Annotated in this window: 98 protein-coding genes, 1 tRNA gene, 1 other RNA gene and 4 pseudogenes (2 of these 104 cut by a window edge); 52 read left to right on the forward strand and 52 right to left on the reverse strand. The window is 68.0% G+C overall.

Going from position 1 to position 114,048, the window contains the following annotated elements:
* The 8 genes from ACXYX3_RS07600 to ACXYX3_RS07635 form a co-directional block, all read right to left on the reverse strand.
* Positions 1 to 43: the 5' portion of a TetR/AcrR family transcriptional regulator gene (locus tag ACXYX3_RS07600; protein WP_458611119.1), read on the reverse strand. It extends 581 nt beyond the left edge of the window; only the first 43 of its 624 coding nucleotides appear in the window; the start codon lies at positions 41 to 43; its stop codon lies beyond the left edge, outside the window.
* A 4-nt stretch (positions 44 to 47) separates the two neighbouring features.
* A complete protein-coding gene (locus ACXYX3_RS07605; RefSeq protein WP_458611121.1) occupies positions 48 to 950 on the reverse strand; it encodes a hydroxymethylglutaryl-CoA lyase in 903 nt (300 codons plus the stop codon).
* Positions 947 to 2,149, reverse strand: a complete 1,203-nt coding sequence (locus ACXYX3_RS07610; protein WP_458611123.1) for a CaiB/BaiF CoA transferase family protein — start codon at positions 2,147 to 2,149, stop codon at positions 947 to 949. The genes ACXYX3_RS07605 and ACXYX3_RS07610 overlap by 4 nt, the downstream gene beginning before the upstream one ends.
* A gap of 71 nt (positions 2,150 to 2,220) precedes the next feature.
* On the reverse strand, positions 2,221 to 3,393 hold the full coding sequence (locus ACXYX3_RS07615; RefSeq protein WP_458611125.1) for an alpha/beta fold hydrolase: 1,173 nt from the start codon (positions 3,391 to 3,393) through the stop codon (positions 2,221 to 2,223).
* Complete coding sequence (locus ACXYX3_RS07620) at positions 3,393 to 4,496, reverse strand: homogentisate 1,2-dioxygenase (RefSeq protein ID WP_241202764.1); 1,104 nt, start codon at positions 4,494 to 4,496, stop codon at positions 3,393 to 3,395. Before ACXYX3_RS07620 ends, ACXYX3_RS07615 begins: the two co-directional genes overlap by 1 nt.
* Positions 4,497 to 4,578: 82 nt before the next feature.
* Complete coding sequence (locus tag ACXYX3_RS07625; RefSeq protein ID WP_458611127.1) at positions 4,579 to 4,962, reverse strand: nitroreductase/quinone reductase family protein; 384 nt, start codon at positions 4,960 to 4,962, stop codon at positions 4,579 to 4,581.
* 18 nt (positions 4,963 to 4,980) lie between these two features.
* Complete coding sequence (locus ACXYX3_RS07630) at positions 4,981 to 6,159, reverse strand: acyl-CoA dehydrogenase family protein (RefSeq protein WP_458611129.1); 1,179 nt, start codon at positions 6,157 to 6,159, stop codon at positions 4,981 to 4,983.
* A gap of 33 nt (positions 6,160 to 6,192) precedes the next feature.
* Positions 6,193 to 6,756, reverse strand: a complete 564-nt coding sequence (locus ACXYX3_RS07635) for a TetR/AcrR family transcriptional regulator (protein ID WP_458611131.1) — start codon at positions 6,754 to 6,756, stop codon at positions 6,193 to 6,195.
* 361 nt (positions 6,757 to 7,117) lie between these two features.
* Here ACXYX3_RS07635 and ACXYX3_RS07640 point away from each other — a divergent pair, with 361 nt between their 5' ends.
* Together ACXYX3_RS07640 and ACXYX3_RS07645 are read left to right on the forward strand one after the other, a co-directional pair.
* Positions 7,118 to 8,095 carry an esterase family protein gene (locus ACXYX3_RS07640; RefSeq protein WP_241202760.1) on the forward strand — a complete coding sequence of 326 codons (978 nt, stop codon included), beginning with the start codon at positions 7,118 to 7,120 and terminating at the stop codon, positions 8,093 to 8,095.
* Positions 8,096 to 8,188: 93 nt separating this feature from the next.
* Positions 8,189 to 9,187 (forward strand): MDR family oxidoreductase, encoded by a 999-nt coding sequence (locus tag ACXYX3_RS07645; RefSeq protein ID WP_458611134.1) that lies wholly within the window; start codon positions 8,189 to 8,191, stop codon positions 9,185 to 9,187.
* Between the two features lie 18 nt (positions 9,188 to 9,205).
* Here the strand turns inward: ACXYX3_RS07645 and ACXYX3_RS07650 are convergent, their stop codons facing one another.
* From ACXYX3_RS07650 to hisN, 3 genes are all read right to left on the reverse strand, one after another.
* Positions 9,206 to 10,417 (reverse strand): acyl-CoA dehydrogenase family protein, encoded by a 1,212-nt coding sequence (locus ACXYX3_RS07650; protein ID WP_241202758.1) that lies wholly within the window; start codon positions 10,415 to 10,417, stop codon positions 9,206 to 9,208.
* A 31-nt stretch (positions 10,418 to 10,448) separates the two neighbouring features.
* Positions 10,449 to 11,831 (reverse strand): acyl-CoA dehydrogenase family protein, encoded by a 1,383-nt coding sequence (locus tag ACXYX3_RS07655; protein ID WP_241202757.1) that lies wholly within the window; start codon positions 11,829 to 11,831, stop codon positions 10,449 to 10,451.
* Positions 11,832 to 11,932: 101 nt separating this feature from the next.
* Positions 11,933 to 12,733: a histidinol-phosphatase gene (gene hisN / locus ACXYX3_RS07660; protein WP_458611137.1), complete on the reverse strand. Its 801-nt coding sequence runs from the start codon at positions 12,731 to 12,733 to the stop codon at positions 11,933 to 11,935.
* A gap of 41 nt (positions 12,734 to 12,774) precedes the next feature.
* On the opposite strand from hisN, the gene ACXYX3_RS07665 reads away from it, so the two are divergent.
* Positions 12,775 to 13,092, forward strand: a complete 318-nt coding sequence (locus ACXYX3_RS07665) for a hypothetical protein (RefSeq protein ID WP_255729784.1) — start codon at positions 12,775 to 12,777, stop codon at positions 13,090 to 13,092.
* Here the strand turns inward: ACXYX3_RS07665 and ACXYX3_RS07670 are convergent.
* Positions 13,069 to 14,448 (reverse strand): FAD-dependent oxidoreductase, encoded by a 1,380-nt coding sequence (locus ACXYX3_RS07670; protein WP_304654300.1) that lies wholly within the window; start codon positions 14,446 to 14,448, stop codon positions 13,069 to 13,071. The genes ACXYX3_RS07665 and ACXYX3_RS07670 overlap by 24 nt on opposite strands.
* 134 nt (positions 14,449 to 14,582) lie before the next feature.
* On the opposite strand from ACXYX3_RS07670, the gene prfB reads away from it, so the two are divergent.
* From prfB to ssrA, 9 genes are all read left to right on the forward strand, one after another.
* Positions 14,583 to 15,698, forward strand: a complete 1,116-nt coding sequence (gene prfB, locus ACXYX3_RS07675; RefSeq protein ID WP_458611139.1) for a peptide chain release factor 2 — start codon at positions 14,583 to 14,585, stop codon at positions 15,696 to 15,698.
* Complete coding sequence (locus ACXYX3_RS07680) at positions 15,688 to 16,659, forward strand: mechanosensitive ion channel family protein (RefSeq protein ID WP_458611141.1); 972 nt, start codon at positions 15,688 to 15,690, stop codon at positions 16,657 to 16,659. The genes prfB and ACXYX3_RS07680 overlap by 11 nt, the downstream gene beginning before the upstream one ends.
* Complete coding sequence (locus ACXYX3_RS07685; protein WP_458611143.1) at positions 16,656 to 17,183, forward strand: hypothetical protein; 528 nt, start codon at positions 16,656 to 16,658, stop codon at positions 17,181 to 17,183. Before ACXYX3_RS07680 ends, ACXYX3_RS07685 begins: the two co-directional genes overlap by 4 nt.
* Before the next feature lie 64 nt (positions 17,184 to 17,247).
* Entirely contained in the window at positions 17,248 to 17,937 is a 690-nt protein-coding gene (ftsE, locus tag ACXYX3_RS07690; RefSeq protein WP_143819003.1) for a cell division ATP-binding protein FtsE, read from the forward strand.
* Complete coding sequence (gene ftsX, locus ACXYX3_RS07695; RefSeq protein WP_241202750.1) at positions 17,937 to 18,833, forward strand: permease-like cell division protein FtsX; 897 nt, start codon at positions 17,937 to 17,939, stop codon at positions 18,831 to 18,833. The genes ftsE and ftsX overlap by 1 nt, the downstream gene beginning before the upstream one ends.
* A gap of 2 nt (positions 18,834 to 18,835) precedes the next feature.
* Positions 18,836 to 19,333 (forward strand): SsrA-binding protein SmpB, encoded by a 498-nt coding sequence (smpB, locus tag ACXYX3_RS07700; protein WP_143818969.1) that lies wholly within the window; start codon positions 18,836 to 18,838, stop codon positions 19,331 to 19,333.
* 20 nt (positions 19,334 to 19,353) lie between these two features.
* Positions 19,354 to 20,181 (forward strand): EamA family transporter, encoded by an 828-nt coding sequence (locus ACXYX3_RS07705; protein WP_458612007.1) that lies wholly within the window; start codon positions 19,354 to 19,356, stop codon positions 20,179 to 20,181.
* A gap of 139 nt (positions 20,182 to 20,320) precedes the next feature.
* Positions 20,321 to 22,522 (forward strand): putative bifunctional diguanylate cyclase/phosphodiesterase, encoded by a 2,202-nt coding sequence (locus ACXYX3_RS07710; RefSeq protein ID WP_458611146.1) that lies wholly within the window; start codon positions 20,321 to 20,323, stop codon positions 22,520 to 22,522.
* A 69-nt stretch (positions 22,523 to 22,591) separates the two neighbouring features.
* Positions 22,592 to 22,960: a transfer-messenger RNA gene (gene ssrA / locus ACXYX3_RS07715) on the forward strand.
* 40 nt (positions 22,961 to 23,000) lie between these two features.
* Here ssrA and ACXYX3_RS07720 read toward each other — a convergent pair.
* Complete coding sequence (locus ACXYX3_RS07720; protein WP_458611148.1) at positions 23,001 to 24,947, reverse strand: YhgE/Pip family protein; 1,947 nt, start codon at positions 24,945 to 24,947, stop codon at positions 23,001 to 23,003.
* Positions 24,944 to 25,645, reverse strand: a complete 702-nt coding sequence (locus ACXYX3_RS07725) for a hypothetical protein (RefSeq protein WP_458611150.1) — start codon at positions 25,643 to 25,645, stop codon at positions 24,944 to 24,946. The genes ACXYX3_RS07720 and ACXYX3_RS07725 overlap by 4 nt, the downstream gene beginning before the upstream one ends.
* Positions 25,646 to 25,736: 91 nt before the next feature.
* Here ACXYX3_RS07725 and ACXYX3_RS07730 point away from each other — a divergent pair, with 91 nt between their 5' ends.
* Positions 25,737 to 26,348 carry a TetR/AcrR family transcriptional regulator gene (locus ACXYX3_RS07730; RefSeq protein WP_458611151.1) on the forward strand — a complete coding sequence of 204 codons (612 nt, stop codon included), beginning with the start codon at positions 25,737 to 25,739 and terminating at the stop codon, positions 26,346 to 26,348.
* A gap of 13 nt (positions 26,349 to 26,361) precedes the next feature.
* Here the strand turns inward: ACXYX3_RS07730 and ACXYX3_RS07735 are convergent, their stop codons facing one another.
* Positions 26,362 to 28,173, reverse strand: a complete 1,812-nt coding sequence (locus ACXYX3_RS07735; protein ID WP_458611153.1) for a serine/threonine-protein kinase — start codon at positions 28,171 to 28,173, stop codon at positions 26,362 to 26,364.
* Positions 28,174 to 28,280: 107 nt separating this feature from the next.
* Here ACXYX3_RS07735 and ACXYX3_RS07740 point away from each other — a divergent pair, with 107 nt between their 5' ends.
* The gene (locus ACXYX3_RS07740) at positions 28,281 to 29,699 is read left to right on the forward strand and encodes a DUF2252 domain-containing protein (RefSeq protein ID WP_458611155.1); all 1,419 of its coding nucleotides are present in this window, start codon (positions 28,281 to 28,283) and stop codon (positions 29,697 to 29,699) included.
* A gap of 9 nt (positions 29,700 to 29,708) precedes the next feature.
* On the opposite strand, the gene ACXYX3_RS07745 is transcribed toward ACXYX3_RS07740, so the two are convergent.
* Positions 29,709 to 30,620, reverse strand: a complete 912-nt coding sequence (locus ACXYX3_RS07745) for a lytic transglycosylase domain-containing protein (protein ID WP_458611157.1) — start codon at positions 30,618 to 30,620, stop codon at positions 29,709 to 29,711.
* 182 nt (positions 30,621 to 30,802) lie between these two features.
* Between ACXYX3_RS07745 and treS the strand changes: the two genes are divergently transcribed.
* Positions 30,803 to 33,022, forward strand: coding sequence for a maltose alpha-D-glucosyltransferase (treS, locus tag ACXYX3_RS07750; protein WP_458611159.1), 2,220 nt, complete (start codon positions 30,803 to 30,805; stop codon positions 33,020 to 33,022).
* On the opposite strand, the gene ACXYX3_RS07755 is transcribed toward treS, so the two are convergent.
* Entirely contained in the window at positions 33,023 to 34,267 is a 1,245-nt protein-coding gene (locus ACXYX3_RS07755; protein WP_458611161.1) for a sulfotransferase family protein, read from the reverse strand.
* A 31-nt stretch (positions 34,268 to 34,298) separates the two neighbouring features.
* On the opposite strand from ACXYX3_RS07755, the gene ACXYX3_RS07760 reads away from it, so the two are divergent.
* Entirely contained in the window at positions 34,299 to 34,874 is a 576-nt protein-coding gene (locus tag ACXYX3_RS07760; RefSeq protein WP_458611163.1) for a TetR/AcrR family transcriptional regulator, read from the forward strand.
* Positions 34,871 to 35,986: a DUF1214 domain-containing protein gene (locus ACXYX3_RS07765; protein WP_458611165.1), complete on the forward strand. Its 1,116-nt coding sequence runs from the start codon at positions 34,871 to 34,873 to the stop codon at positions 35,984 to 35,986. The genes ACXYX3_RS07760 and ACXYX3_RS07765 overlap by 4 nt, the downstream gene beginning before the upstream one ends.
* A gap of 6 nt (positions 35,987 to 35,992) precedes the next feature.
* Here ACXYX3_RS07765 and ACXYX3_RS07770 read toward each other — a convergent pair whose 3' ends face one another.
* From ACXYX3_RS07770 to ACXYX3_RS07785, 4 genes are all read right to left on the reverse strand, one after another.
* On the reverse strand, positions 35,993 to 36,424 hold the full coding sequence (locus tag ACXYX3_RS07770; protein ID WP_458611167.1) for a VOC family protein: 432 nt from the start codon (positions 36,422 to 36,424) through the stop codon (positions 35,993 to 35,995).
* Between the two features lie 63 nt (positions 36,425 to 36,487).
* A complete protein-coding gene (locus ACXYX3_RS07775; protein WP_458611169.1) occupies positions 36,488 to 37,021 on the reverse strand; it encodes a nuclear transport factor 2 family protein in 534 nt (177 codons plus the stop codon).
* A gap of 19 nt (positions 37,022 to 37,040) precedes the next feature.
* A complete protein-coding gene (locus ACXYX3_RS07780) occupies positions 37,041 to 37,856 on the reverse strand; it encodes an aminoglycoside phosphotransferase family protein (protein ID WP_458611171.1) in 816 nt (271 codons plus the stop codon).
* Entirely contained in the window at positions 37,856 to 39,022 is a 1,167-nt protein-coding gene (locus tag ACXYX3_RS07785) for an LLM class flavin-dependent oxidoreductase (protein ID WP_458611173.1), read from the reverse strand. The genes ACXYX3_RS07780 and ACXYX3_RS07785 overlap by 1 nt, the downstream gene beginning before the upstream one ends.
* 114 nt (positions 39,023 to 39,136) lie before the next feature.
* On the opposite strand from ACXYX3_RS07785, the gene ACXYX3_RS07790 reads away from it, so the two are divergent.
* Positions 39,137 to 40,471: an APC family permease gene (locus tag ACXYX3_RS07790; protein WP_458611175.1), complete on the forward strand. Its 1,335-nt coding sequence runs from the start codon at positions 39,137 to 39,139 to the stop codon at positions 40,469 to 40,471.
* Here the strand turns inward: ACXYX3_RS07790 and ACXYX3_RS07795 are convergent.
* Complete coding sequence (locus ACXYX3_RS07795) at positions 40,468 to 43,089, reverse strand: AAA family ATPase (RefSeq protein WP_458611176.1); 2,622 nt, start codon at positions 43,087 to 43,089, stop codon at positions 40,468 to 40,470. The two genes, ACXYX3_RS07790 and ACXYX3_RS07795, sit on opposite strands and share 4 nt — an antisense overlap.
* Before the next feature lie 164 nt (positions 43,090 to 43,253).
* On the opposite strand from ACXYX3_RS07795, the gene ACXYX3_RS07800 reads away from it, so the two are divergent.
* From ACXYX3_RS07800 to ACXYX3_RS07820, 5 genes are read left to right on the forward strand one after another with little or no spacing between them, the layout of a single operon-like run.
* Positions 43,254 to 43,553, forward strand: coding sequence for a DUF4242 domain-containing protein (locus ACXYX3_RS07800; RefSeq protein WP_458611178.1), 300 nt, complete (start codon positions 43,254 to 43,256; stop codon positions 43,551 to 43,553).
* Between the two features lie 50 nt (positions 43,554 to 43,603).
* The gene (locus tag ACXYX3_RS07805; RefSeq protein WP_458611180.1) at positions 43,604 to 44,290 is read left to right on the forward strand and encodes a PAS and ANTAR domain-containing protein; all 687 of its coding nucleotides are present in this window, start codon (positions 43,604 to 43,606) and stop codon (positions 44,288 to 44,290) included.
* Between the two features lie 60 nt (positions 44,291 to 44,350).
* A complete protein-coding gene (locus ACXYX3_RS07810) occupies positions 44,351 to 44,713 on the forward strand; it encodes an STAS domain-containing protein (RefSeq protein ID WP_458611182.1) in 363 nt (120 codons plus the stop codon).
* Entirely contained in the window at positions 44,707 to 48,861 is a 4,155-nt protein-coding gene (locus tag ACXYX3_RS07815) for a SpoIIE family protein phosphatase (RefSeq protein ID WP_458612008.1), read from the forward strand. Before ACXYX3_RS07810 ends, ACXYX3_RS07815 begins: the two co-directional genes overlap by 7 nt.
* On the forward strand, positions 48,861 to 49,175 hold the full coding sequence (locus ACXYX3_RS07820; protein ID WP_458611184.1) for an STAS domain-containing protein: 315 nt from the start codon (positions 48,861 to 48,863) through the stop codon (positions 49,173 to 49,175). The genes ACXYX3_RS07815 and ACXYX3_RS07820 overlap by 1 nt, the downstream gene beginning before the upstream one ends.
* Position 49,176: 1 nt before the next feature.
* Here ACXYX3_RS07820 and ACXYX3_RS07825 read toward each other — a convergent pair whose 3' ends face one another.
* Positions 49,177 to 50,142 carry a DNA polymerase domain-containing protein gene (locus ACXYX3_RS07825; RefSeq protein WP_458611186.1) on the reverse strand — a complete coding sequence of 322 codons (966 nt, stop codon included), beginning with the start codon at positions 50,140 to 50,142 and terminating at the stop codon, positions 49,177 to 49,179.
* A gap of 261 nt (positions 50,143 to 50,403) precedes the next feature.
* On the opposite strand from ACXYX3_RS07825, the gene ACXYX3_RS07830 reads away from it, so the two are divergent.
* Positions 50,404 to 53,226, forward strand: a complete 2,823-nt coding sequence (locus tag ACXYX3_RS07830; protein ID WP_458611188.1) for an MMPL/RND family transporter — start codon at positions 50,404 to 50,406, stop codon at positions 53,224 to 53,226.
* On the opposite strand, the gene ACXYX3_RS07835 is transcribed toward ACXYX3_RS07830, so the two are convergent.
* The 3 genes from ACXYX3_RS07835 to ACXYX3_RS07845 form a co-directional block, all read right to left on the reverse strand.
* Entirely contained in the window at positions 53,216 to 53,893 is a 678-nt protein-coding gene (locus ACXYX3_RS07835) for an HAD family hydrolase (RefSeq protein ID WP_241202676.1), read from the reverse strand. The genes ACXYX3_RS07830 and ACXYX3_RS07835 overlap by 11 nt on opposite strands.
* An 8-nt stretch (positions 53,894 to 53,901) precedes the next feature.
* Complete coding sequence (locus ACXYX3_RS07840; protein WP_458611190.1) at positions 53,902 to 54,378, reverse strand: hypothetical protein; 477 nt, start codon at positions 54,376 to 54,378, stop codon at positions 53,902 to 53,904.
* A 72-nt stretch (positions 54,379 to 54,450) separates the two neighbouring features.
* Positions 54,451 to 55,197, reverse strand: a complete 747-nt coding sequence (locus tag ACXYX3_RS07845; RefSeq protein ID WP_458611192.1) for a hypothetical protein — start codon at positions 55,195 to 55,197, stop codon at positions 54,451 to 54,453.
* A gap of 178 nt (positions 55,198 to 55,375) precedes the next feature.
* Here ACXYX3_RS07845 and ACXYX3_RS07850 point away from each other — a divergent pair, with 178 nt between their 5' ends.
* Entirely contained in the window at positions 55,376 to 56,314 is a 939-nt protein-coding gene (locus ACXYX3_RS07850; protein WP_458611194.1) for a DUF808 domain-containing protein, read from the forward strand.
* Between the two features lie 3 nt (positions 56,315 to 56,317).
* Here the strand turns inward: ACXYX3_RS07850 and ACXYX3_RS07855 are convergent, their stop codons facing one another.
* A complete protein-coding gene (locus ACXYX3_RS07855) occupies positions 56,318 to 56,506 on the reverse strand; it encodes a hypothetical protein (RefSeq protein ID WP_458611196.1) in 189 nt (62 codons plus the stop codon).
* Positions 56,507 to 56,590: 84 nt separating this feature from the next.
* Between ACXYX3_RS07855 and ACXYX3_RS07860 the strand changes: the two genes are divergently transcribed.
* Positions 56,591 to 56,965, forward strand: a complete 375-nt coding sequence (locus ACXYX3_RS07860; protein WP_255729764.1) for a hypothetical protein — start codon at positions 56,591 to 56,593, stop codon at positions 56,963 to 56,965.
* On the opposite strand, the gene ACXYX3_RS07865 is transcribed toward ACXYX3_RS07860, so the two are convergent.
* The 3 genes from ACXYX3_RS07865 to crcB (ACXYX3_RS07875) are packed head-to-tail and all read right to left on the reverse strand — an operon-like array spanning position 56,966 to position 58,739.
* Positions 56,966 to 57,985, reverse strand: coding sequence for a DUF190 domain-containing protein (locus tag ACXYX3_RS07865; protein ID WP_458611198.1), 1,020 nt, complete (start codon positions 57,983 to 57,985; stop codon positions 56,966 to 56,968). It lies immediately after the preceding gene.
* Positions 57,982 to 58,347: a fluoride efflux transporter CrcB gene (crcB, locus tag ACXYX3_RS07870; RefSeq protein ID WP_458611199.1), complete on the reverse strand. Its 366-nt coding sequence runs from the start codon at positions 58,345 to 58,347 to the stop codon at positions 57,982 to 57,984. Before crcB (ACXYX3_RS07870) ends, ACXYX3_RS07865 begins: the two co-directional genes overlap by 4 nt.
* Positions 58,344 to 58,739, reverse strand: a complete 396-nt coding sequence (crcB, locus tag ACXYX3_RS07875; RefSeq protein ID WP_458611201.1) for a fluoride efflux transporter CrcB — start codon at positions 58,737 to 58,739, stop codon at positions 58,344 to 58,346. The genes crcB (ACXYX3_RS07870) and crcB (ACXYX3_RS07875) overlap by 4 nt, the downstream gene beginning before the upstream one ends.
* A 72-nt stretch (positions 58,740 to 58,811) precedes the next feature.
* Here crcB (ACXYX3_RS07875) and pgm point away from each other — a divergent pair, with 72 nt between their 5' ends.
* The 4 genes from pgm (at position 58,812) to ACXYX3_RS07895 (ending at position 62,194) form a co-directional block, all read left to right on the forward strand.
* On the forward strand, positions 58,812 to 60,446 hold the full coding sequence (gene pgm / locus ACXYX3_RS07880; protein WP_458611203.1) for a phosphoglucomutase (alpha-D-glucose-1,6-bisphosphate-dependent): 1,635 nt from the start codon (positions 58,812 to 58,814) through the stop codon (positions 60,444 to 60,446).
* On the forward strand, positions 60,443 to 61,705 hold the full coding sequence (locus ACXYX3_RS07885; RefSeq protein ID WP_241202666.1) for an MFS transporter: 1,263 nt from the start codon (positions 60,443 to 60,445) through the stop codon (positions 61,703 to 61,705). Before pgm ends, ACXYX3_RS07885 begins: the two co-directional genes overlap by 4 nt.
* Before the next feature lie 56 nt (positions 61,706 to 61,761).
* Positions 61,762 to 61,834: transfer RNA gene (locus tag ACXYX3_RS07890), tRNA-Ala, on the forward strand.
* Between the two features lie 102 nt (positions 61,835 to 61,936).
* The gene (locus tag ACXYX3_RS07895) at positions 61,937 to 62,194 is read left to right on the forward strand and encodes a DUF3297 family protein (protein WP_458611206.1); all 258 of its coding nucleotides are present in this window, start codon (positions 61,937 to 61,939) and stop codon (positions 62,192 to 62,194) included.
* A gap of 17 nt (positions 62,195 to 62,211) precedes the next feature.
* Here the strand turns inward: ACXYX3_RS07895 and ACXYX3_RS07900 are convergent, their stop codons facing one another.
* Positions 62,212 to 62,865 carry a hypothetical protein gene (locus tag ACXYX3_RS07900; protein ID WP_458611207.1) on the reverse strand — a complete coding sequence of 218 codons (654 nt, stop codon included), beginning with the start codon at positions 62,863 to 62,865 and terminating at the stop codon, positions 62,212 to 62,214.
* Between the two features lie 318 nt (positions 62,866 to 63,183).
* On the reverse strand, positions 63,184 to 64,677 hold the full coding sequence (locus ACXYX3_RS07905; RefSeq protein ID WP_458611209.1) for an HNH endonuclease signature motif containing protein: 1,494 nt from the start codon (positions 64,675 to 64,677) through the stop codon (positions 63,184 to 63,186).
* 452 nt (positions 64,678 to 65,129) lie between these two features.
* On the opposite strand from ACXYX3_RS07905, the gene ACXYX3_RS07910 reads away from it, so the two are divergent.
* From ACXYX3_RS07910 to ACXYX3_RS07920, 3 genes and pseudogenes are all read left to right on the forward strand, one after another.
* A complete protein-coding gene (locus tag ACXYX3_RS07910) occupies positions 65,130 to 67,007 on the forward strand; it encodes a hypothetical protein (protein ID WP_458611211.1) in 1,878 nt (625 codons plus the stop codon).
* A 150-nt stretch (positions 67,008 to 67,157) separates the two neighbouring features.
* Positions 67,158 to 68,255, forward strand: a complete 1,098-nt coding sequence (locus ACXYX3_RS07915; protein ID WP_241203908.1) for a ferredoxin reductase — start codon at positions 67,158 to 67,160, stop codon at positions 68,253 to 68,255.
* A 15-nt stretch (positions 68,256 to 68,270) separates the two neighbouring features.
* A pseudogene (locus tag ACXYX3_RS07920) lies at positions 68,271 to 69,665 on the forward strand (fatty acid desaturase family protein).
* Positions 69,666 to 69,674: 9 nt separating this feature from the next.
* Here the strand turns inward: ACXYX3_RS07920 and ACXYX3_RS07925 are convergent.
* Entirely contained in the window at positions 69,675 to 69,995 is a 321-nt protein-coding gene (locus tag ACXYX3_RS07925) for a hypothetical protein (protein ID WP_458611213.1), read from the reverse strand.
* Between the two features lie 90 nt (positions 69,996 to 70,085).
* Positions 70,086 to 70,595, reverse strand: coding sequence for a copper chaperone PCu(A)C domain-containing protein (locus ACXYX3_RS07930; RefSeq protein WP_458611215.1), 510 nt, complete (start codon positions 70,593 to 70,595; stop codon positions 70,086 to 70,088).
* Between the two features lie 185 nt (positions 70,596 to 70,780).
* On the opposite strand from ACXYX3_RS07930, the gene ACXYX3_RS07935 reads away from it, so the two are divergent.
* Positions 70,781 to 71,647 carry a sigma-70 family RNA polymerase sigma factor gene (locus ACXYX3_RS07935; RefSeq protein WP_458611217.1) on the forward strand — a complete coding sequence of 289 codons (867 nt, stop codon included), beginning with the start codon at positions 70,781 to 70,783 and terminating at the stop codon, positions 71,645 to 71,647.
* A gap of 34 nt (positions 71,648 to 71,681) precedes the next feature.
* Positions 71,682 to 72,095, forward strand: coding sequence for a hypothetical protein (locus ACXYX3_RS07940; protein ID WP_458611219.1), 414 nt, complete (start codon positions 71,682 to 71,684; stop codon positions 72,093 to 72,095).
* Between the two features lie 10 nt (positions 72,096 to 72,105).
* On the opposite strand, the gene ACXYX3_RS07945 is transcribed toward ACXYX3_RS07940, so the two are convergent.
* From ACXYX3_RS07945 to ccsA, 7 genes are all read right to left on the reverse strand, one after another.
* Positions 72,106 to 72,585 carry a YetF domain-containing protein gene (locus tag ACXYX3_RS07945; protein WP_241203914.1) on the reverse strand — a complete coding sequence of 160 codons (480 nt, stop codon included), beginning with the start codon at positions 72,583 to 72,585 and terminating at the stop codon, positions 72,106 to 72,108.
* A 16-nt stretch (positions 72,586 to 72,601) separates the two neighbouring features.
* The gene (locus ACXYX3_RS07950) at positions 72,602 to 73,822 is read right to left on the reverse strand and encodes a cation:proton antiporter (RefSeq protein ID WP_458611221.1); all 1,221 of its coding nucleotides are present in this window, start codon (positions 73,820 to 73,822) and stop codon (positions 72,602 to 72,604) included.
* 130 nt (positions 73,823 to 73,952) lie between these two features.
* Positions 73,953 to 74,795: a cytochrome c-type biogenesis protein gene (locus ACXYX3_RS07955; protein ID WP_458611223.1), complete on the reverse strand. Its 843-nt coding sequence runs from the start codon at positions 74,793 to 74,795 to the stop codon at positions 73,953 to 73,955.
* Positions 74,792 to 75,349: a TlpA family protein disulfide reductase gene (locus ACXYX3_RS07960; RefSeq protein WP_458611225.1), complete on the reverse strand. Its 558-nt coding sequence runs from the start codon at positions 75,347 to 75,349 to the stop codon at positions 74,792 to 74,794. Before ACXYX3_RS07960 ends, ACXYX3_RS07955 begins: the two co-directional genes overlap by 4 nt.
* Positions 75,346 to 77,268 carry a heme lyase CcmF/NrfE family subunit gene (locus ACXYX3_RS07965; RefSeq protein ID WP_458611227.1) on the reverse strand — a complete coding sequence of 641 codons (1,923 nt, stop codon included), beginning with the start codon at positions 77,266 to 77,268 and terminating at the stop codon, positions 75,346 to 75,348. Before ACXYX3_RS07965 ends, ACXYX3_RS07960 begins: the two co-directional genes overlap by 4 nt.
* Positions 77,265 to 77,672, reverse strand: a complete 408-nt coding sequence (locus ACXYX3_RS07970; protein WP_241203919.1) for a cytochrome c maturation protein CcmE — start codon at positions 77,670 to 77,672, stop codon at positions 77,265 to 77,267. The genes ACXYX3_RS07965 and ACXYX3_RS07970 overlap by 4 nt, the downstream gene beginning before the upstream one ends.
* A gap of 85 nt (positions 77,673 to 77,757) precedes the next feature.
* Positions 77,758 to 78,456 carry a cytochrome c biogenesis protein CcsA gene (ccsA, locus tag ACXYX3_RS07975; RefSeq protein WP_458611229.1) on the reverse strand — a complete coding sequence of 233 codons (699 nt, stop codon included), beginning with the start codon at positions 78,454 to 78,456 and terminating at the stop codon, positions 77,758 to 77,760.
* 180 nt (positions 78,457 to 78,636) lie between these two features.
* Between ccsA and coxB the strand changes: the two genes are divergently transcribed.
* The 8 genes from coxB to qcrB are packed head-to-tail and all read left to right on the forward strand — an operon-like array spanning position 78,637 to position 86,757.
* The gene (gene coxB, locus ACXYX3_RS07980) at positions 78,637 to 79,671 is read left to right on the forward strand and encodes a cytochrome c oxidase subunit II (protein WP_458611231.1); all 1,035 of its coding nucleotides are present in this window, start codon (positions 78,637 to 78,639) and stop codon (positions 79,669 to 79,671) included.
* On the forward strand, positions 79,668 to 81,605 hold the full coding sequence (gene ctaD / locus ACXYX3_RS07985) for a cytochrome c oxidase subunit I (protein ID WP_458611233.1): 1,938 nt from the start codon (positions 79,668 to 79,670) through the stop codon (positions 81,603 to 81,605). Before coxB ends, ctaD begins: the two co-directional genes overlap by 4 nt.
* Positions 81,602 to 82,216: a cytochrome c oxidase subunit 3 gene (locus ACXYX3_RS07990; RefSeq protein ID WP_458611235.1), complete on the forward strand. Its 615-nt coding sequence runs from the start codon at positions 81,602 to 81,604 to the stop codon at positions 82,214 to 82,216. The genes ctaD and ACXYX3_RS07990 overlap by 4 nt, the downstream gene beginning before the upstream one ends.
* On the forward strand, positions 82,217 to 82,615 hold the full coding sequence (locus ACXYX3_RS07995) for a hypothetical protein (protein WP_241203924.1): 399 nt from the start codon (positions 82,217 to 82,219) through the stop codon (positions 82,613 to 82,615).
* Positions 82,603 to 83,490, forward strand: a complete 888-nt coding sequence (locus ACXYX3_RS08000; protein WP_458611237.1) for a cytochrome c oxidase assembly protein — start codon at positions 82,603 to 82,605, stop codon at positions 83,488 to 83,490. The genes ACXYX3_RS07995 and ACXYX3_RS08000 overlap by 13 nt, the downstream gene beginning before the upstream one ends.
* Positions 83,487 to 84,242 (forward strand): c-type cytochrome, encoded by a 756-nt coding sequence (locus tag ACXYX3_RS08005; protein ID WP_458611238.1) that lies wholly within the window; start codon positions 83,487 to 83,489, stop codon positions 84,240 to 84,242. Before ACXYX3_RS08000 ends, ACXYX3_RS08005 begins: the two co-directional genes overlap by 4 nt.
* Positions 84,239 to 85,096, forward strand: coding sequence for a QcrA and Rieske domain-containing protein (locus tag ACXYX3_RS08010; RefSeq protein WP_458611240.1), 858 nt, complete (start codon positions 84,239 to 84,241; stop codon positions 85,094 to 85,096). Before ACXYX3_RS08005 ends, ACXYX3_RS08010 begins: the two co-directional genes overlap by 4 nt.
* Complete coding sequence (qcrB, locus tag ACXYX3_RS08015; RefSeq protein ID WP_458611242.1) at positions 85,093 to 86,757, forward strand: cytochrome bc1 complex cytochrome b subunit; 1,665 nt, start codon at positions 85,093 to 85,095, stop codon at positions 86,755 to 86,757. Before ACXYX3_RS08010 ends, qcrB begins: the two co-directional genes overlap by 4 nt.
* Positions 86,758 to 86,775: 18 nt before the next feature.
* Here the strand turns inward: qcrB and nrfD are convergent.
* From nrfD to ACXYX3_RS08040, 5 genes and pseudogenes are all read right to left on the reverse strand, one after another.
* A pseudogene (gene nrfD, locus ACXYX3_RS08020) lies at positions 86,776 to 87,683 on the reverse strand (NrfD/PsrC family molybdoenzyme membrane anchor subunit).
* A 122-nt stretch (positions 87,684 to 87,805) separates the two neighbouring features.
* A complete protein-coding gene (locus ACXYX3_RS08025; RefSeq protein WP_458611244.1) occupies positions 87,806 to 88,708 on the reverse strand; it encodes a 4Fe-4S dicluster domain-containing protein in 903 nt (300 codons plus the stop codon).
* 2 nt (positions 88,709 to 88,710) lie between these two features.
* Positions 88,711 to 91,962, reverse strand: coding sequence for a formate dehydrogenase (gene fdh, locus ACXYX3_RS08030; RefSeq protein ID WP_458611246.1), 3,252 nt, complete (start codon positions 91,960 to 91,962; stop codon positions 88,711 to 88,713).
* A 127-nt stretch (positions 91,963 to 92,089) separates the two neighbouring features.
* Positions 92,090 to 93,574, reverse strand: coding sequence for a phytoene desaturase family protein (locus ACXYX3_RS08035; RefSeq protein WP_458611248.1), 1,485 nt, complete (start codon positions 93,572 to 93,574; stop codon positions 92,090 to 92,092).
* 74 nt (positions 93,575 to 93,648) lie between these two features.
* The gene (locus ACXYX3_RS08040; protein ID WP_458611249.1) at positions 93,649 to 94,158 is read right to left on the reverse strand and encodes a MarR family winged helix-turn-helix transcriptional regulator; all 510 of its coding nucleotides are present in this window, start codon (positions 94,156 to 94,158) and stop codon (positions 93,649 to 93,651) included.
* A 173-nt stretch (positions 94,159 to 94,331) separates the two neighbouring features.
* Here ACXYX3_RS08040 and ACXYX3_RS08045 point away from each other — a divergent pair, with 173 nt between their 5' ends.
* From ACXYX3_RS08045 to ACXYX3_RS08055, 3 genes are read left to right on the forward strand one after another with little or no spacing between them, the layout of a single operon-like run.
* A complete protein-coding gene (locus tag ACXYX3_RS08045) occupies positions 94,332 to 96,125 on the forward strand; it encodes a thiamine pyrophosphate-requiring protein (RefSeq protein ID WP_458611251.1) in 1,794 nt (597 codons plus the stop codon).
* Between the two features lie 18 nt (positions 96,126 to 96,143).
* Entirely contained in the window at positions 96,144 to 97,253 is a 1,110-nt protein-coding gene (locus ACXYX3_RS08050; protein WP_458611253.1) for an enolase C-terminal domain-like protein, read from the forward strand.
* A 15-nt stretch (positions 97,254 to 97,268) separates the two neighbouring features.
* On the forward strand, positions 97,269 to 100,184 hold the full coding sequence (locus tag ACXYX3_RS08055; RefSeq protein ID WP_458611255.1) for an FAD-binding and (Fe-S)-binding domain-containing protein: 2,916 nt from the start codon (positions 97,269 to 97,271) through the stop codon (positions 100,182 to 100,184).
* Between the two features lie 11 nt (positions 100,185 to 100,195).
* Here ACXYX3_RS08055 and ACXYX3_RS08060 read toward each other — a convergent pair.
* Positions 100,196 to 100,992: pseudogene (locus ACXYX3_RS08060) on the reverse strand (SigB/SigF/SigG family RNA polymerase sigma factor).
* Between the two features lie 195 nt (positions 100,993 to 101,187).
* Here ACXYX3_RS08060 and ACXYX3_RS08065 point away from each other — a divergent pair.
* The 4 genes from ACXYX3_RS08065 to ACXYX3_RS08080 are packed head-to-tail and all read left to right on the forward strand — an operon-like array spanning position 101,188 to position 104,963.
* Positions 101,188 to 102,210, forward strand: coding sequence for an SDR family oxidoreductase (locus ACXYX3_RS08065; protein ID WP_458612009.1), 1,023 nt, complete (start codon positions 101,188 to 101,190; stop codon positions 102,208 to 102,210).
* 10 nt (positions 102,211 to 102,220) lie between these two features.
* Positions 102,221 to 102,703 carry a hypothetical protein gene (locus ACXYX3_RS08070; protein ID WP_458611257.1) on the forward strand — a complete coding sequence of 161 codons (483 nt, stop codon included), beginning with the start codon at positions 102,221 to 102,223 and terminating at the stop codon, positions 102,701 to 102,703.
* Positions 102,703 to 104,472, forward strand: a complete 1,770-nt coding sequence (locus ACXYX3_RS08075) for a glycoside hydrolase family 15 protein (RefSeq protein WP_458611259.1) — start codon at positions 102,703 to 102,705, stop codon at positions 104,470 to 104,472. Before ACXYX3_RS08070 ends, ACXYX3_RS08075 begins: the two co-directional genes overlap by 1 nt.
* Entirely contained in the window at positions 104,469 to 104,963 is a 495-nt protein-coding gene (locus tag ACXYX3_RS08080) for a hypothetical protein (RefSeq protein ID WP_241203938.1), read from the forward strand. The genes ACXYX3_RS08075 and ACXYX3_RS08080 overlap by 4 nt, the downstream gene beginning before the upstream one ends.
* Here ACXYX3_RS08080 and ACXYX3_RS08085 read toward each other — a convergent pair.
* From ACXYX3_RS08085 to ACXYX3_RS08095, 3 genes are all read right to left on the reverse strand, one after another.
* Positions 104,917 to 106,659: a chloride channel protein gene (locus tag ACXYX3_RS08085; RefSeq protein ID WP_458611262.1), complete on the reverse strand. Its 1,743-nt coding sequence runs from the start codon at positions 106,657 to 106,659 to the stop codon at positions 104,917 to 104,919. The genes ACXYX3_RS08080 and ACXYX3_RS08085 overlap by 47 nt on opposite strands.
* Positions 106,660 to 106,752: 93 nt before the next feature.
* Positions 106,753 to 108,135 carry an aspartate aminotransferase family protein gene (locus ACXYX3_RS08090; RefSeq protein ID WP_458611264.1) on the reverse strand — a complete coding sequence of 461 codons (1,383 nt, stop codon included), beginning with the start codon at positions 108,133 to 108,135 and terminating at the stop codon, positions 106,753 to 106,755.
* Between the two features lie 97 nt (positions 108,136 to 108,232).
* Positions 108,233 to 109,723, reverse strand: coding sequence for a CoA-acylating methylmalonate-semialdehyde dehydrogenase (locus ACXYX3_RS08095; protein ID WP_458611266.1), 1,491 nt, complete (start codon positions 109,721 to 109,723; stop codon positions 108,233 to 108,235).
* 80 nt (positions 109,724 to 109,803) lie between these two features.
* Between ACXYX3_RS08095 and ACXYX3_RS08100 the strand changes: the two genes are divergently transcribed.
* Positions 109,804 to 111,402: a PucR family transcriptional regulator gene (locus tag ACXYX3_RS08100; RefSeq protein ID WP_458611268.1), complete on the forward strand. Its 1,599-nt coding sequence runs from the start codon at positions 109,804 to 109,806 to the stop codon at positions 111,400 to 111,402.
* On the opposite strand, the pseudogene ACXYX3_RS08105 reads toward ACXYX3_RS08100, so the two are convergent.
* Both ACXYX3_RS08105 and ACXYX3_RS08110 read right to left on the reverse strand, forming a co-directional pair.
* Positions 111,391 to 112,728, reverse strand: a pseudogene (locus ACXYX3_RS08105) (APC family permease). The gene ACXYX3_RS08100 and the pseudogene ACXYX3_RS08105 sit on opposite strands and share 12 nt — an antisense overlap.
* Positions 112,729 to 112,793: 65 nt before the next feature.
* Positions 112,794 to 113,903 carry a DmpA family aminopeptidase gene (locus ACXYX3_RS08110; RefSeq protein ID WP_458611270.1) on the reverse strand — a complete coding sequence of 370 codons (1,110 nt, stop codon included), beginning with the start codon at positions 113,901 to 113,903 and terminating at the stop codon, positions 112,794 to 112,796.
* Positions 113,904 to 114,013: 110 nt separating this feature from the next.
* On the opposite strand from ACXYX3_RS08110, the gene ACXYX3_RS08115 reads away from it, so the two are divergent.
* On the forward strand, positions 114,014 to 114,048 hold the start of the coding sequence (locus ACXYX3_RS08115; protein WP_458611271.1) for a TetR/AcrR family transcriptional regulator. 583 nt of this gene lie beyond the right edge of the window; only the first 35 of its 618 coding nucleotides appear in the window; the start codon lies at positions 114,014 to 114,016; its stop codon lies off the right edge, out of view.

A 114,048-nucleotide genomic window follows, 5' to 3' on the forward strand; every position in this document is an offset into this window, starting at 1 on the left:
TCTGACGGCCTTTCGCGCTCAACTCCGACGGGCTGGGCGGCACGCCGTCAACCCAGGATCCGGTCGCCGGCACGTAACAGCGCACCGGGGAGTTCGTGGCCGACGGCGTCCTGGGCGACCCGGGCGGCGGCGATCGCCTTCTCGAGGTCGACATCGACCCCGATGCCGCAGTCGCGCAACAGGTACGCCAGGTCCTCGGTGGCGATGTTGCCGCTGGCGCCGGGCGCGAACGGGCAGCCGCCCAGCCCGCCGACCGAGGCGTCCAGCCGGGTCACCCCCGCCTGAATCGCGGCGTAGGCGCTGGCCAGGCCCGCGCCGCGGGTGTTGTGGAAGTGCGCACCCAGCGGCAGGTCGCCGATCAGCGGCCGCACCAGTGCGACCAGTTCGGTGACCCGACGCGGGGTCGCTGTGCCGATCGTGTCGGCGATGGCGAGCCGGTCGGCGCCGCCGTCCAGCGCCGCGGTGAGCACGTCGATCACTCGATCGGTCGGCGTCGGCCCGTCGAACGGACAGTCCCAGGCGGTGGCGACGATGACCTCCACACGGGCGCCCGCATCGTGGGCGATCGCCGCGATGTCCGGGATCGCCGCGGCCGCCTCGGCCGACGTACGGCCGACGTTGGCGCGGCTGTGTCCGTCGGCGGCCGACACCACGTACTCGATGGACTGCAGCTCCGCGGCGATCGCGCGCCGGGCACCGGTGGGGCTGGCCACCAGTGCCGAGAACTCGATGTCGGGGAAGTCGCCGAGGTGCTCGGCGAGCTCGGCGGCGTCGGCCAGGGCCGGCACCTTCGACGGCGAGACGAACGCGGTGGCCTCCATCTCGCGCACCCCGGTCGCGGCGATGGCGGCGAGCAGTTCCCGCTTGGCGGACAACGGGATCGGGGCTTCGATCTGGAGCCCGTCGCGCAGCGAGACATCGCGGATCGTGACGTGGGCAGGCAGCGTCACAGCACGCCCTTCGCGCGCAGGTCGGCCAGCTCGCCATCGGTGTGGCCGAGCAGGTCGCGATAGATCTCCTCGTTGTGCTGGCCGGGTCGCGCCGGCCCGGCACTGCGAATGGTTCCCGGCGTCTGGGACAGCACCGGCACCACGCCGGGTCCCTTGACGGCGCGGCCGACGCGCTCGTCGAAGTGGTCGGCGATCATGCCGCGCGCCTGCAGCTGCGGGTCCGTGACGACCTCGGCCACCGTGTTGATCGGGCCGCTGATCACGCCTGCCGCCGACAACGTGGAGATGATGTCGGCGGGTTCGCGGGCCGCGGCCCACGCCCCGATGATCGCGTCGAGCTCGTCCTGATTGCGCCCGCGGGCGACGTGGGTGGCGAAGCGTTCGTCGGTGGCCAGGTCGGGCTGGTCCATCGCCTGGCACAGCCGCCGGAACACGGTGTCCTGGTTGGCGGCGATCACCACCCAGCTGCCGTCGGCCGTCGGATAGATGTTGGACGGGGCGATGCCCTCCAGACGCGTCCCGGACGGGCCGCGCACCACCCCGCCCACGTCGTAGTCGGGAATCGTCGATTCCTGCACCGCCAGGCACGATTCGGTGAGCGCGGCGTCGACGACCTGGCCCTCACCGGTCACGGTGCGGCGGTAGAGCGCGGCCAGCGCGCCCTGGGCGGCGAACATCCCGGCGAGGCTGTCGCCGAGCGAGAGGGCCAGGCGCGGGGGAGGCCCACCGGGGAAACCGTTCATGTGCCGCAACCCGCTGGCCGCCTCGGCGACCGAGGCGTAACCCGCCTTGTGGGCATCCGGGCCCGTCTGGCCGTACCCAGACACCCGCACCAGGATGATCCCTCGATTGCGTTCGCGCAGAACGTCGTAGCCGAGATCCCACTTCTCCAGTGTGCCGGGACGGAAGTTCTCCACCACGATGTCGCTGCGTTCGATCAGCTCGAGGAACAGCTCGCGACCCGCCGGCTCCCGCAGATTGAGCGTGATCGCTTTCTTGTTGCGGGCGTGCACGGTCCAGAAGAAGTGGTGGCCGTCGAGTTCGGCCTGCCCCCAGGTGCGCAGCGGGTCGGGAGCATCCGGCGGTTCGATCTTGATCACGTCGGCGCCCATGTCGCCCAGCAGCCGGCCGGCGAACGGCCCGGAGATCAGGGTGCCCACCTCGATGACCCGGATGCCGTCGAGCGGTCCTGGGCACATTCCCGGGTCGCTTCGCTCCTGCCCTCCGGAACTCCTTCCCGGGTCGCTTCGCTCCTGCCCTCCGGAACCCGTCATGCCGAGAACCCGTGTCTCTGCAGCCAATCGGTGCAGATCCCGACTGCCTCGCGCAGTTTGTCGCGTTGGTCGGGGCCTGCGTAGTAGTGGTTCGCGCCGGGGATCTCGTGCATCTCCTTGTCCGGATGGCCGATCGCGTCGAAGATCCTGCGTGTGTGGCTCGGGGTGCACGCGTCGTCGGCGAGGTTGCCGATCACCAGTGCCGGGACGGCGATGTCGGGGCCGGCCGTCACCGCGTCGGCGCGGGCGTCGTCGTAGCTCCACTGGGACAGCCAGCTGCGCAGCGTGCAGAACCGTGCGAGGCCGACGGGGCTCATGTTCACCACAGCAGGATCCCCCAGATAGCAGGTGCCCGGGGTGCGTTCGTTGGGATCCACGGTCGGGTCCAGCCAGCGCGGGTCGGCCATGGTGCCGTGGACGACGAACGCGAACTCGTCATCAGGCCTGCCGGCGGCCTCGAGTTCCGTCAGCTTGCCCTTGACCCAGGCGGTGATGCGCCGGTTGCGCGCGATCTGCGCGGCACGGTAGCGCTCGAGGAAGTCAGCGCTGTAGGGCGGTTGATTCGGGTTGTTCGGGTCGTAGAGGTCGAGGTCGGGATCGCGCTGGGTCGGGTCGGCCTCGTCGAGGATCGAGGCGTCCAGCCACTCGGTGAGCGTGCCGTGACGGCTGATGTGTGCGGCGAGCAGCATGATGCCGTCGGCCGGGATCAGGCCCAGGGTGGTGAGGTCCGGCCCGTCCCCGGACGGACTCGCGGTGACCGTCGGGTGCTGGGCCTGCTGCTGGTAGAACACCGACAGCGAGCCCCCGCCGCTCCACCCCGCGAGAACCACCTTCTGGTAGCCCAAGCGGTTTTTCGCGTCTTTGATGCACTCGCCGAGATCCTCGACGACCTTCTCCATCAGTAGCGCCGAGTCGGTGCCGCGAAACCGGCTGTTGCAATAGATGACGTGATGACCGGCGCGGGCCAGCGCGTTGATCATCGGCAGGTACGCGCCGCCGCCGATGGGGTGCATGAACACCAGCACGGTATCTGATGGCGTCGACGGCTTCAGGAGGTAACTCTCCAGCACCACCAGCTCGGCGACCCCGCCGTAGACGTCGCGGACCGTCGAATTGTTCTGGTAGGCAACCAGATACGGAATGCGCTGGTAGTCGTGGCGCGTGCTCATCAGTGCTGTCCCAGGTCGTGGGCGAGCACCTCGGCCGACGGGGTCAGCCGCCTGCGGGTGTCGATCGCGATGACCTGCCAGTCCACCGAGTGGTATTCGTCGAACTTGCGACGCGCCCGTTCACGCGCTTTCTCCGGCGCCCCGTGGTGCACGCCCTGCGGGGCGTGAGAGATCAGTCCAGGCGGCATCGGGATGCCGTAGAGCGAGCCACCGTGAAAGAACGCGATCTCGTCGAAGTCGACGTTGCGGTGGTACCACGGGGTGCGCTCGGTACCCGGTACTCCCTCTGCCGGCTTGGGGAGGAAGTTCATCACGTAGACACCGGTGGCCTGCATGAACAGGTGCACGGTGGGTGGCAGGTGCACGCTGTCGGAGGTCACCACGTGGTAGTCGCTGATGTTGAACGTGAACGGGAAGTTGTCGCCCCGCCACCCTTCGACGTCGAGCGGATGGTGGTCGTAGTGCAGCGTCGTCGTGTCGCGTCCGTCGATGGGAGAGTGCACGAGGCGCACCTCGTAGTCTCCGCGTCCGTCGTCGTCGCAGGGCGCGGGATCGGGGATCACCACTTGGGAGGGGTCGAAGGGAAAGTGCCGCCCGAGCTGACCGGGTGGCGGTACGCGGAACTCGTCGGTGGCCTGGATCATCAACCACGCACCCGGCTCCTCCGGCAGCTGCCGCCAGGTGCAGGCCTTGGGTAGGTACACCCAGTCACCCGTGCGGTACCGCAACGGCCCGAATTCCGTCTCCAGCGAGCCCGAGCCCTCATGGACGAAACAGAGGAGGTCGCCCTCGATGTAGCGGACCCAGAACGGCATCGCCTCACCGCGCCGGGACAGGAAGATCTGGGCGTCGGAGTTGGAGAACAACAGCAGGGGTGCGCCGAGGGCGTCGCCGGCATCGGAGGGCTTCAGTTCACCGGCCAGGACGTCGAGCGGACGGAGCGGGCCGTCCGACCGGTATGCCGTCGGGTCGTGTCGCCGGTAGAGGTGTGCGGTGCGGCCGGTGAAGCCGCCGCGGCCGAGCTCGTCGTCTTTGAGCCCGTCCAGGTCGGCGTGGATCCGTTTCGGGACAGTGCCTTTGCTCAGGTGAACGAACGATTCCATCAGCGCTCCTGCGGTCGAAGTGAAAATGACGTTACTTTCATTTCTGCGGACGGGTCAAGGGGGTACCGGCGTTCGGGCCGGCTCAGTCGTCCAGGTCGATCCGGATGGTGAGCAGGTTGGTGCCGAAGGTGCGGACCCCGACGTTGTTGAAGCGGGGCAACTGCTGCATGCGGGCGTGCGGGTCGTCGTCGGGCAGAAGGTGGGCAGTGCCCCAGTGCCAGCGTCCGTTCAGCCGGACGCGGACGTGCGGATCGGCCGCGATGTTGCGCACGTACTGCGACTTCTGGCCGAACTCGGAGACCAGCCAGAACTGATCGCCGATCCGGCGGCCGCCGACCGGGGTGTGCCTGGGTTGCCCCGATCGGCGTCCCGTCGTCTCGAGCAGCGTCTGGAACGGCATGTGCCGCATCACGGGGTTCGCGATGTTCTTCTGGAAGAACACGGTGAGCGTGTCACGCAGGTTCATGACTCGTGATCCTGCCGCTCAGACCATCGCGGTGCGAGGGATCTTCGCGCCCAAGCTCAACGCCCCGGCGAGTTCGCGGCTGGTGTCGTGGTCGAACACCACGTGCCCCGCCATCACGTCGATGTCGCGCTTGATGCGCTGCAGAGGGTTGTCCAGGAAGTGCGCGCCGGCGCCGGAGGCCTCGAGCAGATCGGCGACGACGGACTTGGACTCGTGGACGACGCGTGCGGCGGCCAGGCGGGCCCGGCCTCGCACCGGACGGCCCACCGGCTCCCCGGCCGTGACCATCTGCTCGATCTCGTCGACGGTGTCGGCGAGCAATCCCCGCAGCGCCCGCAGACGTACCTGCGCATCGCCCAGTCGCAGCGCAGCCACGGGCTTGTCCTTCTGGAGCACGCCCTCGTAGGCGAGGAAGCGGTCAGCGAGGCGGGAGGCGTAGATCTCCGCGGCGCGTTCGGCGCTGCCCAGTGCCGGCATGGCCGCGAGCAGAGCCAGCGCGGGAACCATCGGCCACCGATAGGTGGGACTGTCGTGCAGCGCGGCACCCGGAGCGTTACCGGAATAGATGTCGGCCACCGCGATCAACCGATGGTGTGGGACGAAGACGTCGTCGATCACCACGTCATGGGAGCCGGTGGCGCGCATACCGTCGGTGTGCCAGACGTCCACCACACGAGCGTCGACCATCGGCAGCAGCGCCAGCACCGGCTGGATCGTCTTGTCGCCGCCGTCGACGGTCTCACGTAGGGCCCCGACCATGATCCAGTTGCCGTCCATCACCCCCGTCGCCCACGACCAGCGGCCGGTGAGCCGTATCCCGCCCACGCAGTCCACGCCGCGGCCCGTGGGTGCCAGCGGCGCCGGGGCCAGGAACGGGCGGGTCCCGAATGCTTCCTGCTGGGCTCGCTCGTCGAAGAGAGCCAGCATCCAGTTGTGCAGCGCGTAGAAGCCGAGCGTCCATGCGCTGGACGCGCAGCCGTGCGCCATCTGCCGGACCGGGTCGAGAATCGCCGGAAACGGCGCCTGCCGGCCGCCGTAGCGGGCAGGTACGAGCAGATCGAACAGTCCCGCGGCGGTGGCCTCGGCCAGAGTGTCCGCCGGCAGCCTTCGGGAGCGCTCCGCCTCGCCGGCCCGCTCGGCGAGGCGGGACACGAACTCGGGGGTGAGCGCGGTTTCCGTCGCGATCGTCGAGGACACGACGCGACCGTAACATACTTTTTTGTATGGAAGTCAGCGGCGGAGCATCAGGTCGAGGAAGTCCTCCTGCTGGCGGACCATCCGGGGGTCGGCAGGACCGTCCGAGAGGTGCAGGAACCCGATCCCCGCCGCGAAGGTGGCGTGCGCGCGCATGTCGGCGTCGGCGGCGGCGAAGCCGACATCGCGATACGCCTGCCTGACCGCCGAGAGAACCCTCTGGTCGGACGCGCGCACACTCTCGGCCACATGACTGTCGGTGCGGGCCCATTCCCGCATCGCCCGTTCCAGGCTGCGCTGACGCTCGCCGCGCAGGGACGCCATCATGAGGCGTAGCCGCTCCCGCGGTGGCGCCGTCGACAGCTCGGCGAACCCGCTGCGGTCACGGTCGCGCAACTCCGCCCACGCGCGGATCAACGCCGACCGGAACGCTGCCATGTCGGCGAAGTGCCAGTAGAAACTGCCCTTCGTGACACCGAGGTGGGCGCACAGCCGGTCCAGTTTGAGTGCCTCCACACCGGCGTCGGCAACCAGTGCGTAGCCGGCTTCGATCCAATCGTCGGCGGCCAGCCGGCGGGCTTCCGAAGCGCCTTTCGTCATCACCGGAGACTATGCGGGACGCCGATGTGAGCGCCGTCACTGCGCGGAGTGTCCGGCGTGGGGTAAAAGTGCGAGGTTGACTGCACGTGCTGCTGCCCGACTGGGCGGTGCGCCGGAATCCCAGGTAGCGTTCTGGGAGAAAACCGGCGTGTTCGCCGTGCCCGGACTTTGTCGGTTCGTGGTCACATGTTTTACTGCAACCGCTACAACTGAACTCTTCTCGGCCCATCCCGCGCCGTCAGGGCATCTTTGGGATGGCGCCACAACGCGGTGAAGACATCGCTGTGGTGTCGGCGACCGCACGGGAAACCGCAGGACGAACCGCCACGCGCGGTACACCGAAGATGGGTGGAATGACCGAATGAGACTTCTTGACAGGGTTCGTGGCCCGTGGGCGCGCCGTCTCGGCATCGCCGCATTCGCCGCGATTTTGCTGCCGGGCATCATCGGCTTCGCCGGGGGATCGGCGACCGCCGGGGCGTTCTCGCGGCCGGGCCTGCCGGTGGAGTACCTGATGGTGCCCTCGCCGTCGATGGGCCGTGACATCAAGGTGCAGTTCCAGAGCGGCGGCCCGAACTCGCCGGCGCTCTATCTCCTCGACGGCCTGCGCGCCCAGGACGACTTCAACGGCTGGGACATCAACACCCAGGCGTTCGAGTGGTACCTCGACTCCGGGATCTCGGTGGTCATGCCCGTCGGCGGCCAGTCCAGCTTCTACTCGAACTGGTACAAGCCCGCCTGCGGTAAGAACGGGTGCCTGACCTACAACTGGGAGACCTTCCTGACCCAGGAGCTGCCGAACTTCCTGTCCTCGCAGCGCCAGGTGAAGCCGACCGGCAGCGCCGCCGTGGGTCTGTCGATGGCCGGCAGCGCCTCGCTGGTGCTCGCGGCGCACCACCCGGCTCAGTTCACCTACGCCGGTTCGATGTCGGGCTTCCTGAACCCGTCCGAGGGCTGGTGGCCCGGCCTGATCAACATCTCGATGGGTGACGCCGGTGGCTACAAGGCCAACGACATGTGGGGCCCCGCCGAGACCGATCCGGCGTGGAAGTACAACGATCCGATGGTGCAGATCCCGAACCTGGTCGCGAACAACACCCGGATCTGGGTGTACTGCGGCAACGGCCAGCCCAACGAGCTCGGCGGCGGCGATCTGCCCGCCACGTTCCTCGAGGGCCTGACCATCCGCACCAACCGGACGTTCCAGGACAACTACGTCGCCGCCGGCGGCAACAACGGTGTGTTCAACTTCCCGAACAACGGCACGCACAACTGGGCGTACTGGGGTCGCGAGCTGCAGACCATGAAGCCCGACCTGATCTCGCACCTCGTCGGATAGTCACCGACCAGAGATCGACCAGAGATCGACGAAGCCCCCGGCCGACTGCGGCCGGGGGCTTCCTCGTTTTCCAGTGGTGGCTATCGTGGCGACATGACCGAGATCAACGCGATGGTGGCGCATGAGGACGGCGAGGGCGGCATCGTGCTGCGTCACGAGGTGGTGGACGAGTCGTTCCTGCCCGACGGCGATGTCGAGATCCACGTCGAGTACTCCAGCGTCAACTACAAGGACGCGCTCGCCGTCACGCCCAAAGGTGGCGTGGCGCGGGCCTATCCGCTGATCCCCGGCATCGACGTCGCCGGAACGGTCACCGCCAGCACGTCACAGGAGTTCGCCGTCGGCGACACCGTGTTCGCTCACGGCCAGGACATCGGCACCGGACGGCACGGCGGCTACGCCCAGGTCGCCCGGTACCCGGCCGACTATCTGGTCAAGCTCGGGACGATGAGCACGGCCGACGCCGCCGCCATCGGCACGGCCGGCTTCACCGCCGCGCTGAGCGTCGATGCGCTGCGTGGCCACGGGGTGCAACCCGGCGACGGACCGGTGCTGGTCACCGGCGCCACCGGGGGAGTGGGCAGTGTCAGCGTCGACTTGCTGGCCGGTCTGGGCTACGAGGTGGTGGCGTCGACGGGCAAGGCGCAGGCGCGCGACCTGCTGCGTGATCTCGGCGCCTCCGAGGTCATCGACCGAGTGCCCGGTCCGGATGAAAAGGTCCGGGCGCTGGGCAAGGCGCACTGGGCCGCGGTGGTGGACTGCGTCGGCGGGCCCACACTGGCCTACGCCCTCAGCACACTGAAATACGGTGGGGTGGCCGCGATCTCCGGCCTGGCGGGGTCACCCGACCTGCCCGCGACGGTGATGCCCTTCATCCTGCGCGGGGTGACGCTGGCGGGGATCGACTCGGTTCTGTTGCCGATCGCCCGGCGCCGCGAGGTCTGGGCGCAGATCGAATCCGGCCTCGCCCCACGTCATCTCGCGCGTGTCACCACCGACGTACCGGTTCGCCGCGTCGACGAGGTGCTGAAGACCATCGTCGGCGGCGGCGTCACCGGTCGAACCCGCGTGGTCGTGCACGACGGGTTCTGACCGGCGTCACCCGGCGACCTACTTCAATTCGGCCGAGGACAAGCCGAGCAGGCGGCGGGCCACGACGAGCTGCTGGATCTGCTGGGTGCCCTCGAAGATGTCGAGGATCTTCGAGTCGCGGGCCCACTTCTCCAGCAGAGTCTGTTCGGAATAGCCTGTGGTACCTGCCATTTCGACGGCCTTGAGGGTGATGTCGGTGCCCACCCGGGCGGCCTTGGCCTTGCCCATCGACGCTTCTTTGGAGTTCGGGATCTTGTTGTCGGCCTGCCACGCCGAGCGCACGGTCAGCAGGTAGCCGGCCTCCCAGTCGGCCTCCATCCGCAGGAATTCCGCCGCCGCGGCGCTCTGGGCGTGTGCGGGCTTGTCGTAGGAGATCTCGATGCCGGCGTCGGTGAGGATCGTGCGCAGCTCCTCCAGCGCCGCGCGGGCGACACCCACGGCCATCGCCGCCACGATCGGCCGGGTGTTGTCGAAGGTTTCCATCACTCCGGCGAAGCCCTTGTCCACCTGGATCTCCGGGCTGCCGAGCAGGTTGTCCTTCGGGATGCGGGCGTTCTCGAACCGGATCGCCGCCGTGTCGGAGGCCTTGATGCCGAGCTTGTTCTCCAGCCGCTCCACGGTCACCCCGGGATGGTCGCGCGGCACGATGAACGACTTGATCGCCGCACGTCCCTTGGACTTGTCCAGCGTCGCCCACACCACGATGTGGGTGGCACGCGATCCGGCGGTCACATAGATCTTCTCGCCGTTGATGACGTACTCGTCTCCGTCGAGGACGGCCGTCGTCGTCACCGCCGCGGAGTCCGAGCCGAACCCGGGCTCGGTGATGGCCATCGCGGCCCACACCTTGCCCAACCGCTCCAGCTGTTCGGGGGTGGCCACGCTGGAGATCGCCGCGTTGCCGAGGCCCTGATAGGGCACCGACAGCAGCAACGCGACATCGCCCCAGCTCACCTCGAGCGCGTTGAGGAGCGCAGACATGTTGGCGCCGTTGATGTTTCCCTTCGGCCCGTCGCCGTCCTTGCTGAACGCCTCGGCGCCGGCGAACGAGATCGTGTTCGCTTCCGAGATGCCCTCGAAGAGGGTCGCCAGTGTGTCGAGCTCGACGGGGTAGTCGTGCTCGCGCAGGTCGTACTTGCGCGAGATCGGTCGCAGCATCTCTGCCGCGCCCTGGTGGCCCTTCTCGATGACCGCCTGCAGCTTCTTCGGCATTTCCAGATTGATCGCCATGTTGGTTCGCCTTCCTAGTGAAATGCTGCTGCTAGAGGACCACGACACCCTCGGCGACGCCGAGAGCACGCAGGTCGCGGTACCACCGCTCGACCGGATGTTCCTTCGTGTAGCCGTGGCCGCCCAGCAACTGCACGCCGTCGAGGCCGATCTGCATGCCCTTGTCGGTGCCCAGCTTCTTGGCCAGCGCCGCTTCGCGCGCGAACGAGAGTCCCTGTTCGGCGCGCGCGGCGCCGCGCCAGGTGATCAACCGCAGACCGTCCAACTCGATCGCGATGTTGGCGCACATGAACGCCACCGACTGTCGGTGGGCAATCGGTTCGCCGAACGCTTCGCGCTCCTTGACGTAGGGGACGACGTAGTCGAGAACGGCGTGCGAGGTGCCGACCGCCAGCGCCGCCCACCCCAGCCGCGACAGCGCGATCGCCTCGGAGTAATTGCTGTCGTGCTCGGCCTCGCTGACGTCTTCGCCGAGGCGAGCGCTCAGCGGCACGGTGACCTTGTCGAGTTCGACTCGACCGAGCGCAGCCGCCCGGATGCCCATGCTGGGATCGGGGGTGACCGTCACCCCGCCGGCCGACGACTCGACCAGGAACAGCGTCGGCTTGCCGTTCAGCTGCGCGGCGATGACGAACAGTTCCGCGTCGGCGGCCGCCGGTACCAGCGATTTGACGCCGTCGAGCCGGTAGCCGCTGGGGGTGCGCACCGCGGTCGTCTTGAGCGAGGTCGGGTCGAACAGCGGGTGCGGTTCGGCGATCGCCACACACGCCTGCGGCACGTTCTCGCCTGCGAATTCCGGCAGGTAGGTCGCCTGCTGGTCGGCGCTTCCCCAGTGGGTCAGGGCCGACGCCACGCCGCCGGGCGCCAGGATGGGCAGCGCCAGACCCATGTCGCCGTAGGCGAGCGCCTCGGCCACCAACGCGTTGGTGACGGTGCTGCGGTGCTCGGCGATGCCGTCGAAGTCCTCGGGGATGTTGATCGCGGTGACGCCCAGTTCGGCGGCCTTGGTGATCAGGTCCGGGGGATAGGCGGCCGCAGCGTCGGCGTCGTGTGCGGCGGGACGCAGGATCTCCTCGGCGAATTCCTCGACGGTCGAGACGATCATCTTCTGGTCGTCGTCGGGGGTGAGGTCGAAGTAGTCGGCGCCGCTGGGCTTCAGCCGCGTCGCGGGCTTGCCGAGACTCTGTACGCGCTTGAACTGGCGCGTGGTGGCGCCCGCGGCGGAGAACGCGTGTTTAACGCCGTATTTCAGGCCACGGTTGAGCGGGTCACGCAGGTTGTACTTGTCGAGGAACTCCTGCCCGATCAGGGGCGTAAGCAGCGCGATGCCGATATCGGTCGCAGAACGCTTGTGCTTACGCAAGCCCACGGCGCTTTCCTGGCCGCTTCGCTTGGACGGCAGGGTGTTCGTCATCGGTCAGCTGCCTCCAGTGGGATCGGATGAGCGCAGATGCGCAACTGACTCCAGAGTAAGGTATCGGAACTGACTATTGAGTAAGGTCAGTCGATTGTTGCCTATTTCACAAGCGCGGCGAGTACTGCGTCGTGCAACAGCCCGTTGGTGGCCACGGCGCTGCCACCGTGCGGCCCCGGCCGGGCGGAGAGGTCGGTGAACCGGCCGCCGGCCTCCCGGACCAGGATGTCGAGCGGGGCGAGGTCCCACAGCTTGACCTCCGGTTCCACCGCGACGTCGACAGCGCCCTCGGCCACCAGGCAGTACGACCAGAAGTCGCCGTAGCCGCGGGTGCGCCAGACCGCGTCGGTGAGATCGACGAATGTCGAGCGCGCGGCCTCCCACCCGGTGGTCAGATCGGAGTAGGAGAGGCTGGCCGAGCCGAGGTCGGCCACGCCGGAGACCGAGATGGGGCGCGTCGTCCCCGCGGGTCCGGAGAAAGAGGTGAAGGCACCCTGGCCGCTCCCGGCCCACCAGCGCCGCGCCAGCGCGGGTGCGCTCACCACGCCGACCTGGGGCACGCCGTCGACGAGCAGCGCGATCAACGTCGCCCACACCGGCACGCCGCGGACGAAGTTCTTGGTTCCGTCGATCGGGTCGACGACCCACTGCCGGCCCGCGAACTCCGTCGTGCCGCCGAACTCCTCGCCGAACACCGAGTCGGCGGGGCGTTGCTCGGCCAACCGGTCCCGCAACAACCTCTCGGCGTCCAGATCGGCGTCGGTGGCCGGGGTCATGTCCGGCTTCGTCTCGACGCGCAGATCCACCGCACCGAAGCGCTGCATCGTCAGCGCATCGGCCTCCCCGGCCAACGTGAGGGCCAGGGCGAGGTCGTCGGCGACGTCAGGGGAATCGGTGCTCATATGTGGAGTCCTACCATGGCGGTGTGGTTGAACTCGCGATCATGCTGTTGATCATCGGCGCCATCGTGCTCGTCGCAGCGCCCCGGATCATGCGCAAGCGCGGCGTGGGCAACGACTGGGTGCCGGGCACACTCCTGGTCACCGGGGTGAGTCCGCGCCCCGACGACGTGACCGGGGAGCAGTACGTCACGATCACCGGCGTCATCAACGGCCCCACCGTCAACGAGTACACCGTCTACACCCGGATGGTCGTCGACGTGACCGCCTGGCCGACGATGGGCCAGCTCATGGACGTGGTGTACTCGCCCCGCAATCCGGAGAAGTGGGCGTTCGGCTCACCCGTGCCCAATCCGGAGTAACTCCTCCACGCTGGTCAGCTTGATCCGCGGGCGCCCCGACCCCTGGCCGGTGCTTCGCTCGTGCGCGTCGATCAGCCGCCAGTGATCGTTGGTGACCAGCTTGGGCTGACGGTCGAGTAGCCACTGCTCGACGTTCGCGGCGTGGTCCTCGCCGCGGTCGGTCGGCTCGGCGGCCTGCAGGTCGGCGAGCAGAGTGTGGACGGTGTCGGCCGAATCGCTCTTGTTGCTTCCGATCACGCCGGTGGGGCCGCGCTTGATCCACCCGACGACGTACTCGTTGCGGCTTCCCTCGATCCGCCCGTCGGTGTGCGGGATCGTGCCCGACCGATCGTCGAACGGCAGACCTGGCATCGGGACGCCGCGGTATCCGACCGCGCGCACGACCAGCTGGGCGGGCACTTCCTCGCGCTCACCGGTGTCGCGGGCAGACACCCGGCCGTCGTCGCCGCGCACCAACTCGTTGCGGCCCAGCACGATCGACTCGACCTTGCCGTCGCCCTTGATCTCGATCGGTGAGGTGCGGAACCGGAAGACGATCCGCCGCTTGGCGCCCGTGAGCTCCTTCTCGCCGTAGGCGCGCAGCACCTTGATGTTGTTGCGCACGGTCTTGCCTGCGTCGTCGAGGTCGGCGTCGGTGATGTCGGCGAACTCGGCCGGGTCGACGATCACGTCGACGTCACCGAGCGCCTCCAGCTCACCGAGTTCGCGCAATTCCAGCGTCGTGAACGGCGCCTGCAGCGGACCGCGGCGGCCGATCACGAGCACCTCCTCCACCCCGCGCTCGCGCAGGGAGTCCAGCGCGTGGTCGGCGATGTCGGTCTCGGCCAGTAGATCCGGATCGCTGACCAGGATGCGGGCCACGTCGATGGCCACGTTGCCGTTACCGACCACCACCGCGCGGCCGCACGAGATGTCGGGGGCCATCGATTGGTAATGCGGGTGTGCGTTGTACCAGCCGACGAAATCGACCGCGGCGACACTGCCCGGCAGGTCCTCACCCGGGATGCCCAGCGGACGGTCGGATTGGGCGCCGTTGGCGTAGATCACCGCGTCGTAGGTCTGCGCGAGTTCGGCGGGTTGGACGTGCTCGCCGACCACGACGTTGCCGAAGAACCGGAATCGCGGGTCGGCGGCGATCTTGTCGAACTGCGCGGAGATCGACTTGATCTTCGGATGGTCGGGCGCGACACCCGATCGGACCAGACCCCACGGGGTGGGCAGCATCTCGAGCATGTCGACGCAGACGTTGCGGCCGAGGTCCTCGCCGTCGGCGGCCTTCAACAGGGCGGCGGCGGCGAAGAACCCGGACGGTCCCGAGCCGACGATCGCCACATGGTACGGACGCATTGGGGGCATGTGGGCTGCCTTCTGTCGCGGCCCGGCCACGCGCAGGGGGCTGTCGCGTCGCGGCCGGACGAGGTTGCCTCCCGATGCTAGAACGCGGTCGGCGTCGGTCGAGGAGAACGCGCGGACCGGTACCCTGAACTCCCGTGGATCCTGACCGGCAAGCCGATATCGCAGCCCTCGACTCCACGCTCACCACTGTGGAGCGTGTTCTCGACGTCGAGGGCCTTCGCGGGCGCATCGCGCAGCTCGAGGAGGAGGCGTCCGACCCGAAGCTGTGGGATGACCAGGCGCGGGGCCAGAAGGTGACCAGCGACCTGTCGCACGCCCAGAACGAGCTGCGCCGGGTCGAGGAGCTGCGGCAGCGGGTCGAGGATCTGCCGGTGCTCTACGAACTCGCCGCCGAGGAGGAGGGCGAGGCGGTCGCCGCGGCCGTGTCGGAGGCCGACGCGGAGCTGCGGCAGTTGCGCGAGGACATCGAGGCGCTCGAGGTGCGCACCCTGCTCTCCGGCGAGTACGACGAGCGGGAGGCGCTGGTCAACATCCGTTCGGGCGCCGGGGGCGTGGACGCCGCCGACTGGGCGGAAATGCTGATGCGGATGTACATCCGATGGGCCGAGCAGCACAAGTACCCCGTCGAGGTCTACGACACGTCGTACGCCGAGGAGGCCGGCATCAAGAGCGCGACCTTCGCCGTGCACGCACCGTTCGCCTACGGCACGCTGTCGGTTGAGCAGGGCACGCATCGATTGGTTCGGATCAGCCCGTTCGACAACCAGGGGCGCCGCCAGACGTCGTTCGCCGAGGTGGAGGTTCTGCCGGTCACCGAGACCACCGACCACATCGACATCCCCGAGCAGGACGTGCGCGTCGACGTGTACCGCTCGAGCGGGCCCGGCGGGCAGTCGGTGAACACCACCGACTCGGCGGTCCGGCTGACTCACATCCCCACCGGCATCGTCGTCACCTGTCAGAACGAGAAATCGCAGCTGCAGAACAAGGTGTCGGCGATGCGCGTTCTTCAGGCCAAGCTGCTCGAACGCAAACGGCAGGAGGAACGCGCCGAACTCGATGCGCTCAAAAGTGACAGCGGCAGTTCCTGGGGTAACCAGATGAGGTCCTACGTTCTGCACCCCTATCAGATGGTGAAAGACCTCCGCACCGAATACGAGGTCGGCAACCCGGGCGCTGTCCTCGACGGCGACATCGACGGGTTCCTCGAGGCCGGGATCCGGTGGCGTAACAGGAAAGATGACGACTAATACGGTGCTCGCGCTCAGCCTGTCCGACGGGTGGCGAGGATTCTGGGCCGGCGAAACCGGTGTCTGGATCCTCGGCCGCGGCGTGCCGATCGCGCTGCTTTTGATCGGCGGCCTGCTGGCCGCCCGGTTCATCAACTGGACCGCTCAGCGGGTCACCCGTCGCATCGATGCGCAGTACCAGGAGAGCGACCAGCTGGTCCGCACCGAGAGTGCCAAGCATCGGCAGGCAGTGGCCTCGGTGATCTCCTGGGTGTCCGTCGCGCTGCTGTTCGTCATGGTCGGTGTCCAGATCACCGACATCCTGGCGATCCCGGTCAGTTCTCTGGTCGCACCGGCCGCAGTCATCGGCGCGGCGCTCGGTTTCGGTGCCCAGAAGCTCGTGCAGGATCTGCTGGCCGGTTTCTTCATCATCACCGAACGCCAGTACGGCTTCGGCGACCTGGTGCAGGTCAACATGCTCGGGGCGCCGGAGGCGGCCGAGGGAACCGTGGAGGAGGTCACGCTGCGGGTGACCAAGCTGCGCACCAGCGAAGGCGAGGTGTGGACGGTGCCCAACGGCAACATCGTGCGCTCGCTGAACATGTCGAAGGACTGGGCGCGCGCGGTCGTCGACATCCCGGTGCCCACCACCGCGGACCTCAACAGCGTCAACGAGGTCCTGCACCGGGTCGGCGAGCGGGCGATGGACGACCCGGGACTGCGCCCGCTGCTGCTGGACACCCCGCAGCTGATGGGTGTGGAGAGCATCGAGCTCGACACGGTGAACCTGCGGATGGTGGCCCGCACACTTCCCGGCAAGCAGTTCGAGGTCGGTCGCCGCCTGCGCATCCTGATCATCGCCGCGCTGGCGACCGCCGGTATCGCGACCCAGGAGCACACTCCGACGGTGAGCAACATCAGCGCCACCGGCGAGGGCCCCCACGAGGCCGCGGAGCCCGCGAGAGCGGAGCGCACGTCGTGAAAACGCCCGAGTTCGTCAACAAGTTGCGGCGGCGTGACCGCCATTCGCGGGTCTACCTCTTCGGCGGCAAGGTGCGGGCCTCCACCGTCGTGTTGCTCGTCGCCTTCATCGCGCTGTACTGGGTCAATCAGACCTATGCCCCCGAGCCTGCGGCGACTCCGCAGGATTCGACGGGGCAGGTGGTGCCGCCCGGTTTCGTGCCCGACCCCAACTACACGTGGGTGCCCCGCACCAACGTCGCACCGCGGGAGACCACGACCACCACCAGCCCGACGACGACCACCACGACAACTCCTTCGCCGACGCCGACGTCCACTCCGTCGCCGTCGGAGTCCGACGGCGCCACGACGTCACCCAGCACGACCGGCACGGCGCCCGGCGGGGCGTCGACGACCGTCATCGATCCCGACGGTTCCGGTCCGCTCGGTCCGATCACGTTGACGCAGGCGCCGCCGCTGCTGGCACCGACGTCGGTGCCGCCACCCGGCCCACCCGCGATCACGACCCCAGAGCCGCCTCAGTGAGCCCGCGTCGCCCCGTCCGGCGATGTGGTGACCGCATTCCTCCCCGCTACACTGGCGTGCCGTGATGATCACCCTCGACCATGTCTCCAAGCAGTACAAGTCGTCGGCGCGTCCCGCCCTCGACAACGTCTCGCTGAAGATCGACAAGGGTGAGTTCGTCTTCCTCATCGGTCCGTCCGGCTCTGGCAAATCCACGTTCATGCGTCTGCTGCTGGGCGAGGAGCACCCGTCCACCGGCGACATCCGAGTCTCCAAGTTCCATGTGAACAAGCTGTCCGGCCGGCACATCCCCGGCTTGCGGCAGGTCATCGGCTGTGTGTTCCAGGATTTCCGGCTGTTGCAGCAGAAGACGGTGTTCGAGAACGTGGCGTTCGCGCTCGAGGTGATCGGCAAGCGGTCCGACACCATAAACCGGGTGGTGCCCGACGTGCTCGAGATGGTCGGCTTGTCGGGAAAGGCCAACCGGCTTCCGGCCGAGTTGTCCGGCGGTGAGCAGCAGCGGGTGGCCATCGCCCGCGCGTTCGTCAATCGGCCGCTGGTGCTGTTGGCCGACGAGCCGACCGGCAACCTCGACCCGGACACCAGCAAGGACATCATGGATCTGCTCGAGCGGATCAACCGCACCGGCACGACGGTGCTGATGGCCACCCATGACCACCACATCGTCGACTCCATGCGTCAGCGGGTCGTCGAACTCGAACTCGGCCGGCTGGTTCGCGACGAACAGCGCGGCGTCTACGGAATGGATCGCTAGTGCGCTTCGGCTTCCTCGTCAACGAAGTCCTGACCGGCCTTCGTCGCAACGTCACCATGACGATCGCGATGGTGCTCACCACCGCGATCTCGATCGGGCTGTTCGGCGGCGGTCTTCTGGTCGTGCGGCTCGCCGACCAATCCCGTGCCATCTATCTCGACCGCGTGGAGAGCCAGGTCTTCCTCACCAACGACGTGTCGGCCAACGACCCGACCTGCGACGCGGACCCCTGCAAGGCGCTGCGCCAGACCATCGAGGATCGCGACGACGTGCGTTCGGTGCGCTTCCTCAACCGCGACGAGGCCTACGACGACGCGATCCGAAAGTTCCCGCAGTACAAGGACGTCGCGGGCAAGGATGCGTTCCCCGCGTCGTTCGTCGTCAAGCTCGACGATCCCGAGCAACACAAGGACTTCGACGACGCGATGATCGGCCAGCCCGGCGTGCTCAACGTGTTGAACCAGAAGGACCTGATCGACCGGCTGTTCGCGGTCCTCGACGGCATCAGCAACGTCGCGTTCGCGGTGGCGCTGGTGCAGGCGATCGGCGCGGTGCTGTTGATCGCCAACATGGTTCAGGTCGCGGCGTACACCCGCCGCACCGAGATCGGGATCATGCGCTTGGTCGGCGCCACCCGCTGGTACACCCAGCTACCGTTCCTCCTGGAGGCGATGCTGGCGGCCTTCGTCGGGGTGGTGATCGCGATCGCGGGGTTGATCGCGGTGCGGGCACTGTTCCTGGAGAGCGCGCTCAACCAGTTCTATCAAGCAAATCTGATCGCCAGGGTGGACTACGCGGACGTGCTCTACTACAGCGCGCCGTGGATGTTGCTGCTCGGCCTCGCGATGTCCGGCATCACCTCATACGTCACGTTGCGTCTCTACGTGCGGCGGTAGCGATGGCGAAGAAGACCAAAGGCGTCAAAGACACCAACAACCAGGTGGTGGCGACGAACCGCAAAGCCCGCCACAACTTCTCGATCCTCGAGACCTTCGAGGCCGGCGTCGCGCTGATGGGCACCGAGGTCAAGAGTCTGCGGGAGGGGCAGGCGTCGCTGGCCGATGCCTTCGCCACCGTCGACGACGGCGAGATCTGGCTGCGCAATCTGCACATTCCGGAGTATCACCACGGCACCTGGACCAACCACGCCCCGCGACGTAACCGCAAGCTGCTGCTGCACCGGCGAGAGATCGACACGCTGGTGGGGAAGACCCGCGACGGGAACCTGACCCTGGTGCCGCTGTCGCTCTACTTCACCGGCGGCAAGGTCAAGGTCGAGCTCGCGCTGGCCCGCGGTAAGCAAGCACACGACAAGCGTCAGGATCTGGCGCGCCGAGACGCCGAGCGTGAGGTCACCCGCGAGCTGGGACGCCGCGTCAAGGGCATGACCTCCTGACCGGGATTCTCAGTGCGCTGATCGCGGCGCTGGGCTACGGCGTCAGCGACTTCGTCGGCGGGTTCGCGTCGCGCCGCGTCGCCGCGTTGCGGGTGGTCGTCCTGTCCTATCCGCTGGCGCTGATCCTGCTGACCGTCCTCGCCGTGCCAGTGGGCGGTGAGCTGAGCCGGGCCGCGGTGCTGTGGGGACTGTTCGCGGGCGTGGGCCAGGCGTTCGGGGTGTGGTGGTTCTATGCCGCTCTGGGGTCCGGGCCCATCTCGGTGGTGTCGCCCCTGACATCGGTGCTGGTCGCGGCCGTGCCGGTGGGTTTCGGCGTGGCGTTGGGGGAGCGGCCCAGCGCACTCGCCCTTGTGGGCGTGGTCGTAGCGCTGGTCGCGGTCGTCATGGTCAGCCGGCAGGCGGAGAACCTCGACGGCGATCCGAGCCCGCACCGGTTCACCGTCAAGGTCGCCTGGTTGACGGTCGGGTCGGGCATCGCGTTCGGCATGAACTTCGTGATCCTCGATCAGGTACCGGTGGAAGCGGGACTCTGGCCGCTGGTGTTCGGGCGGTTGGCGGCGACGGCGATTGTCATGATCGCTGCGCTGCTGACCGCGAACTTCGTGCTGGTGCGTGGGGTTCCGCTGCGGCTGGCGCTGCTCGCCGGGGTCCTCGACACCGTGGCCAACGCGGCGACCCTGCTCGCGCTGCACTCGTCGCTGCTGTCCTTGACGGGTGTGTTGGTGGCGCTGTACCCGGCGGCAACCGTGGCGCTCGCGGTGGCGGTCCTGCGGGAGTCCGTCACTCGCTCGCAGGTGTTCGGAATGATTCTCGCGTTCGCCTCCGTCGCGCTGATCGCCGCTGGTTAGCTACTTCTAGCGCGGGTAGCCGACGCGCGTGTCGTCAGTCGAGGGAGGTGGCCGTACGGGGTTCGGGGCGCGTGTCTCGCTTGTCGTTGCCGTCACCGCGCTGTTGGCGGTCAATACGTTCGCGCCCTGGGGTGATGAGGTGTCCCACCGAATCGCCGCGGTGGTCATGTGCTGCACCTCTGTGGGCGCCATCGGCTACGGCCTACTCGTCGCGCGGCGGGTGCACGGCACCGCTCGGTGGTGGCGTCTGCTGGCCATCGGTGCCATCGCCAGTCTGCTGGCGGGTGAGGCGTGCTGGTGGCTGCTCGGTGCCGATTCGTTCCCGGTGTGGGTGGCTTTTTACTGGCTGTTCCCGCCGCTGAGCTTGGCGTCGGTGCTGGTGTTGGCGCTGCGCGGGGGCCGGCTCTCCCTGCCGCGCGACGGCTCACTGCGACACGCTGCGGCGCTGACGCTGCTGGACGGATTGGTGGCTGCCGCGTCCTTCGCGATCCTGGTCATCTTCGGCCTGGGTGATCCGTCGACGTCGTCGTTTCCACGAATCGACAGTGCGGCGGTGCAGGTTCCCTTCGCGCTGGCCGAGATCGTCGTCGTGGTCGTCGCCGCCGTGACCGGCATGGTGTATCACGCCGAACATCCGTACCGCGTCAACTACCTGCAGCTGGGCAGTGGACTCGTGCTGATCGCGGCCTCCGATCGCGTGATCGCCTACTTCGACACACTGGGCATGCCCGGCGCGGCGATGTGGGGCGAGATGGGGTTGGCCCTGGGGCCGCTGTTCGTCGCGTTGTCGATGCGACCACGCGCTTCCGAGCCGGCGCCGACGACGGGATCGAGACTCATCGACTGGGCGCAGCTGGTGCTGCCGTACTCCGGGTTTCTCGGCATCACCGTGCTGTTGGCCTTCCACGTCCTCACGGGTAACGAGTTGGGCACGGTGGTGGTCGCCACGACGGTGGTCATGGTGGTGCTCGTCGCATCGCGGCAGGTCGTGGCGATGGGGCAGCAGCGCCTGTTGACCCGCAGGCTCTACGAGGTACAGCGGCGCCTCGCCCATCAGGTCATGCACGATGCGCTGACCGGGCTGCCCAACCGGCTCTTGTTCGCTCAGCGACTCGAGGCCGCGATGCGCGACGGCGAATTCGGACTGATCTTCGTCGACCTCGACGACTTCAAAGACGTCAATGACCGGTACGGGCACGCGGCCGGTGACGAACTCCTGCGCGCCGTCGGGGAGCGGCTGCAGAAATGCCTGTCCGAGGCCGACATCCTCGCGCGCATCGGCGGTGACGAGTTCGCGATACTGATCAACGCTGAAGCGGAGAACCCCGACGTCGTCGCCGATCGGCTCCGGATCGCGCTGCGGGACCCGTTCCCGTTGCACGGCTGGTCGTTGAGAGTGCGGGCGAGCATGGGCCTGGTGCATTCGGGAGCCGGGCCCAGCGCCCTGAGCTCGGACGATCTGCTCCGGCAGGCAGACATTTCGATGTATGCCGGCAAGCGACTCGGCAAGAACACCGTGGTGGTGTACCAGCCCTCGGCCGGGCTGCATGCGGACTTCCCGTCCACGTTGCGCGCCGCCGCCGGTGGGGTGCCGGCCGGCTTCACCCTGCTCTACCAACCCATCGTCGCCCTACCCGACGAAAAGCTGGTCGCGGTGGAGGCGCTGGCCCGGTGGACGACCCCCACCGGTCTGCAGATCCCGCCCGAGACGTTCGTCGCGGCGGCCGAATCTGCGGGTCTGGGTGCCGTGCTCGACGAGATGGTTTTGCACTTGGCCTGCACCCAGGTGGCCGGTACCGGTCTCGACGTGGACGTTCACGTCAACATCGGGGCGTCCAGGCTGGGTCATCCCGGATTCGAGGACAACGTAAGGCGGACCCTGTCGAAATGTGACGTCCAACCGGGGCGCCTGGTGCTGGAGATCACCGAGACGCTGCCCATCGTGGACCTGGTCGGTGCGGCCGCCCAGATCGACCGGTTCAACGGGATGGGGGCACGTGTCGCCCTCGACGACTTCGGTGCCGGGTACAACTCCCTGGCGTATCTGCACGCGTTGCCGATCGACATCGTCAAGCTCGACCGCAGCCTGACGGTGGGCTCAGAGGCCGTGCGGGAATTGACGCTGTACCGATCGATGGTGGGATTGTGCGCCGACCTGGGTCTCGACGTGATCGCCGAGGGCATCGAAACGGCCGACCAGGCGACGACGGTGTTGGCGGCGGGCTGCCGGCTGGCACAGGGCCATCTGTTCGGCCGGCCGGCGCCGCTCGCCGATATCGTCGCCGAGTACGGAGCAGTGCGCGGCGACACCCGAGAAGATGTCGCACTGCCCGCGGACTAAAAACCCACTGGATCATGTTGAAAGGCCCGGTAGTATGAACCTTCCTGCTGAAAGTCAGCGGGGGTGCGAGGGGCTGAACGGTTTCGACTTCGCGCATCGAATCAAGGGAAGCGTGCCGGTGCAGGCAATTGACCACCGTAAGCGTCGTTGCAACCAATTAAGCGCCGATTCCAATCAGCGCGACTTCGCCCTCGCTGCCTAAGCGACGGTGAGTCTGTCAGACCGGGAGCGCCCTCGGCCCGGACCCTGGCATCAGCTAGAGGGACCCACCCATACATCCGGTCGCGGGATGTACGGGGACATCAAACAGCGACTGGGATCGTCATCCTGACTTGTTCGCGTGATCAGGAGATCCGAGTAGAGGCATAGCGAACTGCGCACGGAGAAGCCTTGAGGGAATGCCGTAGGACCCGGGTTCGATTCCCGGCAGCTCCACCGGATACAGGCCGGGCCACATGGCCCGGCCTGTTTCGTATCCCTACATCTTCACGCTCGGGACCAACCGGGTGAGGTTCCACAGCTGGTTGCGCCGTGCCGCCAGCGACGTCAGCAGCATCGATCCCAGCCACAGCGCCACCAGGACGATCAGCGCCTTCCACAGCCGACCGTCGATGCCGCCGAGGATCAGCTGTCGAAGTCCGTTGACGCCGTAGGTCATCGGGTCGAGTCGATGCAGCGCTTGGAACGGCGTGGTGGTGGTCTCGACGGGGTAGAGGCCGCCCGCGCTGACCAATTGCACCATGAGCAGCATCATCAGGAGCACCTTGCCCAGCACCGGGCCGAGCAGGGCGCTGATCGCCTGCGCCACCGCGATGAACGCGCACGATGCCAGCATCATGAAGCCCAGCATGGCCACCGGGTGTTCCGCGTGGACGTGCAGAGCGAAGCGGACCACGCAGTACAGGATGATCGCCTGGGGAATTCCGATGAGCACCGCGGGCAGATAGCTCGCCAGGGTCACGCGGATCGGATTGATCTCTGCGGCGATCGCACGGTTCTGCAGTGGACGAAACGCCATCCACAGCAGCATTGCCCCGAAGAACAACGCAAGCGTGAGGAAGAACGGCGCCATGCCGGTGCCGAAGTTGGGTGCCGAATTCTCGTGCGAACTCGTCAGCTGAACAGGCCCGCCGATCGCCCCGGCGATGGCGTCCTTCTGCTGCGGCGTCCAATCGGGAACCCGCTCGGCGCCGTCTGTCAGCTTGGTCGCCAGCTCTTTCGATCCGGAACTCAGTTGCGCTGTGCCAGCGCTCAATTGGCGGGCGCCGTCATCGAGTTTGGTGATGCCGGCGTCCAGTTTCGCGTTGCCGGCTGCCACCTGCTGAGCGCCCTCACGCAACTCGGTGAGCTTGTCGTTGAGTTCCTTGCTCGTGGCGGAGATGTCGGAGAGTGCGGAACCGACGGGTCCGCCCGAGTCGGCGACGGCGCGGGCCTTGACGAGCTTGGCCTGGATGTCCGCGGTGCGCTGATGTGCCAGCAGTTGATCCCGGGTCTCGCGCAACCTCGCGGTCGCGATCGCCGACACCGGGTCCTGGTTGGCCGACAGGCTGTCGATGACCGACGTCAGCGACTGGGCGGCGGTGTCCTGGGCTCCGATGATGGTGTCGAGTTCGTCGGACGCCTCCGTCACTGCCGAGGCGCTGTCCTGCACTCGACCGTTGACCTGATCGCTCTGGGTACCGACCCGCGCCACCAGATCGGTGATCTTCAGCAACGGATCCGTCGCGGTGTCGATACCGTCGGAGAGCGTGCGAGACCCCGCGGCCAGTTGTGCTGACCCGGTGCGCGCGGTGTCGAGACCTGCAGCCAATTGTCCTGCGCCGCTGTCCACTTGGGCTGCGCCGTCAGCGAGCCGACTCGCTCCGTCGGCCGCCTGCTTGATCCCCGTTCCCGACGTGGTGATCACCGACAGCACCTGGTTGACCGCCTGCCCAGAGATCCTGGTCGATACGGCGTTGAGAACTTGCTCCACGGCGGTACGGCCGATGCTCGACGAGATGTAGTTGTTGGCGTCGTTGTACTCGGCGATCAGTTGCGCCTTACGGGGATTGCCGGTGGTGGGTGAGGCGATGGCCTCGCTGAAGTCCGGCGGCAACTCCAGCATGAAGTAGTACTTACCGTGCGCGACTCCGTCGCGCGCCTCGGCGTCGTCGACCAGGTGCCAGTCCAGGCTCTTGTCGCTGGTGAGCCCGTCGGCCACCTCGGCTCCGGCGTTGATGTGCTGGCCGGACACCTCGGTACCCCGGTCCGAATTGACCAGTGCCACCGGCAATCTGTCGACGTGGCCGAACGGATCCCAATAGGCCCACAGATAAAGGGCACCATAGGTCAACGGCATCAACATCAGGATGACGACGGCGATCCGCGTCATTCGATTGCGGGCGAAGCGTTTGATCTCCGACCCGAAGGCGAGTTCGCGCATCATCTCGTCAGTCCTTCCCTGCGATGGTCGCCGATGTGCACCTCGTGCTCGGGTGCCTGATCGCCGAGTGCGTTCGTCACACCCACGACGACAAGGCGCTCGGCGGCGAGCGCGCCGAGCCGTCGCACCGCCTGCGCCCGCCGCTCGTTGTCGCGCACCTGCTCGAGATCCCCGACGACCAGGATCGGCCGGTCCGACAACTGCGCCAGCGCGATCTGCAGCAGAAACAGCTCCAGATCGCCCAGATCGCCGATGTAGTCGGTCGGTGCCGGACGGTCCAGCTCCCCGAACACCTCGCCCAGGACGTCTCGATCGTTGCGCGGTCGGCGAAACAGGGGAGCGAGCCAGCGACGCTGCTCGGCCAGGACCGTTCCGACGGTGACGGCCTCGTCCAGATCATCGATGTCTGCAAAGGCCGCGATCGCGCAGTGCCGGCGGATCGCCCGTGGCGAGGTCTCGCCGAACACGGTGACGGTCCCGGCGCTCGGCTCGAGCCGGCCGGCCAGCGTGAGCAGCAGTGCTTTCTGGCTGTGCCCGCCGGGCATCTGGATCGCATGCAGGCCGCGATCGAGGTCGAGGTCCACGTCGCGGAACAGTGGGCCGTGCTCGCCGTCGAACGTCAACCCGCGGGCCACGACGAGTGCGTCGCCGTCGGTACCGCGCAGCGTCTGCGGAGTGGGTGCCGCAGCATGCCGGCTCATCGTCGCCTCCTGGTTGCCATCGAGAACAGCGGGTGCTTCAATACGATATGCATTCAATACGGAATGTATCGAGTTTGAAGGGCCGGTTGTCGTGAACGTCACAGAGGCGCAGAGAACCCGCCGGCGCAGCAACACCCGTGCGCGGCTCATCGAGGCCACCGATGCGCTCATCGGCGACACGGGACGGACGTGGTTCAGCGTCGAGGAGGTGTGCCGCGCGGCCGGCTACACCCGAGGTGCCTTCTACTCCAGCTACGACGGCATGGAGAACCTGCTCTTCGAGGTGTACGGGCATCAGAACGACGCCCTCGTCGAGCGGCTGCGAAGCATGGCCGAACCCCTGCTGAACACAGCGGGCGTTCTGGAGACCGATCGCGTGGTGCGCCATCTGCTCAAGGCCGGCGTCGCCGATCAACCGCGCATCGCGCTGCACGCCGCCCTGGTGGCCCGCGCCGCGCACCAGCCCGACATCGCCCGCGCGCTGGACGCCCAGGTCGAGCGTCTCCGCGAAGGGCTGCAGCAGATCTTCGTCGAGCTGATCGCCAAGACCGGCCGGACGTTGACCGTCACCCCCGAGGTGTTCACCCGCGCGTTGATGGCCGCCCAGGCCGGCGCCTCCGGCCAGTTCCTCAGCGACCGCGCCGCCACCGAGGAAGTCCGCTACCTGACCGCGCTGGCCGTCGTCGAGGGCTTGTCCACCTGAGACCGCCGGTCGACTACCGGGCGGCGTGCAGTGTGATCTCGGAAATCGCCGTGCGGCTCTTGCCGTCGGTGGTGCCCAGCTTGCTGATCCACACCAGCACATCGGACGTCGCCGTCGCGTCCGTGACGTCGATGCGGTTGTGTCCCGGCTGCAGGCCGATCGTGGGGGTGAGCGGGGTGGTGACGGCCAGTGCGCCCGGATTCTGGGTGGGCGACGACCGGATCTGAACCTCGGTTCCGGTGCTGGACAGGTCGATCGTGACCGCGCTCAACGCCGTCGGTTCCGACAGATGCAGCATCAGGCCCTCACCCTCGATGAAGTTCGGGAAGGGCACGGGGTCGGTGTAGGTGACCGTGGACCAGGACGTCTCCGGATTGCCGTCGATCACCAGGTCCGCCTCGTCCGGGTTGTCGGCGGCGCCGGCCGGCGCGAACACGGTGACGCTCGCCGGCGTCACCAGCGGGCCCGGCCCCTGCTGCGTCGCCAGGCCGAACCCATCGGTGAACCATGCGATCGCACCCACTGCCACCAGGATCACGCCGGCCAGCGCGGCGAGGATCGCGGGTCGGCGGCCGCGGCGTGTCGGTAACGTTTCGGGTGGCCTTTCGGGCGCCGCCTCGAATGCCGCCGTCGGGCGGGACGACCGCGGTGGCGGGGTCATCGGTGCCGGGTAGACGGTGATCTCGTCGGCATCGAGTGTCCGGCCGTCCCAGACGCCGTCGACCTCGACCGTGGCGCCATCGGCGAGCGAACCGGTCGCGAGGTGCACGTTGATCGCGACGGGGACCGACGCGGGCAGATGATCAGGTGGATCAGACAGCGTTAGGTCAAACGACACCGCCTGCATCTCGCCTCCGGCGTCGACTGGGCGGTGCTCCACGCGGCGCGCGGTCCCACGCAGCGTCAGCTGCTCGAGGCGTTGCGTGACCGGGCGACCCTGCGGAGCAACGGCCTTTGCCGTCGAGTGGGGTTGCGTGTCCTGGACAGCTGGACGCGGACGCGCCAGGGCCTCGGCGAAGTCGAGGCAGGTGGGGTAGCGCTGAGCGGGGTCTTTGGATAGGGCTTTCGCGAGGACGCGGTCGAGGTGCGCGAGATCGGGCCGGCGGGCAGAGATCCGCGGGGGCGGTGTGCCCAGATGGTGACCGATGACGACCGCACGGTTGGCGTCATCGAACGGCGGCGCGCCGGTCAGCAGGTGAACCGTGGTCGCCGCCAACGAATACTGATCGGCGCGACCATCGAGTGGCTGGCCTCGCAGCTGCTCGGGCGCCATGTAGCTGACGGTCCCGATCGCCATGTTGTCATCGGTGAGGTTGCTGACGTCGTCGATGCGACGGGCGATGCCGAAATCGGTCAGCAGTACGCGGCGCCGTCGTCCGTCCGACGCGGTGACGAGGATGTTCTCGGGTTTGACGTCACGGTGGAGTAGGCGCCGTTCGTGGGCGAAGTCGAGCGCATCGGCCACCGCGGTGACGATGTCGACGACCTCGTTCTCGGGCATCCCATGCGGATAGGTCTGCGCGAGCAACCGCCCCGCGTCCGTGCCGTCCACGTAGTCCATGGAGATCCACAGCCGGCCGTCGAACTCACCCCGGTCGAGCACGCCGACGATGTGCGGGTGGCGCAGCGTCGCCGCCATCTCGGCCTCCCGGATGAACCGGGCGCGGAACTCCGTGTCCGCCGTCGACGTGGGCGCGAGGATCTTCAGCGCGTCGTGACGAGGCAGGCGAGGATGCTGCGCGAGGTAGACCTCACCCATCCCGCCGGTGCCGAGCGGCCGCTCGATCAAGTACCCGGCGAAATGTTCGCCCGTGTTCAGCGGCATGCAGCGAGCCTACAAACCGCTCCCGCGGCGTGCGGCACCCCGCGTTGGGCCGACGAGCCCCTGCCGAAAACCTCCGCGTCGTCGCCGACCCGCGCACCATGGGACCGGTGACCACTGCCGAGCCGACACGCCACACCGTCCTGGCGGAGACCGACAGCGCGGCGTACCACTCGCTGCGACGACAACCGGTGACGCGCGCCGAGCGGTACGCGCTCGGAAAGAGCCTGCGCAAGCGGGTGCCCCGGCGGTCACTCGCGCAGTGGACCCCGCCCGCCGACAGGCCGGACCCGGTGCGGCTCATCGACGAGAACCATCGCGGCCGGGTCGATCGGCTCATTCCCATTCGGGTGGGACGCATGGTCGCCTCGCCCTACGGATTCCTGCGCGGGAGCGCGGTCGTCATGGCCGAGGACGTCGCTCATCTACCGTCGACCGGCATCACGCCGGTGGTGTGCGGTGACTCCCACCTCGGCAATTTCGGGTTCTACGCGTCCCCCGAGCGCGATCTGGTCATCGACCTCAACGATTTCGACGAGGCCCACCCCGGCGGGTGGGAGTGGGACGTGCGCCGTCTGGTCGCCAGCATCTGGGTGGCCGGCCGCCACAACGGTGCCTCCGAGGACGACTGCGGCCACGCGGTCCGATCGTGCGTCGCGGCCTATCGCAGCGAGGTGCGACGGCTGGCCGACGAGCCCCTGTTCTCGCGGTCGTTCACGCGGATCGACGTCGACCGGCTGGCCGGTGAAGCGCACGGGCCGCTGGCCGACGAAGTGCGTCGCTCGGCCAAGCGTGCCCGGCACCGCACCAGCGATCGTGCGCTGCCCCGGTTCACCGAGGAAGTCGACGGGGACCGCCGGATCGTCGAGGAGCCTCCGCTGATCACACGGCTTTTCGCGCGGGAGGCCGACGCACTCGCCGAGGCGCTCGACGCGTACCTGCCGACGCTGTCCTCCCACTGGCGTCGCGTGCTCGGGGGATACACGCTGGTCGACGTCGCCCACAAGGTCGTCGGCGTGGGCAGCGTCGGTCTGCGCGCCTATGTGGCGCTCCTCGAGGGTTCCTCACCCTCCGACGTCGTCTTCCTCCAGCTGAAGCAGGCGCGCCGCTCCGTCCTGGCGCGATACGTGCACGGGGAGTCGGCGTGGCACGCGCACCAGGGGCAGCGGGTGGTCGAGTACCAGAAGGCCCTGCAGACGGTCAGCGATCCGCTGCTGGGGTGGACGACGGTCGACGGCCTGCAGTTCTACGTCCGCCAGTTCCGCAACATGAAGGGCACGATTCCGTTGGACGCGATGGACGCAGGGGCGCTCATCGACTACACCGCGGTGGTCGGGCAACTGCTCGCCAAAGGGCATGCTCGCACCAGCGGCGCCTCGATGATCGCCGGGTATCTGGGCGGCTCCACGAAGGTGGACAAGGCGTTGTGCGCGTTCGCCCGGCGATACGCCGACCAGACCGAAGCCGACCACGCCGCGCTGGTAGCGGCTGTCGACCGCGGTCGGATGCCCGTCGAACGCGGGGTGTGACGACCAGAATCAGCGTCCGGCAACGGGTTTCGATGCCGGCTTCGATGCCAGATAGTCCTCCACCGGAATCGGCTCGGTGGCTGCGTAGTCATCGGGCAGCAGTACGTCACCGGCGGTGGTGTTGACGTAGACGCCCCAGCAGTAGAACCCCCGCAGTCCCGCCGGGTCGGCGGCGATCACCGTCGCGTAGTCGGTGATCGCCCGCACGTACTGCCGCGAGTTGTTGTAGCGGTACAGCGCATGGTCGCGGTCGCGCGCGAAGCCGTTGGCGGAGAGGTAGCGGCCGGCGGCCATGATGGCGTCGCGCGGGTCATGGATGTCGCCTCCTGCGCCGTACGCCGCGAACGTCGCAGGCATGAACTGCATCGGGCCCTGCGCACCGGCCGTGCTGACGCCGGCCACCCGCCCGAACGCGGTCTCGACGAAGTTGACGGCAGCGAGCACGTGCCAGTCGACGCCGAACGCGGCCTCCGCCTCGCGGTAGTAGCTCATCAACTCCGCGACGGGCCGCGGCGCGACGATCCGCCACGCCGGCAGGGTCGCGCGGGGTCGTGCCATCGCCCCGAGCTGACGGCGCGCGTCGATGTTCAGGTCGTAGGAGTTCAGCAGCTCGGCCGGCACGCGGGCGCGGGCCGGCCCATCCCACTCGGGATGGCGGGCGAGGAGGCGGTAGGCCGCTTGCTGGCGCCGGGCGGCCGCCACGACGAGGGCGTCGGACGACGCAGGGTCGCGCAGGGCCCGTTCGTCGGCGACGACGCCGTCGGCGAGACCCACCGGCTCCGTCGCCAGCACGCGGGGCGGGGTCGCGGCGACCGATGGCGGCGGGGGTGCGGGGGCCGCGGGTGGCTCGTGGGCAGCGGAGCAGCCGGACAGCGCCAGTGTGCACGCCGCGACGAGGGCCGTTGCGGTGCGAACCGCCATGCTCCTGCTCAGGCTGCGCTCCTCTTCTCATGCGTCGAGTCGATCCCCGGCCGCCAGTATCGTCGTCACTGGCGATCGCGCCACAGTATGTGTCGGGCGGTTTCCCGTCACGGCGCGGTGGCAATACGGGCAGGGATATCGGGCACGCGCGTCATCGATGGGCGCCGACGAGGAGGAGATGCATGTCGGAGTTGGAGGTCACCGACGAGGGACACGAGTCGGTCGAGCCCACCTACGCCGAGCACCTGCATCCGGCGCGCCCCCGCACGCTGCGGTTCCGCCCGCGCGTGAAGTCCTCGTTCGTGCGCCGGTCGGTGGCCCAAGACGGCCCCGCCAACGGCACGAACCCCGCCTATGTGGAGTGGTTGCGGGCGCAGTCGATGCTCGCCGATGCCAACGAGATCAGCGCTCAGTTCTCCGGTCAGGGCTCGATGTGGCAGAACCCCTTCGCAACCCCCAACCCGCGCGGCGCCGTCGACACCGCGTCGGTGTGGTTCACCGCCTACCCGCTGTCACTGATCACCCGGCCCGATGAGTCGTTTCTCAAGGCGATGGCCAGTGAGGACATGTGGAAGGCGTTCGCCGAGATCGGCATCGAGGCCATCCACACCGGCCCGGTCAAACGTGCCGGCGGCATCTCGGGCTGGCAGTACACGCCGAGCGTCGACGGACACTTCGACCGGATCGGGACGCAGATCGATCCCGCGTTCGGGACCGAGGACGAATTCCGGCAGATGTGCGCGACGGCCGCGTGGTACGGCGGCACCATCATCGACGACATCGTGCCCGGCCACACCGGCAAGGGAGCCGACTTCCGGCTGGCCGAGATGAAGTACGCGGATTACCCGGGTATCTATCACATGGTCGAGATCGACCCCCGCGACTGGCACGAGCTGCCCGACGTCCCCGCAGGCGCCGATTCGATCAACATCGACGCGGCCACCGAGGAGTGGCTGGACAAGGCCGGTTACATCATCGGCAGGCTGCAGCGCGTCATCTTCTACGCCGAAGGCGTGAAGGAGACCAACTGGAGCGTCACCCGTCCGGTCACCGGCGTCGACGGCGTCGAGCGGCGCTGGGTCTACCTCCACTACTTCAAGGACGGTCAGCCGTCGATCAACTGGCTGGACCCGTCGTTCGCGGGCATGCGGCTGGTCATCGGGGACGCCCTGCACTCGCTGGCCGATCTCGGAACCGGTGCACTGCGCTTGGACGCCAACGGTTTTCTGGGCGTCGAGAAGGCCGCCGCGGAAGGGTCCTCGGCGTGGTCGGAGGGTCACCCGCTGTCCGAGGCGGCCAACCATCTCATCGCCAGCATGGTGCGCAAGGTCGGCGGGTTCACGTTCCAGGAGCTGAACCTGACGATCGATGACATCCGCCAGATCGGCGAGGCGGGCGCCGATCTGTCCTACGACTTCGTCAACCGCCCGGCCTACCATCACGCCCTGGCCACCGGCGACACCGAATTCCTGCGGCTGACGCTGCGGACCACGCTCGAACTCGGGGTCGATCCCGCATCGCTGGTGCACGCGCTGCAGAACCACGACGAGCTGACCTACGAACTGCTGCACTGGGAGAACGGCCACCGGGACGACGTCTACAGCTTCCGCGGCGAAGAGGTCACCGGTGAGCAGATCGCCGCGACGGTGCGCAGCGATCTGATCACGCAGCTCACCGGGCCGGACGCACCCTACAACCGGACGTTCACCACCAACGGAATCGCCTGCACGACAGCGACGGTGGTGTGCGCGGCACTGGGTGTGACGGATCTCGACGAGATCGGCGACATCGATCCGATCCGGCGTGCGCACCTGCTGCTCGCGATGTTCAACGCGTTGCAGCCGGGCGTGTTCGCTCTGTCGGGCTGGGATCTGGTCGGCATGTTGACCCTGCCGGTCTCCCAGGTCGCCGAGCTGGTCGCCGAGGGCGACACCCGGTGGATCAACCGCGGCGCGCACGACCTGATGGGGACCAACCCGAATGCACGACAGTCCTCCGCCGGAATGCCGATGGGCCACAACCTGTACGGGCCCATCCCGCAGCAGCTCGCCGACGAAACCAGCTTCATCCGGCAATTGCAGGCCATCCTGAAAGTGCGCTCGCACTACGGGATTGCGACCAGCCGTCAGCTCGACATCCCCGAGGTGTCGCACCGCGGCATGCTCGTGCTGGTCCACGAGCTCGACGGCGAGGGACGCTTGCAGCTCACCGTGCTCAATTTCGCTCAGGAGCACATCGCCGGCACCGTGCGGTCCGAGCATCTGCCGCCCGGCGCGGTGGTGTCGGACATGTTCAGCGGCAACGAGATCGCCACCGTGGACGATCTGCACAGCTTCGCGACCGAAATGCCGCCGTTGCACGGGATGTCGCTGCTCGTGGAGGCTCCGGCCGCGCCGGAGTGATCACCTCAGGAATCGTCGGACGTAGCCGCTGAACCGTGCGGCCAGTTCCTGCTCGTCGAGTCCCACCATCGCGCCGGTACACGCCACGCGGCCGAACCGGTTGCGTTGGTGCCCGGCCAGATAGCCGTCGATGGCGGTCCGCGCCTCCTCGGTCAGAGGTTCGCCGGCCAGGGCGTACACCCGCTCGGCGACGCCGCGTTCGTCGGCCATGAACTCGTCGAAGCGGACGTCGGCCGACTCATCGGGACCCACGATGTCGCGATCGCGCACCAGCGCCTCGAGCAGCTGCTCGAGCCGATCGGCCCAGGAAGACGCGATCGTGCGCACGGGCGGTGCGGCGCTGTACATCCGGGCGGTGTAGGCCACCATCGCGACCATGGAGAGCGCCACCGGGACGGGATCGCGGTGCGTGCACACCACCACGGCACCGGGGAAGACGCGCCTCAGCACGGTGAGCTGCTCGAGGTGCTGTGGTGATTTGAGCAGCCAGCGGCGGCCGCCGCGCAGGAACTGCATAGCTTTCAGCTGGGTGCGCAGATACTCGTAGTGCGGTGTCTGATCGTGGGCGCGGTAGTACTCGCGCCAGGTCGGTACGTGTGCCAGCGTCTCCATCAGCATCGTGGAGAAGTCGTTGGCCAGCAATTGAATTTCCTCGTGCACATGCTCGCTCGTCATCTCGTGCATCGCGCGGAAGTGGGGGAGTAGCAGATCCATCATCGACACCGCCAGCTCCATGCGAGCCACCCGCGGGTCGGGCTCCATCCCGGTCTCGGCCGGCAGGGGAAACGGCTCGGCGCTTTCCCAGTAGGGCATCGTGCGGAAGGTGGGGCCGGCGGCGAGCATGTTGTGCAGATGCGTGGTGCCGGTGCGGGGGAGCCCGGCGATGACGACCGGCGGGACGAGTTCGACGTCGTGGATCTCGGGATGGCGGCGCAGCAGATCGGTGAGCAGCAACCGATTGGTCAACCACTGGGACAGCTGGCGGAAGAAGTTCACCCGGCCGCACTCGTGCATGTCGTCGAGGTCGGCCAGGGCGCCGAGGTAGACGTCGAGGCGTTCCCGGTAGTCGTCGGCGCCGAAGTCGTCCAGACCGGTCGCGTGCCGTGCGGCCTCGTGCAGCGCGTCCGAGGTCAGTTCGCAGCCATCTGCGACCGACCCGATCATGTCCCGAACCTGTTGCGCCTCAATGGTGTAGCGCGGTCGCGCCAGGTCGGTGAGCTCGATGACAGCGGGTGTGGTGTGCATCACAGCAAGTTATGTTACTTTGAGTCACGTAATGACGACAGAGCTCGGCCGGCCTCGCGACCGGCGCATCGACGACGCCGTGTTGACGGCGGCTGCCGAGATGATCGCCGAGGTGCCGTACGCCGAACTGTCGGTCGATGCGATCGCCCGGCGGGCCGGGACCAGCAAGCCCGCGATCTACCGGCGCTGGCCGAGCAAAGCGCATCTGGTGCACGAGGCGGTCTTCCCGATCGGGGAGGCGACCCGGATTCCGTCGACGGGATCGCTGCCCGCCGACATCCGCGAGATGGTGCGTCGGGTCGCGGCTCTGCTCACCGCACCCCCGGCCCGGGCCGCCATCCCGGGCCTGATCGCCGAGATGGCTGCGGACCCCACACTGCACGCCGCACTTCTGGCACGGTTCGGCGACGTGATCACCCGTGGACTGGGCGACTTCCTGCGCGCGGCCGTGCAGCGCGGCGAGGCCCGCCCGGACGTGGACGCGGCAGAGCTCGCCCAAGCCGTCGCCGGCATCACGATGCTCTCGCTGCTGACCCGCCCCGACGTCCCCGATGACGGCTGGCTGGACCGGACCGCCATCCTGATCACGAGAGGAATCGCCGCGTGAGCGCCGAATCCACCACTGCCTGGCGGGAACTGGTCCAGACCCTGGGTGAACTCGACCGCGGGTTCACCGAGGGTGACCGGGCCGTCGCCGACGACCGCCACCTCGCCGACGGCTATCGGATGTTGGCCACCACGCTCGGCGTCGCCTTCGACACGTACCTGTTCGCCGAGCGCAGCAGACCCCAGTTCGTCGAGCTCAACACGCCGTTCCGCCGAGACCGCCGCTGGGGAGGAGACAACACCGACGCCTGGTACCACCTGTGCCCTGTCGACGACCGTCGTCGGTACCGGATCAGTGGCAATCGCGGTGACAGCGTGTACTTTTCGGTCACCGCTTACAACGAGCCATCGCCCGGCAGCTGGTCGGACCGGATCGTCGCCATCGTCAACGATTCCGACCTGGAGGCCGACGGCCGGATGGACGCCGACGGCGACTTCTCCTTCGAGATCGGACCGCTGCCTCAGGTGTCGGTGCTCGTCACGAGGGACTATCAGGCCGATCCGCTGACCGGCAGGCCGGTGCGCTGGCACATCGAGGCGCTCGACCCGCCCGACCCGATCCGACACTCGGATGCCGAAACCGCAGCCTCGCTGCGCGCCTGCGCAACGTGGCTGCGCACCATGTTCGCCATCGTTCCGTTGACGGTGGGCACCCGGGTCGACGATGCGCACGCGCTCGGCCACGAAACCGGCCAGGTGGCCAATGAATTCGGCGAGCCCTACCAGGTTCCCGACGCGAACTTCGGGTGGTCGGCCCGTGACGCCTGCTATGCGTATGCGAGCTTCGTTCTCGACGACGGCGAGGCGCTCGTCGTCACCCATCGCCCGCCGGCGTGCCGCTTCTGGAACCTCGTGGTGTGGAACCAGTTCATGGGCGGCCACATCGTGACCGACGCCCGGGTCTCGATCAACGGCGCGACGGCGGTGCCCAACAGCGACGGTTCGGTCACGGTGGTCATCTCGAAAAGCCAAGCAGCACACCCCAATGCGATCTCCACGGTCGACTATCCGCGTGGCAACCTGGCGTTCCGGTGGTTCCACGCCGACCGCGTGCCCGCGCGCCCCCACGTCGCGCTGGTGAAACTCTCGGAGGCGCCGACGCAGGTGGGGTGACGCCGTTCAGTCCAGCGGGGCGGTCAGCTCGATGTTGATGTCGTCGGGATCCTGGAAGGACAGGATCGCGATGCCGGCCTCTTCCACCACCGAGATGGCGCCGTGGGGGATTCCCGCGTCGGCCAACGCGCTCTGCGCCGCCGCCAGCTCTTCGCGCCCGGCGACGGCGAAGCTGACGTGGTCCAGGCCCGTGTGTTGCGGATCGAACTCGCCGTCGCCGCCGGGCCGCAGGCCGAACAGCGTGCCCTGTGGTGTCTGGTACACGGCCCCGCCGAAGAACCGTTCGGGTGACTGCGCGATACCCGGGTCGTCAGCCATCGATGACGTGTCCACCACCAGCGGCCAGCCGAACACCGTGTCGTAGAACTTCTTGGATCGGGCGATGTCCTTGACGGTGATGCGGACATGCGCGAACCCGGTGCTGTCGACGAGAGCCATACCGTCCGGCATACCCGTCACGAGAGGAGTCCGATACCGGGGCGGAGCATATTCACCGAATCGTCATCCGCCCCGCCCGAGGAGCGAGAAGAAACCGTGCGACGGATCGTCGTCACCGGGGCTGCCGATCGCGGTGTGGCGGGTGATCGGATGGCGCAGGTCGGTCTGCGAGGGGTCGCTGACCCGGGCCCAGTCGGTGACGATCATCCGATGCGTGAAACCCCATCGCCCGGAACGCTTTTCGTACGTGTCGAGATAGCGTCCGCCGACGATGACGTCGACGTCGTGGTCGCCGGCCGCGAGGGTGTGGGTGGCCAGCATGTACACCTCGCCTTCGGCAGCGTCTCCGTCGATCGCGAAATTGACCGTCGTGACGTGATGTTGCATCGCTCTCAGGTACGGCCGCGCGGCGGTGATCTGCGCGACGAGATCTGTGGCGGTCCCCGTCGAGAAGCCGCCGTGCCGATCGCTCGCACCTGCGTGATAGAGGCTGCGGAGCAGGTCGGCGTCGCCGCGGTCGACGGCGCGGCAGTATCGATGGACCAGTCGCTGCAGGGCGAACTCGTCGAGCATCAGCGTCAGATTCGGATCGGTCATCGAGAGACACCGTATGCGGTCAGTCCTGGACCGCTTTGGCGATCGCGAGGTAGCGCGTCACCTCATCCGGTCCGATATCAGGTCCGACATCCGCCCCGGTGGCCGCCCGCACCATGCGCACGATCACCCAGGCGCGCGTGCGGTCCTCGTCGAGTCCCGCGACGTCGACCAGTGTCCAGAAGCGTTGCCGGATACCGTCGCGCACTCGCCCGGCGATCTCGTCCCAGCGATGGGTCAGCATCGGCGCCACATCGTCGTTGCGGTCGCCGTTGACGGGCAGCGGGTCGACGGCCAGCCACGGTGTGCGGTCGGCGGCGCGCACCGTCGCGGTGTGCAGGTTGCCGTGCAGCACCACCTCGGCGCCGTTGCCGTCGGCGAGCAGGTCACGACCGAGGGCATGCGCCTGCTCGACCAGGCGGCGCGGCACGGTGGGGGAGACCGGTGGCGCGTCATCGAGCCAGCGGCCCAATTCCGCTGTCGCAGAGAGAAGTTGGGGCATCGCGGGCACGTGCAACCGCGCGTACAGACCGGCCACCACCTCGCAGGCGTCCGTGTCGCGCATCGTGTCCAGCGTGGCCGGCCCGGCGCGTTCGGTCAGCACGACGTGGCGGTGCGGATCTGCCCGGAGCAGTCGGACCGCGCCGTCGCCGCCCCACCGCCGTAGCACCAGATGCTCGTGGGCGAATGCCGGTGAGCCGATCTTGAGCAGTGCCGGTACGTCGTCGGCGGTGCGCACCGGCAGTGTCTTCGCATCGGGTCCGTCCTGAGATGGTCCGTCGGTGCGCAGCTGCCATTCGTCGATCAGGTGCCGAGCCAGGGAATCCCGGTCGAGCACTAGGGGGCGGCCGGGGAATGCTTGGCCTGTTGTTCGGCGGCGTGGTCCTCGATCGCTTTGCCGATGGCATGCGCTGCGCGGTCGACGAATTCGCGTCCACTCGCGGTGACCCACTCTTGCGACGAGCGCGGTGGCGTGAGGTGACCGGTGAAGTGCGGGATCACGTACTGCGCGAACAGCTCATAGCTTTTCAGCTTGGCCGTCGGCGGCGCCCAGTCGTGGTCGAACAGTAGGAATGCCCCGAATCCGCCGTCGCTGGCCTCGATCAACTCGTCGATCTTGGCGACCGCGTCAGCGGGGGTGCCGATCACTGCGAACCCGGACTCCCGGTTGTTGGCGATGATCTCGGCGACGGTGTCGCCCTGCACCGGTCCGGCGGGCAGGATGTGGCTGAAGTAGCGCGAGAACTCGGCGATGCCGTACGCGACGTCGCGCTCGGCCTGCTCGCGCGTTTCCGCCAGATGCATGGGTCCGACCAGGCGCCACTTCGACCGGTCCGCGATGTGCCCGTGCTCGAGCGCCACCTCCTCCCACGTCTTCCAATGCTGGGCCAGCAGATCCATCCCCTGTCGCGCGGTCGCCGCGATCGACAGCATTCCGATGCCGTGCCTGCCCGCGCCGCGCGGGCCGGTGGGGGAGAAGGAAGCGGCGACCGCGACGTCGAAACACGGATCGCTGTAGGGCGCGAGCTGCAGCCGGGCGTCCTGCAACGTGAAGCCGTCGGTGTGCATCGTGACGGTCTCGCCGCGCAGCAGCCGCATGATCGCCTCGAGGCACTGCTCCATTCGGGGCCGCTGTTCGTCGGCCGGGATGCCGAGCATGTGCGCGTCGGAGGTCAGCTGACCCGGCCCGCAGCCGAGCATCACCCGTCCGCGGGTGAGGTGGTCGAGCAGCACCATGCGGTCGGCCAGCATCAGCGGATGGTGGTAGGGCAGGGAGCTGACGCCGGTGCCGAGCTTGATGTGCTTGGTGCGCTCGGCGGCCACGGCGTTCATGACCTCCGGCGAGGCGATGATCTCGAATCCCGCCGAATGGTGCTCGCCGATCCATGCCTCGTGAAAGCCCAGCCGGTCCATCGCCACGATCAGATCGAGATCGCGTTCGATCGCGAGCGTCGGATTCTGTCCGGTGGGGTGAAACGGTGCCATGAAGTTTCCGAAACGCATCGGTTCATTCTGCGGTGTCGTCGGGGTTCCTCGGGCCTAGATGGCGACGCAGTGGGTACTGATTCGTGCGGACCTGCGCGTGAGCGCCCTGAACCGGCCCGGGAAGGACACCCGATGTCATCTGACACCGGCACGGCGAACGACGCCGGCGCCTCGACGACGAAACTGGCCCGCCGGATCACGGGTCCCCTGCTGTTCCTGTTCATCCTCGGCGACGTCCTGGGCGCCGGCATCTACGCGTTGATGGGCGTGCTGTCACAGGAAGTGGGCGGTGTGTTGTGGGCGCCGCTGGTGATCGCCCTGGTGTTGGCGTTGCTCACGGCCGGGTCCTACGCCGAGCTGGTCACCAAATACCCCCGCGCGGGTGGGGCGGCCGTGTTCGCCGACCGCGCGTTCGGCAAGCCCCTGCTGTCGTTCCTGGTCGGATTCTCGATGCTCGCCGCCGGCGTGACGATTGCCGCCGGGTTGGCGCTGGCGTTCTCCGGTGACTATCTCGCGACGTTCGTCGACGTCCCCGTCGTACCGGCGGCGCTGGTGTTCCTGCTGTTGGTCGCATGCCTGAACGCGCGGGGGATCTCCGAATCGTTGAAGACCAACGTAGTGATGACCGTCATCGAGCTGTCCGGTCTGCTGATCGTCATCGCGGTGGTGGCGGTGATGCTCGGCCGCGGGCAGGGCGACGTGGGCCGCGTCGTCGAGTTCCCGGATGGGTCCACGCCGGCGCTGGCGATCCTGGGCGGGGCCATCATCGCCTACTACTCCTTCGTGGGGTTCGAGACCTCGGCCAATGTCGTGGAGGAGATCAGGGACCCGAGTCGGGTGTATCCGCGAGCGCTGTTCGGAGCACTGATCACCGCCGGGGTTATGTACGCGCTGGTCGGTGTCGCGAGCGCCATTGCGCTGCCGGCGAGTGAGCTCTCCGAGTCCTCGGGGCCGCTGCTGGCCGTCGTCGCCGCGTCCGGTGTGGGTGTGCCCGACTGGGTGTTCAGCCTCATCGCGTTGATCGCCGTGGCCAATGGCGCCTTGTTGACCATGATCATGTCGAGCCGCCTCACCTACGGAATGGCGGAGCAGGGCCTGTTGCCCGCGGTGCTGACCCGGGTGTTGCCGCGCCGCCGCACACCGTGGGTCGCGATCGTTGCGACCACAGCGGTGGCGATGCTGCTCACGCTGGTCGGTGACCTGTCCACGCTGGCCGAGACCGTGGTGTTGCTGCTGCTGTTCGTGTTCCTGTCGACCAACATCGCGGTGCTGGTGCTCCGCCGCGACGAGGTCGCGCACCGGCACTTCCGGGTGTGGACGTTCGTGCCGGTGCTCGGCGTCGCGTCGTGCCTGCTGCTGCTGACCCAGCAGAGCGCGCAGGTGTGGCTGTTCGCCGGGGTCCTGCTAATCGTCGGCGTCGTCCTCTACGTCATCGCGCGCGGGGTCACTCGGCGGGGGAGTTCCTAGAGCGGCGCGGACGGGCGGGTGAGCAGACCTGCCTCCTGGGCCCGGCGGACAGCGTCGCGCCGACTCGCCGCGCCCAACTTGCCGAGGATCGCCGACACGTGGTGGTCGACCGTCTTCACCGACAGGAACAGCCGCTCGGCCAGTTCCGCATTGGTCAGGCCGTCGGCGAGCAAGCGCAGCACGTCGAGCTGCCGACTCGTGAGCCCCGCCGGATTGGCCAGGGTGCTGGTACGCCGCGGCCCGGGTACGGCGGACACTCCCGTCGCACGCAGATCGGCGCGCACTTTCGCCGCCACCGCGTCCGCGCCCAAGCGTTCCAAGGTGTCCAGCGCGCGGCGGCACGAGGTGGGCTCCCCGGCCTCGGCGCGTGCCAGCGCCGCGTCGTAGGGGCTCGACAGGGCCTCGAACGCCTCGGCGGCCTTGTCGTGGTGGCCGCCGAGGAGCAAGGCATACGGTTCGGCGATGTCGGTGGTGTCTGCGACCGGCACGCCCAACCGATGCAACCACACGGCCAGCTCGCCTTGCGCCCATTCCAAACCGGTGTGAGAAGCGCTGTCGCGCAACAGGTCCAGGCACTGCTCGAGACGCGGTTCAGGGCGCCCGGTCAGCCAGCGACGCTCGGCTGACGCTGCGGCGACAGGCAGCACCCGGATCGGCTCGCCGAAACGGTCGGCGAGATCCCAGGCCTGGTCGATCAGTTCGCCGTCGTTGCCGTCGCGGCGTAGTGCGATCAGCCCCCGGATCAGCAGTGGCCACATCCGGGCCAGCGGGGCACTCGGGCTGCCGAGCACCGAATCGGCATCGGCGAGCGCTGAGTCCCAATCACCGGACAGCAGCAGAAGTCGACTGCGCGAACCGATCTGCACCATTCGGCAGATCGGCAGGTCGTGTTCGACCATGAGCGGGATGCTGCGGCCCAGTAGGTCGGCGGCTGCACCGAGACGGCGCTGCTCGACGTCGAAGTGGGTGAGGTTGGTGTATCCGCTCGAGTAGATCTCGTCGATGTGGCGCGGAGCCGCCGACAGCACCGCCAACACGCGGTCCCGCGAACCCGCCACCCCGGACAGGACGCCGCAGTACTGCCCGATCAATTCCACACGCGCGGTCAGATCGGTGTCGGAGGTGGCGGCGGCGATGCCGCGGGCGCGGTCCAGCACAGCCTCGGCCTCGGGGATTCGGTTGGCCTGCACCGAGAGATAGGCCTGCATCGCCACACCATGGCCCAGCTGGCAGAAGAACGTCGCATCATGCTCGGCGCCAAGGGTGTCGAGCACCGCGACCGCTTGGTCGGCGTGCGCAACGGCCGCGGCGCGGTTACCGCTGTACCACTCGTAGACCGACAGCGCGTGGTGGTTGGCGCTGACCGCCACCGCGTCGCCCAGGGCACGGCGCACCAGCAGCGCCCGTCGGCTCGCCGCGATCGCGTCGCTGAGGCGGTCCGTCAGGTAGTACTCCGCTGCCAGCAGCTCGAGTATCTCGGCCTCGACCGCATCGGCGAGCAGGCTGCTGTGCTGCAGGGCCAGCTCGAAGAACCGGCATGCCTGGGTGTGCGCCCCGGCCCGGGTCGCTGCTCGTCCGGCGTCGGCCGCGGTCGCCGCGGCCAGCGCCGTGTCACCGGCGCCGAGCGCATGGTGGGTAAGAACCGCAGGGTCTGGCGCCGCGACCGTCCGCAACGCCTCGACGAACCGGCGGTGCAGGCCGGGTTCAGCGCCCGGCGGCAGGACGGCGGCGACTGCGCGCCGACAGAGGTCATGCCGGAAGGCCACGCCGCGGGCGTCGCGTCTGATCAGCTTCGCCCGGTCTGCGGCGCGCAGCGCAGGGAGCGTGACACTGAGCCCGACGAGCAGGTGATCGCCGATCGCGCCCGAGGAGCAGGTCAACAGCGCGAGGAGATCCCACGCATCGGCGTCGAGGTCGGTGGTGCGGGCCAGGATCGCATCGCGGACTGTGGTGGGAAGTTCGGCGCCCTCGGAGCAATCCTGGTCCAGCATCTCGCACACGAAGAACGCGTTGCCGCCGGTGATCCGATGCAGCCGGGCGGGATCGACGGCGCGGTCACCCACCAGGGCGGTGATGGCGTCCACGTCGAGCGGAGGAACGTTGAGTGCGTGTCCGTGCGCAGAACGGGCGACGTCCCCGAGGAGTCCGCGCAACGGATGGGATACGTCCACCTCGTCGTCGCGCAGGATTCCGATGATCAGCAGCGACGAGTGTGAAGCCCGGCGGAGCAGGAACCGGAACAGGTCGAGCGTCGCGTGATCGGCCCACTGGAGATCGTCGATCACCAGGATCGCCGGCGTTTCCCGCAGGTCGTCGAACACCGACGCGAAGATGTCGTAGGGCTGCTGGCCGTCGGCGAGCTGGCGCCGCGTGGCCGCACCCAGCTCGTGGGCGACGTCATGCAGCGGCCCGAGCGGACGCGGAGTGGTCAGCGGGTCGCACGCGCCCCACAGAACCCGCGTGTGAGCGTTGACGCGGGCGACGAACTGCTCGACGAAAGTCGTCTTCCCCGCGCCCGATTCGCCACAGACCAGCACCGCGCCGCCCTGTCCGGCACGCGCTCTGGCCTGTAGGGCCGCGAGCCGGTCATGCTCCCGCTCGCGCCCGGTGAGCGTCACCGGCTGATCGTATCGAGAACTCCCGGTCCGTCGCGTGGGGAAATAGGGAGGTTTTCCCGATGACGGGGGACGCGCCGGCGAGAAGAGTCGGGGATGTCCGGCGCGCGCCGGGCGCTACAGCGAACGACAGACGTCGAACGAAGAGCCTCGAACAGGAGAGAACCATGAAGAGATTCCTCATCGAACGAAACATCCCCGGAGCCTCGGAGCTGACCGAGAAGCAGTTGGCCGCCATCGCCTGCACTTCCAATGCCGCAGTCGATTCCCTCGGCGTCCCGTACCGCTGGGTGACCAGCTATGTCGCTGGAGACAAGATCTACTGCCTGCACGAGGCCGACGACGAGGAGACCATCCGGGAACACGCCCGTCGCGGTGGTTTCCCGGCCGATGTGGTGGTCGCGGTCGTGCACGAATTCGGGCCGCAGAGCGCCGTCGCCGCGTCGACATGCGTTGCGGGGTCGTGAGATCTGGGTAGAAGGCGGATCCGGCCCACGGGGGATGGAATAATGGCGCAATGCCGGAACCCGCCTCCGCTCCCGAGCTGCAATCAGCCGGGCAACGGTCGTCGACGAGCCAGCTGCCGGCCGGTGGTTTCCGCTTCTGGTTCGTCGGGCAACGCTGGGAGTGGTCCGACGAGGTCGCGCGCATGCACGGATACGAACCCGGCGCCGTCGAGCCGAGCACCGAACTGCTGCTCTCCCACAAACACCCGGACGATCGTCGGCACGTTCAGGAAGTCCTCGACCACGCGTTGCACCATGGCGGCTCCTTCAACAGCAAGCATCGCTTCGTCGACACCGGCGGCGTGGAGCACAACGTCATCGTGATCGCCGTTCGGATGTACGACGACGAGGGCGCGGTGGTGGGCACCGAGGGCTATTACGTCGATCTGACCGAAACCCTCGACAGGGAACGCCGGGCCGCGCTCGACGAGTCGCTGCCCGACCTCTTCGAAGCTAGGGCCGCGATCGAACAGGCGAAGGGCGCGTTGATGCTGACCTACGGCGTCGACGCAGATCAGGCGTTCAAGCTGCTGATGTGGCGGTCGCAGCAGACCAACACCAAGCTGCGGGCCCTTGCGGCGCAGCTGGTGTCCGAGCTGAGTGCGGTGACGGTCGACGACGCAGGGTTGCGCCGCCGGGTCGACCATTTGTTGCTCACGGTGCACGAGCGCGTCGGCCAGAACGCCGAGCGCCGATGATCAGGACACGGTTGACGATGGTTGACGATGGCGGAGCGGTGACAGTGGATACGAGGATGCGTGGGGCAGCTGGACGTCGAACATGATGTTGACAGTGGCGCAGCGGTGGTGTGCGTCCGCGGCGAGATCGATTCGAACTCGGTCGATGTGCTCGCCGAAGCGCTCGACAGCGGGTTGTCCGCCGCCTCCAGGGCACCGGCGAGGGCGTTGATCATCGAGTTGACGCGGGTGACCTACTTCGGCAGCGCAGGACTCAACGCAGTCCTGAGCTGCTTCGAACGGGGTCGCGACGCACGGATCGCGGTTCGCGTGGTCGCCGACAACCCGGAGGTGATCCGGCCGATCGAGGTGACGAAGCTGGACACGGTGCTGCGGCCCTATCCCACCGTCGCGGCAGCCGCTGCGGACGCCGGTCCATTGTGACGGCCTCTGGTCTGTTCAGCGAGGGCGGCGAAGTCGGCCGCGATCTGGCGCGCGTGGAATGGTCTGCCACTCCGCTCGGCGACCCGGCGGGATGGGCGCAGAGCCTGCAGACCGCGGTCAGCATCCTGCTGTCGTCGCGGTTCTCGATGTGGATGGCGTGGGGTCCGCAGCTGACCTTCTTCTGCAACGAGGCGTATCGCCGAGACACGTTGGGCCGCAAGTATCCCTGGGCTCTCGGCCGGCCGGCGCGCGAGGTGTGGGCGGAGATCTGGGACGACGTGTCCGGACGCATCGAGCACGTGATGTCCACCGGAGACGCCACGTGGGACGCCGCGCTGTTGCTGTTCCTCGAACGGTCCGGCTATCTGGAGGAGTCCTACCACACGTTCTCCTACAGCCCGCTGCGCGACGATGCGGGCACCGTGGTCGGGATGCTCTGTGTCGTCAGCGAGGACACCGAGCAGGTCATCGGCGAACGCCGGATGGCCACGCTGCGTGAGCTCGGGTCCGACCCCAGCGTGGCCCGCACCGAAACCGAGATCCTCGCGTTCGCCGACCGGCAGTTGGGTCACAACCTGCGCGACCTCCCGTTCACGCTGACGTATCTCTTCGACGCCGACGGGACGGCGCACCTGGCGGGCATGAGCGGGATCGGAGTGGATCATCCCGCCGCGCCGGCCGTCATCGAGCCGGACGGCGGGATCTGGCCGGCCGCGCCGACCGCGGCCGGCGAGACGGTCGTCGTCGATCTCGACGAGTTCCCGCCGATGCCGACCGGAGACTGGCGAGATCCCCCCACGCAGGCGATGGTCACCCCGTTGCTGCAACAGGGTGGCGGCGCGCCAGTCGGGTTCCTGGTTGCGGGCCTCAACCGCTATCGACCGCTCGACGAGAGCTACCGTGGCTTCGTCACGCTGGTGGCCGGCCACCTCGCCGCGGGCGTCAGCCTGGCCCGCAGCTACCGGGCGCAACAGCGCAGGGCCGAGGAGCTCGCCGATCTGGACCGGGCGAAGACCACGTTCTTCTCCAACATCAGCCACGAGTTCCGCACACCCCTGACCCTGATCCTCGATCCCGTCGCCGAACTGCGGCGCCGCGCGGACGTCGACACCTCCACCCGCGAGGAGCTCGACGTGGTGTGGCGCAACGGTTTACGGCTGACCAAGCTGGTGAACACGCTGCTGGATTTCTCGCGCATCGAAGCGGGCCGGGCGCAGGCCACCTATGTGCCCGTCGACATCGGTGCGGCGACCGCCGAGTTGGCGAGCGTGTTCCGGTCCGCGGTCGAACGTGCCGGGCTGACCTACACCGTGGACTGCGCGACGCTCGACGAACCGGTCTATCTCGACATGGACATGTGGGAGAAGATCGTCTTCAACCTGCTGTCGAACGCCGTGAAATTCACGTTCCAGGGCACGATCTCGATCACCGTCCGCCGCGACGGCGGCCGGGCGTTGACCACCGTGTCGGACACGGGAACCGGGGTGCCCGCCGACGAGCTCCCGCGTCTGTTCGAGCGGTTCCACCGCATCGCGAATGTCGCCGCCCGTTCACACGAGGGCAGCGGCATCGGGCTCGCGCTGGTCAAAGAACTCGTCGAATTGCACGGCGGCACCATCGATGTGGACAGCACTCAGGGCGTGGGCACCACCTTCCGCATCCGGGTGCCCTTCGGGACCGATCATCTGCCCGCGGATGCGATCGCAGCGGCGTCGGTCCGTCGACTGGGTGCCTCGGCGGACGCCTACGTCGAAGAGGCGATGCGCTGGGAGGTCGGCACCGCCACCCGCACCGATACCGCAGATGACTTTCGTTCCGCCGCAACGACATCCGATCCGGGCGGCGCGGGCGCAGTGCTCCCCGGTGGCCCGGTCCGGGTGCTGGTCGCCGACGACAACGCCGACATGCGGGACTATCTGACCCGCCTGCTGCGCTCGGACGGCTACCAGGTCGACACGGTCACCGATGGTGTGCGCGCATTGGAGGCGGTGCGCGCCGACCCTCCGGAGATGGTGATCAGCGATGTGATGATGCCGGGGCTCGACGGTCTCGCCCTGGTGTCGGCGTTGCGTGCCGACCGGCGGACCGCCGCGGTGCCGGTGTTGCTGTTGTCCGCCCGGGCCGGGCAGGAGGCGTCGATCAGCGGCCTGCAGGCCGGCGCGGACGACTACATGGTCAAGCCATTCGCCGCGGCCGAATTGCTGGCACGGGTGCGCGCCAACGTCGAACTCGCCCGCCTTCGTGACCACCACGCGCGGTGGCGTACCGCGCTCGTCGATTCCCTGCAGGAAGCGTTCTTCGTGTGCGACGAAGACGGCGCGGTCATCGAGATCAACGGTGCATTCACCGACATCCTCGGATACGACGCCTCAGGGTTGCCGTACCCACCGATGCATCCCTGGTGGCCTGCAGCCGACACCGATGCCGATGCTCATCGCGAGGTCGTGCAGGCGTTCGACAGCCTGATGGGCCGACCGCACGGAACCATCAACGAGGTGCCCGTCACCCATCGCGACGGGCATCGGCTCTGGGTGACCGCCACGTTCACGCATTCAGAAGATCCCGACAGCGGCCGCAAGGTGGTGGTCGGCACGATGCGCGACGTCACCGCCGAGCACTACGTGGTGCAGCGCGAGTCGGCCCTCGCATCGCTCAGTGATGCTCTGGCGCAGGCGGATACGCTCGACGACGCAGTACGCTCCGCCGCCGAGCAACTGCGGGTGGTCTGGCACGCCAGAAGAGTGGTTGCGGCAACCCTGCCCTCGGGGGAAACCGAATCACGGTCGGGCGCCCCTCATGTCGTCTGCGCAGGGGACAGTGTCGCGAGCTGGGACGCGTTGTCGGAACAGACCCGCAACGCGATCACCGCACTTCGCGATGGCGACCTGCTCGATCCGGTGACCTCGGTGCCGGGATCGGCCGGTGTGGCTCTGCAACACCCGCGCGGCGAGCTGGTCATCTACATCGAGCTCTTCGAGAAGAGGCGATTCACCGCCGAGGACCACACGCTGCTCACGGTGCTCGCGGGCCGGCTCGGTCAGGGTCTGCAACGGGTGCACCAGATCGACCAGCAGCGCGAGACCGCGCTGGCGCTGCAGCACGCGATCCTCGGACCTGCCCTGTCGACGGGCTTCGCCGTGCGCTATCAGCCCGCCACTCGACCGCTGCAGGTCGGCGGGGACTGGTACGACGTCGTCGACCTCGACGACGGCCGGATCGGGTTGATCGTCGGTGACTGCGTCGGGCACGGATTGGCCGCTGCCACCGTGATGGGGCAGTTGCGCAGCGCGTGCCGCGCGCTGCTGCTCGAGCATCCGAGTCCGGCCGCGACGCTCTCGGCGCTGGACCGCTTCGCCGCTCGCCTCCCCGGGGCGCGCTGCACCACCGCCTTCTGCGCGGTGCTCACCCCCGCCACCGGTGCGCTCACCTATTCCTGCGCCGGGCATCCGCCGCCCATCCTCGTGCTCGCGGACCAGGAGACGCAGTTACTCGACGAGGCGCGCTCCACACCGCTGGCTGTCAGGTACTCGGAGTCGCGGCCCGAAACAAGTGTCACGATGCCGCCGCGCGCCACCCTGCTGCTCTACACCGACGGCCTCGTGGAGCGGCGCCGTGAGTCGATCGACGACGGTATCGCCCGAGCCACCGGCGTGGTCGGCGCCCATCGCGGGACCGCACTGGACGAACTGGCCGACGTGATCATGGCCGGGCTCGCGCCCGTCAAGGGTTATGACGACGACGTGGCGCTGCTGCTCTATCGGCAGCCCGCGCCACTGGAGCTGGACATCATCGCAGACGTGGCGGAATTGGCGCCCAGCCGCGCGGCCCTGCGGACCTGGCTGGGCAGCGCCGGTGTCAGTCAGGAACAGACGCTCGATGTGCTGATCGCGGTCGGCGAAGCGATGGCGAACGCGATAGAGCACGGGCATCGGGACCACCCCGGCGGAACGGTCAGCCTGCACGCCAGCGCGTTCGCCGATCATCTGCAGGTGACCATCCGTGACACCGGCCGCTGGAAACCGCCGGCTGAGACTCCCGCGATCCATCGGGGACGCGGTCTGGGGCTGATGCGGGCCCTGATGCAGGATGTCTTCATCGACCCCCAGCTCACCGGGACCACGGTGCACATGCAGACGAGGATCGGATGATGGCGACGCCGCTGCAGGTGCGCACCGACCGCCGCGATGACGGCACGACGGTGGTGACGGCGGCCGGTGAACTCGATCTGAGCAATGTCACCGAGTTCTCCGAGGCCCTCGGGGCCGCCGTGCGTGCGGGCCGAGACGGCACCCCGGTGCGCGTCGACCTGACCAGGATCGGATACCTGGACAGCGGCGCCATCAACGTGCTCTTCGACCACGCCGATGCTATCGACGTGCTCGTCAACCCCATCCTGATGTCGGTGCTGACGGTCAGCGGCCTGGACAAGGTCACGAGGGTGGCGGCGGGGCCCCCGCAGTGAGTCAGGTGTCGGTCTGACGGCGGGCCCGGGCGCGTCGCTTCCCTTCGTGCATCGCGGCCACCCGGGCGACCGGAATCGTCCGCCCGTGCGCGATCAGATCGTCGGGCAGCCGTTGAGCTGCCGGCATCTCTTCTGCCCACGGATCCCGGCCGCCCAGGCGCTGCACCGCCGTGGTGATCGTGAAGTCCGTGGGGTGCACGCGGTCCAGCTGCGACCACGCGACCGGAAACGACACCGGCGTCCCGGGCCGTAACCGTGGGCTGTAGGCCGCGGCCACTGTGGCGCCGCCGGAGCGGGTGGCATCGATGAACACCTTGCCGGCCCGATCGGAGACGATGAACGCTGTGGTCGCGATCGACGGATCGAGCGCCTCGGCCCGAGCCGCGAGTGCGCGCGTCGCCGCGGCCACGTCCTCACCCGGGGTCTGCAGCCCACCGAGATCGAGCGGGACGAAGACGTGGACACCCCGCGAACCGCTGGTCTTCACCGCACCCGACAACCCGGCGTCCGCCAGCGCCCGGCGCACCAACGCCGCGGCCGAGACGACCACCGCGAAATCCGCGCCGTCCGGCGGGTCGAGGTCGAGGATGAGATGGGTCGGCCGGTGGACGTCGGCGGCCAAGCCCAACGCCGGGTGGTATTCGACCGCCCGCTGATTGGCCAACCACATCAACGTGCGACGGTCGTTGCAGAGCGGGTAGCGGATGTCGCGGTGCGAAGCCTCGGCCCACATCTGCACGCTCGGCACCCACTCCGGCGTGTACGCCGGCAGGTTCTTCTGCATGAACGGGGCGCGGCCGCGCAGCGCGCGCAGGACGGTCAGGGGGCGGTCGGTCAACACCGGGAGCATCCGGTCGGCGATGGCATCCAGGTAGTCGACGAGGTCGCGCTTCGTCGCTCCGGCGTCGTCGGCGAGGGGCGCCTCGAGGTTGGTCAGTTCCACCCCGGCACGCTGCTCGGGAGACATCACGACAGCCTACGGAGCAAACGCAACAATGACATTCCCGGACATTCCGGGACATTCGCTGAGATTCGAGGACAGTCGGTCGAAGGCACTGCGGCGAACCGGTAACGTCTGCCCGGATCGACAGCGAATGATTTGATGAGCTAGTTGTATGTATCTTCGGCGCGCCGGGTGATGCGCGGGCGGCTCCACGACGTAGGTCCGGAACGGGCCGGGAACGGGCCGGGGAAATGGCGAGGTCGCACTTGATGGGGACGATGCACGATGGCGAATGAGCACAGGGGGGTGGCGCGCGTCATCCGCGCCCTCGCGGTGCCCATTCTGCTCGGCTGGCTCGCGCTCACGGTCGCGACGAACGTGCTCCTGCCGTCGCTGGAGAAGGTCGGCGAGGACCGCACCGTTGGGCTGGCCGCCAAGGACGGTCCCGCCTACATCTCGATGAAGCAGATCGGGGAGAACTTCGAGGAGTTCGACTCCGACAGCACCGCGATGATCGTGCTCGAGGGGGATCATCCGCTCGGCGACGAAGCGCATCGCTACTACGACACCCTGGTCGACAAACTCGAGGCCGACACAGCCCACGTCCAGCACGTGGCCGACTTCTGGGGCGATCCGCTGACCGCTGCCGGCGCGCAGAGCGCGGACGGCAAAGCCGCCTACGTGCAGATCAACCTGCACGGGAACCAGGGCGAACCGCTGGCCAACGATTCCGTCGCCGCGGTGCGCGAACTCATCGACTCCACACCCGCACCACCGGGTATGACGACCTACCTCACCGGACCGGCGCCACTGATCGCCGACCAGGCGCATGCCGGCGACCGGAGCATCTTCCGGGTCACGCTGATCACGATCGGCGTCATCGCGGTCATGCTCCTGCTGGTCTACCGATCCGTCGTCACCATGCTGCTGATCTTGTTCATGGTGTTCATCGAGCTCGGCGCGGCCCGCGGCATCGTGGCGTTCCTGGCGATCAACAACGTCATCGGACTGTCCACCTTCGCGGTGAACCTCCTCGTACTGATGGTCATCGCAGCGGGGACGGACTACGCGATCTTCGCCATCGGGCGCTATCAGGAAGCGCTCGGCGCCGGCCAGGACCGGGTGTCGGCGTTCTACACCATGTTCAGCGGCACCGCCCACGTCATCCTCGGCTCGGGGTTGACGATCGCGGGAGCCATGTCGTGCCTGAGCTTCACCCGGCTGCCGTACTTCAATTCGCTCGGTGTGCCGTGCGCAGTCGGCACCCTGGTGGCCGTGCTGGCGGCGATGACGCTCGGGCCCGCCGTGGTGGTGGTGGCGAGCCGCTTCGGCGCATTCGCCCCCAAGCGTGCGATCAGCTCTCGCGGCTGGCGTCGGGTCGGCGTGATGGTGGTCCGCTGGCCCGGACCGGTGCTGGCCGGGACTCTGGCGCTCGCGCTGGTCGGGCTCGTGACGCTGCCGGGCTACAAGACCAACTACGACGCCCGCAACTACCTGCCCGCCGACATCCCGGCGAACATCGGGTACGCCGCGGCCGATCGCCACTTCGGCACGGCGCGGATGAACCCGGAACTGCTGATGGTGCAGAGCGACCACGACCTGCGCAACCCGGCCGATTTCCTCGTCATCGACAAGATCGCCAAGGCGCTGTTCCGGGTGCCCGGTGTCGCGCGCGTGCAGACGATCACCCGCCCCGACGGGAAGCCGATCAAGCACAGCACGATCCCGTTCCAGATGAGCGTGCAGGGCACCCTGAGCCAGCTGAACCAGAAGTATCAGCAGGACCGGATGGCCGACATGCTCACCCAGGCCGACGCGATACAGAAGACCATCGACACGATGCAGAAGATGTACAGCATCACCCAGCAGATGCGCGACACCACCCATCGCATGGTCGAGAAGACGAAGGACACTGCCGTCGACGTCGCCACCCTGCGCGACAACATCGCCAACTTCGACGACTTCATCCGTCCGCTGCGCAGCTACTTCTACTGGGAACCGCACTGCTACAACATCCCGGTGTGTTGGGCGATCCGGTCGGTGTTCGACACCCTCGACGGCATCAACACGATGAGCGACGACATCGCCGCGATCGTTCCCGACCTGGAGCGCCTCGACACGCTGATGCCGCAACTGGTCGAGTTGCTGCCCTCGCAGATCGAGACCATGCGGTCGATGAAGTCGATGATGCTGACGATGTACCAGTCGCAGAAGGGCATGCAGGACCAGATGGCGGCGCAGCAGGAGAACGCGTCGGCCATGGGGGAGGCCTTCGACGACTCCCGCAACGACGATTCGTTCTACTTGCCCCCAGAGGTCTTCGCCAACAAGGACTTCCAGCGCGGCATCCAGCAGTTCATCTCGCCCGACGGCAAGTCGGTGCGCTTCATCATCAGCCACGAGGGCGATCCGGCGACCATCGAGGGTCTCGACAAGGTGGACCCGATCAAGACGGCGGCCAAGGAAGCGATCAAGGGCACGCCACTGGAGGGCTCGAAGGTCTTCCTCGCCGGGACCGCGGCCACCTACAAGGACATGAAGGACGGCTCACAATACGACCTGCTGATCGCGGGAATCGCCGCCGTCACGTTGATCTTCGTCATCATGCTGATCATCACGCGCGCCGTGATCGCCGCGGCGGTGATCGTCGGCACCGTCCTGCTGTCCCTCGGAGCGTCCTTCGGTCTGTCCATCCTTTTGTGGCAACACCTGATCGGCCTGGAACTGCACTGGATGGTGCTGCCGATGTCGGTGATCCTGCTGCTCGCCGTCGGTTCGGACTACAACCTGCTGATCGTTTCGCGGTTCAAGGAGGAGCGTGAGGGCGGTCTGAAGACCGGCATCATCCGTGCGATGGCAGGCACCGGGTCTGTGGTCACCTCGGCGGGGCTGGTGTTCGCGTTCACCATGGCCTCGTTCGCCTTCAGCGATCTGGCGGTGATGGCTCAGGTCGGCACGACGATCGCGCTGGGCCTGCTGTTCGACACGCTGATCGTGCGATCGTTCATGACGCCGGCGATGGCGACGATGCTGGGCCGGTGGTTCTGGTGGCCGCAGCACGTGAGCAGTCCCGCGTCGCGACGCAGACTGGCCGCCATCAGGCAGTAGCGGCGAGCGCTCCGATCGGCGTGCTGTCCAGGTGCGCCAACAGGTCGGCGGTGTCCTCGAAGACGGCTGCCGCACCTGCATCCGACAATTCGCCTCTCGACACGCCACCGGTGAGGACGCCCAGCGAGGTCAGGTCCACCCGGCGGGCGGCTTCGCAATCCCAGATCGCGTCGCCGACGAACACCGCCTCGGCGGTGGAGACGCCGGCCCGGCTCAGCGCCACCTCGACGATGTCGGGCTGCGGTTTGGCCGTGTCGACGTCCTCGGACGAGGTGACTTCGGACACCACATCGTCGCAGTCCAGAACCTCACGCAGCGTGCGTAATTCGTCCTCGGGCGCCGATGTCGCCAGCACCACCTGCAAGCCCAGGTCGGCGACTCGGCGCAGCAGATCCCGCGCACCGGGCAGCGGAGTCAGCAGATGGGCGCTCTCCTTGTAGAACTCGCTGTGCCGATCCTTGAGCTGATCGAGCTGCCCCTGGCCGGCCCCGTCGCCGGCCAGGGTCTTCACCAACGTCGTGCCGTCCATGCCGATGCACCGGTGAATGCGCCACGCCTCGACGTTCACTTTTTCGGCCTCGAATGCGCGGACCCAGGCGTAGATGTGCAGATAGTTCGAATCCACCAGGGTGCCATCGACATCGAACAGGACAGCAGGCTGTGACATCAGCCGGCTCAGGGTACCGAGATGCAGCCGACGCCGGGCACGCAGCCGCCGCCACCGCCGGGTCCGCCGCTGCCGGTCGGGCCGCCGGGGATGGAGCCGCCGCCGCCACCGGGTCCGCCGCTGCCGGTCGGGCCGCCGGGGATGGAGCCGCCGCCGCCACCGGGTCCGCCGCTGCCGGTCGGGCCGCCGGGGATGGAGCCGCCGCCACCGTTGGCGTCGCCGCCGCCGGTCGGGCCGCCGGGGATGGAGCCGCCGCCACCGTTGGCGTCGCCGCCGCCCGTCGCGCCACCGGGCGCGGGGCTGGTGCTCATCGAGGGCGCGGTACTGGCCGGCACCGACGTGCTGGTGGTGCTCGTGGTGCTGCTCTCGGTGGTCGACGACGTGCTGCTCGAGTCGCCGCCGTCACCGCCGCCGCAGCCGACGGCGAACACGAGAAGCGTCGCGCCGCCGAACACGGCCAGTCGAGTCCTCGGATGGGATTTCATGAGCCACCAATCTGTCGCAGGGTGCCCCGCAGATACCCGAGCCTCCGCGACCCGAAACTCTTCGGCGCTGCACTACTCCGACGGTGCGTCGGCTTCGGCAGCCGTGTCGTTCTGCGGCGCCGGTGCCGCGATCGTGTCGCCGATGTCTCGCAGCGAACGGATGAGATAGTCGACCGGCCCGGAGATGTCCTCGCTCACGGGGGCTTCGACGACAGAGCCGAGAAGGCCGAAGTACTCGTCGCGCCCACCGTCCACGCGGCCGTTGAGCAGACCGTCGGCAGTACGGGCGGGCAGGTTCACCAGGCCGCCGGCGACACGGACGGGATCGAGGTCGGCCGCCGCGTCGACGATCTGGGCCGTGCCCGCCGCGCCGGCCAGAACACCACTGGCTGCGGGCACGGTGAGTCGGACCACCATGCTGTTGGCCGTCCGGAACGGCTCGCCGCTGCCGACGACGCGTGCGAGGCTCGCGACCGGCCGATTCGCCGCCGCGAGAACGGCGTGCGCGAACGGTTCGGGGTTCAGCTCGGCGGCGGCGCGAAGCACCTCGACGACGCCGCGGCGCTCGTTGTCGGCGATCGCCCGAACGATCGGCAGCGGCTGCTCGAGGTATTCGTCAACGAGATGTCCGGCGTTGGCCACCGACCGAGACAGCACGTCGGGGTAATACTGCAGCGGGTTGTGCGTCGGATTCTGCACGACTGCCGAATTCTCCACGCGCACTGAGCTTTCCGAGGATGGTGGCGGTGCGGCGACGATGGTGCCCACCCCGATGACGGCCATCCCTGCCGTGAGCCACGGGCGGACGACCTTCGGCATGTGGCACCCCCCGTTTCGGCGATCCCGTCGCGCTGCCCCCCGGCGATCTGAGCGCAAAGTAGCACCCAGTGGTGACAACCGGTGAGAGCTCGTGCGGTGGTTCGACGCTGGGAGAGTCCTGGGAGGCGGCTGCGGGTAACCTTCCGGCCATGGCCGCAGGTGCGATGGGGACTGTCCGATGAGCGGGGGACTGTTCGCGCTGCTCGACGATGTCGCGGCACTGGCCCGGCTGGCGGCCGCGTCCGTCGACGATCTGGGGGCGGCGGCGGGACGGGCGACCGCCAAGGCAGCCGGGGTCGTCATCGACGACACCGCGGTCACCCCGCAGTACGTGCACGGCATCACCGCTGAGCGAGAGCTACCGATCATCAAGCGCATCGCCGTCGGCTCCTTGCGCAACAAGATCGTGTTCATCCTGCCGGCGGCCCTGCTGCTCAGTCAGTTCGCGCCGTGGTTGCTCACCCCCATCCTGATGCTCGGCGCGACTTATCTGTGCTACGAGGGCGCCGAGAAGGTGCTCGGCAAGCTCCTCGGCCACGAAGGCCATCAGCAGGCCGCCGCCACCCAGGGGCCGGATGCCGAGAAACAGATGGTGGCCGGCGCGATCCGGACCGACTTGATCCTGTCCGCCGAGATCATGGTGATCGCACTGAACGAGGTTGCCGCCGAATCGTTCTGGCCACGCCTGATCATTCTGCTCGTCGTCGCGGTGGTGATCACGGCGGCGGTCTACGGCGTGGTCGCAGGCATCGTCAAGATGGACGACGTCGGTCTGCGCCTCACTCAGCGATCGACTGGCTTCGTCGGCCGCGTCGGGCGCGCGCTGGTGACCGGCATGCCGAAGCTGCTCAGTGCCCTGTCCGTCGTCGGAACGGCGGCAATGCTGTGGGTGGGCGGGCACATCCTGCTCGTCGGCACCGACACGCTCGGCTGGCACGGCCCCTACTCGCTGGTGCACCACGCAGAGGAGTACGTGCACCACGTCGGCGGGGTCGGCGCGGTACTGGCCTGGCTGGTCAACACTGCCGCCTCTGCGGTGATCGGGCTCGTCGTCGGTGCGCTCGTCGTCGGGATCGTGTCGGTGCTGCCGTTCGGTAAGAAGAAATCCCACGCCTGACGTTCAGTCCTCGCTGCTCCTGCGGTCGGCGACGTAGGCCAGCAGCGCTGGATCGGAGGTGGTGAAGCGCGACGCTTCCTCACCTCCGTCGCAGCGCAGCAACGCGACGGTGACGGTGCCGGCGGAGCGTCCGATCACCTCCCACACGGCACCCGAATCGGCCCAGCGCTGGAGTTCGGCGACACGGTCCATCGCCTCAGCCTGCCACCACCTAAGCTCGCCGCTGTGCACGCTGGTTCCGCGGTCGCCATCGCGGCGACGTTCACCTGGCTCGGCATGGTGCTGGCGATCTCGTTCCTGGAGGCCCCGCTGAAGTTCCGGGCGCCGGGAGTCACAGTGCCCGTCGGGCTCGGTATCGGGCGACTGGTCTTTCGTGCACTCAATGCCTGCGAGGGGGTCCTCGCGGTGGTGGTGGTCGCCGGCGTGCTGACCGCCGAGGTGGCCGGCGGCGCGTCGATCGCCGCCATGCTCGCTGTCGCCTTGTTGGCGGTCCAGGTCCTGCTCGTGCGTCCGGCGTTGAGCCGGCGATCCGATCGCGTGCTGGCGGGCGGGGAGGCGCCGCGATCGCGGGCGCACCTCGCCTATGTCGGCCTGGAAGTGGTCAAGGTGGTTGCGCTGGCCGTCGGCGGTGTGTGGATGCTGACGCTCTGATCAGTCGAGGGTCAGCGTGCCCTGCCGACGGCCGTCGTGCACAGCGATCAGAGCGGGCACCGGCTCGCAGGTGACCACGCCGTGCTCTGCGGTCACCCGGTCGACGACGGCGTAATCGTCGGCGAGTGTGCTGCCGGTGCCCAGCAGCGTGGTCGTCACCGGGACGTGGCGTCCGATCTGCAGGACGCGGTCGCCGTGCGGGCGTTGACCGCCGCGGAATCCCCACAGCCCGCGCAGCGTGGTGGCGCCGGCGGCATGATCGGTCGCGCGCAGCCGAGCCGTCAGCTCGCGGTGCACGGGACGACCGTCATGGCGGGAGTCCTCATTGGTGTGCACCGTGAGTTTGTGCGAGCGCCAGTTGCGGGGCGGATCGGCCACGGTGCGGCCCTCGACCTTGCAGACCACGACGGGTGCGATGCTGATCGGCGTCGTGTCCACCAGGGTGGCGAGCTCGTCGATCGCCGCCACCGCCTGTGCACGCGCACCGACACCGGTGACGAGCACCGGCACGTCGGTGTTGTGGCCGAAGAAGCGCGCTCGGCGTCGCTGCCCGGCGACGACGCCGTCGACGCCGAGGAAGACGTCAGCGGTGACGAAGCCACGGCGGTGCAGGATCTCGCACACCGTCACGAACCCCGGCGCACCCGCGACCTGCTGCTTTCGTCCCAGCAGGAGGGACAACCGCACCGCCCCGTCGCCCGGCGGTGCGCCGGGTGCCACCCACGACCGTTCGAGGGTGATCAATCCGCGCGCCGGCAGTTCGACAACGGCGTCGGCCAGCGCGCGAATCCGTTCGGGCCGATCAGCGGCTGTCACGGTGACCGGCGGGTCCTCGGACAGCGTCAAGGAGCGGTCGGTGCGCAACACATGCGTGGTGCCGAACCCCGCGATGCCGCGCAGGCAGATACTGGCGGCGACGTGTTCGCGTGCGCAGACCTCGAGCAGCGCATCAGCCAGGAAACGGCCGCGGCTGCGCTGTCGCTCGGCGAAATAGGCTGTGAGGGTGTGTATTTCGGTCACAATGTGGCTCCCACGTGGTGGCCGAGCCAGGCGGCGAGCAAGCCGAAGGTCACACTGAGGCCGATGTTGGCCAGCGCCGAGACCAACTGGCGCTCCTCGGCCAGGCGCTGTGTTTCGAGCATCCATGTCGAGAACGTCGTATACGAGCCGACAAAGGCCGTGCCGACCAGCAGCGCCAGGTGCGGGGGCAGCGCCAATCCGGCCAACGCGCCGAGCAGGAAAGCGCCGCTGACGTTGACGACGAGCGTGCCGAACGGGAACGGCCTGTCGATGCGTCGTGACACCGCTTTGTCGACGGTCAGGCGGGCGAGCGCGCCCACGCCTCCGAGTAGCGCGACGCCCATCCACAGCAGCGCGGTCATCGCCGAGTCCGGACCCGGCGGACGAGCGCCGTCGCCAGATAGACCGCCACCAGACCCGCGGCGACACTGGCCACGGTGTACGCCGCAGCCAGGCGATAGTGGCCGTGTTCGAGCATCCTGAGGGTCTCCACCTGCATGGTGGAGAACGTCGTGAGCCCGCCGCAGATGCCGGTGCCCAAAAACGGCCGGCGGTAACTCGACACGGGGAGCCGTTCGAGCAGGCGGGTGACGAAGACCCCCAGCAGGAATGCGCCGACGATGTTGGCCGTGAACGTGGGCCACGGCCAGCGCGCCGGATCAGAGGCCGCGAGTTCTTCCAGGCCCGCGCGGGCGAGGGTGCCGACGGCTCCGCCCGCGAACACCGCGGCCAACTCCCGCCGGTCTGAAGCCATGCCGCACAGTATCGAAGATCGGACACCGGTCCCCGGTGTTGCGTGGGCGCGCGGCGTAGCAGAATCAAATCCATGGCTGCGAACCCACGTGCCGGCCAGCCGGCGCAACCCGACGACCTCATCGACATCGCTGCGGTGGTGACGGCGTACTACTCCGTCGTCCCGGATGCGGACGACGTCGATCAGCAGGTCGCCTTCGGCACGTCGGGCCACCGCGGGTCGAGTCTCGACGCGGCGTTCAACGAGTTGCACATCCTGGCGACCACGCAGGCCATCGTCGAGTACCGCGCAGCCCAGGGCACCACCGGTCCGCTGTTCATCGGGCGCGACACCCACGCGTTGTCCGAGCCGGCCTGGGTGTCGGCGCTGGAGGTGCTGGCAGCCAATGACGTTGTCACGATGATCGATTCGGCTGACCGCTACACCCCGACGCCGGCGGTCAGCCATGCGATCCTGTCCTACAACCGGGGCCGCGACACCGCGCTGGCCGACGGCATCGTCGTCACGCCGTCGCACAATCCGCCGCGCGACGGTGGGTTCAAGTACAACCCACCCAACGGCGGGCCCGCCGACACCGATGCCACCGGCGCCATCGCTCGGCGCGCCAACGAGCTGCTGCGTGATGGGTGCAAGGGCGTCAAACGCGTGCCGCTGGCGCGGGCGCTGACGACGGTGCAGCGCCACGACTACCTCGAGGCGTACGTGGCCGACCTGCCGAACGTGGTCGACATGCACGTCATCTCCGCCGAGGGCATCCGCATCGGTGCCGACCCACTGGGTGGCGCCAGCGTCGATTATTGGGGTGCGATCGCCGAGCGGCACAACCTCTCGCTCACCGTGGTCAACCCGCTCGTCGACGCGACGTGGCGGTTCATGACGCTCGACACCGACGGCAAGATCCGGATGGACTGCAGTTCCCCGAATGCCATGGCCTCGTTGATCGCCAATCGAGATGCCTACCAGATCGCGACCGGTAACGACGCCGACTCCGACCGGCACGGCATCGTCACCCCCGACGGCGGACTGCTCAACCCCAACCACTACCTCGCCGTCGCGATCGACTACCTGTTCACGCACCGGCCGGACTGGGCCGCCGACACGGCGGTCGGCAAGACCGCGGTGAGCTCCTCGATCATCGACCGGGTGGTGGCCGGGTTGGGGCGCACGCTGGTGGAGGTCCCGGTGGGATTCAAATGGTTCGTCGACGGGCTCGTCGGCGGGACGATCGGCTTCGGCGGCGAGGAGAGCGCCGGGGCGTCGTTCCTGCGCCGCGACGGTTCGGTGTGGACCACCGACAAGGACGGCATCATCCTGGCGCTGCTGGCCTCGGAGATGCTCGCGGTGACCGGCTCGACGCCGTCGCAGCGCTATCGCGAACTGTCCGAGAAATACGGTGCGCCAACGTATGCGCGCATCGACGCGCCGGCCAACCGCGAGCAGAAGGCGCGGCTGGGCAAGCTCTCACCGGAGCAGGTGAGCGCCACCGAGTTGGCGGGTGAACCGATCACCGCGAAGTTGACGACCGCGCCCGGCAACGGGGCACCGCTGGGCGGACTGAAGGTGACGACGGAGAACGCGTGGTTCGCGGCGCGGCCGTCGGGCACCGAGGACGTGTACAAGATCTACGCCGAATCGTTCCGCGGCCCTGACCATCTCGCCGAGGTGCAGGAGGCGGCGCGGGAAGTGGTGTCGGCGGTCATTTCGTGAGTTCTGTCGCCGACGGCGACGCTCGGACGACGCCTCGCCTGCCGCGCGAGGTGTGGGTTCTGGTCGCCGCCAACGTGGTGGTAGCGCTGGGCTACGGCGTGGTCGCACCGGTGCTGCCGCAGTACGCCCGGCACTTCGGCGTCAGCATCAGTGCGGCCACTTTCGTGATCACGGCGTTCGCGGTCATGCGGCTGGTGGGCGCGCCGCCGGCCGGGATGTTGGTGCAGCGGCTGGGGGAGCGCCGGGTCTACATCACCGGCCTGTTGATCGTCGCGGTGTCCACCGCGGCGTGTGCGTTCGCCGGAACGTATTGGCAGCTCTTGGTTTTTCGCGCCCTCGGCGGCGTCGGGTCGGCGATGTTCACGGTGTCGTCGCTGGGGTTGATGATTCGCATTTCGCCTCCGGACGCGCGCGGACGCGTCGCCGGCTTGTTCTCGTCCGGATTCATGATCGGCTCGGTGGGTGGACCGATCCTCGGCAGTCTGACCGCGGGACTGGGGCTTTCGGCGCCGTTCCTGATCTACGGTGCCGCGTTGCTGGTCGCGGCGACAGTGGTGTTCGTCAGCCTGCGCAACTCCACGGTGATCACCCGTTCCGACGACGACGTCGAGGCGCCCGTCCCGTTCCGCGCGGTGGTCCGACATCGCGCGTATCGGGCGGCGCTGCTGTCGAACTTCGCCACCGGCTGGGCGTCGTTCGGGCTGCGGATCGCGCTGGTGCCGCTGTTCGTGGTGGAGGTGCTCGGTCGCGGGCCGGGGGCGGCCGGGGTGGCGCTGACGGCGTTCGCGGTCGGCAACATCTCGGTGGTCATCCCGAGCGGATATCTGTCCGATCGGTTGGGGCGGCGCAAGCTGCTGATCTTCGGGCTGAGTCTGGCGGCGGTGTCGACGGCGTTGGTGGGTTTCACCACGTCGTTGCCGGTGTTCCTGGTGGCCGCCTACGTCGCCGGTGCGGCCACCGGGATCTTCGTCTCGCCGCAGCAGGCGGCGGTCGCCGACGTCGTCGGGAGCAAATCGCGCGGCGGGACGGCGATCGCGACGTTCCAGATGATGGCGGACTTCGGATCGATCGGCGGCTCCCTGCTGGTCGGGTTGATCGCGCAGTACACGTCGTACGGGCTGGCGTTCCTGGTCAGTGGCGTCATCCTGGGCGTCGCCTGCATCGGTTGGGTGTTCGCGCCGGAAACGCGGCCGCGAGCCTCACGGGAACGGACCGAGGTGCGCCCACTGGGACCCGAAGCCGGCGGGGAATGCCCGTGACCTGCGATTTTGAGCGACACCGGGTCGTGGTGTAGCTTCGATGAGCACAACAATCAGGGGCTATGGCGCAGTTGGTAGCGCACCACACTGGCAGTGTGGGGGTCAGGGGTTCGAATCCCCTTAGCTCCACTTTCGAACGACGCGACCGCGGTTTCATTTCGGGACGCTGACATCCATCGCGCTGCACTGCGGCGACGACCGTGTTCGCGGGATCGCGTAGGTTCTTGGGCCATGTCAGAGGATCGGACCCCAGACGTCCCGCCGAATCATTTGTCCATCGACCCGCGCAGCCCCTTCTACGACGAAGAGGTGCTCACTCGTGACGTTGGCATTCGCTTCAACGGTGTCGAGAGGACCAACGTGCACGAGTACGACGTGGCCGAGGGCTGGGTGCGTGTGGAGGTCCCCACTGCCAGAGATCGCCGCGGTAATCCGATGGTCGTGAAGCTCAGCGGCACAGTCGAGCCGTATTTCCGCGAGGCGGAGTAGCCAGACCTTCCGCGATCTCAGTGCGCGTGATCGTGGACTTGGTGAACGGTCGGGGGTTCGGCCACGGGGGTGTGAGTCTGACGTAGTGCCGGCGGGGGAGTCGCGGCGTCGGGCACGTCGCCGTGATGGTTGCCTGCGGGGCCGGCCGGCGCATGGCCGCCGGTGTGATGGTCGCCGTGCTGCAGACCGGACGCCACTCCCACCGTCGATGCCATCGTGACGACACCCACAGCGCCGACGAGGATGGCCGCACTCGCCAACGCGGGCACGGGCGCGCCACGTAGACCGCGGTACCAGACCCAGCCGGCGCCCATCACGACGTACAGCTGGAGCAGGACCGCGCATACGTCGGCGCCTGCGATCAGCTCGACGTGGCCGGCGTTGGGACCGAATGGGGCGCCCGCGGTGCGCGACATCGCCCACAGGGCGAGCGCGCCGGTGTTCACCACGACGCCGGCGCTCAGTAGCGCAATGGTCGTGTGCACGAGCACCTTCCAGGCCCACGCCGCCTGGAAGAGCGCGAGGGACAGGAAGAAGATGCCGGACGGAGCCCACTGCTGCCAGTGGGTGGGGACGATTGCGAGGTGAACGATCGCAGCACCGAGGGATGCCAACGCCGCGAAGCGAACTGCCAGTCTGCTGTCCGTCGTCTTGACGGTGTACGGCGCCACTCGTCAGATGATGTCAGCACGGGCACTACTCACATACTCCGTGACACCACTTCGCCACCCGACCGAGACGGCTCCGTCATCTGGCGGGGTCACTGCGAGACGAGGTGCGGTTCCGCCGTCGACGTATGCGCCGCAGCCGGCGCTGTCGCTGAAGCATGCTGTCGCTGTGGGGGCCGGTCGACCCAGCCGGCGTATAAAGGGGTCGGAGTCACCACCCTGCGATCGCGATGACGTGCGGCCCCGCTGGTCTGAGAAGCCGTTCGGCACAACGAGACAACCGCCCGGCTTCTGTGCGCGTCGGCTATTGGTGCCCGGATCTCAGGCGACCTGGTTGTCGGGTGGTGCGGGTCCGCCGGGTTCTGCTGGGTCGCCGCCCGCGGGTGGCGGGCAGGCGTCGGCCTCGCTGACCGGTTTTGTCCCGTCAGCGTCGGTCCTTTCGTCCTCGTCGTCGGGTGGTCGGAGGAGTCGTTCGGGGGTGTGGTGGGTGTTGATTCGGGTCTGGCCGGTGTCGAGGTTCGGTGGTGGGGTCCATTCGACCTCGTGGCGGGTGTTCATCGACGTGGTCCAGCCGCCGGGTCCGACGCTGCGATTGTCGGGTGGGCAGGCCAGGCCGAGCTCGTCGATGTTGGTGAGCCCGCCCTGGGCCCAGTCTTGGGTGACGTGGTGGACCTGGCAGCCGTAGACGCCGACGGGGCAGCCGGGTTTGGTGCAGCCCCCGTCGCGGGCGATCAGCATGATCCGCTGCGCCGCCGAGGCGACCCGCCGCGTCCGGAACAGGTCCAGCGCGGAGCCGGTGGCGCGGTCGAACACCGCCAAATAGTGGGAGGCGTGGGCGCCCATGCGGATCACGTCCTTAATGGGCAGCCGCGTCCCACCGCCGCTCACGCCGATCCCGGCGCGGGATTCCAAGTCTTGCAGGGTGGTCCGCACGATCACCGTGACCGGTAACCCGTTCAATTGGCCCAACTCCCCGCTCATCAGGGCGATCCGTCCGACCGCGACCAGTGCGTCGTGCTGGCGTTGGGCCAGGCTGCGATGATCACCGTCGATCTGGGCCTGGGTCGGCGTCCCCGACGTGCAGGGCTCGTCATCGTCGGGGTTGCACATGCCCGGTGCGGCGTATTTGGCGAAGATGGCTTCCCACACCGCCGCCGCCTCCGGGGTCAGATCAGCCCGCCACGCGGTCATCCCGTCCCGACCCTGCCGCGACTTGCTCAGAGCCCGCTTCCGGGTGCGTTCGGTGTCGTCGGGTTCGGGACCGTCCTGATCGAGCAGAAACAGTTCCAATTCTGCGGCGTCGTGGGTGGCTTTGGGCCCGGCGCCGGTGGCGATGCGCACTACGTCAGCTTCGAACTGCTCGCGGGTGGTCGTGTCGACGAAGCCGGGCAGCTTGTCGACGGTTTTCCGGATGATCTCGACATGCTCCGGCGTGATCCGCCCCTGCGCCTGGGCGGCGGCGGTGGCCTCCAACACCGGGGGCAGGGATGCTCCGGTCATCGACTGCCGCGGTGCGAGCAACGCGGCCTCGGTCAACCGGCGCTGCGCTTCGGGGCCGCTGATCCGGTAGCGGGTTGCGAGGACGTCTTTCCAGTTTTTGGCGCCCATCTGCACTGCAGTGGTTTCGATCTGCAGCCGCGCCAGCGCGCGGTGCTGGGCCGCGGGTAGGCGGCATCCGGCAGCTTCGAGCTCATCGAGCACTTCCACCACTTCCGCAGCCGTGGATCGATCGAACGTGCAGGCGAGCACGGCATCGACGGCGGCCCGTAGCCCCGCCACCGCCTCCCGCGCCTCCGACATACTTCGAACATACATTCGACCACCGACAAGTTATCTTGTCGTCCCTGTCATCTCTCAGGACATCGGTGACAGTTCTGCACCAGGACATCGGTGACACCTTCTGCCGCATCAATCTCGCGAAAGTCGTTCGTCAAGTTGCGGAAACGCGCGATGGGTTTGCCGCGGGTCCCTCCACTGCGGCGGCGCCTCGTCTGTCCGTCCCCCAATTCGGGCTGGCAACTCGACGCGACCGACCCCGGTGTCGGCGCATCGGCCAGGAACCACGTGATGAGCCAATCACCCTACGAGTCAGGCACTGTGACTTTCCCTGCTCTGACAGAATCGCGGTCGCGGCCGCTGCACAGGGAGCTGAGCGTGAGCGGCCGATCCCGTGACGTGACGGAGGTGTTCCCGCCGCCCGGAGCGGAGCCCCGATTGCCGGCAGAAACCCGCGCGCGCGAGCCGCTGACCGGCTATTTTCGGACGCGATGAGTGCTTCGCGGGTTGTCGGACGGGTCGGCGCGCTAGCGGTGTTCTTCGGGGTGGGCGCCGCGGTGATGACGAGTTGCCCGATGGCGTCGGCGGCGCCGGACTCGTCGTCGGCGAACTCGTCACATACTGCAGGCAACGACACGCCCCGAAGGGAAAGCCTGCAACAGGTGCGTCATCGCGGCAACGACGAGGCCGAGAAGCCCAGGACTCGCCATCGCGGCAAGGTGGTGGCGACGCGCCGGCACGCGCGCCAGGACCCGACCGACATGCCGGCGGCCGACGCTACTGTGCACACACGAACACTGACCGGACGCATTGCGCGCGAAACTCGCAGGGAAGCAACACGTCCGGCAGTGAAGCAGCCGGTCGAAACCGTCGCCGTAGCGCCCGATCCGCTCGTCAAGCGAACCCAGATGCGCGCCGCGCCGAATGTGCCGCCGGGGGTGGTGAGCCTCGCTCTCACGTCCGTCCTCGAAATCGGTTTCGCCGTCGCGGTGAGTGCGCTCAACATCGGCATGCCGAGCGCCACCGCCGCACCGCCCCGGCTGAAGCTCAACGGCTACAGCCTGGTGCCTGACTCCGAAGAGGAAATCACCTCCTTCTACGGTCGGTGGACCTACCTTCCCGGCGCTCCGAGTCTTCTTCAGGGACAACAGAAGTTCGACATCGTCGACCCTCGGACGAAAGCGTCGATGGGCGAGTTCGACGCCCTGGTCAGCCGCGGGCTCGGGTACAACTACACCTCGCTGCTGGTCACCGACAGCGGGGGAAGCGACGTCGGCACCGGGCCCGGGCAGGTGCCCCCGGTCGGCTCGCTGATCGCCACCTTCAGGATCGGACCGGTCGGCTGGGCCTACTCGGCGATGCCGACGACATCCGGAGACGTGGTCTCCTTCGAGATCGTGACGCCGTTCGGCAGCATCCCACTGCCTGTGACGTTCGACGCCGCGGCCGGCATCTCCGACCACACCTTCGACAACAGACCCGTCCGACTCACCAACGGCTACCGCATCGCGCCCGCCGACCCAGACGCCGAAATCATCACGGCCACAAGCGGAATCGCACCCCTGTTCACGAGTGTCCAAGGGCGCCAGATGTTCGGGATCTATGACGCACAGGGCGCCCAGGTGGGTGCCTTCGAGGGCGTGTTCACGACCACGTCCGACATTCTGGGTACATACACCCAAGCGATCCTCGTGACCGCCAACGACGGCGTCGACGTGGGCACCGGCGACGGGCAGACTCCGCCCGTCGGTTCTGTCTACAACGTCGTCTACGCAGGCGGCGACGACAACTACGTGCTGTACCAGTCGCTTCCCTCGCCGGCCGGTGACGTCGTCATCGTCGAACAGGTCGGGCCGGGGACGGTGCGGGTCAGTGGCAAGACCTTCATCGACGCCTCGGAGCCGCCGTCGACGCAACCGCTACCGGTGGCCCGCGGCCTGACGCTGGTGCCGGTCTCCGCGCTGCAGCCGGTGGGTGTGAACGGGTTGCCGCCCAGGGAGATTCAGTACCAGGGCCACCAGCAGTTCGATGTCCACGGCGCCGAGGGCGCCCGCATCGGACGCGTCGATGCCCACGTGATGACCCAGCGCGACCTCTTCGGCATCCGCAGCGAGGCGGTGCTCGTCACCGGCATCGTCGACGGTGTCGCGGGAATCGCCAAGGGGGACGTGCCGCCCGTCGGTTCGATCGTCAATGTCGTCCAGCTCGGCGACAGCGGCTTCGGCACCGTCTCGTTCGTGATGCCCGACGGGAACAGGGACATCAAGCGTGCCTGGATCGCCACACCGTTGGGCAACGTCCCGGTGTTCCGGGCGCGGACGTGGGTCAGGGATCGCGCCGAGGTGTCGTTCGCTCACCTCGCGGTCTGAGGGCCCCGCGGCCCGTTCATCGACCGCGCGTGGCAACCGTTGCGGCGGTGCATCGGGGGCGTGTGACTTTTCCGGTACCCGAGGTTTCGCATACGTGACGCGGGGAAACTCCGGTGCCGGACGTGATGGTCGTCACTCGAAGGGGACGGAATGGCAGAACGGGGCGCGCAGCCGGTCGTGCCGCGCGGACGGCGATTGTTTTTGAAGGCGATCACTCATCTCTTCAAACCGTTGCGCCCGGATGACTATCTGGAGATGGTCAACCCGCTGTGGACCACCAAGGAGCTGCGCGGAAAGGTCGAGCGCGTCGAGCCGCAGGGTTCCGAGGCGGCCAGCGTGTTGATCCGTCCAGGATACGAATGGCCCGGTCACAAGCCGGGCCAATATGTTCGGCTCGGTTTGGTGATCGACGGTCGCTACCACTGGCGTGCCTATTCGCTCACGTCGGACCCACACCCGGAGGACGGCTTGATCAGCGTCACCCCGAAGAAGGTGGACGGGGGCGTCGTCTCGCCGTACCTGGTGGAGAAGATCCAGCCCGGCGAGGTCGTGCGGCTCAGTGAGATCGAAGGCGTGTTCATCCTGCCGGACCCGCTGCCTGCGAAAACGCTCTTCATCAGCGCCGGCAGCGGAATCACCCCGATCATGAGCATGCTGCGCAGCCTGGATCGGCGCGGTGCGTTGAACGATGCGGTAGTCATCCACTCCGATCACGAGCGTGAGCAGGTGATGTTCCTGCCGGTGCTCGAGGACTTCGACCGCCGCTACGACACGATGCGGCTGGACTTGCGGCTGACATCCGAGCAGGGGCGTATGTCTGCGGCCGACCTCGACGAGCTCTGCCCGGATTGGCGTGACCGCGAGGCCTTCTGCTCGGGTCCGGAAGGACTGCTCGACGACCTCATCGAGCACTGGGAGCAGCACGGCGACCCGGACCGGCTGCACTACGAGCGCTTCCAGCCGAAGATCGGCGGCGACGCCGGTGAGGGAGAGGGCGGTCAGATCACCTTTCTCGACAGCGAAGAGACCGTCGACTGTGATGGGGGGACACCGATTCTCGAGGCCGGCGAGCAGGCCGGCCTCAATCTCGCGTACGGATGCCGGATCGGCATCTGCCATACGTGCGTGGGGACGCTCAAGTCGGGGCGTATCCGCGATCTGCGCTCGGGGGAAGTGACGGAGCCGACGGAGCAGGACGTGCGGATCTGCATTCATGCCCCTGAAGGCGATATCGAAGTTGCATTGTGATGGGAAGGATTTGACGTGACCACATCGATCGAGACTCCGCTTTCGCGGCTGACCGAGCAGGAGCTCGAGAAGCTCGCCAAGGAATTCGACGCGATCCATGACGAGGTCTTCGCCGAACTGGGTGACCGCGACCGCCAGTACATCAAGACCGTGATCTCGGTGCAGAGACAGATCGTGGTGGCCGGACGCGTGCTGCTGCTGGCGTCACGATCGCGCACCGCCTGGGTGCTCGGCACCGCCTGTCTCAGCATGGCCAAGATCTTGGAGAACATGGAACTCGGTCACAACATCATGCACGGCCAATGGGATTAAATGAACGATCCGGACATCCATTCCTCGGTCTGGGACTGGGACACCGCCTCGAGCGCGGAGGCCTGGAAGCACTCGCACAACTACATCCATCACACCTTCACCAACATCCGGGGCAAGGACAAGGATCTCGGCTACGAGATCATGCGGATCGACCCGAATCAGAAGTGGCGCAAGGCGAATCTGGGGCAGCCGCTCTACAACCTCCTCCTCACCATCCTGTTCGAATGGGGTGTGGCGCTGCACGACACCGACGTCGAGGCGCTGTGGCGGGGCGAGAAGACGATGGCCGACCTCAAAGACGACTTCAAGAGCATCGCCGGTAAGGCGCGCCAGCAGATCGTCAAGGACTACATCGGCTGGCCGGTGATCAGTGCGGGCGCGTTCGCGTTGGCGAAGCTCGCGCTGCGCGACCGGATCGACCAGCCTGCGACCTCCCGCATCGGCCGCCGCGTGCGCCAGGCGTCGAAGGGCCGTCGCGCCTCAGCCATCGCCGCTGTGCTGGACCGGGTGGCGCCCGGGGTCGAAAGCACCTTCCTGCGTACCCTGGCCGCGGACGCGGTGGCCAACCTCGTCCGCAACGTCTGGGCACACGCGATCATCTTCTGCGGTCATTTCCCCGACCAGACGTACACGTTCAGCGAGGAAGAAGTCGCCGACGAGACGCGCGGCGGATGGTATGTCCGCCAGCTCATCGGTGCGGCGAACATCGAGGGCAGTCCGCTGTTCCACGTGATCAGTGGAAACCTCGGCTACCAGGTCGAGCACCATCTGTATCCGGACATGCCGAGCAGCCGATACTCGGAGATCGCCCCGAAGGTCAAGGACATCTGCGAGCGCTACGAGTTGCCGTACAACACCGGTCGGTTCGGCAAGCAGTGGTTCACGGTGCATCGCACCATCTTTCGGCTCGCCCTGCCGGGCGGAAAACCTCGCCCCAAGCCAGGTCCCTACCGCGGCAACGATGTCGAGCGGCGCCCGCAGGGGGTCAGCGAGGCTGCCCGATTCCGCGAGAGGGTGCCTGCCGAGCACCCGGATGCCGGTCCTGAGCATCAGTCCTCGGGTGTGTCGGTCGACCCGCCCCCTCGCGGAGACGACTGACCGAACACGTCACGCAGATGTGCGGCGTCGCGATGCCAGTGTCATGGCCGCTGGCACCGCGACCGCCACCACACCCAGGCCGCACAAGAAGAGAGTCCCCAGTCGGCGATCGTCGAGTTCTTTCTGGCACAGCGCCACATAATCCGGGCGCACCACCAGCTCGCCATCGATCCTGGCATTGTCGGTGGTTTCCGGTTGCAGGGCGCGCGCTTCTGACAGATCGGCGGCCACGGCGCTCCCACAGCTGACGCTACGACCCTCCGGGTCGATCGACACGCTGGTCAGCAGACCGACGACGCCGACGATGATGGCGACGGCACCGAGTGACATGACGATTCTCTTCATGATCATTCCGTATCTGTACCCAGCGGCGTGCCGATGATCCGTCGGCATTCGTGGGATGCCGCTGCGTCGTGCTGATCAGGGCGTCTGTACAGGACAGGCGTTCACCGCGACCGGAATCGTGATGTCGCCCGCGCGCTCGAACGAGAACGTCACATCAGCGGTCTTCGCCGGCTTCAGGCCGGGGTCCAGGCCCTCCAGGCGAACCGGCGCCAGAGTCCGCGAGGCGTCCGGGCCGGCGGGCTGGCCGTAGGCGACCGTCGACTTCGGTGATATGACGGCGTCGGCTGGAACGCGGGCCTGACGGGCAGAGTCGGTGGAGACGGCGAGCAACGTCTCCGATTCCGCATCGCGGTTGTTGGTGACGGTGAACCGCAGCGCTGCGCCGGCATTCAGTTGGAGGGCGCAGCGACCGGGGACGAAGGCGGGCACGATGAAGGCGTTCTCCACAGTGGTGGCCTCGGTCGTCGAGCCGGTTCCGCGGTTGGGGGACCGAAGTGCAGCGTCGTCGTCGCTGCACCCGGTCAGCAGTGTCAACGCGGCGGCAGCGATGGTGGCCGGTGTGCGTACGGAAACGTTGGTGAGCATTCGATCTCCTTCTGCAGCTGTCGACACGAGGGTTCCCGGACTGGCGAAAACGATTCATCCGCCGTCGCGCAATGGACACTTCGAAGCATTTATTGCAAAACGGCAACGATTGCGGTGGGTCGGCGCCGACGTCGTCTACCGGGGTACTCGTTCGATGACATCCGAGCGACCGGAGGAAGATCGCGTTGACCGTCATCGACACGCCTCGTGTCGGTCCGCCACTCGGCAGCGAGGAATCTGCACGAGTCGGCCGGGTGCCGCGTCGGACGGGCCGGCCCCGGCACGTCAGACCAGAGCAGATCGACCACCTCGTCACGCGGCTCTCGCAAGCCGAGAACGCCGGTCAGCGCGCGATGTGGCGCAACCGAGTGGTGACGACGTGCCTCCCCGTCGCCGACAACATCGCCTCCCGATTCGTCGGCCGCGGGGAACCCGCCGACGACCTCATGCAGGTGGCTCGTCTGGGGCTGGTCAAGGCGGTGGACCGCTTCGAGCCCGGTCGCGGGCACTTCCTCGCCTTCGCCGTCCCCACGATTCGCGGAGAGCTGCTGCGGCACTTCCGGGATCACGGCTGGATGGTCCACGTCCCCCGCGCGGTACAGGAGATGCACCTTCGCTCCCGCGCGATGAGCGATGTGCTGTGCCAGCGGCTGGGCTCCACGCCGACCCCGAGACAAGTGGCCACAGAAATGGGCGTCGACGGCGACGACATGGTCAAGGGACTCGACGTGGCGTCGGCCTACCACCCGGTGTCCCTCGACGGACCCGTCGACGCGGCGGCGGGGGAGGCGAGCGCCACCGTCGGAGCGCTCCACGGAGTCGACGATCCCGGGTTCGACAGAGTCGTCGACATGGCGACGGTCGCCAGCGCGATCGCAGAACTCGACCACCGGCGCAGGTCGATCCTGCGATTGATCTTCTTCGAAGGTCTCACTCAGCGCGAGGCGGCACGTCGGCTCGACATCTCCCAGGTGCACGTGTCGCGGCTTCTCAACGACACACTCGACCGGATCCGTGCGCGCGCCGCGCATGGAGAGAACGAACAGGGGTAAGAGTCGCAATGACGTAGGAGGGAAAGGAGGCACGATGGAGGTCACCACGTCGAGGACGCGACCACTGTCGCGGGCCCTGAGCGGCGCACTCGGCGCGCCGCGCATCGCCGATGTCCTGGTACCGCTTCTCAAATCGCGGCTGAGGCACTTGTGGGGTCGTCGTGTGGTGCTCGTGGAGCAGCTCGACGGCGTCGGTCCGGGCTCTGCGGTGCACGGTCCTCGCTATGCATTGCTCGATGTCGTCGAGCATCCCGCCGTCAACACATTCGTGGTCGCGGTGTCCTCGGATCGGGAGGAACGGATCTTCAGGGAGAACGCCGTGGATCGGATCAAGGTGTATGCCGACAGTCTGTCGGTCCAGCCGTGGCGCGCCGACATCCTCGCCGACACCGCACAGAACGGCCGAGCGATCCCGGTGGCGCGGATCAGCATGACCGCGACCGGCTGAGGAGCCGACGTCAGGCCCTGCGCTCACTGAACACCGACACCGAGCCCTTGGCTTCGAAGAGGGCGAGATCGACCTCGGCCGGGTCGCGTAACCCGTGCTGCCGGAGGATGGCGTCGATGTCGGCGCGTGTCAATCCGGCGCGGCGCATGTTGCGGTGATCGAGTTCGCCGTCCGAGATCAGTACGCGCACAGGCGGATCGACGAGCCGGCGAATACCGTCGAAGAACCGCAGGCGCGACACCACCCCGTGTGCGGCGATGAGGGTCAGCAGTGCGGCCGCGCCGGTGACGAACGAGGTGTCCGCGGCTGTCGACGTCCGCCCGACGATGGCACCGACCGCGACGGCGGCCACCCAGTCGAACGGAGTGAACTCCGCAAGCGTGCGCCGCTGCCCGAACCGGAACGCGGCCGCGGCCGTGATGAACAGGGCCAGCGCCTTGAGCGCCGCGAACGCAGGGTGTTGCCAGCCGTCGAAAATCTCGTTGCTCATCGCGGTTCTCCTGAGATCACTTCGTCGGCGCGTCCGCCGTCTCGGGTTGCGGGTCGGTCGCGCCACCCGGAAGGTCGGTGGGCGGTTCGACGTGGAGCATCTTCGCAACAGGTACGTCCGTGGTGGAGTGCAGGACGATCGACAACGCGATGGTGGCTGCGACGATCGCGAAAACCCGTTCCCCGTCCGGGATGCCGGACTGTAGCACCAGCAGGCCGTAGACCACCGACGCGAATCCCTTGGGGCCGAACCACGCTGCGGTCCATCGCTCTTGGGCCGGCAGCCGCGTGCGTAGCATCGAGAGCAGAAGTGCGGCAGGCCGTACCAGCAGGATGGCGATGACGGGCACCATCCAGTCCAGCCAGCTCAGGCCGAACAGCAGATCGGGCGTGATCAGCGCCCCGAAGACGATGAGCGCAGCGAATTTGGCCAGTTCGGAGACCAGATCACCGAAGGGTTCGAATCGCTCGGCCGCCGCTCCGTGCATGGTCGCCAGTGTGGACCCGGCGGCGAAGGCAGCCAGATAGGCGTTGGCGTGGGTGAGATGGCACGTCGCGTACACGACGATCGCGATCGCGGCCGGGCCCAACGGCTGCAGTCGTGGCTCCGCTGAGAACACCGGTAGCCGCCACAGCAAGGCCACCGCCGCGGCGATCGCAGCCCCCAGCACCAGCCCCGACACCAATTCGGTCCCGACATTCCACAACTCGGCTTCCTCGTGCTGCGCGGTCGCCAGGAAGATCAACACGAACGGAAGCGCGAGACCGTCGTTGAGGCCCGACTCCACGTTGAGCAGTCGGCGCAGCCGAAGTGGTACGTCGTCCCGCCCGACGAGGGCCGACGCGAAGACCGGATCCGTCGGGGAGAGGATCGCACCGATGAGAAAGGCGGTCGTCCAATCCAGTCCGAGCAGAAAGTGCGCCGGCACGGCGATACCGACCATCGTCAGGGGCATACCGAGACCGAGCGCACGTCCGGACAATCGCCAGTTCTCGCGCAGCGCGGGCAGACAGGCGCGCTGGCCGTCGGTGAACAGCACGATGAACAGTGCCAGATCGGCCAATACGGCCACGATCTCGTCGTCGGCATGGATGTCGTCCACACCGAAACCGCCCGGCCCGAGCAGCGCTCCGGCAGCCAGGAACAGCAGCGCGGTCGACAACACGGTGCGAGCGGCCAGGCCGGACAGCGACACGCTGATCAACAACACGAGTCCGAACGCCAGCACCAACGCCATGACTACCCGCGCTCCTCGAGGCGCCGGTGAATGAGGCAGGCGTTGGCCGGTGCGAAGGCGCGGCCCGCCGCGGCTCCCATGATGGCGACCGCAGACACGGCAAAGACGGGGATCACCCGGGTCGGGACGGTCAGCCAGTGGGCGGCCACGGAACCTCCTCGTGTGGTGTGGTGGGCATCGTGCCGACGCCCAACAGTCGACGGACCTCCGCGGCCGCCGGATGGTGAGGGGCGATCGCGAGGAAGCGGTCAAGAGTCACTTCCCCGTCGCGGGGCGCTGAAACTCGCTGTGCCAGTCCGAGGATCAGCAGTGCATCCGGATCGTCCGGGGCTTGCGCCCTCACCTGCGCGGCCAGTGCCGCAGCCTCGTCCGCGCGTCCGGCCTTCAGGAGCGCGAAGGCATGCTCGAGTTGCGCCGCGGGCTGGCCCTGCGTGGCTGCGGCGTCGGAGCGTCCCCCCTGGTCTGACATCCGCCACGGCGACCACCACGACGCGGCCATGACACCAGCGACGATCGCCATGGCGAGGACACTTCCGACCGCGAACACCCTCGTGGGTGCGATGTTCCGCGGCGACGCCGGGACCACCTCCCGGTCTCGTCGTCGGTGACGGGTCACGACGACCGCCGCCGCGATCGCCGCGGCACCGAGGATCGGCAACACCCACAGCATGGCCCGTGCGGCGCGTCCTCCGTCACGAAGAACGTCGGACCCGTAGCGATCGGCGAACCACGCACGCACCTGTTCGGGGGTCTCTCCGGTGTCCAGCCGGTCCCGGATCACCTGCCGCATACCGGCCGCGACAGGGGAATCCGATTGCGCCACCGACTGACCCGCGCACGACGGGCATGTCAGCGATGCTGCCACCTCGGTGGCCGGATCCGGCGCGCCTGACCCGGTGGAGGTGGCGACGATCACCGCCACTGCGGCGGCGGCGAGCAGCATCACGGTCAGCCAGCCACGGCGGCGCGTCATGACTGCACCATGGGCGCCACCCATTCATCGAGCCAGTCGACGGTGATCGGACCGAATGCGTGCAACCGCAGCATGCCGGAGCGGTCGACGACGAAAGTCTCGGGCACGCCGCGCACACCGAGGTCGATGGACGACACACCATCGGGATCCTCGACGACAGTGAGGTGTTCGGCGTCCGCCGCGGCGAGGAGGGCCCGGGTGGATTCGGGCTCGTCGCGCATCGCGATACCGACGAACTCCACGCCCTGACCGGCGAAGTCGCGAGCAGCCTGCGCGATGAGCGGAACCTCGTCGCGACAGGGCGAACACCACGATGCCATCACGTTGAGGACGACGATCTGGCCCCGGTATTGCTCCAGGCGGAACTCCTGACCCGACAGTGTCGTCCCCGCCAGCGGCGGCGCCTGCCGGTCGGGGTGCTGGGTTATCGGCAGCGAGGTGCCTTCGGTTCCCGCCGGCCGGTCGAGGCCGGCTGCGAGCACGGCGCCGAGCGCGACGACGGCAACGAGACCGCCGATCATCGCGCCGACTCTGCGACCCCGGCGATCGGTCATGACCCCACCCCGGCAGGTTCACGTGTGACATCGCTGCCGTCTGCACTCGGGGAGCCGCCCTCACCACGGAGGCGGCTCTGCAGAAGCGCCGCCGCACCTGCGCCCGCCACGATCAACCCGCCCAACCACAGCAGCCAGACGAACGGGTTGACCGCGAGTCGTACCGTCGCCGTCGGACCGGCCGGATCGACGGCCGTCAGCGTCACGTAGACGTCTCCGGTCGGCCGGGTGATGATGGCCGGCGCGCCGACAGTGCTGTCGCGACCCGGGTAGTGGTGCAGCAGAGGGGCGGCCGCCCCGAATGATCCGCCCGCGTCCGCGAGCGACAGACGGGCCGACACTGTCGTCCGGTCCGGGCCGGCCTCGCGGTCCACGCCGGTCAGCGTGGCGGTGACGCCCCCCACGCTGATCGCATCACCGGGGCGCAGCTGCGCGGTGTTCGCCTGACCGTAGGATGCGGACGCCGCGATACCGATTGCGATCACGGCGACACCCAGGTGTGCCGCCAGACCGGCCCGGCCTCCTCGTCGTGCGGTCGTGACAACGCCGGCCGACACGAACGCGGCCAGCCCGAACGTCGTCAACGCGAGCATCGTTGTCGGCCAGGAGATCCCGACGACGACCACCGTGAGCAGGCCGGCCGACACGGGCACGATCAGCGTCCGCGACGCGAGACCGCCGTCGGTCGTGGACAGCTGCCACACACCCATCAGGAGCAGGACCGCGAGGAAGAGCGGGACTGCCGTGCGAGTGAAATACGCCGTGTCGACGGCGGCCTGGCTGCCCGACATCAGTTGGCTGATCAGCGGATAGAGGGTGCCGACGAGGACGACGGCGGTGATCGTGAGCAGCAGCGCAGCCTGATACAGAAGTGCCGTGTCGCGCGCCCACCAGCGCCACGGCGGTGCCGATGGCGGCGGATCGTGACCGGGGCCCCTGATCAACAGCGCCGTCACGATCGCCGCGATCAGGGTGGTGAACGCGAGAAGCATGGGGCCCAGAGGCGATTCGGTGAAGCTGTGGATGCTGGCGATCACTCCGGAGCGGGTGAGGAACGTGCCCAGCAGAACGAGAAGGAACGTCGCGCAGAACAGGGCGACCGCCCACCCGCGGCGATCGGATCGATGGCGGACCATGGTGACGTGCAACGCCGCGGTACTGGTCAGCCACGGCAACAGCGAAGCGTTTTCGACAGGATCCCAGGCCCAGTACCCGCCCCAGCCGAGCACGGCATACGACCACCACGCGCCGAGCACGATGCCGGCCGTCAACAGCACCCAGGCACCGAGCGCCCAGCGCCGGGCAGATCGAAGCCAGGCATCGTCGTTGCCACCGGTGATCAACGCGGCCACGGCGAGGCCGAACGGAACCACCATGCCCACATACCCCGCATAGAGCAGAGGCGGATGCACACCCATCGCCGGATGCTCACGCAACAACGGATTGGGGCCGGGGCCGTCTGCCGGCACAGCGCCCGTTCGCTCGAAGGGATTGGCGGCGAACAGGATCAGAGCGAAGAAGAACACCGCCACGAGAGTCACGACAGCCAGCGCCCACGCACGTTCGCGCGTCGGCCGCCGGCCGGTTCCTGCCGCGAGTAGCGCGGCCGCAGCGCTGAGGACGAACACCCACAGCATGATCGAGCCGTCCAGTGCCGACCACACGCTGGTGATCGTGAAGTACAGCGGCACATGACGCCCACCGTTCTCGGCGACGAATCCGACACTGAAATCGTGGGTGATCAAAGCCCATTCGAGCGCGCCCAGACCCAGCGCCGCCGCCAGCACCATCGTGCCTGTCGCCCAGCGGGCGGCTCTGACGTACTTGTCCGACAGAGCAGCGGCCCACCACAGGATGCATGCGATGAGGGCCGCGGCCAGCCCGGCGCCGATCGAGAGGTTGCCGAGCGCGCCGGTCACGTCTGCGGCTCCGACGGGACGCCCGAAGTCGGCGCGCGATACTCGTTGGAGTGTTTCACCGCGACGGTGTCAGCGCGCAGCACCCCGTCCTGACCCAGGATGCCGTCGACGACAGCATCCTGCCCCTCGCGAAACGTGTCGGGCAACGCCGTGTGCACCACGACGGGGACATCACCGTGCCCGTCGGCGATCCGGAACCGTGCTTCGCCGGCGCTCTCGTGAAGCGTGCCGGGCACCACGCGACCGCCCAGCCGGACGGCGTGTCCTGTGTTGGCCGTCGACTGCGCGACCTCTGTCGGTGTCTTGTAGTAGACCAGCGTGCCGGAGAGTCCGGCTGTGACCAACAGCGCCACAACGGCGCCCGCGACCGCAAGCAAGACGAGCATCGCGGGTCGCGGCCTCATCACGGTCGCTTCCGGGTGAACGCGACGAGCGCTGCGAACGTCGCCGCCGTGAGAGCCAGCCCGGTCAGCACCGCGGTCCAACCGGTCACCGCGCCACCGAGGCCACCGCGGAGGTGCCGCGGATCTGACCGTCGAGCGCAGCGAGGCGGCGTAAACCCAGCCACGTCGCGGCCAAGGTGAACGCGACCACGGCCAAGGCAAGGGTCGCGGCCATCATCCCGTCGATCGGCGGGTTCGCCGACGGGGCCAACAGAGTTGCCGGCTGGTGCAGCGATCGCCACCACACGACCGAGAAGTGAACCACGGGGATCACCGCTGCGGACGCGATGCCGCACCAGGCGGCCCGTCGGCGGCCCCGCTCGTCGGCACCGAGATGGTGCAGTGCCAGGTATCCGCAATAGATCACACCCAGCAACGCGGTGCTCACCAGGCGCGGGTCCCACGCCCACCACACGCCCCACACGGCGCGACCCCAGATGCTGCCGAGCGCGATGGTCAACGCGGTGAGCGGCACGCCGATCTCGGCGGCGACTCGGGCACGACGGTGCCACGAATCGTGGCCTGTGCGCAGGTATTGCGCCGATGCGACGAGAACGAGGAGGTAGCACAGGTAGGCAGTCCATGCCGCCGGCACGTGCAGGTACATCAACCGAGCGGCGTCACCCTGCATCTGATCAGGCGGGGCCACCAGCAGTCCGATCGTTGCGGCGGAGACGGCGCAGGCCGCCGCCGACCACCCGACGGCTCGCCGCGGCGACCCGCCGGGTACCGATTCTCTCACCATGCCACCCTCCTGAGCGACGACCATCACGAGCGGGCACCGAAAGACACGACGCTGCCCGCGACCGAATGCCTGCTACCCCGAGGCCATCGCCTGAAACGTTGCACTCAGGAAATTGTTGCGCGGCGGCGTTTACCTCCGATCTGCCGGGGTAGATCGGCCCGCGTCGTCGAGGAGGTGATCGTGGGCGCCGTGCGCAAGAGCGCGCGTGCCGTAACGGCTGCGGCCGTCGGTGCTGCGACGATGCTGGCTGTCGCGTGCTCGGACTCCTCGCCGTCCGCTCTGGATCCGGGCGGACCGCCATCCCGTCGCATCGAGCAACTCTGGTGGCTGCTGTTCTGGATCGCCGCGGTCGTCTGCGTGATCGTGGTGATCGGGGTCGTGCTCGTGGTGGCTCGCCGCCGACGGAAGAGCGACGTCGAACACTCCAACCCGACGACGTTCGTCCTGATCGCCGGCGCCGTGGTGCCGTTCGTGGTGCTGGCGACGGTCTACGGCTTCGGTCTGCGGGACACGCTGGCGCTGAGTGAGCGTCCCTCGGGCGCGTCCGGCTCGCCGCCGATCACGGTCGAGGTCATCGGGCACCAGTGGTGGTGGGAGGTGCGCTATCCCGGTCAGCCGGCCGTCACCGCCAACGAGATCCACATCCCCGTCGACACCGACGTCGAGGTCAAGCTGCGCACGGACGACGTCCTGCACAGCTTCTGGGTGCCGCAGCTGTCGGCGAAGACCGATCTCATCGCCGGACGCACCAACACGATGTGGCTCCGCGCCGATCGGGTCGGTACGTATCGCGGTCAATGCGCCGAGTACTGCGGGATGCAACACGCACACATGGCGTTCATGGTGGTCGCGCAACCACGGGCCGATTTCGACGCGTGGTTGCGTTGGGCGGGGGCGCCGGCCACGACGACGACCGATGCGCAGCGGCGCGGCGAGCAGGTTTTTCTCCAGACCGGGTGCGCTGCCTGTCATTCCATTCGGGGGACACCGGCAGACGGAGTGGTCGGGCCCGATCTGACCACCATCGGCGACCGCTGGAGCATCGGCGCCGGCACCCTGACCAATGACAACGAGCACCTGCGTCAGTGGATCACCGATCCGCAGCAAGCCAAGCCCGGTAACGAGATGCCGCCGCAGGCCGTCGCGCCCGCCGACATGCCGGATCTGATCGCCTACCTGCGCTCGCTGCAGCCGTCCGATAGGGAGGCGCCGTGACCGCCGCTCCGCTGACCGAACGTACCGCGGACCGCGAGGAGATCGACGAACGTCTCGAAAAGCAATGGGGCGAACAACATTCCCTGAAGACGTTCTTCACCTCCGTGGACCACAAGCGCGTCGGCCGACGGTACCTGGTGACCGCCTCGGCGTTCTTCGTCATCTCGGGCGTGCTGGCGATGTCGTTGCGGGCCCAGCTCGCGCGTCCGGAGTCCGACCTGGTGCCGCCGGGTGTGTTCAACCAGTTCTTCACCATGCACGGCACCTCGATGATCTTCCTGTTCGCCACGCCCATGCTGTTCGGGTTCGGGAATCTGCTCTTCCCCCTCATGCTCGGCACCCGGGACATGGCATTTCCGCGCCTGAATGCGTTCGGTTACTGGGTCTTTTTGTTCTCCGGCGTGATGATGTTCTCCAGCATGCTGGCCGGCAACGGGCCCAACGGTGGCTGGTTCGCCTACGTCCCGCTGACCACCGAGCCCTACTCGCCGGGGCTGGGTCTGGACGTGTACTCGCTGGGTCTGTTGTTCCTCGGGATCTCCACCACCTCGGGGGCGATCAACTTCATCGTGACCGCGCTCAAGATGCGCGCACCCGGAATGTCGATGAACAGGGTGCCGATCTTCGTCTGGGCGCTGGTGGCGACGTCGATGATGGTGGTCTTCGCTCTCCCGCCGCTGAACCTGGCCAATGCCCTGCTGTTCATGGATCGTCGGTTCGGCAGCCACTTCTTCGATCCGGCCAACGGCGGGAACGTTCTGCTGTGGCAACACTTGTTCTGGCTGTTCGGGCATCCCGACGTCTACATCATCGTGATGCCGGCCCTCGGCATCGTCTCGGCCATCATCCCGGTGTTCTCCCGGCGCGGCATCGTCGGCTACCCGCTGATCGTGCTCAGCGTCGTGACCATCGGCATCGTGTCCTTCGGCGTGTGGGTGCACCACATGTTCGCCACCGGACTGCCGCGGCTGTCGCTGAGCTTCTTCAGCGCGGCGAGCTTGCTGATCACCATCCCGTCCGGGATCCAGATGTTCGCGTGGTTGGCGACGATGTGGCAGGGCAAGATCAAACTGCGCGCCCCGATGTTGTTCGCCGTGGGTTTCATCGTGGTGTTCGTCCTCGGCGGCGTCACCGGGGTGATGTTCGCGGTCGTCGCTTTCGATCAGCAGGTCACCGACTCGTACTTCGTCGTGGCGCATTTCCACTATGTCCTCTTCGGCGGCGCCGTGTTCCCGATCATGGCCGGTTTGTTGTACTGGATGCCGAAGATCTCCGGGCGGATGTACCACGAGAAGGCGGCGGTGCTCGCTTTCTGGCTCGTGTTCATCGGCATGAATCTCACGTTCTTCCCCATGCACGTATCGGGCCTGCTCGGCATGCCGCGCCGCATCTACACCTATCGGCCGCATCTCGGCTGGGATGTGTGGAATCTGTTGTCCAGCATCGGTTCTGCAGTTCTCGCGCTGGGTCTGGCACTCCTGCTCGGGGTGCTGGTCCACGCGATCCGGTACGGGCCCCCGGCTCCGCCCGATCCGTGGAACGGCGACACCCTCGAATGGGCCACCGCGTCACCGCCGGATCACTACAACTTCGCCGTGCTCCCGCGCGTCTACAGCGCGCACCCGGTCTGGGACGAACGCACCGCCAAGTCCATCGCCGACCCGGACCCCGAGCAGATCCTCGACGAGTTCCGGATGACGGCGACCACCACCGAATTGGACGGCATGTTCGATCAAGCGATCGAGGTCGTCGAGGAGTCGGTCCGCCCGTTCCTCCTCGCCGTGGGCCTGCTCGTGTTCTTCCTCGGCATGCTCGTCGCGTGGTACTGGGTGGCGATCGTCGGTATCGGTGCGGTGTTCCTGACGCTGGCCGGTTGGCTGTGGCCGCCCGAGCGCAGCCCCCGTGAGGCCGGCGTCTCGGGAGGCAGTCGATGACCGTCCACGAGAGCGCCATCAGTCGTCCGTCGACGTTCCTCGCCGAAGCGCCGGCCGGGCGCACCGTCGGCTGGTGGGGCATGGTCATGTTCGTCACCACGGAGGCAACCATCTTCGCGGTGTTGCTGTCCAGTTACTTCTACGTGCGTTTCCAGGTGGACACGTGGCCGCTGGGCGGGATCGAGCAACCGGAGCTGAAACGCCCGTTGATCATGACGGCGATCCTTCTGCCCAGCAGCCTTCCGGTGATGTGGGCCGAGCGCGGCATCCGCAAGGGACAGCGCTGGCGGCTGCGGCTCGGATTGCTCGCGACGCTGATCATGGGAGTGGCCTTCCTGATCCTGCAGGGTCTCGAATACTCGAGCAAACTCGAGAAGTTCACCTTCACCACCAATGTCTATGGTTCGTTCTTCTACACCATCACCGGGTTCCACGGCTTGCACGTCACCGTCGGGCTGCTGATGGTCGGCTGGTTGCTGGCGGCCTCGCTGCGGGGCAGCTTCGGCTACCGCCGTCACGAACGGGTACGGCTGGCCGCGATCTATTGGCACTTCGTCGACCTCGTGTGGGTGGCGATCCTGTTCACCATCTACCTGTCGGGGCGGCTCTAGATGGCCGAGACGACTGATCGAAAGCGCCCGTTGGTGGGTGCGCTGTGGATGTGGTTCGCCGCGATCGGCGGGGCGGTCGCATGGGCGGTTCATCTGGGTTCGTCGTGGGGGATGACCGAAACCGTCTGTCTCGGTGGGCATTCGACCGTGGGCGAACTGCCGCTGAAGATCGCGGTCGCACTGTCGACACTGATCCCGCTGGCAGTGTGCCTCACCTCATTGGGCGCAGCGTGGTGGATGCGACGCCACACCGGCCCGAGCCACCTCGACATCAGTACCGAGCGCGCGGGACGCGCTCACCTGGTGGCCGGTATAGGTCTGTGGGCCAACCTTCTGTTCGCCGCGATCATCGTCTTCGACGGTGTCGCCCTGCTGGTGTTCTCGCCATGTCAGGCGTAGCTCGCGAGGCCGTGCTGGCTCACAGCGCCGCGCAGCCCGGTGAAGCGTGGTCGATGATGGCGACGATCGTCGTCTTGTGCGGGCTCGCGGCCCTGTACGGGTGCGGTGTACAGAATCTGTGGCAGCGCCGCGGTACGGGGGCCGTCATCTCGGTGCCGAGGGCTGTCGGATTCGGTCTCGGGCTGGCCGCCATCGGGGCTGCGGACAGTTCGCCGGTCGCGGAGTTCGCGGCCGGCTCCTTCGCGGGCCACATGGCGCAGCACATGCTGCTCGTGGTCGTCGTCGGCCCCCTGCTGGGCGCAGGGGGAGCAGCGCTGCCGCTGTCTCTCGCCCTGCCGCACCGGCTGCGACGTGTCGTCAACCGCTACCGAGCCGCGCCGTTCGCGCGGTGGCTGCGTCGGCCCGCCCACAGACTCGTGGCCGGCGGGCTGGTATTCACCGGCGTCCTCTGGGTGTGGCACCTGCCGTCGATGTTCGCCTTCGCCGAACGCGTCGAGGTGGTTCACGCGGTGGAGCACCTGTCGTTCGTGGTGATCGCGTGGATGTTGTGGGCCGCGGTGCTCAGCCCCGACCGTCATCGTCTGACCGGACCGCTCGGTTTTCTCCTCCTGTTCGGGGTCGGGATGACCAGCGCCGCGCTCGGAGCGGTCCTGACGTTCGCGCCGCAACCGCTGTATCCGTCGGTGGTCTACGGCACCGCCGACCCGTTGGCCGATCAACAGCTCGCCGGGCTCGTCATGTGGATCCCGATGGATGTCGTCCTGCTGGGTTTCGCCGTGCATGCTTTCGGTCGCTGGCTGACAGGCATGGACGGAGGCTCGTCGCGTGACGAGGTCCTGGTGCGTCCAGGCCCGGTTCCCGAGGGGATCTCATGACGACATGGACGCGCGTGGCGCGGTGCCTGGCGGCGGTGGCACTCACCGCAGGGTGTTCGTCGTATCAACCGCCACCGGAGCCGAAACCCGAAGTGCCGCAGGGAACCCGCGATGTCGGACGCAGCCTCTACGCGCAGACCTGCGCCGGCTGCCATGGACCGACCGCCGAGGGTACGGACCGCGGCCCCTCGCTGGCCGATGTCGGCAGCGCGTCCGTCGACTTCCAACTCGGCACCGGCCGCATGCCGCTGGGCCCCCAGGAGTCCTACCGTTCCGAACACCAGGAGGCGAAGCTGAGCCAGGACCAGATCGACGCTGTGGTCGGGTATCTCGCCGATCTTCACCCCGGCGGGCCGCCGATCCCCCGAGTGGAGCCGCTCGACGTGCAACGAGGCCGCAAGCTGTTCGCCCAGAACTGCGCAGCATGCCACTCGGCAGGTGGCACCGGAGGCGCGCTGACCGACGGACATCACGCACCGGACCTCCGAAAAGCCACTGCCACCCAGGTGGGGGAGGCGATCAGGGTCGGTCCGGGCTTCATGCCCGCCTTCCCGCCCAGTGTTCTGAACCCGCGCGATGTCGACGCGATCGCCGCCTACGTGGGCACGCTCGCCGACAGGGGAGAGGACCTCGACAAGGGCGGCGCGAGCCTTGGCCGCATCGGTCCGATGACAGAGGGACTGCTCGCGCTGGGAGTCGGAATTCCTCTGCTGCTGATCGTGTCTCGTCGACTGGGGAGCAGATCCCGATGAGCCCGGTCGACAAGGACACCGACCGGCCGCACGTCGCGATCGTGGCGTCGTTCGGGGTCTCGGTGGCCGCCGCGATCTGCTTCGCCGCCGCGTACACGCTGAATTGGTCCACCCAGGTGCTCGGCGGCGCACTCGCCGTGGGGTTCGGCGGCATCGCAGTCGGACTGACCGTGTGGGCGCGTCACCTGACTGACCAGGGAGGTTACGTCGAAGAGCACGAGGGGTTCTCCTCGCCGCCCCGCCAGACCGACGCGGCGGTCGAGCAACTCAGCGAGATCGCTCACCCGCACCGGCGTGGGCTGCTCGCGCTGCTGGCGCTGGCCGCCACCTCGCTGGGTGCGGCAGCGCTGTTCCCGCTGCGGTCGCTGATGCAGCCGCGGGGCGAACACACGGCCCGACAGCTGGGGAGAACGGTGTGGCGCACCGGCCCGATCCGCCTCGTCGATGCCGAGAAGCGTCCCGTACGCATCGACGACGTCACCGACGAAACCATGATCACCGTCTTTCCCGAAGGTCATACAGAAGGGGGTGACGTTCCGGCATTCGTGGTACGGATCGCGCCATCACGGTTCATGTCGCCACCACCGGGCGGAACTGTCGACGGTGTCGTCGCCTACTCGCTGCTGTGCACCCACGCCGGCTGTCCGGTCAGCATGTACGAGCAGTCGACGGGACGGATGCTGTGCCCGTGTCACCAATCCGTGTTCGATCTCCTCTCGGGTGGCCGAGCAGTGCAGGGACCGGCCGCGCGAGGGCTGCCCGGACTGCCCATCGCCGTCGACGAGGACGGGTTCCTCTACGGCACAGATGATTTCACCGGGCCGCCAGGCGCAGGCTACTGGAGCAGGCCATGATCACCCGCCGCCTCGTCCGAACCCTCGACAGCCGACTGCGTGTCGCGTCGCCCCTGCGCACGGCGTTGAACAAGATCTTTCCCGACCACTGGACCTTCATGTTCGGCGAGATCGCGCTCTACAGCTTCGTCGTCCTGGTCCTGACCGGAGTGTTCCTCGCGCTGTTCTTCGACCCGAGCTCGGCCGAGACCACCTATCACGGGGCATTCACCCCGATGGACGGGGTGACCACCTCGGGGGCGTTCTCCTCGGCGCTCGAGCTCAGCTTCGACGTCCGGGCAGGCCTGTTGATGCGCCAGACACACCACTGGGCGGCACTGATCTTCGTCGGAGCGATCGTCGTGCACCTCTGCCGGATCTTCTTCACCGGCGCGTTCCGCCGACCTCGGGAGATCAACTGGGTGATCGGTGTGACGATGCTGGTGCTGGCCCTGGTCAACGGTTTCACCGGCTATTCGATGCCCGACGATCAACTGTCCGGGACCGGCTTGCGCATCATCTACTCGGTCGTCGAGTCGCTGCCCGTCGTCGGTCCCTGGGTCGTCTTCCTGATCTTCGGTGGGGAGTTCCCGGCCGAACAGACGATTCCCCGGATGTTCACCGCGCACGTGTTCGTCGTCCCCGCCCTGCTGGCCGTCTTGATCGGGTTGCATCTGCTGATCTTGGTGCGGCAGAAGCACTCTCAGTTCCCCGCCCCGGGAAGGACCGAGCGTAATGTCGTCGGCTCCCGCCTGTGGCCGAGTTACACGATCCGCACGCTCGGCCTTCTCGCGGCCGTGCTGGCCGTGCTGTTCACGCTGGGCGGTCTGGCGCAGATCAACCCGGTCTGGATCTATGGACCCTTCGATCCGTCCCAGTCGACGGTGCCCGCACAGCCGGACTGGTACGTCGCCTGGGGTGACGGTGCGCTCCGGTTGTTCCCGCCTGCCGATGTGCACGTCTTCGGCCACCTGATCCCCACCCAGTTCTGGCCAGGTGCGGGGCTGGGCGGCCTCGCCTTCGTACTGCTCTATGCCTGGCCGTTCCTCGAGCAGTGGGCGACGAAAGACGCCGACGCACATCAGCTGCTGGACCGCCCGCGCGACCACCCGGTGCGGATGGCGGTCGGTTTCGGGGGGCTCAGTTTCTTCGCGGTGCTGGTGATGGCGGGCGGTGACGACGTCATCGCCGAGTGGTTCGGCCTGTCCATCGAGGCGGTTGTCTGGGTGCTGCGCATCGCGGCGGGCGTCGTGCCGCTGGTGAGCGCGTTCGCCGCCTTCGTCCTGGCCCGCGCCCTGCAGCGGGTGCAGGGCGGCTTCGCCGATGTCACCGTTGCCGACGTCAAGGCGGCGCTGCGCCGGACACCACGCACGGGGGACGCAGCTGCCGGCAGACCGCGGCGCATCGAGGTGACGCCGACCTCCGGCGATCGATGGCGCTGGCGGTACCGGGAGTCCACCGGCGAGACCGATGTCGTTCTCGACAGCACCAACGACTATGTCACCGAGGACGCCGCCTGGGCGGGGGCGCGAACGGCGTATCCGGACATCGACCGACCCTCGACACCGAGCGACGAGGAAACAGAACCCGCCACCGATGAGAAGAACCACCGTCTGCTGACGGTCGCAGGAGCCGCGGTCGTGGCGGCATGGGCGATCGGGGCGGCACGCAACCGTCGCTGAGATGCGAAGGGCGTGCGCTCAGACCGTGGAGCGGTCCCGTCGGTCGAGCCGGTTCCGTTGCGGGACAACCGTGTATTTCGGGTCCTCGGCCGACGCGACGCCGGCATGGAAGATGCCGAACCGGGTGCAGGCAGAGGCAGCCAGCGCGGCTGCGCCTCCGGCGACTGCGGCCGCGCGCGATCGGCGACCACCGATGCCGCCGAGCGCTGCCCCGACGACGGTGAGCAGCTTCGCGACCCGCATGAGCCTGCCCGCATGTCCTCGGTGCAACGGTTCGGCCGACAGGCCCATCCGTCGGCTCATCACCTCGCTGGCGATCAATTCCGTTGCTGCACCGGCGATCAGGGCGCGTCTGGCCGGGCCGGCTTCACTTCTCGGGGAGGTCAGCACCGCCAGGCCACCTGCCGCGGTGGCAGCCGAACCGACGAACACGAACGGCATCTGCCGGTGACCGTCATGCCACGTCGGCACGGCGGTGTCCGACATCAGCGCTGCGGTGTAGGACGCCACCGCAGGCCGACCACACCGGCGCCGACCGTGGCGAGCGTGCCGATACGCGGAAGCACTCGAAGCGCGTCGGTGACCGCGGCGGCGCCGGCGAGAGGGCCGTAGGTGGCCAGAATCCACGATCCGACACTCATCGGCGAGCTGGGCTTGAAGACCCGCAGCATCCGGACGAACCGGGCCGGCCGGCCGAGGTCGTGAATCAATGCCGCCAGTGATCCGCTGATCGCGACCAGCGCGCCGAACTTCGTGGCGCGAGCCATGTTCGGTCGTCCGGACAGCTCGGCACCAGCGGCCAGAACCGAGCACCCGCCGGCCAATCCGCCGAGGAACAGGTATCCCGCGATGTCACGGGCTTCCCAGGTCGGCTTGTTCAACACCGGCTTGCCGTAGTACGACTCGAAGTGCGCATCCGGCACCATCTTCTTCTCGCCCCGTCCCCGGCGACGCCGGCGGTTGGGCAATCGACCGACGTCGCCGGTGATCGCGGCACGGTCGGGCGGGGCCGAGGTGTCCGCCGGGATGCCGGTCTGGCGATCGTCCATCAGCGTCCGCCCAGGAACGTCGCCGCCAGCCCGGCGAGCATGCCCGTTGCCGCGATGGCGACATTGCGCCACATCGCGGGAAGGTCGCGCGTGGTGACGATCGGATCGGGCGGCAGACCGTACACCTCGGGCTTGTCGAGCAAGAGGAAGAACGCACCGGTGCCGCCGACACCGTCACCAGGATCCTCGCCGTACAGTCGGGCGTCGGCGATACCTGCCGAATGGAGCTTGTCGACGCGATCCTGTGCGCGGGCGCGCAGTTCCGACAACTCGCCGAACTGGATCGAGTCGGTGGGGCACGCCTTCGCGCAGGCCGGTTCCATGCCGTCGTGGAGCCGGTCGTAGCACAGCGTGCACTTCCAGACCCTCCCGTCGTCCTTGCGCTGGTCGATCACGCCGTAGGGGCACGCGGCGACGCAATAGCCGCAGCCGTTGCAGATGTCCTCCTGCACCACGACGGTGTCGAACTCGGTGCGGAACAACGCACCCGTCGGGCAGACGTCCAGGCACGCGGCATGGGTGCAGTGCTTGCACACATCCGATGACATCAGCCAGCGGAACTCGCTGCGCTGGCCGTCGCCGTCACCGGGTTTGGCGAAGGCCGGCATTCCGATGTCGACGACTTCGGCGGTGTCTGCCTGAGCGCCCAGCGGCTTGCGCTGTTCGATGAACGCCACGTGCCGCCAGGTGTCGGCGCCCAGGCCACCAGTGTTGTCGTAGGACATCCCGGTGAAGTTCAGGCCGTCGTCGGGTACGTGGTTCCACTCCTTGCAGGCCACCTCGCACGCCTTGCACCCGATACAGACGGAGGTGTCGGTGAAGAACCCCATCCGCGGCTGCTGCTGGTCGTAACCACCACCGTGGGGCGGATCGTCAGCGTCGAGGCCCTGATGCATGTCCATGGTCACACTCCTGTACCGGTTTTGTCGGTGACGCCCGCGCGCCGTTGATACTCGGCGACCATGGCGTTGGCCTCGGCGCCGCGTGGCCGCCGCCCGGGCCGGATGTCCACCGTGAAGGCCTTGACTTCCTGGATGTGCGAATTCGGGTCCAGCACAATCGAAGACAGCTCGTTGGCGGCGTCGCCCGTACTGAGGCCGTTGGGCCCCCAGTGATAGGGCAGTCCCACATGGTGCACGGTGCGATCGGCAACGTGCAGCGGCGTCATCCGATCGGTGACCAGAACGCGCGCTTCGATCACCGCCCGTGGGCTGACGATGGTGGCCCACTCGCCGTTGACCAAACCGCGTTCGGCGGCCAGTTCCGGGGACACCTCGCAGAACATCTCCGGTTGCAGCTCCGCCAGATAAGGAGTCCAGCGTGACATTCCGCCGGCGGTGAACTGTTCGGTGAGTCGGTAGGTCGTCGCCACGTACGGGTACACCCGCGAACCCGCGTCACCGGCGTCGGGTGCGTACCGATTGTGGGCATCGGAGAAGACCATTCGCGCCGCGCTGCGCTGTTGGGCGTACAGCGCGTTCTGCACCGGTGAGTCCTGGGGCTCGTAGTGGGTGGGCAGGGGACCGTCGGCCAGCCCGGACGGCACGTAGAGCCAGCCTTTACCGTCTGCCTGCATGATGAAGGGGTCGATGCCGGACAGCGCATCGACTCCGGTCGCGCCGTCGGGCGGCCGGTAGTCCGGCGGTTTCGTCGCCTGCAGGTCGGGGACGTCCAGCCCGGTCCACGTGCGCTGCTCGGCGTCCCACCACACCAGCTTCTTGCGCTCACTCCAAGGGGTGCCATCGGGTTTGGCCGAGCACCGGTTGTACATGATGCGCCGGTTGTCGGGCCACGCCCACGCCCATTCGAGCGCCACCCAGTCCTGCTCGCTCTGCGGTTTGCGGCGCGCGGCCTGGTTCACTCCGTCCTTGCGGACGCCGCAGTAGATCCAGCAGCCGCACGAGGTGGAACCGTCGTCACGCAGCTGCGCGTAGCTGTCCAGTGGGTTGCCGTGCTCGTCGAAGCCGTTGATCTCGGCCAGTACGGCGTCGGCGTCCGGTTCGGCGGTGTCCCCGATGGTCGGGTAATCCCATGTGAGATCGAGGATCGGACGGTCCTTCGGATCGGTCGAGCCGGCCAGCTTCTGCCGGATGATGCGGCCCAGGTGATACATGAACCACAGGTCGCTGCGTGCATCGCCATCGGGTTCGACCGCTTGATCGTGCCACTGCAACAGGCGATTGGTGTTGGTGAAGCTGCCCGACTTCTCGGTGTGTGCCGCGGCTGGGAAGAAGAACACCTCGGTGTCGTTCTCGTCGGTGCGGATCTCGCCCGACTCGGTCTCTGGTCCGTCCTTCCACCAGGTGGCACTCTCGATCAACGAGAAGTCGCGCACCACAAGCCAATCCAGATTGGCCATGCCGAGTCGTTGCATTTTGGCGTTCGCGGAGCCGACGGCGGGGTTCTCGCCGAGCAGGAAGTACCCCTTACACCGACCCTGCAATTGCTCGAACGCGGTGTCGTAGGTGCTGTGGGAACCGGTGAGCCGGGGCAGATAGTCGAAACAGAAGTCGTTGTCCGCAGTCGCCGCGTCCCCCCACCAGGCTTTCAGCAGGCTGACGAGGTAGTCATCCATGTTCGCCCAGAAGCCGATTCGCGCGGCGTTCTCGTCGATGAAGTGCGCACGAGACTGTTCCGGCATCGCGTACGGCATGGGGATGTAGCCGGGCAGCAGATTGAACAGAGTCGGGATGTCGCTCGAACCCTGGATGCTGGCGTGGCCGCGGAGAGCCTGGATGCCCCCGCCGGGCCGGCCCATGTTCCCCAGCAACAACTGCAACACGCACGCCGCTCGGATGAACTGACTGCCGGTGCTGTGCTGCGTCCAGCCGACCGCGTACACGAATTCACTGGTGCGCTCGGGTCCGGAGTTCTCGGTCAAGTGCCGGCAGACTTCTGCGAACGTCTCCGGCGGGATGCCGCAGATGCGGTGCACCATCTCGGGCGTGTAGCGGGCGTAGTGGCGCTTGAGGATCTGGAAGACGCACCTCGGATGCTGCAGCGTGTCGTCTCGATCGATGCTGCCCTCGAGCGCCGCCCCTCCCATCCCGTGTTGCTCGGCACGGCCCGCCGCGCGGACGTCGTCCTCCTCGTGCGCTTCCCCGGAGCCGCGGCCGCGCTTACCGGACGCCGACGCGACCTGCACTCCCTCGTACTGCCACTCGGCGGTCTTGTAATTGCGTGCCTCGGGTTCGAACCCGGAGAACAGGCCGTCCAGATTGTCGGTGTCGGCGAACTCGTCGTTGACGATCGTCGCGGCGTTGGTGTAGTTGATCACGAACTCGCGGAAGTACTTGTCCTCGGCCAGAACGTGATTGATGATCCCGCCGAGAAACGCGACATCGGTTCCCGCACGGATCGGAACGTGGAGGTCGGCCAGCGCGCTGGTGCGGGTGAAGCGCGGGTCCACGTGGATCACGACGGCTCCGCGCGCTTTGCCCTCCATCACCCACTGGAATCCGACGGGGTGACATTCGGCGAAGTTGGAACCCTCGATGATGATGCAGTCGGCGTGCTGCAGGTCCTGCATGAAGGTCGTCGCTCCGCCGCGGCCGAACGACGTGCCGAGCCCCACCACGGTCGAGCTGTGGCAGACCCGAGCCTGGTTCTCGATCTGTACCACACCCAGAGCGGTGAAGAGCTTCTTGATGAGGTAGTTCTCCTCGTTGTCGAGCGTCGCGCCGCCGAGGCTGGCGATGCCCATGGTTCGGGCCGTTCGCTTACCGTCGACGTGTTCCTGCCACGTCTCCCGGCGCGTCGCGATGACCCGGTCGGCCACCATGTCGAGCGCCCGGTCGAGTGAGATCGGCTGCCAATCCGCCGCGCGCGGCGGTCGATACAGCACCTGGTGGCGCCGCGACGAACCGGTTGTCAGTTGGAGGCTGGCGGCGCCCTTCGGGCACAGTCGGCCGCGGCTGACCGGCGAATCGGGGTTGCCCTCGATCTGGACCACTTTCTCGTCCTTGACGTACACCTTCTGAGAGCAACCGACACCGCAATAGGGGCACACCGACGTGACGACGCGGTCGGCGGTCGCGGTCCGCGGTCGCAGTGATGCACTGTGCGCCGATTGAGCGGCCGCGGCCTTCCCCAACGGATCGGGCCCGGTGAGTTGCCGATACACGGGCCACTGGTCGATCCACCGACGTACACCCACCATTGGCTCCTCACCGCCGCTGCCGCACGGAGCGACGCGCTCGGGCGCGCCGCGATGACACCCCCGCTACCCTCGCCGGGGGTGGATAAACATGCGGTGGTGAAATGTGTGTACTAGCGCAACGACGTCATGCCTGCGGACCGATGTCCGGCATGCGCCGAATGCCGAATTGCTGGGAAAGCACTCTGCGGGCGGCATGCATGCCGCACATGCCGTGGACGCCGGGGCCTGGTGGGGTCGCCGCCGAACACAGATAGACGTTGCCCAGAGGTGTCCGGTAGGGATCCCACCGGGCCACCGGACGAGCGGCCATTCGGTACATCGACACCTTGCCCGCCGCGATGTCACCACCCCGGTAGTTGGCGTTGTGGTGGGCCATGTCGGCTGCGGGGATGCAGCGAGAGCCGATCACCACGTCGCGGAAGCCCGGTGCGAAACGTTCGATCTGGGCGGTGGCCGTGGCGGTCATGTCGCGCGGAGAGCCGTTGGGCACATGCAGGTACGTCCACAGAGGATGCTCCCCATCCGGTCCCAGTCGGGTGGGGTCCACCACCGTCGGCTGGCTCAGCAGCATCATCGGCGTGGGGCTGTGGCGGCCCGAGGAGGTGTCCGCTTCGGCGCGCTTCATCTGCGCTCTGGTGCCACCGAGATGCACCGTTCCGGCGCCGCGCAGACGGACGTCGGACCACGGAATGGGCTCGCGCAGAGCGAAATCCACCTTCGCCACGCCGTTGCCGGGGGTGAACCGCGCCAGCGCCCGCCGATAGTGTCCGGGCAGCCGGTCTCCGAAGACGGTGTTCAGGGTCCAGGGCGCGACATCGAACACGTACGCGCGGGAATCGGGCAATGACGACGCATCGGTGATCGGCCGATCACAGGTGACGCTGACTCCCCGGCTGTGCAGATCGGCGATCAGCGCGTCGGTGATCGCCTGACTGCCCCCGGTGGGCAGGGGCCATCCGGGGGCGTGGGCGAGTGCCCCGAGGAGCAGGGCCGTCGCGGCACCGGCCAGCGAGGGAATCGGGGTGTTCGCGTGCGCGCCAACGCCACTGAGCATCGCCCCGCACCTCTCGGCATCGGTGAGCAGCTGCCATGCCCTGGTCCCGAGCTCGACGGCCCGGCCGGCCAGCGCGCCGCCCCCCACCACTCCGTCGCGGGACAGCACCGACGCCGGCGGGTGGCGCAGGTCGGACAATCCGATGTCGCGCACCACGCTGACCGTCTCCACCAGCGGGCGCATGACGGCGGCGTACTGACGACCGTCGGAGGTGTTGTGGTCGGAGAGCTCACGCACGGTGCGGTCGAGGTCGCGGTAGGCGACGCCCGCGGGCCCGTCGTCGAGGGGATGGGCGAACGACACCTCGGGATAGTTCAGTTCGACGCGGCGGGTCAGGCCGAACTGCTGGAAGAACGGCGACGCGGCCGCCATGGGATGCACCGCCGAGCACAGATCGTGGAGGAGGGGGACACCGAGATCGAGCGTCTCGGTGCGTGCCCCGCCCCCGGCGACAGGTTGCGCCTCCACCACCGACACCGACAGCCCGGCAGCAGCGAAGATGACGGCGGCCGCGAGCCCATTGGGGCCGGTGCCGACGACGGTCACGTCATTCACCCGAGTCATCCCTGCCCCTGTCGTGGTTGCTTGAAAGCTGGTTCCACGGTGGGCAACGGATAAACGTGCAACCGTCAGGCGGACTCCGGAGGCCACAGAAGGCTGATCGCCGTGCCCTCCGCCGGTTCGCCGGCCGCCGATGCGAACATTGCCAGCGCGGCCGCCACCGACTGCCGCTCGCTGGCTTTCATGGATCGCAGAACCCGCTCGATCGCGCCACGGCGATGTTCGGTGACCTTTTCCACCAACCGTCGACCCGCCGGCTTCAAGGTGAGGGTGATGTTGCGCCGGTCCACTTCGGATTCCCGCCGGTCGAGCAAGCGCGCCTTGATCAGTCGGTCACACGTCCGGCTGGCGTTGGACGGATTGACCCCCAGTTCCGCCGCCACCGATGCCAGGTTCATCGGACCTCGTGTGTGCAGCAGCACCAGGACACGAAACTGCGGCACCGTCACGACGTCGTCGACCTCGGACAACGATTCGGCCGCGATCCCGACCAGGGCGCGTGACGCCCGCAGAACACCGTCCACTTGGGTGGACAACACAGTCTTGCGTGGTGCGCGGGCGGGTGGAACGGTCGTCATTGCGGCATTCTCGCTCACCGGCGGCTCCACTGCAATCAGCCGCGCCGTGGCGGGCGCGACGTGCCCGGATTATTGATTGTGTAGACGCAACGATTGCGGGTAGTACCGCAGTCAGCCGCGGGGCGTTCGGCCCGCTGACGGCCACACGCACATTCGATATCCGGGAGAAGCACATGTCACACCAGACCGTCGCCGACTACGTCCTGGAACGCCTTCGGGCCTGGGACGTCGAGCGCGTCTTCGGCTATCCGGGGGACGGCATCAACGGCATCCTCGGCGCGTTCGGTCGGGCCGACAATCAACCGCAATTCATCCAGGCCCGGCACGAGGAGATGGCGGCGTTCGAAGCCGTCGGCTACGCCAAGTTCACCGACCGGGTCGGTGTCTGCATGGCGACGTCGGGACCGGGAGCCATTCACCTCCTCAACGGTCTCTACGACGCGAAACTCGATCACGTTCCCGTGGTGGCGATCGTCGGCCAGACGAACCGCAGCGCGATGGGTGGGTCCTATCAGCAAGAAGTCGATCTGATCAGTCTGTTCAAGGACGTCGCCAGTGAGTACGTGCAGATGGTGATGGTGCCCGCGCAGCTGCCGAACGTGTTGGACCGGGCGATCCGTATCGCGCTCAGTGAGCGTGCTCCCACCGCCGTCATCATCCCGTCCGATGTCCAAGAGCTCGAGTACTCACCACCGACGCACGCGTTCAAGATGGTGCCGTCCAGCGTCGGTGTCGAGTGGCCCACGCCGGCGCCCGACGACGCCGCCATCGCGCGCGCCGCCGAGGTGCTCAACGCCGGCGACAAGGTCGCGATCCTCGTGGGCACGGGGGCGCGCGGCGCACAGGACGAAATCGCCGAAGCCGCTGCACTGCTGGGCGCAGGCGTCGCCAAGGCCCTGCTGGGAAAGGACGTTCTCTCCGACGAATTGCCCTGGGTCACCGGTTCGATCGGCCTTCTCGGCACCCGGCCGAGTTACGAGATGATGCGCGACTGCGACACGCTGCTCACCATCGGGTCGAGCTTCCCGTACACGCAGTTCCTGCCCGAACTCGACCAGGCACGCGCGGTGCAGATCGACATCGACCCGAAGATGATCGGGATGCGTTACCCCTACGAGGTCAACATCGTCTCCGACGCCAAGGCGGCGTTGAGGGCGCTGATCCCCAAGCTCGAGCGCAAACCCGACCGGTCGTGGCGCGAGACGATCGAGTCGAACGTCACTCGCTGGTGGGAGACGATGCACAAAGAGGCGATGGTGAAAGCCCATCCTGTGAACCCCCTGCGATTGTTCTCCGAGCTCTCGCCGCAACTGCCCGACAACGCCATCGTCGCGGCGGATTCCGGCTCCGCGGCCAACTGGTATGCGCGGCTGCTGCGCTTCCGTCGGGATATTCGCGGCTCCCTGTCCGGCACGCTGGCCACGATGGGCCCGGCGGTCCCGTACGGCATCGGCGCCAAGTTCGGTCATCCGGACCGTCCCGTGATCGTTTTCGAAGGCGATGGCGCGATGCAGATGAACGGGATGGCCGAACTGATCACCATTGCGCGCTACTGGGAGGAATGGTCCGATCCACGCCTGATCGTCGCGATCCTGCACAACAACGACCTCAACCAGGTCACGTGGGAGATGCGCGCGATGGGCGGCTCGCCCAAGTTCGCCGAATCGCAGACGCTTCCCGACGTCGACTACGCCGCCTTCGCTCGGAGTCTGGGGTTCAACGGGGTGGCGATCAAGGACCCGGACGAGCTGAACGGCGCGTGGAGTCGAGCGTTGTCGTCCGACCGTCCGACCGTCCTCGACGTGTTCACCGATCCGAACATGCCGCCGATCCCACCCCATGCGGAATGGGAGCAGGCCAAGTCGGCGGCCGCCGCGGTGCTCAAGGGCGATGAGGACAGCTGGGGTTTCATCATCACGGGAGCCAAGACCAAAGCGCAGGAGTTCATGCCCCACCGCAACGGGTGAGTGGACACTCCGCGCGCCATGAACACATCAGGTGTGGACGTCGAAACGATCGACGCAGCAGCATATTCCGTTCCCACCGATGCCCCGGAGGCAGACGGGACGCTGAGTTGGGACTCGACCACGATCATCGTCGTCTCGGTCCGGGCGGGGTCTCGTACGGGACTGGGATGGACCTACGGCGCCGCAGTGGTGGCGGACATGGTGCGTGACACCTTGGCCGACGTCGTACGCGGTTCCGATGCCCTGGACGTGACGGGCACGTTCTGCGAGATGGTGCGCGCGGTGCGCAACATCGGGCGCTCGGGAGTGGCCGGGCAGGCGATCTCGGCCGTGGACACCGCGCTGTGGGACCTCAAGGCACGGTTGTTGGGGGTACCGCTCTATCGCCTGCTCGGTGCGGTGCGCGACACCGTCGCGGTCTACGGCAGTGGGGGATTCACCACCTACGACGACCGCCGATTGCGCGACCAGCTGGCGTTCTGGACCGAGCAGCTGCGCATCCCGCGGGTGAAGATCAAGATCGGCGAATCGTGGGGCCGTCGTGAAAACCGGGATCTCGACCGCATGACACACGCCCGTGCTGTCATCGGGGACGATGTCGAGCTGTTCGTCGACGCCAACGGGGCCTACGGACGAAAGCAGGCGGTGCGGATCTGGCAGGCCGCAGCCGACCTCGGTGTCACGTGGTACGAGGAGCCGGTGTCGTCGGACGATGTGGAGGGACTGCGGGCCGTGCGGGATGCGGTCGGCGCCGACGTCGCGGCCGGTGAATACGGTTACGACCTCTACGACGTCCGCAGGCTGTGCGCCGCCGGTGCGGTCGACTGTGTGCAGGTCGACGCATCCAGATGTGGCGGCGTGACCGAGTTCCTGCGGGCGGCGGCCGTGGCCGCCGCCCACAACCTCGACGTGTCCGGGCACTGCGCGCCCAACCTGCATCTGCAGGTCGCGGCCGCGACGCCGAATTTCCGCCACCTGGAATGGTTTCACGACCACACACGCATCGAGCACATGTTCTTCGACGGGGCCGGTCAGCCGGACGGCGGAGAGGTCCGAATGGACCCTGCCGTGCTCGGTAACGGACTCGAGTTCAAAAGCGCCGACGCCGAGCCCTACCGGGTTCGCTGAGCACCAGGAGACACCATGACGAGCACCACGCCCCGCCATGAGCGGACCGTCCTGCCCTACGAGGCCCTCGCGAGCGATCTCGAGAGCCGCGTCGACGGAGAGGTCCGTTTCGACCCCGGTTCTCGCGCCGCCTATTCCACCGATTCGTCCAACTACCGCCAGATTCCGATCGGAGTCGTGGTGCCGCGATCGGTGGACGCCGCCGCGGACGCGGTGATGGTGTGCCGTGACCACGACGTGCCGGTGCTGTCCCGGGGAGGCGGCACCAGCTTGGCGGGCCAGTGTTGCAACGCCGCGGTCGTGATCGATTGGAGCAAGTACTGCACCGCGGTGCACTCGGTCGATGCGGACGCCCGAACCGCGATCGTGGAGCCCGGGATCAAGCTCGACCGACTCAATTCGGTTCTGCGCGAGCACGGGCTGATGGTCGGGCCCAAGCCGTCCACCCACTACAACTGCACGATCGGCGGGATGATCGGCAACAACTCCTGTGGCTCGACGGCCCAGGCCTACGGGAAGACGGTGGACTCGGTGCGCAGGCTCGAGATACTGACCTACGACGGCCTGCGAATGTGGGTGGGAGACACCGGCGACGACGAGTTCGAGCGCATCGTCGCCGACGGTGGCCGCCGCGCCGAGATCTACCGCGGACTCAGAGAGATCGTCGACCGCCATGCCGAGGAGATCCGGGCCCGCTATCCCGACATCCCGCGTCGTGTCTCGGGTTTCAACCTGGACTCGCTGCTGCCCGAGCACGGCTTCCAGCTCGCCAAGGCACTCGTCGGCAGCGAGAGCACGTTGGTGACCGTCCTGCGCGCCGAGATCGATCTGGTGCCGGTGCCCGCGGCGAGCACACTGACCATCGTGGGCTTCTCCGACGTCGCCGCCGCAGCGGACGCGGTGCCGTCGATCCTGCCTCACCGGCCTGCCGCTCTCGAGGGCATCGACCATCGACTGGTGAATCTCGAGCACAGCCAGCACCTGGCGCAGCGGGCGCTCGATGAGCTGCCGGAGGGCCGGGCCTGGCTGATGGTGCAGATCGACGGGACCAGTCAAGACGATGCCGATCACAAGTCGAAGACCATGGTCGACGACCTGCGCGGAACGGTCGACGTCACCGCCGCGGTGATCGACGATCCGGCCCGCAAGGAGGACATCTGGGCGGCCCGGGAAGCGGGTCTGGGCGCCACCGCCTTTCCGCCGCAAGGTCCGCCGACCCACGCCGGCTGGGAGGACGCGGCGGTCCCGCCCGACCGCCTCGGCGATTACCTCCGCGACTTCCGCGCGCTGCTGGCCCGGTACGACTACGGCGACGCAGCGCTCTACGGCCACTTCGGGCAGGGCTGCGTACACACCCGCATCCCCTTCGATCTCCGTACCGCAGACGGCATCGCCCACTATCGCCGCTTCGTCTCAGACGCAGCACATCTCGTGGTCGATTACGGCGGCTCGCTGTCCGGGGAGCACGGAGACGGCCAGGCCCGAGGGGAGTTGCTGCCGATCATGTTCGGCGAGCGCATCATCGAGGCCTTCGAACAGATGAAAGACCTGTTCGACCCGCGTGACCGGATGAATCCCGGCAAGGTGGTGCGGCCCGCGAAGATCACCGACAACCTGCGGCTCGGAACCGGCTACCTGCCGATCGAGCCGAAGACCTCCTTCGCGTTCCCCGAGGACGGTCACCGGTTCAGCCAGGCTGCCAATCGCTGTGTCGGCGTGGGCAAATGCTGTGGTGAGGCCGACGGTGTGATGTGCCCGAGCTATCGCGCCACGGGGGAGGAGGAGCACTCGACCCGAGGCCGGGCCCGGCTGCTCTTCGAGATGTTGCAGGGCGACGTTATCACCGACGGGTGGCGGTCGACCGACGTGCGCGATGCGCTCGATCTGTGCCTGGCCTGCAAGGGATGTCTGTCCGACTGCCCGGTCAACGTCGACATGGCGAGCTACAAGGCCGAGTTCCTGCACCACCATTACCGGCACAGGCTGCGGCCGATGGCGCACTACTCGATGGGGTGGATACCCGCGGCGGCCCGACTCGCTTCGGCGATGCCGGGTGTGGTCAACGCAGTGACCCAGGCCCGCGGGCTCAGCACGGCGCTGAAGGCGGTCGGAGGCATCGATCAACAGCGGGCCGTGCCGAGGTTCGCCGCTGCGCGCTTCACCCGGTGGTTCGCCGGTCACACCGCGGCTGACCGTCCGGCCCCGCGGGGGCCGGTGCTGTTGTGGCCCGACACCTTCACCAACTACTTCGACCCAGACATCGCCCGCGACGCCGTCGCTGTGCTGGAAGCAGCAGGCTTCGAGGTCCAGATCCCGCAGCGTACGGTGTGCTGCGGCCTCACATGGATCTCGACCGGCCAGCTCGGTGTGGCGAAGACCGTGCTGCGGCGGACGCTGCGCATCCTGGCCCCGGCTCTGCGCGCCGGCACTCCTGTGGTCGTGCTCGAACCCAGTTGCGCCGCGGTCTTCCGCGCGGATGTGGTGAATCTGCTCGCCGGGGACGAGGACGCGCACCGATTGGCCGCACAGACCTACACGATCGGCGAGGTGCTGAGCCGCCGGGCGCCTGACTGGAAGATCCCGCACCGGTCCGGGCAGGCGATGGTGCAACCGCACTGCCACCAGCACGCTGTGCTGCACTACACCGAGGAGAAGAGGCTCCTCGAAGACGCCGGTGTCGACGTCGATGTCCTCGACGCCGGATGCTGCGGTCTGGCGGGCAATTTCGGATTCGAGCGCGGCCATCACGACGTCTCGGTGGCGTGTGCCGAGGACAAGCTGCTGCCTGCGATCCGCTCGGCCGACGCCGGCACCGTCGTCGTAGCGGACGGGTTCAGCTGTCGGACGCAGGTCGACGAACTGCTGGCGGGTCCGCGACCTCTGCACACTGTGCAGGTGATGGCAGCGGCGCTGCGTGACGCGGCGTCATGACCGCCGTCTCGTCAGGCCAGTTGCTCTCGAAGCTTCGTGAGGGTGGATTGCAGCAGGCGCGAGACGTGCATCTGCGAGATCCCCAGTTCTCCCGCGATGTCGCTCTGAGTCCGCCCTTCGAAGAATCGCAGCATCAGGATGGTCTTCTCCCGCGGGGGCAAAGCGCCGAGAAGGGGCCGCAGTGCCTCGCGGTCGGTGACGGCCTCGAACCGGGGTCTTCCTCTCCCATCGATTCCCCGAGGGGAGGCGCGTCGTCGTAGAAGGCCGCCGGTTTGTCCAACGAGTGCAGACTGCGGGCCTCGTAGGCCATCAGCGCATCCCGCACCTCCTCGTCCCCGACCCCCAGGTAGGAGCCGATCTCTTTGGCGGTCGGGGCGCGCCCCAACGTGTGCGTCAGCTCGGACATCGCCGAGGCCGCTTCGCTGTGGAGATCCTTGATCCGCCGGGGTACCGACATCATCCAGGTGCGGTCGCGGAAGTAGCGCCGCACTTCGCCGATGATCGTGGGTACCGCGAAGGCCACGAACGGTGAACCGCGCGAGGGATCGAACCGGTTGACGGCGTTGACCAATCCGACACGCGCCACCTGGACCAGATCCTCCATCTCCTGCCCGCGGTTTCGGTACCGGGCGGCGACGTGGTCGGCCAGCGGCAGGCATCGTCGGACGATGTGCTCGCGCAGGCTCACGAACTCCGGGGAATCCGGTGAGGCGGCCCGCAAGTCCTCCACCAGAGCCACGACGTCTGCATAATCGTCGTCTTCGGTCGCTTTCGGTGTGCTCACCTGCTGTTCGCAGGTCCCGGTCATCAGAGATCCCTCCGCTGCGGCCTGTCGATGTGGCGTCGACAATAGATGCTAATGCGCAAGTATCACATCGGCGCAACAATTGCTGTGAATGTGTCATCCCACGTTTTCGATGCCGAAGGTGGTGGCATCCCTCGATCGCGGACTCGACAACGAGGAGGATCGATGAGAAAAGAAGTGCTCAGAGCCGTCGGGCGGATGACCGATGCGACGACAGGCCGCCGGGATCCCGTGAGAACCGTCGTCGTGACCGGGGCCAGCGCCGGTATCGGTCGTGCCGCGGCACGCGAGTTCGGCCGCCGGGGATGGCGGGTGGCCCTGATCGCGCGGGGACACGCCGGGTTGGAGGCGGCGGCCGCCGAAGTGGCACGCTGCGGAGGCACGCCACTGGTCGTGCCCGCAGATGTGACCGACTTCGATGCGCTCGACGCAGCGGCCGACGAGATCGAGCGGACCCTAGGGCCCATCGACGTGTGGGTCAACGCCGCATTCGCCACGATCTTCGCGCGCTTCCACGAGATCGAACCCCAGGAATTCCGCCGTGCCACCGACGTCAGCTACCTGGGTTTCGTGCACGGCACGATGGTGGCACTGCGCCGGATGCGCCCGCGTGATCGCGGTGCGATCATCCAGGTCGGCTCGGCACTGGGGGAACGGTCGGTGCCCCTGCAGTCGGCGTACTGCGGAGCCAAACACGCCATCAACGGGTTCACCGAGTCCTTGCGCACGGAGCTGCTGCACGACAACAGCGGAGTGCACGTGACCGTCGTGCAGATGCCAGGGGTCAACACCCCTCAGTTCTCCTGGGTCCGTTCGCGGCTCCCGCGCCATCCGCAGCCCGTCGCGCCGGTCTACCAGCCCGAGGTCTGCGCTCGAGCGATCTCCTTCGCCGCGGATCATCCCGCCCAGAAGCAGTACTGGGTGGGCGGCAGCACCGTGGCCACCCTGATCGGTCAGCGCTTGTGCGCACCAGTGCTCGATCGATACCTGGCCAAGACCGGAATCGAATCCCAGCAGACAACCGAGCGGGTGGACCGCGAGGACGGGAACCTGTTCCACCCGGTCGACGACGAGAAGGACTTCGGAGCGCACGGTGTGTTCGACGACCGCTCGCTGCCGCACAGTCCCGCCTGGTGGCTCCGCAGTCACCCCGTCGCAACCGCGGCTGCCGGTCTCGCCGCGGTGTCCGTCGCCGTCGCGGCGGGCACGCAGGGACACTGAGGGGCTTGCGATGGCACTCAAAGATGCATTGCGGCGAGTCTCCCTCGACCCGGAACACTTCCGCTCGGGCCGGCCGTTCCTGATCGCGCAGGGTGCGGTCCTCGTGGCACTGGGCGTGGCGGCGCTGACGTTCGCCGCAGCGGGTGCGACCTCACCACGCGGGGCTGACCTGCTGGGCCTCCTGATCACCACGAGCCAGGGGGTGGTCTTGGTGGTCTGGGGCGCCGCGGCCCTGGTGTGCGCGATCCACCGTTCGGCGGCAGTCTGGTTCAGCGCCGCGGCGGCTGTGGCGGCGCTGGGCCTGACGATGGTGTCGGCGGTGGCGGCCGTCCACGGCCACCCGAGCCCGATGGGCTTCGATCTGCGCGACACATTGGTCTACGGCGTCCTGAGCGCCTACAACCTCGCGCTTCTGCTGTGGTTCAACGCCGACCACATCGAAGGACCTGCCTGGGTGCCGCGCCGGGCCTCCAGCGACCGTGGGAGCAAGTGATGGCCGACCGGCCGAGTCCGCATGTGCTGCGCGAGTATGCACTGCTCGCGGACGGGCATCGCGGCGCGCTGGTGGGGCCCCGCGGTGACATCTCGTGGCTGTGCGCGCCGCACTGGCACGACGACGCCGTGTTCAGCGAACTCATCGGCGGCCGTGGGGTGTTCACGATCGCGCCGACGTCCCGGTTCGTCTGGGGCGGTCATTACGAACGTGCCGGGTTGATCTGGCGCTCCCGGTGGGTGACCGACGACGGCATCACCGAGTGTCGGGAGGCGCTCGCCTATCCCGGTGACCCCCATCGCCTGATCCTGATGCGCCGGATCATGGCCGTGCGCGGCCCCACTGATGTTGCCGTACAACTCTTCCCGGCAGCGCGCTTCGGTGCTGAGACCATGCGTGAGGTGCAGGCGACGACCGGCGGCAGGTGGTGCGCCGAGACGGGAGATCTGCGGATCCGGGTGACCGGTCTGCCGCACGCGCGGTTTCGCGACGGGGAGGGTCTGTGCGCGGACATCTCGCTCGCCGAAGGCGCTCACCACGACATCGTGGTGGAGATCTCCGATGTAGCGCTCCCTGCGCCGCCCGACGTCGACCACCTGTGGCGCAGCACCGAGGAAGCCTGGCACACAGCGGTTCCCGCATTGAACGGAGGAATCGCCGTCGAGGACACCCGGCAGTCTTACGCCGTGCTGCGCGGAATGACGGCGCCCGGCGGGGGGCTGGCCGCAGCCGCCACCCTCGGCCTTCCCGAGCGGGCCCGCGCGGGACGCGACTACGACTACCGCTACGTGTGGATCCGTGATCTCTGCTATGCGGGGATGGCGGTCGCCGTGGCCGAACCGCTGCCGCTTCTCGACGAGGCGGTCGCGTTCGTCAGCGCCCGATTGCTCGACGACGGGCCGGATCTGCGCCCGGCCTACACGGTGGACGGCGGGAACCTGCCGGCAGAGCAGGCACTGAATCTGCCCGGCTATCCGGGCGGCGCCGACATCGTCGGCAACCACGCAGGTAAGCAATTCCAGCTCGACGCCTTCGGTGAGGCGCTGCAGTTGCTCGCCGCCGCGGCCCGCTTCGACCACCTCGACACCGCCGGATATCAGGCCATGTCCACTGCCGCGCGGGCGATCGCGCACCGATGGCGCGATCCGGACGCCGGCATCTGGGAGCTCGACCAGCGGCGATGGGCGCAATCCCGGTTGGCGTGCGTAGGCGGACTGCGCGCAGCGGCTGCCTGCGCGCCGCGTACCGACGGCGCCGAATGGAACGTGCTGGCCGACGCGATCCTGGCCGACGCCGCCGACTGCGGACATCCCAGTGGCCGCTGGCAGCGTGCCCCCGACGACTCACGCGTCGACGCGGCGCTGCTCCTGCCGGCGCTGCGTGGAGCGATTCCCGCTGATCACCCGCGCACGCGCGCCACGGTCGCCGCGGTCGCCGACGACCTTGCCCGCGACTTCTTCGTCTACCGGTTCCATCACGACGGGCGGCCGCTGCACGACGCGGAGGGCGCGTTCGCTCTCTGTGGTTTCCTGATGGCGCAGGCAGCGCATCAGCAGGGTGACGTCGTCTCGGCGGTGCGGTACTTCGAGCGCAATCGCTCAGCCTGTGGTCCGCCGGGGTTGCTGTCCGAGGAGTACGACGTCATCCAGCGACAGATGCGCGGAAACCTGCCGCAGGCCTTCGTTCACGCGCTGTTGATCGAATCCTCTCTGGCGCTGGCAGATTCACGGGCCGGGAACTCCTCGCCCTCCGGAGGTCGACGACAGTGAGCGCCGTCCGGGCCATCGAACTCGTGCGTGCGGGGTGGGGTGCCGCTCTATTGGCCGCACCCGAGGCGATTCTGAAAACCGTTGCCCGAGATGATGATCCTGACCGCTGGGCGATCAACGTGACCCGTGTCCTCGGTGCCCGTCATCTGGCCCAGTCGATACTGTCGGGCCGGCGCCCCACGGGCGATGTGCTTGCGATGGGGGTGTGGGTCGATGGCGTGCACGCCGCGACGGCGCTGGTGCTGGCGATCGTCGACCGGCGCCGCGCGCGGTTGGGCGTGACCGATGCGGCTGTCGCAGCGGCGTGGGGCGGCGCGGGGTGGCGCGACCTGGGAGGTCGAGTCTCGGTGCACGACGACCGGTTACGCGACCGGCTGGCGCAGACGGTGCTGCGGCATGTTCCTGCCGGCCCGGCGTTGTTGCAGCGCATCGACCGGGGCGCCGTCAGCCCGGGCTCCTCGGTGACGACGTCGTCGGATGCAGGGCCGTGAGCAGAGCTTCGTAGGTGATCCAGCCGATGACCGCGGTGTGCTCGGCGTTGAGCACAGGCACTCCGGTGGCGCCCCGGCCGGACAGCGCCGCGATGATCCGCGTGGAGTCGGCCTCGACGTCGAGATCCGGCGGTCTGTTGATCAGATCGCGGATCGTCGACGGGGGTGCTTCGTCGTTGAGCGCTTCCGCGACGTCCTCGGCGGTGACGCATCCGCGGTACGTGCCCTCGGCGTCGACGGTGGGCACCATGCCGACCGGCGTCTGCGCCAGCGCGGTGGCTGCCTCGACCAGCGAAGCGTGTTCGGCCAGAGCCGGTGGCGCAGGCCGCACGACGTCGCGGGCGACGATGGTGGGGGCGTCTTTGAGCGGCGCGTCCAGATCGACGCCGCGCCGCCACAGTTTCGCCGTGTAGATCGTCTCCTGCGACAGCAGATGACCGGTGCCGGCGGCCATCGCCACGGCCGCCATCAGAGGCAAGATGATCGAATACTGACCCGTCAACTCGAACAGGATGATCACCGCGGTCATCGGCGCGCGGGTGGCGCCGGCGAGCGCCGCCCCCATGCCGATCAGCCCGTACGCCCCGGCGGATTCGGTGATCGTCGGCAGCAGAGTGTGGGCGACCTCCCCCATGGCAGAGCCCGCCATGGCGCCGATGAAGAGCGTCGGTGCGAACACACCACCCGATCCGCCGATCCCGATCGTCAGGCTGGTGGCCACCATCTTGCCCACGAGCAGAATCAGCAGCATGGGGATGACGTAGTCACCCCGCACGGCGTGCTCGAGAACCGGGTACCCCACGCCGTACATCTGCGGAAGCGCGATCAGCAATCCTCCCAGCAGCAGGCCGCCCACGGCAGGGCGCGCCCATTCCGGGCCGCGCCACAACCAGTCGCAGACGTCCTCGACCAGATACAGCACTTTGCTGAACAACACCCCGACAGCGCCGACGAGTACGCCCAGCGACGCGTAGAGGAGGTACTCGACGGGACTGTGGACCGCGAAACTCGGCAATGACAGGAAAGATTCGTCGCCCATGATCGCGCGCCCGATGATGTCGGCGACCACGCTGGACAACAACACTGCGCCGAAGGACTCCGCAGCCAGGTTGCGGAGGATCAACTCCATCGCGAAGAACGGGCCTGCCAGCGGCGCGTTGAACGTGGCAGAGATGCCTGCTGCCGCCCCGCAGGCGACCAGCAGGCGCACCCTGCTGGTCGGGAGTCGCAGCAGCTGGGCCACGGTCGACCCGGCCGCCGACCCGATCTGCACGATCGGGCCCTCCCGGCCCACCGATCCGCCGCCGCCGATACACAACGCCGATGCGAATGCCTTGACCAGAGTCACCCGCGGTGCGATCCGGCCGTTGCGGTGGGCGACCGCGTACATGACCTCCGGAACGCCGTGCCCCCGGGCTTCGGGTGCGAATCGGTGAACGATCGGTCCGTAGAGGGCGCCGGCGATCACCGGCACCACCAGAAGGAACCAGATACCCAGGAACGGCCAGTGCGGGCTGGCGATCCGCCCCATCGCGGAATAATCGTCGAATCCGGTGAAGAGCTTGGTGAAGCCGGTGATGAGCTCGCGGAACCCGACCGCGCCCAGGCCCGTCAGCGCCCCGACGACCACGGCCAGAGGCACGATGGCGGCCGAACTCTGCCCGAGCCATTCCACCCACGACCGGCGAGTGGGCATCGGGATCCACCGCGTCGACCCAGGCTGCTGCATGGGTACCACTATTGCACTCCGCAATCGTTGCGTAGCGCACGCATCCGCTTCTGGCGGCGGCTATCGGCCCGCGTACTCGTCGGCGACGTCCAACGCGGCGTCGAGGATGCGCAGACCTTCGACCGCCTCGTCGTCGGTCACGTTGCACGGGGGCACCGCGTGGATGCGGTTGAAGTTCGCGAACGGGAGCAGACCCCCGGACTTGCACGCCCCGAGTACTGCGGCCATCGCCGGGCTGGAGCCACCGTACGGAGCCAGCGGTTCACGGGTCTTCTGGTCGGCGACCAGCTCGATCGCCCAGAACACCCCGAGACCGCGTACCTCGCCGACACTGCGATGCCGCGCAGCCAATTCGCGAAGTCCCGGGCCGAGCACGTCGGTGCCGATGCGCGCCGCATTGCCGACCATGCCCTCGTCCTCCATCGCAGTGATGGTCGCCACGGCGCAGGCGGTCGCGAGCGGATGGCCCGAGTACGTCAGTCCGCCCGGGTATGCGCGGTCGGCGAACGTCGAGTAGATGGCCTCGTTGATCGCCACGCCGCCGAGCGGTACGTAGCCGGAGGTGACACCTTTGGCGAACGTGATCAGGTCAGGCACGACGTCGAAGTTGTCGATTGCGAACCAGCGACCGGTGCGGCCGAAACCGGCCATCACCTCGTCGGCGATGAACACGATGCCGTGGCGCTCGCAGATGTCGCGGACGCCGGCCATGTACCCGGGCGGCGGCACCATGATGCCGGCGGTGCCGGGGATCGACTCGAGGATGATCGCCGCGATCGTCGAAGGACCTTCCATCTGCACCAGACGGTCCAGGTGCTCGAGCGCACGCTCGGTCTCCTGGGCCTCGGTCTCGGCGTGGAAGGCCGAGCGGTACAGGAACGGTCCGGTGAAGTGGACGATGCCGGCGTTGCCGTGGTCGTTGGGCCAGCGGCGCGGGTCGCCGGTCAGGTTGATCGCGGTCTCGGTGCCGCCGTGGTAGGAGCGGTAGCGGGAGAGCACCTTGTAGCGACCGGTGTGCAGGCGGGCCATGCGTACCGCGTGCTCGACGGCGTCGGCGCCGCCGTTGGTGAAGAAGATCCGGTTCAGGTCACCGGGGGTGCGCTCGGCGATCAGCCGGGCGGCCTCGGAGCGCGCATCATTGACGTGCTGGGGTGCGATCGTGCACAGCGTCGCAGCTTGCTCGGCAATGGCGGCAACGACTTTGGGGTGCTGGTGGCCGATGTTGGTGTTGACCAGCTGTGAGGAGAAATCCAGCAGCCGGTTGCCCTCACCGTCCCACAGGTACGAGCCCTGCGCCGCGAGCACGGTCATCGGCGTGATCTGGGCCTGGGCCGACCAGGAATGGAAGACGTGGGCGCGGTCCAGATCGTAGGCGCGTTGTCCGCGGGCGATCGCGGTGTCGAGGTCTTCGCCGGTGGGCAGGGCGCTCACTGTTGACGTCATGGTGCTGTCTGCGCTCTCTGGGTAGGGCACGAGCGCGCGCTACTGCACAGCTGACGCCGGTGTGTCGTGTGCAGACGCGCGCGCTCGCGGGACGGGGCTAGTTGGTGGGGAAGCCGAGGTTGATGCCGCCGTGGCTGGGGTCCAGCCAGCGGGTGGTGATGGCCTTCTGGCGGGTGAAGAACTGCACGCCGTCCATGCCGTGGGCGTGGCTGTCGCCGAACAGGGAGGCCTTCCAGCCGCCGAAGCTGTAGTACGCCATCGGGACCGGGATCGGCACGTTGATGCCGACCATGCCGACCTCCACCTCGTTCTGGAAGCGCCGGGCTGCGCCGCCGTCATTGGTGAAGATCGCGGTGCCGTTGCCGTAGGGGTTGCTGTTGATCAGGTCGAGGGCCTCGTCGTAGGTCTCGACGCGCACGACCGACAGCACGGGGCCGAAGATCTCGTCGGTGTAGACGCTCATGTCCGGGGTGACGTTGTCGAGCAGGGTGGGGCCCAACCAGAACCCGTCCTGCCCACCGTCAGCGGTCACGGTGCGGCCGTCGAGGACGACCTTGGCGCCGGCGCTTTCGCCCGCGTCGACGTAGGAGGCGACCTTGTCGCGGTGCGCCTTGGTGACCAGCGGGCCCATGTCGGAATCGCGTGTGCCGTCACCGGTCTTGATGGTGGCGGCGCGCTCGGCGATCTTGGCCACCAGATCGTCGGCGATCGGGCCGACCGCCACGCACGCGGAGATGGCCATGCAGCGCTCGCCCGCGGAGCCGAAGCCGGCGTTGACCATCGCGTCGGCGGCCAGGTCGAGATCGGCGTCGGGCAGGATCACCGCGTGGTTCTTCGCGCCGCCGAGAGCCTGCACGCGCTTGCCGGCGGCGGTACCGGTGGCATAGACGTACTGCGCGATCGGGGTCGACCCGACGAACGAGACGCTCTTGATCTTCGGGTTGGTGAGCAGCTCGTCGACGGCCGTCTTGTCGCCCTGCAGGACGTTGAACACACCGGCGGGCAGACCGGCCTCGGTCCACAGCTTCGCCAGCCACAGCGACGCCGACGGATCCTTTTCGGACGGCTTCAGCACGACGGTGTTGCCGCAGGCGATGGCGACGGGGAAGAACCACATCGGGACCATCGCGGGGAAGTTGAACGGGGAGATGATGCCGACCGGGCCGAGGGGCTGACGGATCGAGTGCACGTCGATGTTGGTCGACGCGTTCTCGGTGAACCCGCCCTTGAGCAAATGGGGGATGCCGCAAGCGAACTCGACGACTTCCTGGCCGCGGGCCACCTCGCCCAGCGCATCGGAGACGACCTTGCCGTGCTCGCTGGTGATGATCTCGGCCAGTTCGCCCTTGCGCTCGTTGAGTAGCTCACGGAACCGGAACAGCACCTGGGTGCGTTTGGCCAGGCTCGTGTCGCGCCAGGCGGGAAACGCCGCGGCTGCGGCGTCGATCACGGCCCGGGCGTCGTCCACAGACGCCAACGCCACCTGACCCGTCACCTGGCCGGTCGCCGGATTCGTCACCGGTGCCGACGCACCCGATGCACCCTCGAACACCTCGCCGTTGACCCAATGCGAAATCTGCGCAGCCATACCGAGAGTCTCTCGCGCGCCAGGCCGCCGACGTCGATACACACTGTCAACGAATGGGGCTGCGCGAATACACTGTGTCAATGCCGTTGACCGTGGGTGAGGTGGTCGCCCTGCCCGCCGTGCAACGAGGGGACCCCGAGGTGCTCAGCGCCCAGCGGTGGGCGGAAACCATCCGCTGGGTGCACGGTAGCGACCTGGCCGACCTGTCGAGCCTGCTGCAGGGCGGTGAGCTCGTGTTGACCACCGGTCGGGCATTGGCCCGCCACCCGCGCAGGTACCTGCGCGGCCTCGCCGACGCGGGGGCCCTCGGCGTCATCGTGGAGGTGGGCACGCAGGTGCCCGCACTGCCGGACGGGATCGGCGCCATCGCCGAGGAACTCGCACTCGCCCTGGTCGTGCTCCATCGCACGGTCCGGTTCGTCGAGATCACCGAAGCGGTGCACCGCCGCATCGTCGCCGACCAGTACGACGAGGTGGCGTTCGACCGCCGCGTCCACGAAACCTTCACCGAGCTGTCCATGAAGCGCGCCTCGCTCAGTGGCATCGTCGACGCGGCGGCGCAGATCCTGGCCGAGCCCGTTGTGCTGGAAGACCTTTCCCACCAGGCGATCGCGATGTCGGCGGGCACTCCCGCCGATCTCCTCGAGAACTGGGAGCGACGCTCCCGCCGCAGCCCGGGGCGCAGCGAGCTCGCCGAACCGTGGGCGGTCACCGGTGTCGGACCCCGCACCCAGCAGTGGGGCCGGCTCGTGGTGCCCCGCGCACCGGCAGACGAGCACCGCACGAAGATGGTTCTCGAACGGGCGGCCGCGGCGTTGGCCATGCACCGGATGATCGAGCAGGACCGGACGGGCTTGCAGCACCAGGCGCAGAGCGGACTGATCGACGACGTCCTGCGGGGCCGCCTCACCGACGAACGCGAACTGACGGTGCGCGCCCAGGCACTGGGTCTGCGGCGCGCTCCCGCGTACCTGCCGGCGACGGTGCGCGCCCAGCGGCCGTCCCCGTCGTCGGATCCCGTGGCCGGTCACCGGCGCGCCATCGCCTTACTCGATGCCGTCGCCCACACCGTCAAGGCCGCCGGCCACACCGGATTGTTCTCCCTCCAGGGCGACGCCGAAGTCGTGATGGTGTTGGCGTTGAAAGACACTCGCGACGTCGACGGCGCACTGGCAGCACTGGGTGGCCGGCTGCGCGACCAGGTGCGACGCGTCGACGGGGTGAGTGCGTCGGTGCTGGCGCTGGGTCCGCCGGCCGACCAGATCACCGATGCCGTGTCGGGCCTGGCCGAGGCCGCGCACATCGCCGAAGTCGCTCTGGCGCAAGGGGACCGATCCCGGCCGTACTTCCGGGCCGCCGACGTCCGGCTCCGCGGTCTGCTGTCGCTGCTGCGCGACGACCGGCGGGTCCAGCAGTTCGCCGAGACCGAGCTGAAGACGCTGCTGTCCGAGGAGTCCGCGGGCACACCCCCCAACCTGACAGTGCTGCGCGAGTACCTCCGGTTGGCGGGCAACAAGGCCGCGCTCGCCCAGCGTCTGCACATGAGCAGGCCGGCCCTGTACAAGCGCCTGGACGCTATCCGTGACGCGCTGGGTGTCGATCTCGACGACGGGGAGTCGATGACCTCACTGCACGTCGCGCTGATGATCGTCGATGGGGCGGCCGGGTCACGCCAGTGACCGCGACGGCCGCCACGCCAGGAAGCCGATCACCAGGCCCACGAACGGGATCGCGGCGAGCACCGTGCTCAGCATGACGCTGCCACCGGTCACCAGGGTGAAGTTCGAGAGCACCAGCCAGAGGCTGGCAAGCAGCCCGAGTACGGCGAGCGCGGGCGCGATCCGCGTCGTCGCGATCCCGCCGCGGCCACGGTGGCGGAGGAAGAACACCAGCACCGCGATCGACGTGGTCAGCATCAGCACGACCATCCCGACGGTCGCGACACCGGCCATCGACCCGAAGACACCGACCAGCGGATCGATGCCGAGCAGTGCGAGAACCGCGACGATGATCGCGGCCGTCGCGGTCTGGACGAGCGACGAGAACGACGGTGACGCATGGCCGTCGTGCACGGTGGCCAGTCGCGCGGGCAGCAATCCCTTGCCCGCCAGCACGAACTGGTAGCGCGCGATCACGTTGTGGAAGGACAACACGCAGGCGAACAGGCTGCTCAGCAGCAGCACGTTGACGATGTCGCGGCCCACGGTGCCGAGCATGTCACCGGTGGTGTCGAGGAGCATGTTGCCCTCACCGTCGAGGGTTCGCTGCGCCACCCCGGTCACCTGGTCGGGGCCCAACGCCACCACGAACGCCCACACGGTGATCGCGTAGAACGCGCCGATGATGACGACCGCGGCGTACGTGGCGCGGGGGATGGTCCGTTCGGGGTCACGCGCCTCGTCCCGGAACACCGCCGTCGCCTCGAAACCGATGAATCCGGTGAGCGGGAACAGTATCGCGATCCCGATGGTGCCCTGGGTGAACGTCGCCGGATCGAACGAGGTGAACGTGACGCCCGCCGGGCCGGGCTTGGCGACCATCACCACGTCGAGGACGACCACGATGCCGATCTCGAGGGCCAGCGCCACCCCGAGCACCTTCGCGCTCAGCTCGATGTGCCGGTATCCGAGGACTGCGACGATCGCCAGGATCGCGAACGAGTAGACGGGCCAGGGGATCTCGGGGCCGTCATAGTGTGCGACCGTGTCGGCGATGGCCCAGCCGATGTATCCCTAGATGCCGATCTGTATCGCGGTGTAGGCGATCAGCGCGACCACCGCGATGCCCTTGCCCATCCGTTCGCCGAGCCCGACCGTGACGTAGGAGAAGAACGCACCGGCCTCGGGGACATGGGGCGTCATCGTCACGAACCCGATGCTGAACACCAGCAGCACGAGCGCGGCGATGACGAACCCGACCGGTGCACCCGCGCCGTTGCCCAGGCCCATCGCCAGCGGCATGTTGCCGCCGATCACGGTCAGCGGGGCGGCCGCGGCGACGACCATGAAGACGATGCCGACCGGACCGAGATGTCCTGTCAATCGCCGGGTCTCAGGCGTGGTGGAGGTGGTCACGGGGTCTCCTGGGGTGAAGAGGCGGACATAGCGGTGCGGAGCAGATCGTGATCGATCGCGTGGGCGGTGAACCCGTTGCGGCCGGTCATCGTGGTCGCGGCGACCATCGCGTTGACGATGGCCTCTTCGGTGGCGTCGATCGTCAGGTCGAACAGTCGCGTCATCAGCTGGGGTGCGACCATGCGGACATCGACCTCGGTCCGGGCGGTGTTCACGTCCTCGTCCCAGGCATACGGGGGGATACCGCGGTTCGACGTCGAGAAGGCCAGCATGAGGTCCCCGCTGTACTGCTCGCCCGTGCCGCCGAGCCGACCGACGGCCAGTGCGGCGCGCTGCGCCAATCGTGTGCACTGATGGGGGAGCAGGGGGGCATCGGTCGCGACGATCACGATGATCGAGCCCGACCCGGGTTCGTAGCCGGGCGGCAGATCGGGCAGCGGCACCGCCTCCGGTCCGATCAGCTCGCCGATGTGAACGCCGTTGATGCGCAGCCGTTCTCGCCGTCCGTGGTTGGCCTGCACCAGGACGCCGACCGTGTATCGGCCCGCGGCGGTGTCGGTCGTGCGCGACGAGGTACCGATGCCGCCCTTGAAGCCGTGACAGATCATCCCGGTGCCGCCGCCCACGTTGCCTTCGGCCGGTGGCTGCGCCGACGCATTCTCCAACGCAGTGCGCGCGTGTTCGGGCCGGACGTGGAATCCGTTGATGTCGTTGAGCAGTCCGTCATAGGTTTCCCCGACCACGGGCAGTGACCAGTAGACACCGTCACCGCGGGCGCGCACCTGGGCAGCGACCAGCTCGTCGCGAACGACGCCGACACTGTGGGTGTTGGTCAGCCCGATGGCGGTCGTCAGTTCGCCGGACTCGCGGATCCATTCCAGCCCGGTGAGTTCACCACTGCCGTTGAGGCGATGCGCCCCCGCGAAGAGGGGTTCGGTCCAGATGTCGTCGTGTGGGACGACGACGGTGACGCCGGTGTGCACGGCCGGTGGCCCCTCGGCGTCGAGGGTGACGTGCCCGACGCGTACGCCCGGCACATCGGTGATGGCGTTGTCGGCGCCGGTGGGGTGGTCGCCGATGATGACGCCGAGGTCTCTTGCCCTCATGACACGCTCCGTTGTTTTCCGAATTGGAAAAGAACTATGCGCCCGTGTCGGGCGTCACGCAAGAGGAAGGGCAGAATCGACCTCGCGGCACGAGTGAGGAGGTGGCCGGGATGGGGCGGCCGAACACGCAGGCGCAACGGCGCGC

Source organism: Mycobacterium sp. Panama NTM2 (genome assembly GCF_054355555.1).

What these genes read in the sequence shown, in the direction of transcription:
- ACXYX3_RS07610 (WP_458611123.1), bottom strand. Translation starts at nt 2,149, where the DNA reads ATGTGCCCAGGACCGCTCGACGGCATCCGGGTCATCGAGGTGGGCACC.
- ACXYX3_RS07615 (WP_458611125.1), bottom strand. Translation starts at nt 3,393, where the DNA reads ATGAGCACGCGCCACGACTACCAGCGCATTCCGTATCTGGTTGCCTAC.
- ACXYX3_RS07620 (WP_241202764.1), bottom strand. Translation starts at nt 4,496, where the DNA reads ATGGAATCGTTCGTTCACCTGAGCAAAGGCACTGTCCCGAAACGGATC.
- ACXYX3_RS07625 (WP_458611127.1), bottom strand. Translation starts at nt 4,962, where the DNA reads ATGAACCTGCGTGACACGCTCACCGTGTTCTTCCAGAAGAACATCGCG.
- ACXYX3_RS07635 (WP_458611131.1), bottom strand. Translation starts at nt 6,756, where the DNA reads ATGACGAAAGGCGCTTCGGAAGCCCGCCGGCTGGCCGCCGACGATTGG.
- ACXYX3_RS07640 (WP_241202760.1), top strand. Translation starts at nt 7,118, where the DNA reads ATGAGACTTCTTGACAGGGTTCGTGGCCCGTGGGCGCGCCGTCTCGGC.
- ACXYX3_RS07645 (WP_458611134.1), top strand. Translation starts at nt 8,189, where the DNA reads ATGACCGAGATCAACGCGATGGTGGCGCATGAGGACGGCGAGGGCGGC.
- ACXYX3_RS07650 (WP_241202758.1), bottom strand. Translation starts at nt 10,417, where the DNA reads ATGGCGATCAATCTGGAAATGCCGAAGAAGCTGCAGGCGGTCATCGAG.
- ACXYX3_RS07655 (WP_241202757.1), bottom strand. Translation starts at nt 11,831, where the DNA reads ATGACGAACACCCTGCCGTCCAAGCGAAGCGGCCAGGAAAGCGCCGTG.
- hisN (WP_458611137.1), bottom strand. Translation starts at nt 12,733, where the DNA reads ATGAGCACCGATTCCCCTGACGTCGCCGACGACCTCGCCCTGGCCCTC.
- ACXYX3_RS07665 (WP_255729784.1), top strand. Translation starts at nt 12,775, where the DNA reads ATGCTGTTGATCATCGGCGCCATCGTGCTCGTCGCAGCGCCCCGGATC.
- ACXYX3_RS07670 (WP_304654300.1), bottom strand. Translation starts at nt 14,448, where the DNA reads ATGCCCCCAATGCGTCCGTACCATGTGGCGATCGTCGGCTCGGGACCG.
- ACXYX3_RS07680 (WP_458611141.1), top strand. Translation starts at nt 15,688, where the DNA reads ATGACGACTAATACGGTGCTCGCGCTCAGCCTGTCCGACGGGTGGCGA.
- ftsE (WP_143819003.1), top strand. Translation starts at nt 17,248, where the DNA reads ATGATCACCCTCGACCATGTCTCCAAGCAGTACAAGTCGTCGGCGCGT.
- smpB (WP_143818969.1), top strand. Translation starts at nt 18,836, where the DNA reads ATGGCGAAGAAGACCAAAGGCGTCAAAGACACCAACAACCAGGTGGTG.
- ACXYX3_RS07720 (WP_458611148.1), bottom strand. Translation starts at nt 24,947, where the DNA reads ATGATGCGCGAACTCGCCTTCGGGTCGGAGATCAAACGCTTCGCCCGC.
- ACXYX3_RS07725 (WP_458611150.1), bottom strand. Translation starts at nt 25,645, where the DNA reads ATGAGCCGGCATGCTGCGGCACCCACTCCGCAGACGCTGCGCGGTACC.
- ACXYX3_RS07735 (WP_458611153.1), bottom strand. Translation starts at nt 28,173, where the DNA reads ATGCCGCTGAACACGGGCGAACATTTCGCCGGGTACTTGATCGAGCGG.
- ACXYX3_RS07745 (WP_458611157.1), bottom strand. Translation starts at nt 30,620, where the DNA reads ATGGCGGTTCGCACCGCAACGGCCCTCGTCGCGGCGTGCACACTGGCG.
- treS (WP_458611159.1), top strand. Translation starts at nt 30,803, where the DNA reads ATGTCGGAGTTGGAGGTCACCGACGAGGGACACGAGTCGGTCGAGCCC.
- ACXYX3_RS07755 (WP_458611161.1), bottom strand. Translation starts at nt 34,267, where the DNA reads ATGCACACCACACCCGCTGTCATCGAGCTCACCGACCTGGCGCGACCG.
- ACXYX3_RS07760 (WP_458611163.1), top strand. Translation starts at nt 34,299, where the DNA reads ATGACGACAGAGCTCGGCCGGCCTCGCGACCGGCGCATCGACGACGCC.
- ACXYX3_RS07770 (WP_458611167.1), bottom strand. Translation starts at nt 36,424, where the DNA reads ATGGCTCTCGTCGACAGCACCGGGTTCGCGCATGTCCGCATCACCGTC.
- ACXYX3_RS07775 (WP_458611169.1), bottom strand. Translation starts at nt 37,021, where the DNA reads ATGACCGATCCGAATCTGACGCTGATGCTCGACGAGTTCGCCCTGCAG.
- ACXYX3_RS07785 (WP_458611173.1), bottom strand. Translation starts at nt 39,022, where the DNA reads ATGCGTTTCGGAAACTTCATGGCACCGTTTCACCCCACCGGACAGAAT.
- ACXYX3_RS07790 (WP_458611175.1), top strand. Translation starts at nt 39,137, where the DNA reads ATGTCATCTGACACCGGCACGGCGAACGACGCCGGCGCCTCGACGACG.
- ACXYX3_RS07800 (WP_458611178.1), top strand. Translation starts at nt 43,254, where the DNA reads ATGAAGAGATTCCTCATCGAACGAAACATCCCCGGAGCCTCGGAGCTG.
- ACXYX3_RS07805 (WP_458611180.1), top strand. Translation starts at nt 43,604, where the DNA reads ATGCCGGAACCCGCCTCCGCTCCCGAGCTGCAATCAGCCGGGCAACGG.
- ACXYX3_RS07820 (WP_458611184.1), top strand. Translation starts at nt 48,861, where the DNA reads ATGGCGACGCCGCTGCAGGTGCGCACCGACCGCCGCGATGACGGCACG.
- ACXYX3_RS07825 (WP_458611186.1), bottom strand. Translation starts at nt 50,142, where the DNA reads ATGTCTCCCGAGCAGCGTGCCGGGGTGGAACTGACCAACCTCGAGGCG.
- ACXYX3_RS07830 (WP_458611188.1), top strand. Translation starts at nt 50,404, where the DNA reads ATGGCGAATGAGCACAGGGGGGTGGCGCGCGTCATCCGCGCCCTCGCG.
- ACXYX3_RS07835 (WP_241202676.1), bottom strand. Translation starts at nt 53,893, where the DNA reads ATGTCACAGCCTGCTGTCCTGTTCGATGTCGATGGCACCCTGGTGGAT.
- ACXYX3_RS07840 (WP_458611190.1), bottom strand. Translation starts at nt 54,378, where the DNA reads ATGAAATCCCATCCGAGGACTCGACTGGCCGTGTTCGGCGGCGCGACG.
- ACXYX3_RS07845 (WP_458611192.1), bottom strand. Translation starts at nt 55,197, where the DNA reads ATGCCGAAGGTCGTCCGCCCGTGGCTCACGGCAGGGATGGCCGTCATC.
- ACXYX3_RS07850 (WP_458611194.1), top strand. Translation starts at nt 55,376, where the DNA reads ATGAGCGGGGGACTGTTCGCGCTGCTCGACGATGTCGCGGCACTGGCC.
- ACXYX3_RS07855 (WP_458611196.1), bottom strand. Translation starts at nt 56,506, where the DNA reads ATGGACCGTGTCGCCGAACTCCAGCGCTGGGCCGATTCGGGTGCCGTG.
- ACXYX3_RS07860 (WP_255729764.1), top strand. Translation starts at nt 56,591, where the DNA reads ATGGTGCTGGCGATCTCGTTCCTGGAGGCCCCGCTGAAGTTCCGGGCG.
- crcB (WP_458611199.1), bottom strand. Translation starts at nt 58,347, where the DNA reads ATGACCGCGCTGCTGTGGATGGGCGTCGCGCTACTCGGAGGCGTGGGC.
- crcB (WP_458611201.1), bottom strand. Translation starts at nt 58,739, where the DNA reads ATGGCTTCAGACCGGCGGGAGTTGGCCGCGGTGTTCGCGGGCGGAGCC.
- pgm (WP_458611203.1), top strand. Translation starts at nt 58,812, where the DNA reads ATGGCTGCGAACCCACGTGCCGGCCAGCCGGCGCAACCCGACGACCTC.
- ACXYX3_RS07895 (WP_458611206.1), top strand. Translation starts at nt 61,937, where the DNA reads ATGTCAGAGGATCGGACCCCAGACGTCCCGCCGAATCATTTGTCCATC.
- ACXYX3_RS07905 (WP_458611209.1), bottom strand. Translation starts at nt 64,677, where the DNA reads ATGTATGTTCGAAGTATGTCGGAGGCGCGGGAGGCGGTGGCGGGGCTA.
- ACXYX3_RS07910 (WP_458611211.1), top strand. Translation starts at nt 65,130, where the DNA reads ATGAGTGCTTCGCGGGTTGTCGGACGGGTCGGCGCGCTAGCGGTGTTC.
- ACXYX3_RS07915 (WP_241203908.1), top strand. Translation starts at nt 67,158, where the DNA reads ATGGCAGAACGGGGCGCGCAGCCGGTCGTGCCGCGCGGACGGCGATTG.
- ACXYX3_RS07925 (WP_458611213.1), bottom strand. Translation starts at nt 69,995, where the DNA reads ATGTCACTCGGTGCCGTCGCCATCATCGTCGGCGTCGTCGGTCTGCTG.
- ACXYX3_RS07930 (WP_458611215.1), bottom strand. Translation starts at nt 70,595, where the DNA reads ATGCTCACCAACGTTTCCGTACGCACACCGGCCACCATCGCTGCCGCC.
- ACXYX3_RS07940 (WP_458611219.1), top strand. Translation starts at nt 71,682, where the DNA reads ATGGAGGTCACCACGTCGAGGACGCGACCACTGTCGCGGGCCCTGAGC.
- ACXYX3_RS07945 (WP_241203914.1), bottom strand. Translation starts at nt 72,585, where the DNA reads ATGAGCAACGAGATTTTCGACGGCTGGCAACACCCTGCGTTCGCGGCG.
- ACXYX3_RS07950 (WP_458611221.1), bottom strand. Translation starts at nt 73,822, where the DNA reads ATGGCGTTGGTGCTGGCGTTCGGACTCGTGTTGTTGATCAGCGTGTCG.
- ACXYX3_RS07955 (WP_458611223.1), bottom strand. Translation starts at nt 74,795, where the DNA reads ATGACGCGCCGCCGTGGCTGGCTGACCGTGATGCTGCTCGCCGCCGCC.
- ACXYX3_RS07960 (WP_458611225.1), bottom strand. Translation starts at nt 75,349, where the DNA reads ATGACCGATCGCCGGGGTCGCAGAGTCGGCGCGATGATCGGCGGTCTC.
- ACXYX3_RS07970 (WP_241203919.1), bottom strand. Translation starts at nt 77,672, where the DNA reads ATGAGGCCGCGACCCGCGATGCTCGTCTTGCTTGCGGTCGCGGGCGCC.
- ccsA (WP_458611229.1), bottom strand. Translation starts at nt 78,456, where the DNA reads ATGGTGAGAGAATCGGTACCCGGCGGGTCGCCGCGGCGAGCCGTCGGG.
- ACXYX3_RS07990 (WP_458611235.1), top strand. Translation starts at nt 81,602, where the DNA reads ATGACCGTCCACGAGAGCGCCATCAGTCGTCCGTCGACGTTCCTCGCC.
- ACXYX3_RS07995 (WP_241203924.1), top strand. Translation starts at nt 82,217, where the DNA reads ATGGCCGAGACGACTGATCGAAAGCGCCCGTTGGTGGGTGCGCTGTGG.
- ACXYX3_RS08000 (WP_458611237.1), top strand. Translation starts at nt 82,603, where the DNA reads ATGTCAGGCGTAGCTCGCGAGGCCGTGCTGGCTCACAGCGCCGCGCAG.
- ACXYX3_RS08005 (WP_458611238.1), top strand. Translation starts at nt 83,487, where the DNA reads ATGACGACATGGACGCGCGTGGCGCGGTGCCTGGCGGCGGTGGCACTC.
- ACXYX3_RS08010 (WP_458611240.1), top strand. Translation starts at nt 84,239, where the DNA reads ATGAGCCCGGTCGACAAGGACACCGACCGGCCGCACGTCGCGATCGTG.
- qcrB (WP_458611242.1), top strand. Translation starts at nt 85,093, where the DNA reads ATGATCACCCGCCGCCTCGTCCGAACCCTCGACAGCCGACTGCGTGTC.
- ACXYX3_RS08025 (WP_458611244.1), bottom strand. Translation starts at nt 88,708, where the DNA reads ATGGACATGCATCAGGGCCTCGACGCTGACGATCCGCCCCACGGTGGT.
- ACXYX3_RS08040 (WP_458611249.1), bottom strand. Translation starts at nt 94,158, where the DNA reads ATGACGACCGTTCCACCCGCCCGCGCACCACGCAAGACTGTGTTGTCC.
- ACXYX3_RS08045 (WP_458611251.1), top strand. Translation starts at nt 94,332, where the DNA reads ATGTCACACCAGACCGTCGCCGACTACGTCCTGGAACGCCTTCGGGCC.
- ACXYX3_RS08050 (WP_458611253.1), top strand. Translation starts at nt 96,144, where the DNA reads ATGAACACATCAGGTGTGGACGTCGAAACGATCGACGCAGCAGCATAT.
- ACXYX3_RS08055 (WP_458611255.1), top strand. Translation starts at nt 97,269, where the DNA reads ATGACGAGCACCACGCCCCGCCATGAGCGGACCGTCCTGCCCTACGAG.
- ACXYX3_RS08065 (WP_458612009.1), top strand. Translation starts at nt 101,188, where the DNA reads ATGACCGATGCGACGACAGGCCGCCGGGATCCCGTGAGAACCGTCGTC.
- ACXYX3_RS08070 (WP_458611257.1), top strand. Translation starts at nt 102,221, where the DNA reads ATGGCACTCAAAGATGCATTGCGGCGAGTCTCCCTCGACCCGGAACAC.
- ACXYX3_RS08075 (WP_458611259.1), top strand. Translation starts at nt 102,703, where the DNA reads ATGGCCGACCGGCCGAGTCCGCATGTGCTGCGCGAGTATGCACTGCTC.
- ACXYX3_RS08085 (WP_458611262.1), bottom strand. Translation starts at nt 106,659, where the DNA reads ATGCCCACTCGCCGGTCGTGGGTGGAATGGCTCGGGCAGAGTTCGGCC.
- ACXYX3_RS08090 (WP_458611264.1), bottom strand. Translation starts at nt 108,135, where the DNA reads ATGACGTCAACAGTGAGCGCCCTGCCCACCGGCGAAGACCTCGACACC.
- ACXYX3_RS08095 (WP_458611266.1), bottom strand. Translation starts at nt 109,723, where the DNA reads ATGGCTGCGCAGATTTCGCATTGGGTCAACGGCGAGGTGTTCGAGGGT.
- ACXYX3_RS08100 (WP_458611268.1), top strand. Translation starts at nt 109,804, where the DNA reads ATGCCGTTGACCGTGGGTGAGGTGGTCGCCCTGCCCGCCGTGCAACGA.
- ACXYX3_RS08110 (WP_458611270.1), bottom strand. Translation starts at nt 113,903, where the DNA reads ATGAGGGCAAGAGACCTCGGCGTCATCATCGGCGACCACCCCACCGGC.